Genomic DNA, 115343 nt, shown 5'->3' with positions numbered 1-115343 from the left:
AAAAATCGCCATACTTATTAGTTTATCGAAAAACGTCGAATAAGGCAAAAATGGGGATGACAAGGTGAAACACCTCATCATCCCCGAATCTGCTCAGTCTGACTTAAGACGTGCGGACTGGCAAGATCAACTGTAGGACGCTATCTTGCTCGACCGGACGCAAGATGAACGGACGCATCGAACCCGTGAACTGGATTTCGATCTCTGAAGCATCAAGCGCACGAAGCGCATCCATGACAAATTTCGAGTTGAATGAAATTTTTAACTCTTCTCCTTCAAGCGACAGGATGCTGACGCGCTCTGACACTTTCCCGACTTCTGGAGAATGAGAGGAGACTTCGACCGTCGTCGCTTCTTCAGCGACAAACTTGATGACGTTATTGCGATCAGCGCGTGCAAGCAATGACGCACGATCGATAGCTTGGAGGAAGTCCTTCGCGTTCATGCGGACCGCTGTCCGGTATTCTTCCGGAATCAAGCGTGATGTATCTGGGTATGCACCGTCGAGTAGACGCGAGAAGAACGAGATGTTTTTCAAGCGGAACAAGATTTGTTGGTCCGTCAACACGATTTCGACTGGCAACTCTTCCCGATCAAGCAATTTTGCGAGTTCGTTCAATGAGCGGCCTGGGACGACGACATTTTGGAACGTCAAATCGTTGTCTGTCTCAAACCGTGCCCGGCGAAGTGCCAGACGGTGGCTATCCGTTGCGACACACGTCAAGAATCCTTTTTCGGCAGAGAAGTTGACCCCTGTCAACACAGGACGTGTCTCTTGTCCAGAAACAGCGAAGCTCGTTTGACGGATAATCGTCTTCAACAAATCGGCCGGCAAGTAGAAACGACGCTCGCTTGATAGTTCAGGCAGGCGCGGGTATTCATCTGGATCGAGTCCGTTCAAATGGAACTCGGCTTGTCCCGATTCAATTCGTGTCATAAAGTTCGGAGACACTTCGAGTGTCACTTCATTCGTCGGCAACTTTTTAACGATCTCACCGAGGAAACGTGCATTGAGCACGACGCTACCTGCTCGTTGAATTTGAATGAGTTCGATTCCGCCTTCTTCAATCGGGATTAAGCGTTCGATTGAAATTTCCGTATCGCTACCTGTGAGCGTCAACCCATCGGCATGGGCTTCAAGCTTTAATCCTGTGAGGATTGGAATCGTCGTTCGGGAAGCAACAGCTTTTGATACATCTTGTACGGCTTGCATGAATACATCTCGCTGAATCGTTAAATGCATGTGGATAATTCCTCCTAAGTGAACTGAGTCATATAGTTAATAATAATAGTATTATTTAAGTCATAATAGTAATAAGGGCTGTGGATACTGGGGATAAGTGACTTTAACCACTGGTGTTGAGCCATTCTGCCTGTGAATAACTTGTGGATAACTATGTGGTTTTATCCACAGGATATCCACAATGAAATTGAAGCGTTTTATGACAATGCTTTCTTTAACGTCTGAATCGTCTCTTGCATCTCCGGATCGTGCTTGAGCAACGTACTAATTTTCTCATGGGCGTGAATCACTGTCGTGTGATCGCGTCCACCGAACTCTTCCCCGATTTTAGGAAGCGAGCTTTCCGTCATCTCACGTGATAAGTACATCGCGATTTGACGAGGGAATGCGAGCGTCTTCGTCCGTTTCTTCGCCTTCAGTTCATCGACTTCAATATTAAAGTGACGGCCCACGATTTCTTGAATGTCCCGAATGACAATTTTCTTCGCTTCTTGGACCGGCATGATGTTGTGCAACGCTTCAGCAGCGACATCCGGGTCAATCGGACGACCGACGAGCTTGGCATAGGCCACGACGCGCGTCAACGCCCCTTCGAGTTCACGAATGTTCGTGTCGATTTGGTTGGCAATATACAGCATGACGTCGTTTGCGATATCCAGTCCTTCTGCCGTCGCTTTCTTGCGTAAGATGGCAATCCGTGTTTCAAGGTCAGGCGGTGTGATGTCTGTGATAAGACCCCATTCGAACCGCGAACGAAGACGATCTTCGAGCGTCGGAATCTCTTTAGGCGGTCGATCACTCGAAATCACAATCTGTTTCTGATCGTTATGAAGCGCATTGAACGTGTGGAAAAACTCTTCCTGTGTCTGTTCTTTCCCGGCTAGGAACTGAATGTCATCGATTAAGAGAACATCAATGTTCCGATAGCGGTTGCGGAATTCTTCGGTCTTATTGTCACGAATCGAGTTGATAAACTCATTCGTGAACTTTTCAGATGATACGTAAGCGATTCGTGCGCCAGGCTTCTGCCCTTTCACGTAATGACCAATCGCATGCATCAAATGCGTCTTGCCGAGCCCGACTCCTCCATAAATGAAGAGCGGATTATAGGCGCGCGCCGGCGCTTCTGCGACAGCGAGCGAGGCAGCGTGAGCAAATCGGTTACCCGACCCGATGACAAACGTCTCAAAAATGTACTTGTCATTCAGCTGTCCGAGGTTCCCTTCCTCTTTTGGTAGTACTGGAAGTGGCTGTTCTTTCATTTCTGTGGCAGCAATCGTCTCTTTCGATCCATCCGCAGGTGCATACTTGTGTGCTTGTGATTCCTCGATAAAATGAATCTCAAGCTTGTTGTTCGTTACTTCTTCAATCGTATCTTGTAACAATGACAAGTATTGACGCTCAAGCCAAGTCACAATGAAACTGGCTGGCGCGGACACGACGAGTGTCGTCCCCATCAACGAAATTCCTTCTGTTGATTTCAACCACATATCAAAGCTGGCTTTTGGTGTTCGTTCCTCTTCCTCAATCAGAGATAAAACATTTCTCCAAATCTCGCGAGCATTCTTCAATGAAAGACCTCCTTTACTCACATGTTGGCGAAACTTATTCACACGATATACACATACACTATTCTATAGTAGATAATAGGGTTATCCCCAGAGAACAAAAACTGTGGATAACGTTATCCACATGGTGTTGATGTTGGGGATAACAGTTATCCACAGCCTGTGTATATCTTGGAATTGCTAAAAGTTCATCCACAAGTTTGTGCACATTCAGTTTATCAAAATAAAATAGACGTGGCAACGGTTTTTGATATTTATCCACAGACTGCAAAAAGAATCCACAGGTAGTTATCCACATGCTGTGTATAGTGTGGATAAACTGTGGATATGTTGTGGATAATCTGAAGTGAGGTAAGATAGCGACAGAAAAGTTATACACAAAAGAGGAAGAAGGAATTGTGGAGAATATTTTTTTCAAGAGAAGAAAATGAAAAATTAAAAAATGGAATCGTAAAATTGTTGAAAGAAGAGGAGTTATTCACATATAAGTGTGGATAACTCTTGGGATATGTGGATAAAATGGCTTTAGACAGCTATTTGTAAAAAAGTCACTGGCGGATTGTCAATTCTCCATGTGATTCATTGCTTCCGTTTCTTCTAGATCATGCCATCATGAGGTGATTGTCCCCTTCCCGTCCGAAGGATTTCATCCTAATTGAAAACCTGGCGAAAACTCATTGACAATCTAGACAACAGTTTATATAATCTTAAAGACTGCCTTAAATGAAACTATAACTTGCTAATAGAGCGTTAACCTTGAGGAGGTGCTTTAACAATGAAACCAACTTTCAATCCTAACAACCGTAAGCGTAAGAAAGTCCACGGATTCCGTGCACGCATGGCGACTAAAAACGGCCGCAACATTCTTGCAGCTCGCCGTCGTAAAGGCCGCAAAGCCTTGACTGTCTAATACAGATCATGAGATTGCCCGAGGAATCCTCCTTGGGCAATCTTTTTTTGTATCGTCACAGAACTCACACAAACGGACGGAAAAAGCTGATTCACTCTCGTTGAAACGAATGGGATATGGTATGATGTTAGTTGACGATTTTTGAAGCGAAGGATGGAGTGAGAATTTTGAAAAAAGAATACCGCCTGCAAAAGAATGAAGAGTTCCAAGCGGTGTTTCGTGAAGGACGCTCCGTGGCCAATCGTCAGTTTGTCGTCTACACGCAAAAAGCGGATCAAGCGCACTTCCGGGTCGGACTTTCGGTCAGCAAAAAGCTGGGAAATGCCGTGGAACGGAACCGGATGAAACGATTGATGCGTGAATCGCTTCGCTTGCTCGAACCGAACGTGGCTCCGCACAATTATGTCATCATTGCGCGCAAACCAGCGACGTCGCTTACGCAAGATGAAGTGACGGAAAGCTTGAAACACGCATTCAAACGGGCTAAAGTTTGGAAGCAGAGACAAGTCGATCGATCATAACAATCCGAGCTCGTTCTTTCATATATAACGCGAACTAATTAGGATTGACCGATAGACGTGTGATGAAACAAAAGAATCGATAAAGAAAGCGTAGGAGGAACTATGAGCAAAAAGCTAAAATTAGGATTGTTGGCCGTCATGACCGGCGTCATCATGTTGATGGCTGGATGTGTCGACCCATCGACGATCCAAGGAGAGCCGATTACGGCTGAGACGGAAGGCTTCTGGTCGCAATACTTTGTTTGGCCACTAGCATGGTTGTTGAAAGAAGCGGCTTACTTAATTGGTGGGACGTGGCAGTACGGTTACTCGATCATCGTCGCGACGATTATCGTCCGCCTCTTGATTTTACCGCTTATGATCAAGCAGACGAAGAGTATGGGTGCGATGCAAGTCTTGCAGCCAGAGATGCTCAAGCTGCGTGAGAAGTACAGCTCGAAAGACCAAGAGACGCAACGTAAACTGCAAGAAGAAATGATGAAAATGTATCAAGAGTACCAAATCAACCCGCTCGCGGGCTGCTTGCCAATCTTGATTCAAATGCCGATTTTGTTCGCGTTCTATGATGCGATCCGTCGGACACCTGAAATCTTTGAAGCGCAGTTCCTCTGGTTCGACCTCGGGGCACCAGATCCAACGTTCATCTTGCCGATTCTGGCAGCGATTTTGACGTTTGTACAGCAAAAAATTTCAATGGCGGGCCAAGAACAAAACCCACAATTGAAAATGATGCTCTACATCTTCCCAGTGATGATCTTCGTCATGTCGATCACGCTTCCAGCCGCCCTTTCGATGTACTGGGTCGTCGGTTACATCATCTCGATTATCGTGACGATGGCAATCATGCTCCCGATGCGTGAGAAGATGAAAGTTCAAGCTGAAGCGAAAATCGCGGCGAAAGAAGCAGAACGTGCCGTACTCGCAGAAGAAGAAAAAAAGGCAAAAAAGAAAAAACGTAAATAAACGCTAAGGCTGTGGATAACCAATCCACAGCCTTTTTTGTCGTTCGGGATAGATCAACCTTAAATCCGGGAATAAACAAAGCAGTGGTAGAAATCGTCGAATCAGAAAGGGGTCTTTCATATGGAGACGCTCATCAAACGGTTGGAACGGTCGACGTTCATTCAAGCGGCGCTTTACGTGGTAATCGGGTTACTCATCATCTTGTATCCGCGCATCTTTTTTGATGCGATCGTCTATTTGGTTGCGGCTTACTTTGCCATCATCGGTCTCGTCGCCATCATTCAAGGGTTGCGGCACAAACGGGACGGGCTCCCAGCCGGTTTTTTTATGGGAATCATCTATTTATTGATCGCTTTAATCGTCTTTTTCTTCGCTGAAACGTTGGCAAGTCTGCTCCCGATTTTTATCGGCGCCTTATTCTTGTTTGGTGGCATCATCCGGTTGATTCAAGCCGTCGGATTTCGCCGGACCATCGCCAATCGGTGGATGTACTTCATGCTCAGCAGTCTATTGTGGATTGGGATTGGCCTACTCATGTTGGCGAACCCGTTTGACAGCCTGCTCGTTTTGTTCCAATTGTTCGGCGGTTTTCTCATCGCCGTCGGGGTGATCGAATGGGTGCTCTATTTCACACTCCGCTCCTCGAGACGCCAGCAAGCATAAACGAAAGCCGCTCACATTAGGAGCGGCTTTTTTCACGGATGACGAGTCGGTCGAAAAACGGACGAATCACTTCGAACGCAACGGTCGTCTCGAAGAAGGGACGCTCGACTTCGAGACGGGAGATATACCATCGAGCGGCTGTCGCATGATGGTCGGGTGTCAACGCTTCATAAAAGGTCCGGATTTCAATCCGCTGTCGGGCGGCCACGTCTTTCAACCCGAGTGCGGCCCGTTCGGGTTCGTAATGAGCGGCGAGCACATAGGCGAAATGACTCATGCCTTGCCGAAGCATCTCGACGGCCCAGACATCGTTGCCGCGGTCACGGGCTTTCGTATATTGGAAAAAGAACCAAATCGCATCAAACACGTGTCCGCTTAAGTCTTCATCCGACAAGGTGAGCGAACTCGAGTGATGTTGCAGTCGATGTTCCGGATCATACAGCACCGTGATTGTGTCTTGATGGTTCAACGTGTCCGCCGTCACCGTGAAGAAGTCGAGATGCAAGAAATCATCATAGACGACGATCAGTTGCGGGGCTACGATATCGATTTCGTCCTCGAGCAGAATCGGGCGATATGTGGCCAGATGGTCGCGGCGGCGCGACAAGAACTCATTCAGGCTGTCAGGGGCGACCATGACGTACAAGTCGACATCGGAATGTTCGTCCGCTTCACCACGCCCGAACGATCCTTTCAAGAAAATGGCCTGCACGTCCGTATCGGAGATGAGGCTGTCGGTCAATGTGGCGATGGCATCTTGCTGTCGCATTTCATCACGTCCTCCATGGAAATATATTCCTTTATTGTACTAAAGTAATTCACTGAAATGCAACCGTTGCTCGAGAGGTCGGACTCTTTCGTTCGAGACAAATATCGTGTATAGTAGGTGCGTTATGCATAAGATAGAGGAAGTAGTAAGAAGTATGGGAGGGAAAGATGATGCTAGAGTTTGACACGATTACGGCGATTTCGACGCCGATGGGTGAAGGGGCAATCGGAATCGTCCGCTTGTCCGGTGACCGCGCTGTCGAGACGGTGGGCCGTGTGTTTTCTGGAAAGGATTTGACGAAAGTGGAGTCACATACGATCCATTACGGAAAATTGAAACGTCCTGGCACGGACGAGGTCGTCGATGAAGTCATGGTGAGCATCATGCGCGCACCGAAGACGTTCACGCGAGAAGACGTCGTTGAAATCAATTGCCATGGAGGAATCGTCGCGGTCAATCGTGTCCTCGAACTGATTCTTGAACAACCGGACATCCGCTTGGCAGAACCGGGCGAGTTCACGAAACGCGCCTTTTTGAATGGACGGATTGATTTGTCGCAAGCCGAGGCCGTCATGGATTTGATTCGTGCCAAAACGGATCGGGCTATGAACGTCGCCATGTCACAAATGGAAGGACGCTTGTCACGGCTCGTCCGCGAGTTGCGTCAACTGTTGCTTGAGACGATTGCGGCGGTCGAGGTCAATATCGACTATCCGGAATACGACGCCGAAGAGATGACCCAGGCCATCGTCGAAGACAAGGCGGGCGAAGTGAAGCGTGTGCTCGAGCAACTGCTCGAGACGGCGCGACAAGGCAAGATTTTACGAGAAGGGCTCGCGACAGCGATTATCGGTCGACCGAACGTCGGCAAATCATCGCTCATGAACACGCTCGTACAAGAGACGAAAGCGATCGTCACGGAAATCGCAGGAACGACGCGCGATACGATTGAAGAGTATGTGAACGTCAAAGGCGTTCCGCTCAAATTGATTGATACGGCAGGGATTCGGGAGACGGAAGATATCGTCGAGCGGATCGGTGTCGAGAAATCGCGCAAGGCGCTCGCCGGGGCGGACTTGATTTTGCTCGTCTTGAACGGGCACGAAGGTCTGACTGTCGAGGATGAGGCCTTGTTTGAGGCGATTGCTGGTATGAATGCCATCATCATCATCAATAAGACGGACTTGCCACAAAGTATGGATTCTTCTAAGCTGGAGAAACTAGCGGCAGGTCGCCCGATTGTGGCGACGTCTCTCTTATTAGAAGAGGGAATCGATGCATTGGAGAAGGCGATCTCGAACTTGTTCTTCGCCAAAGGCGTCGAATCACAGGATATGACATATATCTCGAACGCACGACACATTCAGCTCATCAAACGGACGATCGAACAAATCGATGAGGCGCTCGGAAGCGCCGCCATGAATTTGCCGATTGATATGGTCCAAATCGATTTACGGCGAGCGTGGGATACGCTCGGCGAAATCAACGGGGACACCGTTCAAGAAAGTTTGATTGATCAACTCTTTTCACAGTTTTGTCTTGGGAAATAATAAGGAGGAACAACTATGGCTTACACGGCAGGCGAGTTTGATGTCATCGTCATCGGAGCCGGTCATGCGGGAATCGAGGCAGCACTGGCTTCGGCGCGCATGGGCGCGAAAACGGCGATGCTCACGATGAATCCGGATATGGTCGGATTCATGTACTGCAACCCATCGATCGGTGGTCCAGCGAAAGGGATTGTCGTTCGCGAAATCGATGCCCTTGGTGGCGAAATGGCGAAGGCGATCGATGCGACGTACATTCAAATGAAGATGCTCAACACATCAAAAGGTCCAGCAGTGCGCGCATTACGGGCGCAAGCGGACAAATTCCAATACCAAAATCATATGAAGAAAGTGCTTGAAGACGAACCGAACCTATTGCTTCGTCAAGCGCTCGTCGAACGACTTCTCATCGAAGACGGGAAAGTCGCCGGCGTCGTCACGAATACTGGTTCGGAGTACCGCTCGAAAGCGGTCATCGTCACAACGGGTACGTTCATGCGCGGTCAAATCATCATCGGCGAATTGTCGTATGAGAGCGGTCCGAACAACCAGATGCCTTCGGTCGAATTGTCGAAGCATTTAGAAGAGCTCGGGCTCGAACTCGTTCGTTTCAAAACGGGGACACCTCCACGCATCGACGGCAAGACGATCGATTACTCGAAGACGGAGATTCAACCAGGGGACGACAATCCGTCGCTCTTCTCCTACACGTCGAAAGACCTCGACCCGATCGAGCAAATCCCGTGCTGGCTCACCTACACGAGCGAGCGGACGCACCAGTTGATTGACGAGAACTTGCATCGTTCGCCAATGTACTCAGGTGCCATCAAAGGGACGGGCCCACGTTACTGCCCATCGATTGAAGATAAAGTCGTCCGGTTCAACGATAAACCGCGTCACCAAATCTTCCTCGAGCCAGAAGGTCGCGACACGGAAGAAATTTACGTGCAAGGCTTCTCGACGAGTATGCCGGAAGACGTTCAGCATCAAATGCTCCGGACGATTCCAGGGCTTGAGAACTCAGAGATGATGCGCCCTGGATACGCGATTGAGTACGATGCAGTCGTACCGACGCAACTTTGGCCGACACTCGAGACGAAGACGGTTGGCGGATTGTTCACGGCAGGTCAAATCAATGGGACGAGCGGCTATGAAGAAGCGGCCGGACAAGGCATCATGGCCGGAATCAACGCCGCATGCCAAGTTCTCGGCAAAGAGCCAGTCATCTTGGACCGCTCACAGGCGTATATCGGCGTCCTGATTGATGATCTCGTGACGAAAGGGACGAACGAGCCATACCGTCTGCTCACATCCCGCGCCGAGTATCGGTTGCTTTTGCGCCACGACAATGCGGACCTTCGTTTGAGCGACATCGGCCACGAGGTCGGTCTATTGTCACCAGAGCGTCATGCCCACCTTGAAGACAAACGAGTCGCTATCGCGGCAGAAGTGAAGCGTCTCAACGGACTCGTCATCAAACCGTCCGCTGACGTGAACGCCGTGCTCGAAGAAGTTGGCGCGAATCCGCTCAAAGAAGCGACGCATGCCAGCATTTTGTTGAAGCGGCCAGAAGTGACGTACGCGACGCTCATGCGCTTTGCACCGGCACCGATCGAAGTGCCGTTTGAAGTGGCGGAGCAAGTCGAGATTCAAGTGAAATACGAAGGCTACATCTCGAAGCAGCTCGAGCAAGTCGAGAAGATGCGTCGGATGGAAGAAAAACGGATTCCGGAGAAACTCGATTACGATGCAATCGGTGGTCTTGCGACGGAAGCGAAACAAAAACTAAAACAAGTTCGTCCGCTCTCGATTGGACAAGCGTCACGTATTTCCGGGGTAAACCCGGCGGACGTTTCGATTCTTCTTGTCTATATCGAGCAAGGACAATACGCGACAGTGGAGTGAAACGATGAACCAATCCCAATTTATTGAGGCGCTGCAGGCAGAAGGGTTTGAATTGAGCGAGAAACAACTCGCTCAGTTCGAATTGTATTTCGAGATGCTCGTCGAGTGGAATGAGAAGATGAATTTGACGGCGATCACGGACAAGGAAGAAGTGTATTTGAAGCATTTCTATGACTCGCTCAGTGCGGCGTTCCATTTCGACTTCGCAAACGTGGATACCGTATGTGATGTCGGTGCCGGGGCTGGATTCCCGAGTTTGCCGCTCAAAATTCTATTCCCGCACCTTCACGTGACGATTATCGACTCGCTTAACAAGCGAATCACGTTCTTGAACGAACTCGCGCTCGCGCTCGGGTTAGAAGGTGTCGCGTTCCATCACGGACGCGCCGAAGAGTTTGGAAAAAATAAAAAATTTCGTGAGCAATTTGATGTCGTAACCGCCCGTGCGGTTGCCCGGATGACGGTGCTCGCCGAGTACTGTTTACCGCTCGCAAAAGTCGGCGGAACGTTCGTAGCGCTCAAAGCAGCGAAGGTTTCCGACGAGCTGGTCGATGCGAAAAACGCCTTGGCCGTGCTCGGTGGGAAAGTAAAAACGACACACCAGTTCCTATTGCCAGGAGAGATGAGTGAGCGTAATATCGTAATTGTAGATAAATTACGAAAAACGCCTGGGAAATATCCACGTAAAGCGGGTACCCCAGCGAAAGAGCCGCTAATCTGAGCAATAGTGTTTCACGTGAAACTAAAAGCAGATTCCGGTAGTGGAATCTGCTTATTTTTTACATAGAGGGGTGCCGACGTTGAAGAAAACATTTGCTAAACTGTTCGGAAGTCGTCCAGAAGTGGCGGTTACAGAAATCGCAGAAGTCAAACCGAATGACGCGGTTCAAGACATCGCGTTATCGTTGCTTCTCCCGAACCGTTATCAACCGCGTAAAGTATTCGAGCCGGCTAAAATCGAAGAGCTCGCTGTCACAATCGATGAACATGGTCTCCTGCAGCCAATCGTCGTCCGAAAAGCAGAAGAGGGACGCTACGAGATTATCGCTGGGGAACGCCGCTTCCGCGCCGTTAAATCGCTCGGCTGGTCGGTCATTCCGGCCATCGTCCGGGAGATGGATGACGATACGACTGCCGCTCTGGCATTGATTGAGAACTTGCAGCGCGAACAGCTAAGTCCGATTGAAGAAGCGGAGGCGTACGATCGTCTGCTCGCCATGAAAGGTCTGACACAAGACGCGCTCGCGAAGAGTCTCGGCAAGAGTCAGTCGACGATTGCCAATAAACTACGCCTGTTGAAATTGCCGAACGACGTCAAGCAATGTTTGCGCGACCGCCAAATCAATGAACGTCACGCTCGGGCGCTCTTGCCGCTCAAAGAGGAAGGACTCCAGCTCCAAGTGCTCATGGAGATTATAGAGCAGGACTTTAACGTCAAAGAGACGGAAGAACGCGTCGCCTTCTTGACGACACCGATTGAAGAAGAGAAGCGGAAACCGAAAAAGCAACGCCGTCGGACGAAAAGTTTCGCACGTGACACGCGAATCGCCCTCAATACGATCCGGGACTCGGTCAGTTTGATCGGAAAGACCGGGATTGAAGTCCAGACCGAGGAAGTCGAAGAAGACGAATTTGTTGAAATTCGAATTCGAATCCCGAAAGCACGGCCACAAAAGTGAGCCTGTGCTTTTTTTATAGCTATCAGTCAGAAGGAATGGAGGAATCATGATGGAACGGTTACCGATTAAACACATTCGTCCCAACCCGAACCAGCCCCGCAAGCAGTTCGAACCAGAAAAGTTAGACGAGCTCAGGCAATCGATTGAACGTTATGGGGTGTTGCAACCAATCGTCGTCCGTAAAGCGAGTGGGTTTTATGAAATCATCGCCGGCGAGCGTCGGTTTCAGGCTGCTCAATTGGCCGGCAAGACGGATATCCCGGCATTGATTGTCACGGCCGACTCGGACCGCGTCATGGAACTCGCCTTGATTGAGAATATTCAACGTGCCGACTTGAACGCGATCGAAGAGGCGCTCGCCTACGAACAGTTGATGCAAACGCTCGGATTGACCCAGCAACAACTGGCCGAACGCGTCGGCAAGAGTCGGAGCCATGTGACGAACAGCCTGAGACTGCTTCGGTTACCGAGTGCGGTCCAGCATGCGGTCATGGTCGGTGAGTTGACGATGGGCCACGCCCGGGCCATCACCGGCATGAAATCGGTTCAGGCGATGGAACAGATTGCCCGTCGCGTCATCGCCGAGCAATGGACGGTCCGCCGACTCGAGCGCTATTTACAAAAAGAGCGCATTGAAAAAAAGACGCTCAAACGCTCGGACGCCGACGTGGAAGCCGTCGAGGCGGTGCTAGCGGAACGTCTTCAAATGGATGTATCGATTCGCCCGCGTCGAAAAGGGGGCGTCCTCGAGCTGAAGTATTTCTCGCAAGACGATTTGGAACATCTATTGACGTTGTTATCGCCTCAAGATTTCGATTCGTCACGAGACTGACGAAGTCGGGTGATGGCCGCCTCTTCTTGATGAAGCCGCCCGATGCGTGAGTCGAACTCGACGAACCCGTCGGTGATGAAACGGGCCAGCTCATAGACGAGGTGGAGGCGCGTGTTTTGCAAAATCATCATTTCCATGAAGCCACTTACGTTGACGACGGCTTTAATGTTGTATTCGCCGACCGAAGGGAGTTCTTTTTGAACACCGGCACCGGGGGCGAGCGGTCCTTCTGAGAAGAAGATATAACCGACACTCGACAAGCGACCGAGGCAAGCGTCGATGGCGATGATGAGGGGGCGATGGAACCGTGTCTGAATCTCATGGAGCGTCTCGACAAGGTTCAGCGCATGGACCGGTTTTGTCAACGTGCCGTACACATGGATATTGCGGACAAAGCGCTCCTCAAGGAACGTGCCGACGAGCGGTCCGAGCGAGTCACCGGTGGAACGGTCGGAGCCGATACAAACGAGGACGATTGGACGATGCGTCTCCTTTGCCAACTGATCATGCAGTTGATCGGCAAAGAGCTTGGATCCACTCCGTTCGGTATGTTCGATGAAGAAAGAGTATGGTTTATGAGGTTTTAGGCGAAACGGCATGAATCTCATCCTCTCTTCTAAGCTGCCTGCGTCTAGTTGCAATTGCGGAATGAAACCGTATTATCCCATTCCCGGAACACCGAAACTTATAACGTCCGGATGTAGGGTTTGAGAAAAGTCGTTAATTATGGTTTGATGGGTTAGAATCTATAACGCTAGAGGTGACAACATGGCTTCACAAAATACAGATACAAACTTAAGCACGGTAGCCGACGAAACGATGGATAGTGTCAATCGGTTCGTCGCCTATTTTCAAGACACGGAGATGTGGATCGGTCTCGGTATCAAATTGACCGGTGTCGCACTCATCATCTTGGCACTTTACGTGGCGTCACGCATTTTGACGTCGATGGTCCAACGCGTGTTCGCACTGCGTAAAATTAAAGAGCACGATATTGTGACGCAACGGCAAAATGAGACGCTATCGAAATTGGCCCAAAACACGATTCGCTATGTGCTCGGCCTGATCATGATTTTGACGGTGCTCGGGCAGTTCGGCGTCAATATCGCCGGTTTAATCGCATCGGCCGGGGTCGCCGGTCTGGCCATCTCGTTCGGTGCGCAAAACTTGGTGAAGGACGTCATCACAGGTGCGTTCATCATCTTCGAGAACCAGTATAAGAACGGGGATTACGTCAATTTAAATCAACAAGTCGACGGCACCGTCATCGAAGTCGGGATTCGGACGACGAAGTTGAAAGGGTTGAACGGACAAGTGACGATTATCCCGAACGGACAAATCATGCAAGTGACGAATTATTCACTCGAAAACAGTGTCGCAGTCGTCGATATCGGTGTCGCGTATGAAGAAGACACGGATAAAGTGGAGAAGGCGTTGAAAGAAATCGCCCATACGGTCGAGGAGAAGTATCACGACTTGTTCATCGAACCAATTACGCTCGCTGGTGTGCAGTCGCTCGGACCGTCGGAAGTCGTCTATCGTCTCATGGCCGAAGTTCCACCGACACAACACTTCGCGGCCGGTCGGATTTTGCATAAAGAGTTGAAGGCCGGGCTAGATGAGCGCGGAATCGAAATCCCGTATCCGCGTACCGTCATGATGCCGCCAACCACAACGACTAAAGGAGCGCCGGAAAATGCAGGCTAAATCGTATGAGTTGAACGATTTTGTAGAAATGAAGAAACCGCATGCGTGTCAGACGAATCGCTGGCAGGTGACTCGGGTCGGAATGGATATTCGCATCAAGTGTCAAGGATGCGGGGCGAGCGTGCTCATGCCGCGTCGCGACTTTGATAAGCGATTGAAAAAAGTGCTTAAACAAGAGAACGCCGCTGAATAAGTGGCGTTCTTCTCTATGTTGCAACCGTGAGTTGCGGTTTAATCGAGGACTAACTATAATTGTGAAGGATGTGACGGTGTGGTGTACTGAACGTACCCACTCCACAGACGGATCAACATTTCCCGGGAAAGCCGGATGAGGAGGACATACAAGTGGGATTAACAGCAGGAATCGTCGGATTACCGAACGTCGGGAAATCGACATTATTTAACGCCATCACGCAAGCCGGTGTAGAAGCAGCAAACTATCCGTTCGCGACAATCGACCCGAACGTAGGGGTCGTCGAAGTGCCGGACGCACGTCTCGATCGGTTGACGGAACTCGTCAAACCGAAGAAGACCGTACCGACCGCATTTGAGTTTACAGATATCGCCGGAATCGTGAAAGGTGCGTCAAAAGGAGAAGGGCTCGGAAACAAATTCCTCGCCAACATCCGTGAAGTCGACGCGATTTGCCAAGTCGTCCGTTGCTTTGAAGACGACAACATCACGCACGTGGCAGGAAAAGTCTCGCCGATTGATGACATCACGACCATCAACCTCGAATTGATTTTGGCCGACCTTGAGTTGGTCGAGAAACGCATCACGCGCGTTCAAAAAATGGTCAAGTCGAAAGATAAGGGTGCACCTCAAGAACTCGAGGCACTTGAAATCGTTCAAGCCGTCCTCGAATCGGAGCGCCCGGCTCGCGTTGCCGAGTTGACAGAAGACCAGCTTGCGATCGTCAAACACTTCCAATTGCTCACGATGAAGCCGATGCTTTACGTCGCGAACGTCAGTGAAGACGAAGTGGCGGATGCCGATCAAAACCCATACGTCCAAGCAGTTCGTGAACACGCGGCGACAGAAGATGCGAAAGTAATCGTCATCTGTGCCCGCATCGAAGAAGAAATCTCAGAGCTCGAACCAGAAGAGCGCCTTGAGTTCTTGCAAGACCTCGGCATCGAAGAATCAGGTCTCGATCAATTGATTCGTGCCGCTTACTCGACGCTCGGTCTCGCGACTTACTTCACGGCCGGTGAGAAAGAAGTACGCGCCTGGACGTTCAAGCAAGGCATGAAAGCCCCACAATGTGCGGGCGTCATCCACTCGGACTTCGAGCGTGGATTCATCCGGGCAGAAGTCGTCTCGTATGAAGACTTGTCAGCTGCCGGCAATATGACGACGGTCAAAGAACAAGGGAAACTTCGCTCAGAAGGAAAAGAATATGTCTTCCAAGATGGCGACGTCGTCACGTTCCGTTTCAACGTTTAAGCCATTTTACGGAAACGTATTGTAAAACGAACAGAAGTTTGATAGTATATTATGACGTGAGTAAAACATTTGTTTGCTCCTTGCTCCTACAACCGGTAGGAGCCGTTAGTCCAAGAGGAGGTGAAAGATAATGCGTAAATACGAACTTCTTTACATTATCCGTCCATCAGTTGATGAGGAAGCTAAGAAAGCTTTAATCGAACGCTTCAACAACGTCATCACTGAAAACGGTGGTACTGTTGATAAAACAACAGACATGGGTAAACGTCGTCTCGCTTACGAAATCAACAAGATGCGCGAAGGACACTACGTTCTTCTCAACATCACTGCTGAGCCTAAAGCGATTCAAGAAACAGAGCGTCTCATGAAGATCTCTGATGACGTTGTCCGTCAAATGACAACTAAAGACGAGCGTTAATTCTTAACGCTTCATATTGCGAAAGGGGAGCTTTGAGATGATTAACCGAGTTGTGTTAGTTGGTCGATTGACACGCGATCCAGAAATGCGTTACACGCAGAGCGGGATTGCCGTAACTCGCTTTACTCTCGCTTGCGATCGTCCATTCACTGGACAAGATGGGAAGCGCGAGGCGGACTTTATTGATTGTGTCGTTTGGCGCAAACAAGCAGAGAACGTGGCACAATATTTGAAAAAAGGCAGCATGGCCGGCGTAGACGGTCGCCTTCAAATCAGTAGTTACGAAGGTCAAGATGGCCAACGTCGTTACCGGGCAGAAGTCGTAGCCGATAGCGTACGCTTCCTTGAACCACGCGGTGCCTCAGGGCAACGTGATACAGCACCGGCTGGAGATGTCTTCGGTGGTGGTGAGTCAAGTGGGTCAGGATGGGGCGCAGCCGCTTCTTCGACTTCATCTCAGTCCTCGAACTCAAACAAAGGTTTTGAAGCTGACCCGTTCTCGGGTGGCGGAAAAATCGACTTATCGGATGACGATCTGCCATTTTGATCGCGTCGATTCGAAAACTAAACTAAAAAGGAGGTCTTCACATGGCACGTCGTCCAGGAGGTCGTCGTCGTCGTAAAGTATGTTTCTTTACGTCGAACAACATCACCCATATCGATTATAAAGACGTAGAATTGCTCAAACGCTTCGTTTCGGAGCGTGGTAAAATTCTTCCACGTCGTGTGACTGGTACTTCAGCGAAATACCAACGTCCACTTACTGTCGCTATCAAGCGCTCACGTCAAATGGCTTTGCTTCCATACGTTGCAGAGTAATTTTTGACACACGGCTTATCCCTCGGGATAGGTCGTTTTTTGTTTTCTGAGCCGATGTAGGAGTGTAAGTGAAACGGGCGGATATGGTATGATAGAGCAGAAACCATTTAGACATCATGGGTGGAACACCACTCATTTTAGGAGGCACACATGCACAGTGGTGAAGCAATAACATCAGTGAAGAACCAGTACGCGCGTCACGCCGTTCCATATGTGATTGGAATGTTGGTCGCGTTAGGATTGGCGTTCTACAGCATTGTGGCGGCAATCACCCTGTTCGTGGGCACGCTGATTTTTTTCATCTATCAGCAAGTGACGATTCGACGAGAGCGCAAGGCATGGGAACAATACGTTCATTCCTTGTCGCATCGGATTGAAGATGTTGGGAAAGAAGCGCTCACCGGCATGCCGATCGGGATTCTCGTCTTCGACGAAGCGCGTCGCATCAGCTGGTTCAATGAACAGTCTCGGCTCATCTTTGAGCTTGAGATGGAACTCGGCATCCCGCTCGACTCGATTCACTCGGCGTTTACCGAGTTGGTCGAGGAAGAAGAGGACGAGGCGACCATCGAAGTCGGGGATCGCGTGTATCGCGTCCTCTACAATAAGGAATATCAGACACTGTACTTGTTTGATATGACGGATGAGGCAGAGATTGAACAAAAATACTCGGAAACGCAGACCGTGATTGGCGTCTTGTATTTAGATAACTATGATGAGATGTCGACCGCCGTCGATGAGCAGGTTCGCAGTGAAATCAATCGACGCGTGACGGTCCTATTGAACCAATGGGCTCAAAAATATCACATCTATATGCGCCGGACGGCAGCTGACCGCTTCTTTCTCGTCATGAACGAACGGACGCTCTCTGAACTCGAGAACAATCGTTTCTCGATTCTCGATGAGGTCCGCGAGGCGACGAAAGAGCATAAAATTCCGCTCACACTCTCCATCGGCATCGGTTGCGGAGAGACGACGTTGACGGAGCTCGGCAACTTGTCGCAATCGAGTCTCGATTTAGGGCTCGGGCGCGGCGGTGACCAGGTCGTCGTCAAACGTCATAATGGAAAAGTCCGCTTTTTCGGTGGCAAGACGAACCCGACCGAGAAACGGACCCGGGTTCGTGCCCGCGTCATCTCGAACTCGATGCGCGATTTGATTCGGGAGTCGAGCCGTGTCCTGATCATGGGTCATAAAAACCCGGATATGGACTCGCTCGGCGCCTCAATCGGCATCATGAAACTGGCTGAATTCGTCGGACGCGAAGCGTACGTCGTCATTCCGGCCGGTGAGACGAGTGTCGGCATTCAACGACTCGTCCATGAAGTCGAAAACGACGAAGACCTATATAGCCGTTTTTTGACAGAGTTCGAGGCTCAACCGCTCATCGACGAACAGACGCTCCTCGTCGTCGTCGATACGCACCGACCGTCGCTCGTCATCTCACGGGACATTTTGGACCGGGCGGAACGGGTCGTCGTTATCGATCACCATCGCCGCGGCGAAGAGTTCATCGAGGATCCGGTCCTCGTCTATATGGAGCCGTACGCGTCATCGACGTGCGAACTCGTGACGGAGTTGATCGAGTATCAGGCCGGGACGCGCAAGCTATCGATTTTAGAGGCGACGTCGCTCCTCGCAGGTATGGTGGTCGACACGAAAGGATTTACCTTGCGGACGGGGTCGCGGACGTTCGACGCCGCTTCCTTCCTTCGGATTCAAGGGGCAGACACCGTGCTTGTCCAACACTTCATGCGTCAAGACCTTGAATCGTATATCGAACAGTCCCATATACTCGAAAACACGGATATTTATTCCGATGGTATGGCGATCGCCGTCGCTTCGGATGATGAAGTGCATCATCAAGTGTTGATTGCCCAATCCGCTGACCAACTCCTCAATATGGAGGGCGTTAAAGCGTCGTTCGTCATCGCCATCTTGCCAGACGGCCGGACCGGCATCAGTGCTCGTTCGCTCGGCGACGTCAACGTCCAAGTCATCATGGAGATGCTGGACGGGGGCGGCCATTTGACGAACGCGGCGACGCAATTGAACGTGAGCCGGGAACAGGCGAAGACGTTATTACAAGAAGCGATTGATCATTATATGACAGATGAAACAGAGGGAGAGGATTCTGAATGAAAGTCATTTTAAAAGTAGATGTTAAAGGTCAAGGTAAAGCTGGTGACGTCAAAGACGTCGCGGACGCTTACGCGAAGAACGTACTCTTTAAAAAGAACTTGGCGGTCGAAGCGACACCGGGTAACTTGAAGGCGTTCGCCGCGAAAGAGCGACGCGCTGAAGAAGCGGCCGAAGAAGAATTGAAGCAAGCCCAACAGTTGAAGGACAAGCTCGAAAAAGAGACGATCGTCGTCAAGACGAAGTCAGGTGAAGGCGGTCGCGTCTTCGGATCGGTCACGAGCAAACAAATCGGTGAGGCGTTGAAAGGAATGGGCTACAAGATCGACAAGCGTAAAATCGAGCTTGAACACCCAATCAAAGCGCTCGGGTTCACGAAAGTGCCGGTGAAGTTGCATCATGACGTCACGGCTTCGTTAAACGTTCATGTTCAAGAAGCGTGAAGGTGAGGTAGACAACGTATGAGTGATGCGATTCAAGTCAACACCCCGCCACATAGCGTCGAAGCGGAACAAGCTGTCCTTGGGGCCGTCATCCTCGATTCTGATCGGCTGATTACGGCCTCGGAACGGGTCGACCCGGACGACTTTTATCGTGTCAGCCATCAACGGATTTTTGAGGCGATGCTGAAGATTAACGACCGCGGCGAACTCGTCGATTTGGTCACGCTCAGTTCGGAGCTTCAAGCCCAAGGCATTCTCGATGAAATCGGTGGGTTGAACTATTTGGCGGAAATCGCCGAAGCGGTTCCGGCCATCGGCAACATCGGTTATTATTTGAACGTCGTCGACCAAAAGGCGGCGCTTCGCCGCTTGATTCGGACTGCGACGAATATCGTCTCGGACGGCTATGAACGCCAAGATGAGGTCGATGCCGTCCTGTCAGACGCCGAGCGGAACATTTTAAAAGTCTCGCAACGTAAAGGGCAGTCAAGCTTCCATCCGATCGGCTCGGTCTTATCGGACGCCTACTCGACGATTGAAAAACTGCACCAATCGAGCGGCGAAATCACCGGTATCGCGACCGGGTTCAGCGATCTCGACAAGATGACGGCCGGTTTCCAACGCAACGACCTCATCATCGTCGCGGCCCGTCCTTCCGTCGGGAAGACGGCCTTCGCCTTGAACATCTCGCAAAACGTGGCCGTCCGTACCGGCGAGAACGTCGCCATCTTCAGTTTGGAGATGGGTGCCGAGCAGCTCGTCATGCGGATGCTCTGTGCGGAAGGCAATATCGATGCCCAGCGTCTACGGACGGGACGGCTCGAGGCCGAGGACTGGGGGCGACTCTCGCTCGCCATGTCATCACTGTCACAAGCCGGTATCTATATCGATGATACGCCGGGTCTTCGCGTCAACGAGATTCGGGCGAAGTGCCGCCGCTTGAAACAAGAGCACGGCCTCGGCATGATCATGATTGACTACTTGCAGCTCATCGTCGGGAACGGCAAGCCGGGCGAGAACCGGCAACAAGAAGTCTCGGAAATCTCGCGTACGCTCAAAGCAATCGCGCGTGAGCTTCAAGTGCCGGTCATCGCCTTGTCACAGCTCTCACGTGGTGTTGAGAGCCGTCAAGACAAGCGGCCGATGATGTCGGATATCCGGGAATCCGGGGCGATTGAGCAAGATGCCGATATCGTCGCGTTCTTGTACCGGGATGACTATTACGACAAAGAGAGTGAAGACGCCAACACGATCGAGATCATCATCGCCAAGCAGCGTAACGGTCCGACGGGGACGGTCAAACTCTCGTTCCGAAAAGAATATAACAAGTTCGTCAACATGGAGACGCAAGCCTTTGCGCCACCGATGTAGGACGAATGATTCTGCCAGGCGACGTCTCATGACGTCGCCTTTTTGGTCGGTCTTTAGACCTAAACGTATCTTGATTTTGAAGAATTCCATCATTGAACGAGAAATGACACGTCAATAACGAACGAAAGGTTACAACTTAAAAATATCGTTCGGTATTAGGTTGACTTTCAACAAGAGCAAGTGTACACTTACGGATGGTTTGAATAGAACGTTTATCTACAAGGAGGATTCATTATGTCATCAGTAGTCGTAGTGGGAACGCAGTGGGGCGATGAAGGTAAAGGGAAAATCACGGACTTCTTATCGAAGCAGGCCGAGGTCGTCGCGCGTTATCAAGGGGGAGACAACGCTGGTCATACAATCGTCTTCAACGATACGAAGTATAAACTTCACTTGATTCCATCGGGGATCTTCTACTCGGACAAAACATGTGTCATCGGGAACGGGATGGTCGTCAATCCGAAATCGCTCGTCACGGAGCTCGCGTATTTGCATGAGCGCGGTGTGAGCACGGATAACCTCCGCATCTCGAACCGGGCCCACGTCATTTTGCCGTATCACCAGTTGCAAGACAAGCTCGAAGAGGACGCGAAAGGCGACGCCAAAGTCGGGACGACACTCAAAGGGATCGGTCCTTGCTACATGGACAAAGCGGCGCGCATCGGGATTCGCATCGCCGACCTGCTCGACAAAGAAGTGTTCGCCGAGAAGCTCAAGACGGTCCTCGCGATTAAAAACCGCATGTTCGTGAAGATGTACGAAGTCGATGCGATCGAATTCGATGATATCTTTGAAGAATACTATGCGTACGGCCAACAGTTCGCCAAGTACGTGTGTGATACATCGGTCGTGTTGAACAACGCGCTCGACGAAGAACAGAAAGTGCTCTTCGAAGGCGCGCAAGGTGTGTTGCTAGACATCGACCACGGGACGTACCCGTTCGTCACATCATCGAACGCGGCTTCAGGCGGCGTATCGAGCGGTGCCGGTATCGGTCCATCGAAGATCCATCACGTCGTCGGCGTCTGTAAGGCGTACACGTCACGCGTCGGAGACGGCCCGTTCCCGACCCAACTTGACGATGAGATCGGTCACACGATCCGTGAAGTCGGAAAAGAGTACGGTACGACGACAGGACGTCCGCGTCGCGTCGGTTGGTTCGACTCGGTTGTCGTCCGCCACTCGCGCCGCGTCAGCGGCATCACAGACCTTTGCCTCAACTCGATTGACGTGTTGACAGGTCTTGAGACACTCAAGATTTGTACGGCATATGAGTTCGAAGGCAAGCTCCTCGACGAGTACCCACCGAACTTCCGCGTGCTCGAACAGTGCAAGCCGGTGTTCGAAGAGCTCCCAGGCTGGACAGAAGACATCACAGGCATCCGCAAGTTCGAAGACTTGCCGGTGAACGCGCAGAACTACGTCAAGCGCATCGAAGCGTTGACAGGTATCGAATTGTTGACGTTCTCGGTCGGACCGGCACGTGAGCAGACGGTCATCTTGCGTGATATTTACGAAGCATAAGATAGAGAGCCCTCGTGGCTCTCTTTTCATTTCCACGGAAATGGACCACGCTTTCTAACCTATAGAAAAAGAGTTACAATGTAGACATGTACGTTTAACGATAAGAGGAGGACTCACTGAATGGATCGTACGATTTTAGTGGTAGATGACGAACAACCAATCGCAGATATATTGAAGTTTAAGCTTGAAAAAGAAGGATACCAAGTCCACGTCGCGTATGACGGGGAAGAGGCGCTCGTGAAAGTCGAAGAAGTCAAACCGGATTTGATTTTGCTCGACATCATGTTGCCGCTCAAAGACGGCATGGAAGTGTGCCGGGAAGTCCGTAAGAAGTACGACATGCCAATCATCATGTTGACGGCGAAAGACTCTGAGATCGATAAAGTGCTCGGACTTGAGCTCGGTGCCGACGATTACGTCACAAAGCCGTTCAGCTCACGCGAGCTTTTGGCCCGCGTCAAGGCGAACATGCGCCGTCACGCAACGGCTCCGGCCCCAGAGACGAAAGGTGCCAATGACAACGATATCGTGATCGGTGATTTGACGATTCATCCGGATTCGTACATGGTCACGAAACGGGAAGAGAAAATCGAATTGACACACCGTGAGTTCGAGCTCATCCATTACCTCGCCCAAAACATCGGGCAAGTCATGACGCGGGAGCATTTGCTCCAGACGGTATGGGGCTATGACTACTTTGGCGATGTCCGTACGGTCGACGTGACAGTCCGCCGGTTGCGTGAGAAAGTCGAAGACAATCCATCGACGCCGACGTATATCATCACGCGCCGTGGTGTCGGGTACTATTTAAAAGCAGGAGAAGAAGACTAAACGATGAAACGGACGAACTTCTTTAAATCTATCCAGTGGAAGCTCGTCGTCATCTATGCGCTGCTCATTCTTGTTGCGATGCAAGTCATCGGAGTGTACTTCGTACGCTCCCTCGAACGACAATACATCAACAACTTCTCGCAGTCGCTCGTCGATCGAGCCAACCTTCTGAGCTATAACGTCAGTGAAGGGATCGCATCGAACGGTGGTGACTCGACCTCGGACCAGCAGTTGAACCAGGTACTGGATCAACTGCTGTCTGAGTTTACGGAGAGCACGACGCTAGCTGACGACATTCGCGAAGTCCAGATTATCGACACGAACAGTGTCGTCCGGGCGACGTCGAACCCGAACAACCAGAGTCTCGTCGGACAACGGACGGCGAACTCGTTCATTCAAAAATCATTTGCGACGAGCGGGGCGCAAGAGACGCTCGTCTATGAAGACTCGAACGAACGCATGCGCGTCGTCGCCGTTCCGGTCAAATCAGAAGTCGATGGGACGACGACCGGTATGATTTATATCGAGGCGTCGATGCAGTCCATCTACAATCAGATGGAACAAGTGACCCGGATCCTCGCGACCGGGACGCTCATCGCCCTCATCATCACGTCGATTCTTGGGATTTTGCTGTCACGGACGATTACGCGACCGATTGCGGATATGCGTCGTCAAGCCGTCGAGATGCGAAAAGGGAACTTCTCGCGAAAAGTTAAAGTCTATTCCGACGACGAGGTCGGCCAACTCGCCTATTCGTTCAACGAATTGACCGATGAGCTGATGGAGGCGAATGCCACGACCGAGGCTGAGCGACGCCGCTTGACGAGCGTCCTCGAGAACATGTCAGATGGGGTCGTCGCGACGGACCGCTCGCTTCGGGTCATCTTGATGAACGACCAGGCCCGTGACATGATTGGGCTCGCGGAAGAAGAGGCGATGGGTGCGAACCTACAGAACCTGCTCGAGTTTGACGATGAGATCGTCATCCCGGAAGACGGGACGATGCCGCCGAAACTGATCGACCTCAGTACGGACGAAGAGCTGTTCCTCGTCCGCGCCTACTTCTCGCCGATTCAAAAGCATAGCGGACCGATCACCGGTCTGATCGTCGTCTTGCACGACGTGACCGAGCAAGAACAAGTCGAGCAAGACCGCCGTGAGTTCGTCGCGAACGTCAGCCACGAGCTGCGGACGCCGCTCACGACGATGCGGAGTTACCTCGAAGTGCTCGCGGAAGGCGCATATAAGGACGACGAGCTCGCCCCGCGCTTCCTCGAGACGACACAAAACGAGACGGAGCGGATGATTCGCCTCGTCAACGACTTGTTGCAACTGTCGAAGATGGACAGCAAAGAGTATACGATGCAAAAAGTGAAATTCGATTTTATCCAGTTCTTCAACGATATCATCGAGCGACATGAGATGACGAAAGGCGAGACGATTCAGTTCCGCCGTAAGCTCATGAAGCGTCGCGTGTACGTCCATGCCGATCAAGACAAGATGACGCAGGTCATCGATAACATCATCACGAACGCCGTCAAGTTCTCGCCGGAAGGCGGGACGATCACGTTCCGGACGATGCTACGTGCCAAGCGGCTCGTCATCGGCATTAAAGATGAAGGAGTCGGTATCCCGAAATCGAACTTGAAAAAAATCTTTGAACGGTTCTATCGGGTCGACAAGGCCCGGGCCCGCAATATCGGCGGGACCGGACTCGGTCTATCAATCGCCAAAGAAGTCGTTTCTGCCCATGGCGGCGACATCTGGGCCGAGAGTGAGTTCGGACGTGGGACGACGATTTACTTCACCATCCCGTTCGATACGATCGTGGAGGTGAATGACTGATGGAACGACCACGCTTCTTGGCGAAGCCAGAACTAGTGAAATCGCTCGTCTTGCTCACCTTGATCGTCACGTCCATCGTCCAAACGGTCATCCTCTGGGATTACCATCCGAAGTATCAGTCGGTCCAATCGGAGACGCAAGTCGCGACGGTGGATGAGTCGTTGCAGCGCCAGGCGCGTCAAGTCATCGTGCCGGCCCAAACGGTCGTCCATGAGAACAACGCCGTCTTTGCCACGAAGAACACGCCGAAGCAGATCATGCGCGTCATCCGGGAATCGTTCGAAGCGAGCGAGTTCAAACCACTCGCCGTCAAGAACGTCCCGAGTTTGTATGCGGGTGTCGACGAGGCCGTCGAACTGATTTTACCGGAAGCGTATTATGCGGACACGCTCAGCTACATGCTCCCGGGCTCATACAGCCTGTCCGGGAAAGTGCCGCAGCGCGCCCTCATCTTCATGAAGGACGACACGTGGCGCATCCGTACCATCATGAGCGACCAGTCTCTCTGGGAAGGCCGCTTGTCGAAAGTCGGCCAAGGGGACGTCAACAGCCTGTTCTTGAAAGATTCGGACCGGGCGATGCGACGTGTCACGTACACGGATGAACGCGTTAACTATATCCCGGTCGTCGGACCAGAGATGAATGAGCTGTTCGCCTATGACGTATCTCAAATTCAAATCTCGGCGCGCCTCGACTGGATGCGCGATACGTTCTTCCCGGGTGACCCGAACGTGCAGGAAGTCGATCCGGCCAGCTCTGTCGGCGCCCTCACGAACGGGATTAGCGTCGCCGAGTACGATGCGAACCTGAACGCGAGCCGCTACCGTAACTTGTCGCGCAATAGCACGGAACAAGAGTCGGTCATCGGGCTCGACACGATCGTCGAGTTCGTCAACTTCCACGGAGGTTGGGTCGATGAGACGTCGGAGAGCCAAGGGTTGTCGCTTCGCTTCGATGCGATTACCCCGGCCAATCAAGGGTTTGAGACGACCGTGTTCCGGTTTCACGTGAACGGTTTCCCGGTGTTCAGTCAACGGGAGGCGTTCATCAACAACGACGCCGTCGATTTGTCGACGCTGCGTGTCGAGAACGACGGGACGCAAGTCCGGTCGATCACCCGGCACCATCTCGAAATCGATCGTTTGATCTCGGTCGGGACGACGCAGCTCGCGGATGGACAAGATGTGGTTGATACGCTCGTCAACGCAGGACGATTTGAAAACGTGACCGAGATTCGTCTCGGCTATGAGATTGAATACAATGAAGACACGAGCCGTTACGTCACGTTCTCCCCGAACTGGTTCGTTCGGGAAGCCGGAAGATGGATTCCATTCGATCAACCGGAGGACTGGACAGAAAGGATGATGTATCGTGGACTGGAGTAAAGCGAAAACGATTCTCCTCTTCGCCTTCCTCGCGCTGAACATCTACCTGTTGTTCCAGCTCTTGACGGAAACGTGGGCGACGGAGGTCGTGACGAACGACAATACATCCATCGCGCAAATCTTGGACCAGCGCAACGTCGATGCGTCGAAGTTGCCACGGATGGGTCGGGATATCGGCTATTTGACGGGATCGTCGGAACAGATGTCGGCCTCGATGATTACACAGAATCGGGAAGCCCAACTGGCGACGACAGTCGACAACATGCAGCTCGAAGTTGAGCTCAAGCAACCTGTCCCGCTCGATCAAAACGATTTGCGGACGACCGGGGCGACGTTTGTCTCGGAGTACGTCCCATTCGGTTCCGAATATGCGTATTGGCGATATGACGCCGAGACGCGTCAAGTCGCTTTCGTGCAGACGTATGAGAACAATAAGATTTTCTCGAACCCGGAAATCGACGGGGAAACCGAGAAGTACATCGGTCCGTCACTGCTATTGCTTCAATTGAACGAAGCGTTCGAAGTGACCGACTATAAACAACGTCATTTGACGAACTTGACCTCGAAGTCGCAAGACGACCTCGTCTTGACGGCGAGTGAGGCCATCTCGCAACTCGCGGCCCGGAAATACTTCCAGCCGAATCAAGAGATGCGGGCCATCAATACAGGCTTCTATAGCCTGCCGCTCGACAGTACCGGCAGTTTGATTATCATGCCGCCGCTCTGGTCGATCACGATTGACGAGTCTGTCTATTTCGTCAATGCGATTGATGGGACTGTCGAACGGGTCGAATTTGATTCAGAAGAATGAAAGGAGTGATCGAGTGACTTTACGCTATAGTGTGCTTGCGAGCGGTTCGACCGGGAACGCCCTCTACATTGAGACGGAACGGGCGAAATTGCTCGTCGATGCCGGATTGACCGGGAAGGCGATGCAACAACGCATCACCGAAATCGGCCGGTCGTTTGACGGAATCGATGCACTGCTCGTCACGCATGAGCACTCCGACCATATTAAAGGTGTCGGGATTCTCGCTCGAAAATATAATTTACCGATTTACGCGAACGCGAAGACGTGGGACGCGATGGAATCCTTGATTGGAAAAGTCGACCCGGCTTTGAAGTTTCACTTCGAGGTGGGGGAGATTAAACAGTTCGGGGATATCGAGATTGAGTCGTTCAACGTCAGCCATGACGCAGCCGACCCGATGTTCTACCAGTTCGCGCATGACGGCAGACGCCTCGCCCATATCACCGACACGGGCTATGTGTCTGATCGGATGAAAGGCGTCATCCGCGGGGCAGACGATTTTATTTTCGAATCGAACCACGACGTTTCGATGCTCCAGATGGGTCGTTACCCGTGGAGCGTCAAGCGCCGGATTCTCGGGGATTACGGTCACGTCTCGAACGAAGACGCGGCCATCGCGATGAGCGAGGTCATCGGGGACCAGACGAAACGGATTTATTTGGCTCACCTCAGTAAAGATAACAATATGAAAGAACTCGCTCAAATGAGCGTCTCGCAAACACTCGGGACGCGCGATGTCGACCTCGGTCGCATCAAATTGTGCGATACCGACCCATCGACCCCCACTTCGCTCGTTTCTTTATAAGCGAACTTGGGAAAAGACAGATAACACACTGTCTTGAAGGGGGGACGCGTCGTGAATGAAGAGAGACACCATGAGTATGAACCTCAAGACGTCGAACCTTTAGAGCACGAAGCAGATACAATGAACGATGTAAAACCGACGTACCCATCTCGTAGCGAGTGGCGCCCGAAGCAAGAAGAACATGTGCGCCATAAGCCGCGAGTGAATTTAAAACCGTTGTTACTCGGAGGGGTTGGCGGATTCTTAGGAGCGGCTTTGTTCTTTTTGGCGATGATGCTCTGGGATTCCCCAACCTCTCGTTTTGTGACGAATGAACTGATTCGGACGGAACAAGCCGTAACCGTCACGGAATCCGACATCACGAGCGCTGTGACGGGCGCTAAGACGTCCGTCGTCAGTATTACGAACATCCAGCGGGCGTTCACCTCGGACTCGCAGTGGGAGGCCGGAGCGGGCTCTGGTGTCATCTATAAGGTCGACGGCGACACGGCGTATATCGTCACGAACTTCCACGTCATCGAAGAAGCGGATGAGATCAACGTCGCGTTTTCTGACGGACAAGTCGCGTCGGCGACGATTCTCGGAGAAGACCCGCTCAACGATTTGGCCGTCGCATCGGTCAAACTGCCGGCCAATATCGACGTCGCCCCGATTGCACTCGGGGACTCGACCGTGCTCCAGGCAGGCGAGACCGTCATGGCGATTGGGAATCCGCTCGGCGTCTTTTCAAACTCGGTCACCCGTGGTATCGTCAGTGGTGTCGAACGCACCGTGCCGGTCGATACGAACAGTGACGGCCTCATGGATTATAACGCCGAGGTCATCCAGACCGATGCAGCCATCAATCCGGGTAACTCCGGCGGGGCACTCATCAACATCCGCGGCGAGCTCGTCGGCATCAACTCGATGAAAATCGCCGAGGCGAGCGTCGAAGGGGTCGGCTTCTCGATTCCCGTCAACGTCGCGTTGCCGGTCATCGATATGCTCGAGCGTGATGGGGAAGTGACGCGGGCCCAGCTCGGTGTCACGATTCAAGAAGTCATCGCCGTACCGGGTAACGTCAGGGAAGAGTATGGGATTAGTTTTGATAACGAAGACGGGGTGTTCGTCGAGGCAATTACGCCCGGCAGTCCAGCCGAAGAGGCGGGCCTCCGCGTCGGTGACGTCATCGTCAAAATCGGCGACCGCGACATCAAACGTTACGTCGATTTGCGAGACGCCCTGTACCGAGACGCCACGGTTGGGGATAAGGTCACGATTGAATATACGCGACGCGGCAAGGCAAGCAAGACCGAGGCCACATTAACTGAAGCAACCTAAAGGAGCGGCGACGCTTCTTTTTTAAGGAGGAAACATTGTGGAAAAAAAAGTATGCAAGGAACATGTTGAAATCGCTTTAGATATTATTGTCGATGAGACGGGGGAATACCCGTTGCTCGAAGAACTATCCACAAGTGGACAAGTGACATGTGAGTTCTGCGATGCCGACGCAACATATGTTGTGTCAAGCAAAAAATGATTATCAACATGTGGATTTGTGGATAACTCTGTGGATAACCCTATGGATAACTCCAAAAAAACTGTGGAAAAAGGAAGAATTGGATGAATATTTCAATTATCACGGTCGGCAAACTAAAAGAGAAGTATTTGAAACTAGGGATTGCCGAGTACACAAAACGTTTGTCGGCCTATGCGAAAGTGCAGGAAATCGAGGTCGCAGACGAGAAAGCACCCGAGCATTTGAGTGAAGCGGACATGATTCTAGTAAAACAAAAAGAAGGCGAGCGGATTTTGGCGAAAATCAGTCCGGACACGCATGTGATTGCCTTGGCCATCGACGCCAAACAACGAACGAGCGAAGAGTTCGCCCGTGAGCTCGATCAACTCGCAACGTACGGCAAGAGCAAAATCGCCTTCGTCATCGGTGGCTCGCTCGGCTTATCGGATGACGTCATGAAACGCTCAGATGATACAATCTCATTCTCGAAGATGACGTTCCCGCATCAATTGATGAAGCTCGTCTTGTGTGAGCAGATTTATCGGGCGTACCGGATCAACCGGAATGAGCCTTATCATAAGTAACCACATATATATTTGTTTAGCGTCAAAGGCAGCTTCTGTCTTTGACGCTTTTTGTGCAGGTAAATGTTTTCGGCTACCGAATGCTAATCATATTGAAAAAGTTTAAGAGCATTGAAAATCAAGTACCTACTTTGATTAAAACTCGCATGAATTGAATGATTGGAAGGAGAGTTAACTTTGAAAAAAACAGTTTTAATCAATGCATCTTTTTTGGTGGAAGTAGACGAAACGGAAGTACGTAAAGATTTTGGGATGATTGATCAAATTGCGAATGAGCTGTGTCATGATCAAAAAATCAGAATAGGTACGAATGAAGTGAATGTGGAATGGGAAAGTTCCTCCACGGTTGTCTTAGATTCAGTTTCAATGAATTGTGGAAAATGCTCAACTTGTGGACGTTGGATAACAGATAGAGAAAAAAGTGATCCATTGTTACAGTTGTGTAATGGAGCAACTTTCGAAGGGAAACTGCTGTGCGATGACTGTTTACCAGAAGATCACAGGTGGTCTTTTTAGTATGGAGGTAATTTAATAATCTATTTTAATTTATCGAAATTTATATTATTAAATAAAAGATAAAAACGTATAATAAATCCAAGGATAAAAATTACATATTTTTTAAGGGGATGCGACTGTGAAAAAGCTGATGATATCAAGTCTGATTCTAGTATTAGGAACTGTGATGGTTGGCGCAATTATTTTATTTCAATTCAAACCGTTTGAATTCACAACTAATAAGAGTTCAGATACAGCTTTAGTTCAAGATAGGATTGTAGAGTTGTCAGAGCTAGCAACATTGAAATATGAATATAGCCATGTCATTGTGAGTCGCACTAATAGAGAGGTCTCTTTAATAGGATTATCGGACATCAAATTCGCTGAAGCAATCAAACTAATCGAGTATTCCGGATATTTGAAAGCCGGAACTGACTTTAGCAATATTAAATTATCTTACGATGACAAAGATGAAAGTATGTTGGTGCAAGTGCCAAAGTCTAAAATTCTCGATAACGTTGCTGAAACGGAGAATACTAAAGTAACAGACATCAAAGGAAACATTTTTTCTGACTACCCTTCCCAAACGATTATGGACGAGATTACAAAGGATAAAGAAAAAGTTGAAGAGAAGAAAGTAAGTCAAGGCTTTTTAAAAGAAGCAGACAAAGCAACGGAAAAATTGTTGATTTCATTTTTGAACTCTAATGGATATGAGAATGTTACCATCGAATTTTATTGAATAGATCAAAGAATTGAGTCATCGATTATTGATGACTCAATTCTTTTTAAAATTCGCTGATGTACTCAAAATCTAGCCTCATATTTTTAGAATTGAGTAAATTAGTTAGAAAAATGAATGATCCGATGTCGTATTGCCGTCAAAAAACCGATGTGATAAAATCACATAGCAAATGATTATCATTATCAATTATCTAAAATGGGGGAGAATTCATCCAATGAACAATATCGAATTATATAAAACAGCCTTTATCAACGGACTCGATGTCGAGCCAGACGCGTCATTCGAAGAAATGAAGCTCGGTGTCACGAAAGAGTGGGATTCGATTGGCCACATGACATTGATTGCGGAGCTCGAGGACGCTTTTGACGTCGATCTCGATTCCGATGTGATCACAGATTTCAACACGTATCAGTCTGGCATCGACTTATTGAAACGCTTGGGTGTGGACTTCGGTTAATGAAACGCTTCGATACGATTGGTCAGTATGGAGAACGCACCGCCATTTATGCGAATCGTGCGTATTCCTACGAAGAGATGATTGAGGCGGCCGACGCGATTGCGCGTGAGGTCGGCGATCGAACGCTCGTCTTTTGTTTGTGTGCTAACAATAAAGAGTCACTCTTCGGCTACGTCGGGTTCCTGCGCGGACGCATCGTGCCATTCCTGTTGGATGCAGCGATTCATTCGGAACAGCTGCAGAACTTAATTGACCGCTATCGACCGACGCACATTTGGGCGAATCGGGAGCATGAGCAATTAATGCAGGAGATGGACACGACTTACGAATATGGGGACTATGCGCTATTTGAATGTCCTCATGTGATTGAGCATGAACTTCATGACGAGCTCGCGCTCCTGTTGACGACGTCCGGCAGTACGGGCAGTCCGAAGCTGGTACGGCTCAGCTACGACAACCTGTTCCACAACGCAGCATCGATCGTGTCGTACTTAAATATCAATGAAGACGACCGTCCAATCACGACGTTGCCGATGAACTATTCGTACGGCCTATCGATTATCAACAGCCACCTCGTGTCCGGGGCGACCATCGTGGTGACGGAAGCGTCCGTCATGCAGAAAGAATTTTGGCAGTTATGCCGCAATCAGCATGTGACGACGTTCGGCGGTGTGCCGTTCGTCTACGAGATGCTGCACCGGCTCAAGTTCGAGACGATGGAGCTACCGAGTTTGACGAAACTGACGCAAGCCGGAGGAAAATTGAGTCCGGATTTAGCGAGTGCGTTTACCGACATCTGCGAACGAAAAGGCATTCAGTTTTTCATGATGTATGGTCAAACGGAAGCGACGGCACGCATGTCGTATTTGCCTCCTGACCAGAATCGGGAGAAGGCGGGTAGCATCGGTATCACCATCCCAGGCGGTGAATTGACACTTCGAAATGAAGCAGGTGAACGTATTTCTTCCCCGAACATCGTCGGAGAGTTGATGTATCAGGGAGTAAACGTGTCGCTCGGGTATGCCGAGGCGTTATCCGATCTCGCGAGCGGAGATGAGAACGAGGGCGTCCTGCAGACGGGTGATTTGGCGTATATGGATGAAGACGGCTATTTCTTTATCGTCGGCCGCATCAAGCGGATGATTAAGATGCATGGGAACCGGATTAGCCTCGATGAAGTGGAGGACCTGTTACGAGCACACGGACATGAGTGTGTCTGTACGGGAACGGATGATGAGCTGTACGTGTACACGTTGCACGATGACCGTCCCGCCATCAAACAAGTCATCAAGGACATGATGCATACAAGAGGGGTCACGATTCTACAAATCGATGCCATTCCCCGGAACGAATCTGGAAAAATTCTGTATGCCGCATTACCGAAACGAGAGCTCGTCACCACCTGAACCAATAAGCGGGTGCAAGTGAAGCCTTTGTTGAAAGCTGTATAAGTTTAGAATAATCAGGTGAAGATATGACGTTTATTTCAATCGAGTTTTTACTGTTTCTCGCCATTTTAGTGGCGGTATATTATGTGGTGCCGCATCACTTCCGCTGGGTATTGTTACTGGCGGCCAGTTATTTGTTTTATGCGACGCTCAGTATCCAGTTCATCCCGTTGTTGCTCGTGAGTACAGCCTTTACGTTCGTCACGGGAATCCTGATTGAACGACAAGACGAGAAGCGACAGAAGAAACGCCTCATGATGATTGGTGTCTCCACGCTGGTATTGTTCCTCGGCTGGTTCAAATATTTTAACTTCGTGAACGACTCGTTGCGCACGGTGGCGACATCGATGGGGTGGAACTATGACATCCCGTATCGAGATGTCGTCTTGCCGCTGGCGATATCGTTTTATACGTTCCAGGCCATCAGTTATCTCGTTGATTTGTATCGAGGGAAGCTGAAGGCCGAGCGCCATTACGGCTATTTCTCGATTTACTTCGCTTTCTTCCCGCAGCTCGTGGCGGGACCGATTGAGCGGGCCAAGAAGTTGCTACCTCAATTCAAAGCGGAACAACGGTTCGACTATGAGCATGTCAGTTATGGAATGAAGCGGATTGCCTGGGGCTTCTTCAAGAAGACGCTCATCGCCGACCGGTTGGCGCCGATGGTCGCGAGCGTGTTCAGTCAGCCAGACCCGACCGGCTCCGAAATCGTGCTCGGGACGATGCTGTTCTCGCTTCAATTGTATGCCGACTTTTCAGCCTGCAGCGATATCGCCATCGGGACAGCGAGACTATTTGGCATCAAGTTGACGGAGAACTTCCGACAGCCTCATTTCGCGGTATCAATTGCCGACTTTTGGAACCGATGGCACATCTCGCTGTCGACGTGGCTCCGGGATTATATCTTTATCCCGCTCTGCAAAGGGAAAAAGAAACGACATCAAATCTATGTCGCTATCGTCATCACGTTCTTGGTGAGCGGCATCTGGCACGGGGCCGCCTGGAGTTTCGTCTTATGGGGTCTGATTCATGGCCTGTACCGCGTGTTCGGGGATGCGACGAAACATCAGCGGGAACAGATGGCGTCCTTCGTTCGATTGGACCGGACGCCCGAGCTTCATAAATGGCTGAAGATTGCGGTCACGTTCCAGTTGGTTTGTTTCTCCCGCGTCTTTTTCGTATCTGACTCGGTCGCCCAAGCGTTTCACCATGCCCAGTTGTATGTGACACCTTCGTCATGGGCACCGGTCGACATGCTGCAGGCACTTGAATTATTTTCGTTACTCGATTTACTCGTGTTCCTCTTCTTCTTTACGACCGTTCAGGTGTTTCAGTATATCGAACGGACGAAAGGTTCGGCTTGGGACTGGCTGGCCGAGCGTTCGGCTCTCACGAACGTGGCAATTCAACTGTTCGTGATTGTGTCGGTCTTGGTGTTCGGCGTGTCGAGTGAAGGGTTCATTTATGGTGGGTTCTAAGTGAAAGGAATGGCTATGAGAAGTGTATGGATGAAAATTTCAGTGGTGTTGATTATCGTTGCGCTCTTATTGATTCCGCTCAACGACTTTGTCAAACAGTCGTGGGCGTACAATAACAACCGCGGTGTGTTGGCGTTCCAAGATGACCCGTCCGAGCTAGACATTATCAACTTGGGGACATCGCACGCGATGTTCGGCTATGCGTTCAAACCGCTCGGTCTGTCGCATCTCGATTTAGCGTTGCCGAGCCAAACGATTGAATACGACTTGAAGATGTTGAAGCAGTATGATGATCATCTGCGTCCGGGTGGGGTCGTCATCGTCTCGCTCTCGCAAATCACGTTTAGTAATGCGGAGATTGGCCGGAAAGAAAACTATTATCAGGTGTTGGACCGGGAAGACATCGAACCGGTCAGTACGTTTGATTATTATACGTACACGTCGATTCCTGCATTGAACAGTGGGAGCGTGTATACGGCGCTGTCGCGAGAAATTCGCGATTTCAGATGGGAGTCTCATAAACCGTGGGTGAACAATGGCCAGAATTATTCGGAACGAAAATACGAGATGGTCGAAGCGCAGTATAAACAGGCTGTGGAAAATCGTGACATCGAGCAGAATATGGAACGATTGAAAGACATCATCGAGTATTGTCAGGCGAAAGACTATCGCGTCGTGTTGGCGATGGAGCCGGTCCACGCATCCTACAACGCCTATTTTGATCAAGCGGTCATGGACCGACTCGTTTATCAACATCTGGCCGTGCTCGAGTTGGACGTCCCGTTCTTAAACTATATGGATGACGAACGGTTCATCCATCAGCGCGAGTACTTTCACAATCCAGACCATTTGAACGGGAAGGGGAGAACGCTCCTATCTTCTCTCGTCTATGAGGATTTGAAACGACTTGGCTATCTATAAGAAAAGGAAATCTACAGCAGCGTAGATTTCCTTTTTCGTATTGCTCCTATTACGAAACAATCTCGTTCATCAACGCATGCGTGTTACCCTCGGAGTCTTTGAAAAAAGCCATCCATGTCTCGAGGTTCTCCATTTTCGCGACGAGGTGCGGCTGGTCGATAAACTGAACATCTTTCGCCAAAAGCTGTTCATACGCCTCAGTGATGTTGTTCACTTGGAGATATAGCACGGAGCTCGCTTTTGCAAAATCTTCATTCTCGGGACGCGACAACATGAGCCGAACGCCGTTGCATTCTAGAAAGGCGAGACTGCCTGTTTGGAATAAGAGCGGAAGTTGAAGCGTGTCCCGGTAGAAACGTACCGCGCGATCCAAGTCGTGCACCGGTACGTAGATTTGTCTGATTTGCTGAATAAGATTCAAACGATATCCCTCCTAAAGTGGCATCTGTAACCGTGTAACGCATGTATTCTTGGTTAACGCGTTTTGCGAATTCGTTGAACGGTGAACATCCCGAGCGCCAGAACGATGGCTAGGCCAATCCATGTGAAGACGTAAATCAATGGCGACCCAGTCGTCCCGATGGTCACCTCGTTTTGAAGCATGGTGACGTTATCCGCTTCGGCGATGATGTCGGGTGTATAATTGAGCGTGCGGATGAAGCCGATTCCGAACGTGGCGACAACATAAATCACATGGAGTGCTGCGGATAGAAGAAGAGCGAGTCTGATTGTTTTCAAAATGGTGCTCCTTTTTGGATATAATCATGTATAACGATAGTATAACTAGAATTGCCTAAACCTGACAGACAAGGAGTGAGACTGATCGAAACCGTTTATTTAGCAGGTGGCTGCCTCTGGGGCGTCCAAGCGTTCATCAAGACGTTACCCGGTGTCATCGAAACAGAGGCCGGACGGGCGAACGGAGCGACGGATACGCTTGACGGAGCATATGACGGCTACGCCGAATGCGTCAAAACGACGTTCGATCCGAGCGTCGTCACGATGAAGGAGTTGATGAATTACTTATTTGAAATCATCGACCCGTATAGCGTCAATCGCCAAGGCGAAGATGTCGGCGAAAAGTATCGGACCGGCGTCTATAGTGCAGACCCACGCCATTTGGAAGTCGCACGCACATTGATCGACAACCGAAGCGATGCGGACCGAATCGCGGTCGAGGTATTGCCGCTCACGAACTACGTCCGAAGCGCGGACGAGCATCAAGACCGGCTTGAGCGATGTCCGGACGATTACTGCCATATCCCGAAGACATTATTAGAGAAGTACAAACAATGAGCCGACACGATGCCGTGTCGGCTCATTTGTTATGCCCGCTCGAGGACGTTCACGAGCAAGCGATGCACGACCTCGTGGTCGCTCACGTCATGCAGTTTGTAGTCTTTCCCGGGCAATGTGTACCACTCGGCCGCACCGACGTACGTGATGGCGAGCTCGAGCGTGCCGTCTTCCTGGCATGTCGTCCGTAATTCAAGATCTCCACTGATGACGCCGACTTCCTCGGTCATGACGCCGTGAGTGGCTTTAAATACTGAAGATTGCTGGTTCATCGTAGACTCCTTTCTGAATCAATAGACGCAAGCATTGATGGCCGTTTGAAGGGCCGTCTTTTCTGTCGATTGGAGGCTGAGACCCCAGCGGCTCTTCGTCTCGACCCACATCTTCGCATAAGCGCAACGTGCACCGGTGCGTGTCGGTTGCCATGTTGACGGGTCTTGGTCCCCTTTTGAACGGTTCGAGCTGGCCGAGACGGCAATCAGCTGTGGTCCGGTCAAATCGTTGGCGAAGCTTTGACGTTTCGTCGTCGTCCAGCTGTTGGCACCTGAACGCCACGCTTCGGCCAACGGTACGACGTGGTCGATATCCAAATCAGATGGTGACGTGAACGTGATGCCGTCATAGTAACTGTACCATGACCCTGATGTGACCGGACAGTCACCGACGTACGAATCGGCGTCACGTTTCAAGACAACTTGACGCGTGTCGCAGCCGTTCCCTTGTCCGCTCCAGTGCGGGAACAGGTCACGGCTATAGCCGGTCATCGTTCCTTCAGTTTTAACGGTCAATGCGTTCAACTTCGTGAGCGCACTCGATTTCGATGGAATATTGGGCGGAAGTGCCGAGGCGGTCGGCGTCGTGAAGTGGAGCGACGTGGCGACCAAGATGATGGCGAATAACGAACTGATGCATTTTTTAAGCATGTTTGTGCCTCCTATTATGTATGACGACTGAACGACGCGCATCGTAAACGCACGATGCACATCGACTATACATGGCAAGGAAGTGAGAAATACGCAAATTTACAAAAAATGAATCCAAAGATTATAAAAGTTGAGGTCAGGGACATGATACATGACATCAGACGTCCCGGCTTTAGCACTACCGGCATACGCGCAGGCACCAACTATTGGTATAATGAAGGCGGTTTGTAGTAAAGGACGAAGGAGTTGGGATGAATGAATCAAAAAGACATCGCGGCGATTCGCAAGCATTTCAAGTTGAATGCGGAAGCGGTCAAAATCGCTGACATTTATAATATTTATATTCGCCAAGACAGCAACGAGATTTTTTACGAGGAGTTACGCTCGTTCCCGTTTGTCGAACAGGAGCACCAAGAGCTGTTTCTCGCCAACTTCAAGAAAGTGCTCGGCGGCAAAATCGACGAGAAGTTGTTCGAAGTGAAGTTTCAACATCCGGAGCCGGGCCAGACCGACCATACGCAGACGTTGTTGTATGAGGCACTTCGGACCGACGATATCGAAGAATGGGCCGGTATGATGCAGCGGATCGCGCTCAAGATGGTCCAGGAGGCACCGTTTGAGAAAGATATGGTCGTCACGTTCATTCGCTTCAAATACAATAAGCCGACACGTCGTCATTCTGAGGAGACAGAAATCGATATGCGCGACGAGGTGTGGACGTCACGATTCATCCTATGCAGCATCAATCAGACCGAGCTCCCGAAACAGTCGCTCGTGTTCGACTATATCGAGCGGGAGTTCAAGTCGAATATCTTCATCAATCCCGTCATCAAACTCGATGCCCCGATTGGTGGTTTCATGTTCCCGTGCTTCACGGACAACGCGGCCGACGTCAACCATATCTTGTACGCCGCGCAAAAGGCTCATCAACCGGACTTTGGCTTTATCGAGAACGTCTTGAACGGGACCGAGATTGTGACGGCGGTCGAGGAGAAGGCGATGTTCGAGGAAGTCGTCAAAACCGTCATCGGCGAAGAAGTGAACGTGGGGACGCTCGCTACCGTTTACGATGAAATCAACCAAATGATCCTCGCCGAAGCGGAGCGTGAGGACGAGGAAGAGAGCGTGCCGATGATTGACGCCCGCACTGTCGAAATCGTCTTGAAAGCGAGCGGTGTCGAGGACGTGACGACGGAGAAGGTCGAGCAGGCGTTCCAACAAGTCGTCGACGACCGCCAATATGAGATGAAGGCGAGCAGCGTCGTCCCGAAATACACGTCGAAATCGATTAAAATCAATACGAAAGTCGCCAATATCTCAATCAGCCCGCAAGACTTGAAGTACGTGAGACAAGTGAACGTGAAAGGGAAACGTTGCCTGTTGATTGAACTAGAAGAAGACACGGAAATCGAAGGATTCAAGTTGATCTCGGAAGAACTGCTCGACTGACGCTAAGCGGACGGAGGCGAGCGGGTTCACCCGTTAGAAATCGTTGAGCGGATGACCGCCCTTGCTGTCCTCCTGTAGAGACATCGTTCGATTCGAGAGGACAAGATTGATTTTCTTCATTTGGAAGACTGAGGTTCAGACAATCGTCTGAGCCTTTTTTTGTCAATCACGTGAGGATAGTTGAATTTCGGAACGGTTATCGGTATGATGCTCTTGAAAGCGTTCTCTCGATAAGTTTTATTTTTTTAAAGTTTATCGAAAGCGCTTTCGGTAATGTTGGTTAAACACAAAAAAGGCCCGGAGAGATCTTCCTCTCCGAAACCTGGATTGTTTATTTATGGGCTTTACTAACTTTTAGCTTTTTACCTTTAATCGGTGTCGATTCCATCGCCTGAAGGACGAGTGAGCCTTTGCCGTTCAAAATGTCGACGTACGTCATCTGGTCGTTGATCGTGATGATGCCGATATCGTCAGCCGACACGCCAGGAATTTTGGCGATTGTACCGACGAAGTCGACGGCGCGGAGTTTTTTCTTCTTCCCGCCGCTGAAGTGAAGCTTCATGATGTCTTGGTTGATCCGGGCCGTCTTGTTGTTGCGAACGACACGTCGACCGCTCAACTTCTCTTCGAATGCGGCTTGGTTGCGCGCGACTTCTCTTTCAGTCGGTGCATCCATCTCCGGGATATCGAACTTGATGAACGCTTCGATGGCGCGAACGAACTTGCCTTCATGCGGCGTCGCGAGCGTGATCGCTTTTCCGGCGTTGCCGGCACGGCCTGTGCGTCCGGTCCGGTGCACGTAGCTCTCTTTTTCCATCGGCACGTCATAGTTGATGACGAGGTTGACGTTATCGACGTCGATTCCACGTGCTGCGACGTCGGTCGCGACGAGATAACGGAAGTTGCCCATCTTGAACCCTTCCATGACGGCGAAACGGTCTTCTTGCTCAAGGCCACCGTGGAGGCGTTCGCACGAGTAACCGGCCTGATCGAGCTCGGTGTAAACCGTGTCGACATGTTCTTTCGTCCGACAGAAGATGAGGCAGCTGTCCGGATTCTCGACGACCGTCACATCTTTCAGCACAGCGAGCTTGTCTTCTCGGCGCACTTCAATCAAGCCGTGTTCGATCGTCGAAGCGGTGACACCGCTCGATTCTATGGCGACACGGATTGGTTCGTTCATGTGTTTCTGGCACAGGCGCTCGATATCGTTCGGGAACGTCGCCGAGAACACCATCGTCACACGGTCGCGTGGCAATTCTTGGAGGATCGCCTCGACGTCAGCGAGGAAGCCACGGTTCAACATCTCGTCGGCCTCATCGATAATCAAGTAATCGATTTTATCGAGAACGAGTGTCTCACGTTCGATGTGGTCCATGACGCGTCCCGGTGTCCCGACGACGATGTGCGTCTTCTGCTTCAATTCTTCACGTTGCTTCGAGAACGGTTCTTTCCCGTAGACGGCGGTCGCCTTGATGCGTTTGAAACGACCGATGTTTGTCATATCCTCACGGACTTGGACGGCAAGTTCGCGCGTCGGTGTGAGAATCAGCACTTGCGGCTTGTTCTCTTCCCATTCGATGAGTTCTGTGACCGGGATGCCGAACGCTGCGGTCTTCCCGCTTCCGGTTTGGGCTTTGACGACCAAGTCTTGGCGCTCGAGGGCGAGCGGGATGACTTTCTGTTGGACTTCGGTCGGTGATTCGTATTTCATGATGCCGAGCGCGCGTTGGATGTCTTCGCTCAGGCGATAGTCTGAAAAGCGTGGTTGATTCATAGGTTTACCTCTTTTTCGTGTAAGAAACTTCTATTCGAGAAATTTTCATTAGCAATTTGGATTACGCTTCATTATACACGAAACGAAGCGGTTCGTCGTTCATGCACGAAAACGGTCAAGACGAAAGCGACTCAAATCGAACGGTGTCTGTCCGTCTAGCGTGAGTTGGCTCAACACTTCGCCCATGACACTGCCGAACTTGAAACCGTGACCGGAGAAGCCACAGGCGATGAGAACATTGGGATGCTCGGGATGAAAATCGACGATGAAATCATGATCATCCGACATCGTGTACAGGCACGTTTTGCCTTGATTCAAGTGGCCGTTCGCCTCTGGCATATAGGTCGAGAGAAACTGGCGCAAGTCGCCTTCATCTGACTCGAAGTGTCCAAAGTTTTGCGTATGTAGGTTCGGGTCGATGGCCTGACCGCCGTCAGTCCGTCCGACTTTGAGTCCAGCCCCGTCAAGACTTGGAAATCCATAGAACATCCGGTCACTGTCCTCGACGAAGAACGACGGGAACGTCGCATCCGAATAAAGTGTCTCGTCCGCGTCGAACCAGCCGACGACTTTCCGGGTCGGTTGAAGCGGGAGCGATAGGTCGGGGAGCAGTTGTTTCGCCCAGGCTCCGACTGTGACAATCACTTTCTTAGCGTAAAACGTCGCCTCGGACGTGACGAGGGTGACCCCGTCCGAATTGAAGGAAAGCGACTTGACGGGCGTGTTCATCACGAGCTCGGCGCCATTTGCGGAGGCCCGCTCGCGATACGCTCGAATCGCATTCTCGCTGTAGAGCAGTCCCGACTCGGTCTCATAACAACCGATATAGTCGTCTGGAATCGAGAGTCCGGGCCAACGTGTCTCGATGTCTCGTTTAGACAAAAGCTGGAGCGGCAAGTTATACTTTTCGGCCGAGGCAATCGTCTCATCGAGAAACGCCGAATCGCGTGGCCCGATACCGAGGACACCCGTTTTCTTGAAAATCGGATACTGCGACGTACGGTCGAGATCTTCCCATAATTTTTGGGCCCGTTTGACGAGTGAGACATACGCACGACCTTCCCCGTAGGCATGGCGGATCATCCGGGTGTCTCCGTGATGGCTGCCTTTGTTATGAGGCGGGTCGAACGCATCGATGACAAGCGTATGGGCACCGCGTTCCGTTAAAAACGAGGCAGCTGACATGCCCATCGTGCCGGCGCCGATGACAGCGACGTCATATCGTACTGGTTGTGACATATGGACATCGATCCTTTCTACTGGAGTATTAGTAGAATGGTATGGAAAAGCTGGATAATTGTCAATTTTTTCTTGTTGAGTAGGGCGAAACAGTAAGGAATCAGGGAATTGAATCTACGTGTCAATTTTGCCTATGAAAAGGGGACTACATATCATGTTGAATCCACGTGAGACGTATCGTGTATTGGTAGCAAAGCTTGAGACAGCTCGACAAGCCCACACAATAGACGGTGTCGAGACCATCATCAAACCTATCCCAGACACTGATGTGACCGGAGACCTCGATCCACGGGTGTTAGCCGTCATCAAAGGCTATGCCGCATCCGAGCCGGAAACGTCATTCGACTTGGCGTCTGCCCGTGCCAGCATGGGTTGGCCCAACCGTGACGTGACGACGATGGACATCACGACAGACCACGTTATGATTCCGAGCGCTGACGGTGACATCCCGGCGCGCCTGTATCGACCGCGCACGGATGAGACGTTACCGGCCATTCTGTTCTTTCACGGCGGCGGCTTCTTCGGAGGGACGCTCGATACGGTCGAGAACCCGTGTAAACTGCTCGCCGAGACAGCGAACGCCCTCGTCGTCTCGGTCGATTATCGGCTCGCGCCGGAGCATCCGTTTCCGGCCGGGCTGAACGACTGTTTCCGAGCGGTTGAATGGGTATACGATCAGGCTGAAGAGTTGAACGTGCGGCAGTATCGCATCGCCGTCGCCGGCGACAGTGCCGGCGGCAACTTGGCGACCGCTTGTTGCTTACTCGACCGATCAAACAAGACGAGCATGATTCGTTTCCAGGCGCTCGTTTATCCGGTCGTCAATCTGGGATCGATTCCGACAGATGATTACGCATGGACACTCGACCACTATGAGATCAAACATCATCATGACTTGATACGTGGCGTCGTGAGGGCACTCGGAGATTCAGAAGACTTGTTGAACCAAATCTATCTACAAGGCAAGGCCGAACTGACCGACCCGCTCGTGTCGCCGTTGTTCGCGGATGATGTGACTGGCTTACCGCCCGCTTTGATCATCACGGCCGAATACGATTATCTTCGTCTCGAAGGTGAGGCGTACGCGCGGAAACTCGCACGCGACGGCGTACCGACGCGACTGATTCAATACCGCGGGATGGACCACGCTTTTATGGACAAGCTCGGTGACTACCCGCAAGCCGAAGACTGCATGATTGAAATCGCAAATGGAATGAAGGAGATGACACGATGAAGACTTACACATTGAACTGGGATACATATAAACAATTGGCGCGGACAGCCGTCGCAGAAGGGGCCGTCCTCTTGAAGAACGAGCACGCGACGCTTCCGATTCAAGCAGAGACGACCGTTTCTGTGTTCGGACGCAGCCAATTCAACTACTACAAGAGCGGCACGGGGTCAGGCGGGATGGTCAACGTCTCGCATGTGACGAGTCCGCTCGAGGCGCTTCAGGCGACCGAAGGGGTTCAATTGAATGCATCGCTTCTTGAGACGTATGAGACGTGGGTCGAGGCGAACCCGTTCGACCAAGGTGTCGGCTGGGCCGGAGAACCGTGGTCGCAGCCGGAGATGGAAGTGACGGACGAGCTCGTCGCGGAAGCGGCCGGGGCTTCTGATTTGGCGCTCATCTTCATCGGACGCACGGCCGGTGAGGACCGGGACAACACGGCCGACCCGGGCAGCTATTTGTTGACGGACATCGAGCAGGCATTGATTGAGAAGGTATCAAAAACATTCACGAAGACGGCTGTCGTCTTGAACGTCGGCAATATCATCGACATGGACTGGGCACACCAACCGAGCGCAATCCTTTATACGTGGCAGGGTGGAATGGAAGGGGGGACCGGACTCGTCGACGTCTTGACGGGTGCTGTCACGCCATCTGGTAAGTTGACCGATACGATCGCCAAATCGATTGAGGGCTACCCATCGACGAAAAACTTCGGACATGCGGACAAGGGCATCTATCAAGAAGACATCTATGTCGGGTACCGCTATTTCGAGACGTTCGCTAAGGATTCAGTGCTCTATCCGTTCGGGTTCGGCTTGTCGTATACGACGTTCACGACCGACGTCGCGACGGCGAGCGAACAGGACGGCGTGATCACGGTGACCGTTGATGTGACGAACACAGGCGCTGTTGAAGGAAAAGAAGTTGTCCAGCTGTACGTCGAAAAGCCACAAGGCGCGCTAGGGAATCCAGCGCGTTCGCTCGTCGCTTTCGATAAGACGGACAGACTCGCACCGGGGGAACGGACGACGCTCACACTCAGCGTCCCGGTCACGGACTTCGCGAGCTATGACGACAACGGCGCGACTGGGCACGCGTCAAGCTTCGTTCTCGAGGCCGGCACATACGAGCTTCACCTCGGGACCGACGTGCGCTCGGCACGACCGGTGTTCACGTATGAAGTGGATTCTCAACAAGTCGTCGAGACACTCAGCGAGAACATGGCCCCGGTCACTCCGTTCGACCGACTCAAACCAGTCCTCGGCGAGCATGGCTATTTGGTCGAGTACGTACCGACGCCGCTCCGTGCGCTCGATGTCGAGGCACGTTACCTCGCCGAACGTCCGGTCACGCGCGACTACGCCGGTGACAACGGCATCACACTGAAGGACGTTTACGCCGGCAAGGTCGAGCTCGATGAGTTCCTCGATCAATTGACGGATGAGGATCTCGCCTGCATCGTCCGGGGACAAGGCATGAACTCGCCGCGCGTGACACCGGGGACAGCCGCCGCGTTCGGTGGCGTGTCGGACCGTTTGACCGACCTCGGTATCCCGGCCGCATGCTGTGCGGACGGCCCGTCCGGCATCCGGATGGACATCGGGACGAAGGCGTTCGCGCTTCCGAACGGGACACTCCTCGCGTCGACGTTCAACGTTCAATTGGTGGAAGACTTGTTCGAGATGACGGGGCTCGAGATGCGCAAGAATCGCGTCGATACGCTCCTCGGACCTGGGATGAACATCCACCGCAACCCGCTGAACGGCCGGAACTTCGAGTACTTCTCGGAAGACCCGCACGTGACCGGCAAGATGGCGATCGCTCAATTGAACGGGATGCATCGCGTCGGCGTGACGGGAACGCTCAAACACTTCAGCGCCAATAACCAAGAGGCGCACCGTCACGATATCGATTCAATCGTCTCGGAGCGGGCGCTACGCGAGATTTACTTGAAAGGGTTCGAGATGGCCGTCAAAGAAGGCAAGGCGAAGTCAATCATGACGACGTACGGCGCCGTCAACGGCGTCTGGACGGCCGGGCTTTATGATCAGAACACACGCGTCCTCCGCGACGAGTGGGGCTTTGACGGTATCGTCATGACCGACTGGTGGGCGAAAGTGAATCACCATGAAAACGAGCCGGCGAACCGTCAGAACACGGCGGCGATGGTCCAGTCGCAGAACGACTTGTATATGGTCGTCGACCGTCCGGACACGAACTCGTTCGACGATAACACGGGCGCGGCGCTCGCGGCCGGGTCGCTCACGCGCGGTGAACTGCTCCGTAGTGCGGCGAACATCTGTCGTTTCGTCTTGCAGTCACCGGCGATGGAACGTCTCGTCGGTGTCCACGACGGTTCGGTCGACGTGATCGGGCTCGACGAGGAAGCCGGACAGGCTATCGACTTTGATGTGATGTATTGCCACCTGGAGAGCGGTGAGGCCGTCAGCTTGAGTGATGCGGACACATCGACGGGAAACACGCACGTCTTTGCCGTCTCGGTCGATGAGACAGGCACGTACGACGTGACGATCACGGCGAAATCGGACGCGGGCGAACTTGCCCAGATGCCGGTGACGTTGTTCGCCAACAACATCCCGGGCCCGACGTTCACGTTCAACGGAACGGACGGCGAATGGGTGACGCAGACGAAGCAAGTATTCTTCCTGAATCAACATAACTACTTGCAACTCTATTTCGCACTCGGCGGTCTCGACGTGAAAGACATCACGTTTACGCTCGCGGACTCGTTCAGCATGAAAAACGGCTGATGAACTTGATTGCTTCATTGTATACGGCTGGCCGCCTTTCACACATCACGTGCTATTTTGTATAATGGAGTCAACATCTTGTGATTGGAAAGGGGGGCGCATATACGTGGAAAATCGTTTGAGATTTTCTAAGTCTTCAATCACTCATGCAAAGCCAGTTGTCACAAGGGCGATCGTTTGCATGGGGCAGAACGTTTCATTTGATCGCTAAATCGTGTGACAACGATGGCTTTGCTTCCTTATTGTCGGATTCTTAATAAGGAGCGAGCAGAAATGAAGTATGTAAATGCGCAACAGATTCTTCCGGAGAAATTGCTTCAGGAAGTTCAACGATACGTCCAAGGGGAGACGCTTTACGTCCCACGGACTGGTCAAGACAAGAAGCGCTGGGGAACAGTCAGTGGTGGGAAACAGCTGCTTGAAAAACGGAATGAAGCGATTCGAACATCCTTTGAGAAGGGGACTCGGGTCGAGCAGTTGGCCGCTGACTATCATTTAGCGGTCACGACCATTCGGAAAATCGTCTACTCTTCACAGTAACTAGCGGTACAGCGCATTTTTTGCGACTGTACCGTTTTTGTATAGAACAGTTCTAATTCAAAGTCGGTACAATCGGGTCGTCCGAAATCCTTTACACTGAAGGGAGTCAGGATTGAGAAAGGATGACTGAATATGCAAGAGCGTTTTATTGAGAACCACCAATTTAATTTCATTCGAGAGCAAGTCGAGATGATTCGAGATAGTCGAAAGAAAAGCTTACCACCTTCCGTGTTAAAAGCCGTCATCGATTTGGCCAATGCCAAAATTGCTTTTCTGTTTCCTGAAGCGACACCAGCTCGGCTTTCTATGTTGGACGTATCAAAGTTACAAACCGACGAAGCCTATGATGGGTTTATAGATGAGTTAAGACCTCACGTCCGGTCGTTTCCGCAAGTGTCGGAACAGCAAGTGAAAAAAATGTTTCCAAAACAGAAAAAACTGAGGCTTCCAGACGAAGCGAATCTTAATATGAATCGAATCTCCTATCTGAGCTGGAACGACTTGCGTTCCAATCGGAAATATATCCTTTGCGAGAAAAATCATCAGCTGATTGGAATTGAATGCAAGGCAAGCGCGAATACGAAGCGAAATATTTGCGCCTTCTGTAATCAGTTAGCAGAAGTCTCGTATTGCGTCACCGTCACAAAGGCGAAACAAGCTAAAAATCCTGACTATTATAAAGCGATTGGGACGTATATCTGTACAGACAATGCCTCATGCAACGAGAACATGACGAATCTTGACGCCTTGATGACGTTCGTCGAAACGGCGTTGAAAGAGTAAACGGAGAATCGACCATGCGTCGATTCTTTTTTGTGGAGCTTAAAACCAAGCGCACTTTGTTGTCTTTACAAAACATATACAGGATTGACTCGGTGTTGAAAAAGCTTCTTAACAAATTTCCTTTAGTCTACAAAAGTCTAGAAACGCAGTACATATTCGGGAGGGACTAAGGAAATGAAGAAATCGATGAAAAAAGTGATTCCATTGGCGGTCGTGTCGACACTTGCATTTGGTGGGTTGATTGGGATGCAACAAAACGAGGCCGAAGTACAGGCGAAAGAAGGAAAGAACGGCAAGGCGAAAAACGTCATCTTCATGATTGGTGACGGGATGGGCGTACCATATACGACGGCACTCCGCTATATGAACGATACAGAAGGGGCAGATATGCCACAGACGGCATTCGACCCTCACTTGGTCGGATTACAGTCGACATATCCTGAAGATGAAGAAGAGAACGTGACGGACTCAGCGGCAGCGGCCACGGCGATGAGCGCCGGGGTGAAGACGTATAACAATGCCATCGCAGTCGATAACGATAAGACGGATGTGAAAACCGTCCTCGAGCAGGCAAAAGAGAACGGCATGTCGACGGGAATCGTCGCAACGTCTGAAATCACGCATGCGACACCGGCATCGTACGGTGCCCACGAAGAAGAGCGCAAGAGTGAGAACGCCATCGCTAACGATTATTATGATGAGTTGATTAATGGGGAACATAAAATCGACGTCATGTTGGGCGGCGGGACCGACTTCTTCGAACGCTCGGACCGCAATATCGCGAAACAGTTCCAACAAGATGGATATAGCTATGTGAAATCGGCGGAAGAGATGAAGCAGGACAAGAATCCACAAGTACTCGGTCTATTCGCCGAGGTCGGACTCGATAAGATGATCGACCGGGACGACAGCCAACCGAGCCTGGCCGATATGACGACGTCGGCGCTCGACCGCTTACAGGACGACGAAGATGGATTCTTCTTGATGGTCGAAGGCAGTCAAATCGACTGGGCCGGTCATGACAACGATGTTGTCGGCGCGATGAGTGAGATGAAAGACTTCGAGAATGCGTTCAAGAAAGTCGAGGAGTTCGCGAAAGAGAACGGAGAGACGTTGGTCATCGTCACGGCCGATCACTCGACAGGTGGCTTCTCGATTGGCTCGGACGGCAACTATAACTGGGATGCGGCTCCAATCCAAGCCGCGAAACGCACGCCGGACTTCATGGCGAAACAAATCGAGTCAGGAAAAGACGTCGAAGCCGTCTTGAACGAATGGATCGACCTCGACTTGACGGATGCGGAAATCAAATCGGTCCAGCAAGCTGCCGAGACAAAAGACGTGACGAAGATTGACAATGCGATTGAAAAAATCTTCGACGTCCGCTCAGGGACTGGTTGGACGACGGACGGTCACACTGGGGACGACGTGCCGGTCTATGCGTACGGTCCTCAAAAAGAGCAGTTCACGGGCATGATCGATAACACGGATCAAGCCGCTCGCATTTTTGAGCTGTTAGAAAATCGTGGGAAAATCAAATAATAAAATTGGATTTATAGACGACGCGGACAGTTGCCGCGTCGTCTTTTTAGTTGGATTTAGCTTGTATGTAGCACTTTGATTGTGTGTCGCAACGTCTCGACGTCCTCGTTTCTCCAGCCGAGTCGATCCACGGTATTGATGAACTGACGTGTCGCTTTGATGAGGGCATCTTTCAATTCCTCAAGCGATACAGTCCCCATAGGCGTCTTAGCATGACCATCTTCTACAAAGGTGAGCTCAACTTCTGTGGCGGTCACCTTTTTAGTGGCTATCCGAATCGGGCCGTCCATGAATTGAAACGAGTATGTCTCATGCAATGGGGCGAATAAGAGGGCGCGGGCATTAGCAATCCACCAGTTCAAGACGACGGCGACGAAATCAGACCATCCTTGTCCCGGGAAATAAGCATAAGCATCGATGACGAAGGCAATATTGCCGATGATATGTGTCTCATAAATTAAAGAGTCGAGATCCACTTCGATTGAAACTTGACTGTTCATAAAAACTCCTCTCAACGATCAGTACAGAAAAATACAATGAACTGAACCATAGTTGGGTAAATACTCGTATACATGGTATCACGACCAAATCGGAGGGATGACGATGAACACGCTCTACATGAAACAAAAGGTTTTCAGCCTGCGCGGACGTTTCACGATCAAAGATGCGGATGAGAACAATCGGTACTTCGTCGAAGGGAGCTTCATGAAGCTGCCGAAGTCGTTCACGATCTCAGACAAAGAAGGGCATGAGATTACGACAATCACGAAAAAAACGTTCAGTTTCTTGCCGAAGTTCTATGTCGACGTCGAAGGCCAAGAGACGGTCACGATTTCGAAAGAGTTTACGTTATTCAAACCGCGTTATACGATTGATGCGGCCGGAATCGATGTGCAAGGCAACTGGTGGGACATGGACTTCCAAGTGATGCAGAACGGCCAAGTCATCGGCAGCGTCCAAAAGAAATGGTTGTCATGGGGCGATAGTTACGAGATTCAAGTGATGGACGAGACGATGGAGCACATGCTCATCTCAATCGTCGTCGCCATCGATTGTGCGAAGTCAGACCAAGCCGCAGGTGCTAGCGCGGCGACATAAAGGGGATGGAACGATGGAGTTTTGGGATGTGTATGATGTGGACCGCAAAAAGACAGGGCGGACGTGGCAGCGGGGCAACCGTCTCGAGAACGGCGATTATCATCTCGTCATCCACGTCTGCATTTTTAACAAGGACGGACAGATGTTGATTCAGCAGCGCCAACCGTTCAAAGACGGTTGGGCGAACATGTGGGACATCACGGTCGGTGGTAGCGCCACGGTCGGCGATACGAGCCAACAGGCGGCGATGCGCGAGCTTGAAGAAGAGATTGGGCTGAAGCTCGACTTAACCCAAACACGACCACATTTGACGGTCAATTTTGACGAGGGGTTCGATGATATCTATCTTGTCGAGGCAGAAGTCGATTTGGATAGCCTGACGCTTCAGGAATCGGAAGTGCAGGCCGTGCAGTGGGCGGATGAGGCGACGATTCTCGACATGATCCGTTCAGGTGAATTCATCCCGTATCACGAGGGGATGATTCCATTATTGTTCGCAATGCGAGGACAGTGGGGAGGAATCAATCATGTGGCAGCCGTACACGTGGATCAATGAACCAGACGAAGTAAATGCAAGTGAACACCTGACGTTCCAGACAGCACCCGACACCGACTTTTGGCGGAACACTCATTACGGATTCAACCGGATGACCGCACATGCTTTGGTGAAGAGCGTGTCGGCCGAGCGGTTCACGTGCCGGGCGACGATTGAAATGGAGCCGAGCCATACATATGACCAGGCCGGAATCCTGCTATACGTTAACGACGACCATTGGCTCAAGACGTCCGTCGAGTATATCCCGGACGGACCATCACACCTCGGGGCCGTCGTCACATCCTTTGGCTACTCGGATTGGTCGACGCGGGACTTTTCGAACGAAGAAGTGAGCGGACCGTTGACGTTCGAGCTCGTCTACACGAACGGTGATGTCGAGGTGTTCTTCGAATATGGGGACGGCAGGCGTGAACAACTACGAATCGCCCATCTCCATGACGTGTCGACGTTACGTGTCGGACCGTACGCCTGTAGTCCGGATACAGAGGCGCCTGGATTCAAAGTCACGATTTCAGATTGGACCGTTACGGAAGCATCGACTTGATTCATCGTCGATGCTTTTTTATGTCATTTTCATTTCACTTCAAGAAAATGGTTGAATCGAGGCATGGAAAAAATTTATAATAACATTACCGAAAGCGCTTTCGGAAAGCGGTTTCAATTTGTACGTCACTTAATAAAGGCAAGGTCGATTGTGTCGTCCCTGCCTTCATTCATGCCAAGGGAGGAAATGTAATGAAGAAATGGGTCGCACTTGCACTCGGGACCGGTCTTGTCTTGTCAGCCGCACAAGGCGCATCTGCCGAGAAGCCGGAGAAAAAAGACAACACGAAATGGAAACTCGTCTGGTCGGATGAGTTCAACAAATCAGAAATCGACCAGACCAAATGGAACTTCGACACGGGCAACTGGTTGAAAGACGCCGAAGGCACGCCGGTCACACCGGGTTGGGGAAACAATGAGAAGCAATTTTACACGGACAAAAACGAAAACGCTTTCGTAGAAGACGGGAACCTCGTCATCCGTGCCAAAAAAGAACAAGTGACAGACGAACTCGGGTCATACGATTTCACATCGGCGAAGTTGACGACCAAAGGCAAGTTCAGTCAAACGTACGGTCGTTATGAGATGCGCGCGAAGCTCCCGACCGGCAAAGGGCTATGGCCGGCGTTCTGGATGTTGCCGGAACAGGACCGCTACGGCGCCTGGGCCGCGTCTGGTGAAATCGACATCATGGAAGCATGGGGCAGCCAGCCTGACAAGGTCGCCGGAACAATCCATTACGGCGAGAACTGGCCGAACAACAAATATACAGGTAAAGACTACCACTTCGAAGAAGGCGACGGCATCGACAAATGGCATACATATGCGGTCGAGTGGGAGCCAGGCGAGTTGCGTTGGTATGTTGACGGGAAATTGTATCAGACTCAAAACGATTGGTACTCGAAAGGGTTGAACCAAGCGACGAAATATAGCTATCCGGCACCGTTCGATCAAAACTTCTATTTGATTATGAACTTGGCCGTCGGCGGCTGGTTTGATGGAGACGTCGATGCGACGACACCATTCCCGGCTGATATGAAAGTCGATTACGTTCGCGTCTTCGATTTGAAGAACCGCGACTATCGTGAAGCAGTCGAACCGGTGTATACGGATGAAACGATCGTGCTTCCGGATGGAGCGAAACAACCTTCTGAAGACGGCAACCTCGTCTACGATCAAGACTACACAGAGCCAATCACGACCGTGACAAACGGTTCGCAGGCATTTGACCCTGTGAATTGGAACTATGTGGCGCTACCGGACTTCGGTGGAGCTGGATCCATCGACGTGATTGAGCAAGCTGGTTCGCGCTTCGCGGATATCTCGATTACGCAAGCGGGCAGTCAGCCTTACTCGCACCAATTGATTCAAAACGTGTCACTCGGCAAAGGCGGTCACTACAAAGTGTCGTTCGATGCGAGTGCCGACTCGGCCCGCTCAATCGCTGTCAAAGTCGGCGGTGGACCAGACCGTGGTTACGCCAAATATTCGGATGAAGGTTCGTTCGATTTGACGACCGACGTCCAGACGTACTCGATGACGTTCGACATGACAGAAGACACGGACCTCGCGGCACGCCTCGAGTTCAACGTCGGCCTCAGCACGGCAGGCGTTCAAATCGGGAACGTGCGCGTCGAACAGACACCGCGTGAAGCGCTCGACCCGAACGCGACGAAACCGGCGCTCGGAGACGGCAACCATGTCTATAACGGCACGTTCGATCAAGGGGCAATGGACCGCTTGACGTACTGGCAGTTTGACCCAGGCGCAACGAAAGGCACAGGCACAGTTGATGAGGAAGCTCGTCACTTCGAGTTCGTGACGAACGCGAAGAAAGGGCAACCGGCAACGCTCGTCCAAAACGGCATTCAATTGACGGAAGGCCGTGAGTACGTGCTTCGGTTCAACGCGAAGTCGGAACGCATCAAATCGCTTCAAGTCGGCTTGAATGGATTGGACGGACAAGCGTATCTCCCGCTCCAAGACGTGGCGTTGACGCGCGATTTCAAGTCAATTGAAATCCCGTTCACGATGGGCCGAGAGACGGATTTATTGAGCCAACTTCAATTCGTGCTTGGTTCGGCTAAAGGTGAAATCACGCTCGACGATGTGCAATTACTGGATGTGACACCGGTCGATGTTGATCCATCACCTCTCAAGAACGGTTCATTCACTGAAGGATTGACGCATTGGGGCTCGTACGTCCACTTTGACGCTCAAGCGGCGGTCGAAGCGGTGAACGAGGCGGCTCAATTGTCAATCACGCAAGAAGGACAAGAGCCGTGGAGCGTGCTCATGGAGCAGGGGGGCCTCGAGTTGCATGCAGGTCAAACGTACGTCGTGCGCTTTGATGCTTCGTCGACAGTAGCCCGTAACATGGAAGTGACGATCGAGAACGCGGCATACACACGTTACTTGAGCGAAATCGTCCAAGTTACTCCTGAGACGAACACGTATGAGTTCGAGTTTGTCATGGGCCAGACAGACATGACAGCTATGAAATTCTTGCTCGGTCGCACGGACGGCTCGCCGCTAGGCGCGCACGATGTGACGATCGACAACGTCAGCGTGACCGTAAAATAATCGAAAATAAGAGCGCCTCGCATGCGAGGCGCTCTTTGGCGTTTTAAGACTCTCGTTTCCGACTGATCAACCGCGCCGTTCGGAGCAAGGACGGCAGCAGTTTCCGACGCTTGCGGATGGCCAAATACCTGGCTTCCCACCTCGGTGTGAACTTGCGTTTGAATTGACGGAGCCCGCTGAACGGATAGATGTAACTGATGTTCTCGAAGATGTCGGCCGCAATCCGCTCCGGCCAGTACGCGAATGTGTGCTCACCGACCGAGGCGAGCGGTGCCATGCCGAGGCCGACGTGGGCATAATCGTTGTCCCGTGCCCACTCGATCACGTGAAGAATCAGCACCTCAATCGATCCGGGCAGGGCGTCACCGTGAGAGCGCATCAAATCAATGGAGACAGTATCACTGCCGCGGAGCAACGTGATGAAGGCGACGACTTGTCCCGTCTCGTCACGAAGGAGGGCGACCGGATAGTGGGACAAGGCCTGCTCGTTGAAAAAGCCGAGCGAGAACCCTTTCTCACTTCGATTACCGAGCCAGTCTTCCGAGATGCCGCGCAATGACGCAATCAGCTCGGAAGACGGATTCATGACGATGTCAGCCGTATAGCCTCGCTTCGTAAATTGGTTGTGGAGCGAGCGCATGTTGGCACGCTTTTTGCCAGTGAGCGAGAACGTGGCAACATCGACCGTCGCCTCTTCACCGAGCTTGAAGAATGTGAACCCGGCGTCGTGCAGGCGCGGCATCCAGTCCGGGGTGACTTGATAAAAGAGCGGGATATAGCCGAGCCGGTCCGTCTCTTCGATAAAGGCGAGCAACAGGTGTGACGCGGCGTCTCGCGCTCCTTGCACATCCCCGAGGACGATGGCGTGATTGCCAGATACGGCGAACAAGAGACACGCCTCGTCGTCCGGCCCATAATAGACGAGTTTGTCGTTCATATAGGCCAAGTCGAACGCGCTCGTCGTCGCATGCGTGGCTTGAAACGCCGCGAAGCGGGACGGTTCAAACGACGAGCCGAGCTTCGGACGTTTCAAGCGGTTGAACAGCATGAATATGCCAATCATCAGCAACCCGGCCAAAACGACGGCGGCGATGCTCAACCCGGCGGCAGCTTCCGGATCAAAGAAAATCGTGTCCGTCTGACTGAACGACTGCAGCAGGAACGCATGCGTGCCGACATATAGCGCGACATAGGCGATGTTGCGGACGAAGCGGCTGACGGTCACGATGGAGCGATAGCGTTTGTGCTGGCTCCGGGTCAACCAGACGAACAAAGCGAACCCACCGACGACGAACGCTTCGAACAAATTGAAGCCGCGTGCGATGACACCGATGCCGGCGACGATACATGCGATCCAGACGAGCCAGAGCACGCGTTTCGTCCGAATGTACATCCCGAACGTGGTCAGTAGCGTCAACAGACCGGCGCTGAACAGCGCGAGCGTACCGATCCACTGTAACCAAAGGGAAGTCGAATAGAGCGGTGACACGCTCGGCAACAACGTCTGAAACCACAGGACGAGGCTCGTCATCAATGCAATCAGGCTTCCGGCGAGCCGTCCGGTCTTGGCAAGTGTACGCGACACGATGCGCCAGATGACGGTCCCAATTTCATAAGACGACCCGATCATCGGTTTATACTCAATCTGTTTGACGACCTGGTCTCCGAAGACGAGCGCCGCCAAAAACAGCCCGATCATGAACGGGACGATGAAATAGACGAAGCGATAGACGATCAAGGAAGACAGGACAATCTCTTGGTCGATGCCGAGCTGGGTCATCCCGACGAGGTATAATAGATCAAACGAACCGACACCACCCGGGACGAGCGAGACGACCCCGACGATGGTCGCGACGATGAAGACACCCATCATAGCCGCGAGCGGCGCTTCGCCTCCAAGTAAATGCAGGGCATACAAGGCGACGAGTCCAGCCGTCACCCATTCGGCGAGCGACGTCGCGATATAGCCGAGCAAGGTCGGCCAATCTAAGTTCGACCGCTTCCGCGTCACATATATGTAGAGCGGCAGGACGGCGAGTGTCGCGAGGAGCACCGGCCAAATCCACTGTTTCGTTCCGGTGAGCGCACCAGCCGGGAAAAACCCGAGGAGCACCCCTGCGGCAAGCAGCGACAAGCCGCTGATGAGCGTCGGGGTCATCCAACCGATGGCCCGGAGCAAACGCTTCGTATCCGTATACGGTCGATACAGCGATGTCCGGAGCGCGATGCCGATGACGCCGCCAAACCCGATCATGCCGTTCATCGCGTTGGTGATCCATGCCGCGCGGAGCAGCTTCGCGAGCGGGAGCTGGACGTCGAGCGAGCGCAGTAAAAAGTAGTCGTAGCCGGTCATCGTCAAAACGGCGACGAGTCCGAGTCCAATCAAGGCAATCTGTTCGAAGCCCGTCAACGCCTCTAACGTTTGAAACGCCGCGGCGAGCGACAGGTTTTGGAGCTCTTGGCCGCTCTGATAAAGAATCAATCCAATCAATAGGAATGGAAGCAACCATTTCAGTTGTTTCCAGGAAAATCGCTTTTGCATCGTATGTACTCCTTCTGACAAACTCTCGAAATCTTGATTAGCTAAAGTGTACTCAATTGAGTCGTGTAATCATAGTACGAGTCAGACGGGAAGACGGATTCAAAATAAATGAGATTCGTGAATCGTGGGAATGTAGACTGTAAACGCAAGAAATAGGACGAGTGAACGAAAATCAATCTGATACAGTAAAACAAAAGGGGGGACTGAGATGCTGACGTTTGAAGAGAAGTGGGAGAAAGTGATCGCCTGTGACGCGACGTATGACGGACAGTTTTATACCGCGGTCAAGACGACCGGGATTTACTGTCGTCCCTCGTGCCGCTCGCGGAAGCCGAAGCGGGAGAATGTCGATTTTTATGAGACGAAAGCGGAAGCGGAGTCGTCCGGCTTTCGGCCGTGCAAACGATGTCAGCCCGAGGTCGACCGTAGTCCGGCGAGCGCGCTCGTCCATGACGTGACGGCGTTCGTGCTCACGCATTACAAACGGCCGCTCAAGCTCGAGGAGATTGCCGAGCACGTCAGCTTGAGCCCGTTCTACGTCGAGCGGACATTCACGCAAGCGACGGGCGAGACGCCGCGCCGTCTGCTCGAAAAGGTTCGCATCGACAAGGCGGCCCATCTGTTGCGGACGACGGACATGAGCAATCTCGCCATCTGTTATGAGGTCGGCTTTCAAACCCCATCCAACTTTTATCGCGTCTTCCGACGGCTAAAGGGCTGTTCACCGAGCATGTATCGAAAGGGGGGAGCCGATGAGTCGCTCATCGTTCGAGATTCACGTCACCGCTCCGTTTGATTTTCAACAATGTCTGCAGTTTTTGCGACGCTCCGACGATGAAGTGATGCATGTCGCCCGTGAAACGTCCGTCTCCAAGCTGTTCGACGTCGACGGACGGTTGCTGCTCGGGGATATCATGGAGACGGCTCATGGCCTCGTCATCGCGTTCCCGGAAGACGACATCACGAGCTCGGAACAGGAACACGTGGAACGATACGTCCGCGACTGGTTCGACCTCGACCAAGACGTTGCAGCGTTCGTGCGAATGGCTGAGACGGATGAACTGTTGCGTCCGCTCGTCCGAGAGTACGAGGGGCTGCGTCTGATCGGGTTCCCGGACTTGTTCGAGGCGCTCACGTGGGCCGTCATCGGTCAACAGATCACACTCTCGTTCGCCTATACGCTGAAACGACGGTTCGTCGAGCAATATGGACCATCCCGGGAAGTGGACGGCGTGACGTACTGGGCTTTCCCGACCCCAGAGACGATCGCGCTCCTCGACCCGAGTGAACTGAGACCGCTCCAATTCAGCACCCGAAAAGCAGAATATATCATCGGCATCGCCCAGGAAATGACGGACGGACGATTGTCGAAACAGCAGTTACGCAGCGAGCCACCCGACGTGATGCATGAATGGTTGTTAAGCTTACGCGGTGTCGGGGAGTGGACGGCCGCGTATGTCCGGATGAAGTGTTTCCAAGATCCGACGGCGTTCCCGGCCGCGGACGCCGGTCTGCATCAGGCGTTGAAGCATCACCTCGGGCGAAGCGACAAGTTGACGGCAGACGAAGTGAGGCAGTACGGGGAACGCTTTGCCGGATGGGAAGCGTACGCCACATTCTATTTATGGAGGTCCTTATATGGAGACGTATAGACTGGACTATATGAGTCCGATTGGCATTCTGGAGATTGTCGGGACAGAGATGACCATCCGTTCCATCCTGTTCGTCGAACGCGATGACGTCCGCTTTGAAGCGGATGAGTCGACGCCGGACGTGTTGACGATGTGCTACCGAGAAATCGAGGAGTACTTCGACGGACGCAGGCAAACGTTTACGTTCCCGTATGAAGTCGAGGGAACACCTTTTCAGAAAGATGTCTGGCAGGCGTTGGCGACAATCCCATATGCCGTGACGGCGTCTTATCGAGAATTGGCCGTGAAACTAGGTCGGGACCGCGCCGTCCGGGCCGTCGGCAGTGCCAACGGACGCAACCGGTTGAGCATCGTCATCCCGTGCCATCGCGTCATCGGATCGAATGGGACGTTGACGGGTTATGCGGGCGGACTGTGGCGGAAGGAATGGCTGCTTCGGCACGAACAAGCCAACGCATATTCAGGCCTGGCAAAAAAACATCTACCCCTCCATATCTGATACAATGGAGAAGTCCTATCGTGACGTCTGAATCGACGTAGTGGTCTAGGGCGATTCTCGTCACTCAGGAGCGATTTTTGGAGGGTACTATGATTAGATTATTGGCAGATTCAACTTGTGATTTATCTGATGAGATTTTAGCGAAATATGACATCGGCGTCGCGCCGCTGATCATCACGATTGACAACAAATCGTATGAGGACCGCGTCGACATCCAGCCCGATGAGTTTTACGGAATGTTGGAAGCGCTACCGGAATTCCCGACGACGGGGATGCCGAGCCCAGCGACATTTATGAAGCTGATGGAAGAGTCCGTCGAGAGCGGACATGATGAGATTTTATGTATCTGTATGTCGAGCGGGACGAGCGGATCGTATCAATCGGCCGTGCTCGGAAAAGAATACTTCGAAGAGGCGCATCCCGATTCGACGGTGAAGATTCATATCGTCGACTCACGCTCGATGAGCCACGGGAGCGGTTGGCTCTTGATGAAGAGTGCCCAGATGCGCGAAGCCGGGGCGACGTTCGAGGAGCTCGTCGAGTTCAATGAGACGTATAAGATGAAAGTGAAGCACTTCTTGTCGGTCGATGATTTGGACCACTTGATTAAGAGCGGACGCATCTCGAACGCGAGTGCCATCATCGGCAAGCTGTTGATGGTCAAGCCAATCATGAGCATGAAGAACGGGAAAGGCGCCATCGTCGCCAAAGAGCGGGGAACGCGGAAAGTGCTCAAGCACTATACGGACGAGTTCATCAAACGCTGCGACAAAGCTATCACGAACTTCGTCATCATCGGCTATACGTCAGATCAAAAGATTGCCGAGAACTTGAAGGCGAAGATTCAAGCCGAATCCGACTTCAAAGGCGAGATTTACCTGATGCAGATGGGCGTCTCGGTCGGGACGCACGTCGGTCTCGGGGCCATCTCGATGTTTTTTGTGGAGAAATAAAACGAAAGCCGTCTCGGGAAAGAGACGGCTTTTTCTGTGGATAACGTTATCCACAGGCAGGGACGGTCCAGACGCGTGTCACGGACCAAGAGTTATCCACAATATCGAGGCGATAGACGTCGGGATTGCTGAGATTGCGCCACGTGTCGAAGTCATAGCGGTTATCCACATGTTGAAGAAGCAACGCGAGCAGGTTTCCGTGCGTCACGAGGACGGTCGTGCCGTTTACGTCGTCAAGTGATTCGATGACGCTCAAAATCCGGTCCGTCGCATCTTGACCCGACTCGGCGCCCGGCAAACGGAACGAGGTGTCGGTGAACGAATGGCGGAGCAGTTCGAACCAATCGTCGCGCGGTTCAAGCGAGAGGATGCGTTCGCGCAACTTCGGCTCTGTCTCGATAGTCAGCTGCTTGGATGCAGCGAGCGATGTAATCGAGGCGATGGCTCGCGTATAGTCGCTCGAGATGATGCGATCGACGGGAACATCTTGAAAGAAGTCAGCGAGGGCGAGTGCCTGTTGTTCGCCGGCCTCGGTGAGCGGGGCGTCCGGCTCTTGGCCGGTGGCGGAGCAATGGCGGATAAGATAGAACGTAGACATGATAGATTCTCCTTCATTATAAGGTTAAATGCTTACCAGACGGTCAAACTCGTTCTCGTATCGTTGGCGTGGGTCAAGTAAGAGACGTCCTCAAATCCGCACGTGAGAGTATGCTGATAAAGCGATTCAAGCAGAGGCTCATCCTTGCAGTAGATGTCGACGAACGTGGAGTCGACGATGAGCAGGGCTAGCTCACAATTGCTATCACGAAACGCTTCGTACGTCTCAATGTCTTTCACCGGTTCTTTCGAAAAGGCTTTTACATTCAAGAAGATGAGATATTGCTCATCCTGATGAATCGAATCAGAAAATGTTTCGCCATCCATCTCGGTCGCTTCAGGAAACAACGGTTGATCGAGAGCGCTATTCTTCACACGATATGATTCCTCACCCCCGACGAACCAGCTGTAAGCAGGGATGTCGACGGGACTTAACATGTCGGCCAGAAAGCGTCCATATGTATTCGGGATTTTAAAACGGATGCCGCGCTTCACGGATTGCATGCCCCCCTTCAAAAGTTTCATGGATGAAATCCGTACTTAACCCTTATCAAACATCACAAAAGCGTTATAATCAATATAACAATTATAAACGGGGCGAGTCGGCGAATGGGGATTTACCGAATCGTCTCATACACAAATCCAGGGGAGAAGGATGGGGTTTTCATGAGCAGTGTTCAAAAGAGAACAGACGTCATTTTGATTGGTGCAGGCATCATGAGTGCGACGCTCGGATCGCTCTTTAAAGAGCTCGTACCAGAGTGGGAAGTCAAAGTGTTTGAGAAGCTCGAAAGTGCAGGGGAAGAGAGTTCGAACGAATGGAACAACGCCGGGACGGGACATGCCGCCCTCTGCGAGTTGAACTATACGACAGAGAAGCCGGATGGCACGCTCGACATCTCGAAAGCGATCAACGTCAATGAGCAGTTCCAAATCTCGCGTCAGTTTTGGGCGCATCTCGTCAACAAAGGCTTGATTCGAAACCCGGAAGCGTTCATCCGTTCGATTCCACATATGAGTATGGTCCAAGGCGAGAACGATGTCCGCTTCTTGAAGAAACGTTTGGAAGCGCTAACAAATAATCCGTTGTTTGAAGGGATGGTCTTATCGGATGACCCGGAACAACTCCGTGACTGGATGCCGATTGTCATGGAAGGACGTTCCGTCGATGAGCCGATCGCGGCGACGAAAATCGATTCAGGTACCGACGTCAACTTCGGTGCGCTTACACGGATGCTGTTTGACCATTTGACCGGCCAAGGCGTCGAGGTCAATTACAAGCATAGCGTCGAGGACGTGAAACGGTTGGCGAACGGATTGTGGGAAGTGAAAGTGAAAGACATCGAGGCGAACACGATTGAGACACATACGGCGCCGTTCTTGTTTATCGGCGGCGGTGGAGGCAGCCTGCCGCTCCTTCAAAAGACGGGCATCCCGGAGTCGAAGCACATCGGCGGATTCCCGGTGAGCGGTCTGTTCCTCGTCTGTAAGAACCGTGATGTCATCGAACAGCACAACGCGAAAGTATATGGCAAAGCGAAAGTCGGCGCACCGCCGATGTCGGTGCCGCACCTCGACACGCGCTTCATCGAAGGGCGCAAAGAGTTGTTGTTTGGACCGTTCGCCGGCTTTACGCCGAAGTTCTTGAAGACGGGCTCGAACCTCGACCTCCTCCAATCGGTCAAACCGTATAACGTCGTGACGATGCTCGCGGCTGGGGCGAAAGAGATGCCGCTCACGAAATATTTGATTGAGCAGGTGCTCTTGTCGCACAACAAACGGATGGACGAGCTCCGCGAATTCATTCCGACCGCGAAGAATGAGGACTGGGAAATTGTCGTCGCCGGACAACGCGTCCAAGTCATCAAAGACACGCCGGACGGTAAAGGGACACTCCAGTTCGGAACGGAAGTCGTCAGCGCCGAAGATGGATCGGTCGCAGCACTTCTCGGTGCGTCACCGGGCGCATCGACGGCCGTGCACGTCATGTTAAAAGTACTCGAGCAGTGCTTCCCAAGCCGGATGCCGGAATGGGAACTGAAAATCAAAGAGATGGTGCCGTCTTATGGCGTCTCACTCTCCGATCACCCGGAACTGTTCAAGTCGATTCACGAATCGACAGCGATGGCGCTCGGCTTGAAAGAGAAAGGTGTCGTCCACAACTAAGCGAGTAAAGGCGAGGATATGTTCATATTCTCGCTTTTTCTTTTTAATTTTTGCATAAAAAAAAGACCTCTTCGCACGGAAGGGGCCAATCAAGTAGTGGCGACAGGTTCTTCGCTCAAATAAGCAGCAATTTGTTGATCGATGATTTCTTCCGATAATTCAAGCGCGAGCGAAAGTTCTTTCACGAGGATCGTTTTAGCGTTCTCTAGAATCTTACGGTCCTGTTCATATAACTTTTTGTTCAACAAGAGAGCTTCGCTTTGGCGGCGAGCAAGCGTGTTGATGACTTGAGCGATTTCGTGACGGTTACCCGAGTGCACGACGTTCAAGAATTCACGATTGCGGTTGTTCGGATGGGGATTCCATTCGACACCCGGCGAGCGGAACGATTCAAGGATCTCTTTTGCTTCTTTGGCTTCTAGGAGCGTCAACATCATCACTTTATCACTATCGACGGGGATACTGATTTGCAACTTCTGTGCGTTGTTGATGGGATGGAGCGTATAGTACGACTTCGTCTCACCCGCGACCGTCATGTCGGAAATGTCGTCAATGCGGCAAACTCCGTGGGTCGAATAAATGATTAAATCACCAGTTTTGAACAAATCGATCACCTCTTCCTTTCATCAAGTATAGTAGTTCATGACACGAAATGTCAACTCGGTTGACATTTGAGGTGAGATATGACACAAAAAAATCCCTCCCAATCGTTAGGAGAGATTACAAATTCCAGTCGGCTTTCAACAACATTTTCAGTTGTCGGAACGCGGCGTCACCGAGTGAATCGCCTATTTTTTGTTCGAGTTCGGCTTTCAGTGCCTCGTTCTGTTCGTAGCAACGGACCCCGAGCTCGGTCAACTCGATACATTTATCTTTTCGACTCGTCGGATGATCGGTCACCGTGACGAGTTCTTTCGCTTTCAAGTTCTTGATGAGCTTATGGATCGCTTGACGGGAGATGTGGACGTTGCGCGTCACTTCGGCAATGGTCGGTTTCGTTTGATAAATCCGGGCGAGCACGTACCATTCGGAGTTGGAGATATAGATATCGTGTTGCTCGTTCCAAGCCCGCTCGCTGATGCGACGGATTTGGTCATGTCGCTCACTGAGGAGGTCGAGGAGTCGTGTCGTCGGTTCTGTTGGAGTCAAATTGGTCACTCCTATTCGTTTTTGTCGTTCCTAACTATACAAAAGCGGATGTGCCGCGTCAATGCGCGAAACGAGTTCACCATTCTCTGATAGGATTTGACGGTTTGGGGAACAGGAAAGCAGAGGAGGGAATTACATGCCGACACGTACCGATTTATTTCAACGTTATAAACAACGTATTCTCGAACTGCCCGACCTGGAGGAAGCGACACTGAAGAGTGAACCGTTCTTACTCGAGGAGGACCCGAACAAACAACTTACAATCTATTACGCTCCGTTCGAATACGTTAACCCGCAGGCCAAAGTCGTCATCGCCGGGATTACGCCGGGACTGTATCAAATGCGGCAATCGTTCGAGGCAATCCGTGATTTGGCGGACGCGCCCGACGAGGAGGCGCTCCGGGCTGTCAAACAACGTGGCAGCTTTTCCGGACCGATTCGTAAGAACCTAGTGACGATGCTCGATGATTTGGAGTTGCATCACCACCTTGGGATCCCGACGACGCTCGACTTGTTCGGCGAGGCGAACCATCTCGTTCAGAACACGGCGGTGTTGCCGTATCCGGTCTTTTATAAAGGTAAAAACTACAACGGATCGAGTCCAGATATGTTAAAGACGGATTTATTTAGGTCTTATGTCGAAGGGGGATTCGCCGACGAGATGGCCGTCCTCGAGGACGCACTCATCTTGCCGATGGGGATTAACGTCCGTCGTGCCGTCGAGACGCTCGTCGACAAGGGCATTATCGCGCCAGAACGCGTCGTGAGCGGATTTCCCCATCCATCAGGGGGGAACGGCCATCGACATCGAATCTTTGCCGAGAACCGTGAATCGATGCGGCGCCATATCGCTGAGCATTTCAAACAACATCCGCTGAAGTGAGCCGCCACCGTGCGGTTCTTTTTTTTGTGAAGCACCTCACCTGACAACTTTGCTTTAGTTCGCTAAAATGGGGTACGAGGTTGACCCAGTTTTCCCATGAGAGAAAGGAACCATCTATGATCACGTTAACGAATGTCAGCAAACAGTTCGGCCGCGACGCAGCCGTCCGTGACGTCTCGCTTCAAATCGAGCGTGGCGAGGTATATGGCATCATCGGCGCGAGCGGAGCCGGCAAATCGACGTTGCTCCGGCTGATGAACCTGCTCGAGACACCGGATACAGGGCAAGTCACGATCGATGGCGATGAGTTGACGGGCCTGTCGAGTCGACAACTACGCGAGAAGCGGCACGTCATCGGCATGATTTTTCAACAGTTTAATCTCGTCGCGAACAAGACCGTCTATGACAATGTGGCCGCCTCGCTCAAACTGGCTGGCCGACCGCGCGCGACGCATGAGGCCCGGGTGCTCGAGTGCCTTCGTTTCGTCGGGCTCGAGTCGTTCAAAGACAAATACCCGGCGCAGCTCAGCGGTGGACAGAAACAACGCGTCGCCATCGCGCGGGCGCTCGCGAACGAACCGCACGTCTTATTGTGTGATGAGCCGACGTCGTCGCTCGACCCGAACACGACGGCCGAAGTGCTCGGCGTGTTGAAGTCGATCAATGAGCGGCTCGGCGTCACCATCGTCATCGTGACGCATGAGATGGACGTCATCAAACAAGTATGCGACCGCGTGACCGTCATGACGGACGGTTCGGTGTATGAGACGATTGACGTCATTCCGAGCGGGGTCGCAGACATTGACGACAATCCGTCCTGGTTCGTCGACCAACTGAAGAAGGCGGGTGAGCCGAATGCCTGAGGTGCTCCTGCAATATCAGACCGAGATTTGGCAATCGATCGGGGAGACGTTCATCATGGTCGGCGTCTCGATTCTCGCGGCCGTCCTCCTCGGTCTACCGCTCGGAACGTGGCTCTATTTGTCGCGAAAAGGACAGCTGCTCGAGAATCGGGCCGTCTTCTCCGTGCTCAACTTGGTCGTCAATATCGTCCGCTCGTTCCCGTTCCTATTACTCGTCGTGTTTTTGATTCCATTTACGCGGCTCATCATCGGAACGGCCATCGGGACGGCAGCGGCAACCGTGCCGCTCGCCATCATCGCCATCGCTCATTACTCGCGACTCGTCGAGCAGTCACTCCTTGACGTCCCACGCGGCGTCGTCGAGGCGGCCGTGTCGATGGGGGCGTCCATCAAAGACGTCATCTTCAAGTTCCTATATGTCGAGGCCCGTTCCGGACTCGTCCTCGGACTGACGACGTCGATTATCAGCTTCATCTCGTACTCGACCATCATGGGGGTGGTCGGGGGCGGCGGGATTGGCGACTTCGCCATCCGCTACGGCTATCAGCAGTTCAAGACGGAGCTGATGATGTATATGATTCTCATCATGCTCGTCTTCGTCCAAATGATTCAGTTCACCGGCACGACGGTGGCCCGGCTCATCGACAAACGTTAATTACCTACAGAAAGAAGGAGAACTTATGAAAAAATTAATGGCGCTTTTCGCCTCACTCACACTCGTCCTCGCGGCGTGCGGGAACGATACTGAAACGAACACGACGGAAGCCCCGTCAAACGAGCCGCAGACACTCAAAGTCGCATCGCTCATCCCACCGATGACGGATATGCTTGAAATCGCGAAAGAACAACTCGCCGAAGACAACATCGAGCTCGAAATCGTCGTCCTCGGTGACAACGTCCAACCGAACACGGCACTCGCAGCGAAAGAAGTCGATGCGAACTTCTTCCAACACGTTCCGTACATGGAAGAGTTCAACCGCAGCAATGATGCTAACCTCGTCCCAATCGAACCGATTTACTTCGCCAACTACGGTGTCTACTCGAAAGAGTATGACAACATGGACGACATCCCGAAAGGCGCGACGATTGCCATCGCGAACGACGTGTCGAACATCGACCGTTCGCTCTCATTGCTCGCGCAACACGATGTGATCGAGCTCGGTGAGAAGAATGGTTCGTATTACACGCAAGCCGATATCACCGAAAACCCGAAGAACCTCAAGTTCGAGGAAGTCGATTTGCTCATGCTCGCGCGTGCGTATGACGACGTCGACGCGGTCCTCATGACGCCAGCTTACGCGGCGCCACTCGGCTTGACGCCGAAGAGCGATGCCCTCTTGACGGAAGGTGTCGAGAACGACTTCGCCATCACGCTTGTTGCTCGTGAAGACAACAAAGATGAAGAAGCGATCCAGAAACTCGGCGAAGCACTCACAAGTGACGAAGTCCGTGCGTTCTTGGAAGAAAATTACGAAGAAACGGCGATTCCGGCGTTTTAACGAGAAAAGATTGAGCCCAGACGGCTCAATCTTTTTTAGTATTCCTCGTATTCTCTCGGGTCTTGATTATCGATGCGGCCGTCTTGCTTCGTCAGGGCGTTGAGCGTCTCCATTTCGTCCTCGGTCAATTCGAAGTTGAAGACGTCGAGGTTCTCTTTTTGGTGCAACTCGCTCGACGAACGCGGGAGCGGGATGACACCGAGTTGGACGTGCCAACGCAGAATGACTTGGGACACGGTCTTGCCTTTTTGTCTTGCTAGTTCCGCGATCGTCTCGTCATGCGTGACAGTCCGGGCTCGGCTCAACGGACTCCATGCCTCAGTGATGATGCCGCGCTCTTTGTCAGCTTGACGCTGTTCTACTTGGGAGAAGTATGGGTGGAGCTCGATTTGGTTGATGACCGGTGTCTCACCCGTCTCCTCAATCAAACGGTCGAGGTGCTCAGGCATAAAGTTCGAGACGCCGATGGAGCGGATCCACCCGTTCTCTTTCGCTTGGATGAGTGCGCGCCACGCCTCCACGTATTTGTCTTGTTTCGGGTTCGGCCAATGTAACAGGAACAAGTCCCAATAGTCGAGGTTCGCCCGGTAGAGCGACTCACGAATCATCTCGAGCGCATCGTCGTAGTCGAAGTATTGGGCGCGAAGCTTCGACGTCAAGAACAGTTGCTCGCGCGGGATGCCGGATTGCCGGACGGCTTCGCCGACCGTTCCTTCATTGTCATAGCGAATTGCCGAATCGATGAGACGATAGCCGTTGCGGATAGCGCTCGTGATGGCGTCGACGCCCGGTTCACCTCGTAAATAAACGGTGCCGAGCCCGATTGCCGGAATCTCGTAGCCGTCATGTAGTTTGATGGTTGGGATGTTCATGAAATGCCTCCTCATTCAAAATCCGTTCTCTTGTCCGATATTCCACTTTCCGGGGGAATCAAACGTTTGAATCGGTCGGAGTTAATTAAAATGGAGTTGCCTATTTTCCTGTTTTTGGGGTAATCGGCATGAGGTGATGGGGATGAAGTGGTGGTGGATGTTCGGGATATTGGCCATTGGAGGAATGATGTTCGTCAATGAGGCTTGGTATGGAAACTCGGCGGCATTTGGAACGGCGACCAGTATGATTATCGTGGCGTTGATTGGCCTAAAGAGTTTAGAAAACCGATATCGGATAAGAATGGGAGTCATCTTTTCATTATTGATTGCTGAAGCGATTTACTTTGGGTTGCCGAGTTATTCAGTCGCCGAGGCGGAACATACTTTGAAACATTCACACTGATACGGAACAAAGCCCGAAAACACGCTATCTTACGCGCTTTTGATTTAGAGTTGGTGTTTGTTTGGTGTTTAAAGATAATAAACGAAAATTAATGATGAAATACAAAACGGCCCTTTTTACACTTTCTGTTAGTGTTTGGATGAGCACCATTTTTTTATTATAGCTTGGAGGGTTTCGTTAAATAGTTGAGTTATTCACACATTCGCGACAAAATGTTAAACAAAACTACCTGTTTAGGTGATTAGGATGATAGCTGTTTGTTAAACAAACTATTTGAGCCTATGGCGGATATTCCAAAAAAAAAACGGTAACTGGATCATGTTGTTCCATAATCTTCATTAGCTTTTGTTTAGTAATTGGAGCAAATTCTGAGTAACGCCAATGGATAATGTGAAAGAGTACACTTAAACTAACTACTTTTCTAAAGCCTGCTGAATAAAGAATGTACAATATAATGAATTTTTGTGATTGTATGTCGATGTTCGATAATATATAAGAGTTATTCCGTAAAACTGTTGGTTTTGTTTTGCTGTTCTTTTATAATTTTTCACTTTTACAATAGAACTTGATTCGAATCAATTTTTATTTCATAGAAACATCCTAGACTAGAGTCATCAACAAGGAATACAAATGAAAATGAAATTGGAGGGAATCAACATGCAAAGATATATATTAAGTAAAAAGAATTCCATTACACTGATCAGTGCAATTTTGATTGCACTTGCATTCTTCGGACGATTTTCCTTAGACAACATGGCCATTTTCAATTGGTCGCTCATCATTGCATCCATTCTTGGTGTGGCGCCGATTGCAATCCAAGCCTATCAGGCATTAAAAGTAAAAGTTGTCAGTATTGATGTTTTAGTTACCATTGCAGTTATTGGAGCAGTATTGATTCAAAATTATGAGGAATCAGCCATCGTTACTTTCTTATTCTTATTTGGTTCTTACTTGGAGCAGCGTACCTTGAACAAAACACGTTCTGCCATTAAAGAATTAACAGAGCTGGCACCAGAAAGTGCTTTAAAGCAAATGGAAAACGGAGAATTTGAAGAAGTAGATGTCGATGATGTAGACGAAGGTGATATTTTATTAGTTAAAACGGGTGCAAAAGTTCCGGTAGATGGAACAGTGTTAACTGGTGAAGGTCACATTAATGAAGCAAGTATTACTGGAGAATCTCTACCTGTAAGTAAAAAGGTTGATTCTGAAGTATTTGCAGGATCTATCTTAGAAAATGGAACGATCCAAATTCGAGCTGATCGTGTTGGAGAAGATACAACATTTGGTAGAATTATCGAATTAGTGGAAGAGGCACAGGATTCCAAATCAGAAGCAGAACGTTTCATTGACCGATTCTCAAAATACTATACACCAGCTGTGTTAGTCCTTGGTTTTATTGTTTGGTTTTTCTCAAAAGATATTGAACTAGCTATCACGATTCTTGTTTTAGGATGTCCAGGTGCATTAGTTATCGGGGTTCCTGTATCCAACGTTGCCGGTATCGGAAACGGTGCACGTAATGGTGTCCTCTTAAAAGGTAGTGAAGTTATCAATGACTTTAGCAGAGTAGATACTATCGTTTTTGATAAAACAGGAACATTGACAGTAGGAAACCCTGAAGTTGCCGAAAAAGAATTTTACGGAAAAAATACTGAAGAGGTTCTAGGATATTTAGCAAGTGTGGAGCGTGAATCGGACCACCCACTAGCGAAAGCTGTCCTACAGGATATTGGCGAGATAACTTTCTCTACTGTTGAAGAAACCGAAGTCGTTAAAGGTGGCGGAATTGTAGCAAAAATAGGTGTTCATCGTATAGCCGTTGGTAACGTAGCTTTAATGGAAAAGAAAAATGTGAAATTAAGCGAAAAAGCTAAAAAAGACGTCGAACGCTTTGAGAAAAATGGGAATTCTCTTGTGTTAACTGCGGTCGACGGAGAATTAAACGTTCTGATGGGTATTCGGGATCAAATCCGCCCAGGTGTTAAAAAAGATCTTCAAAAACTGAAAAAACTAGGGGTCAAAAACCTTGTCGTTCTTTCTGGGGACAACCAAGGAACCGTAGATTTAGTTGCTCGAGAACTTGGGTTAACAGAAGCACATGGTCATATGCTACCGGAAGGAAAATCTGCTTATATCGAAAAAATGCAAGCAGAAGGCGGGATCATTGCCTTTGTCGGTGACGGAGTGAATGATAGTCCTTCACTAGCCTTAGCAGATATCGGAATTGCCATGGGAAGTGGAACAGATGTTGCAATTGAAACATCAGATGTTGTTTTAATGAATTCTGACTTTAGTCGTTTACCACACGCATTAGGCTTAACAAAATCAACTTCAAGAAACATGAAACAGAACATTACCATAGCAGTTGGTGTGGTATTAGTCTTACTTGCCAGCCTACTATTTGGTGAATGGATGAATATGTCAATCGGGATGTTGGTTCACGAAGCAAGTATCTTAGTAGTCATCTTGAATGGTATGAGATTGCTTCGATACCGTTTGAGAGAATAATTTTAATAGAAAGCAGTCTTGATGAATGATAAAGGGGAAGTATTCAGGTAGGAAGAACAAAATACTCCCCTACTTTTTCTTAAAACTTGATTTGCATCAAATTCATTTCGTTGAACCTGAACTATACTTAAATTGTAAAGAAGAAGAGGGAAAACAAAAAAATAAAAGATAAGATGAAAGGAGAAATAATTCATGCAAAAAGCAGTTATTCAATTAGAAACATTATCTTGTCCATCTTGTATGCAAAAGATTGAAAATGCGGTGAAAGGATTAAACGGGGTTAATCACGATAGCTTAAAAGTATTATTTAATGCCAGTAAAGTAAAAGTAGATTTTGATTCAGAAACGATCACCATTAACGATATCGAAAAAGCCATTGAAGACTTAGGATATCCAGTCGTCAAATCAAAAGTAAAATCGGCCTAAGACCAAAAAACCACAAGAAAGAGGGAACGAATAATGTCTGAACAGACATTTAACGAAGTAATAACAAACCATTTTGAAAAGCTAGATTTATACACCACTGCAATTACACGGGCCCATGGTAAGAATCACCCAGAAGCCTTTGAAGTACGTGAATTGTTTGAAACAATTAGTGGAAAAGTAAAAGACGCAGGTACGAACAAACCTGACTTAGATGCTGAATTTGCTCAATTACGAAAAATCACAGACAACTACACCATTCCTGGAGATGTATGTGAAACGTATGGAGGCACATTCGAGATGTTATCAGAAGTAGATAAAGCATATCAGGCTTAAAGTAACTCAAAAACAAAAGAATAGATTGGTTTACGGTCGTTAAAAAATGAAGGGGGAAATGATTTATGCAAAAAGCAACGATTCAATTAGAAACCTTATCTTGCCCATCTTGTCTCCAAAAGATTGAAAATGCGGTGAAAGGAATAAACGGTGTGAATCAAGATAGCTTGAAAGTAATGTTCAATGCAAGTAAAGTAAAAGTAGATTTTGATTCAGAAGCAGTCGCTATTAACGATATCGAAAAGGCAATTGAAGACTTAGGATATCCTGTTGTCAAATCAAAGGTAAAACCTGCTTAATCGAGTGAATAGAAAGGAAGCCTAGGATGCCCTCTTAGGCTTTTTATAAAAGGAAGAGGTTATTTTGGAACAAAACCAATGTTGTCATCACCAACATGGACATGCAGAATGTATTCGTATTGTCCCCATTTTCAACCATTTGGAAGACTCACAAATGGATTTGATTGCGGAATCTACCAAGACACTTCATCTTAAAAAAGGGGAAATGTTATTCCGTGCAGATGAGGAAGATGATACCTTATATATTATCAATTCAGGTAAGGCTCGGATTTACCGCTTATCGGATTCTGGAAAAGAACAACTTGTTCGCATTTTAAATCCTGGTGATTTTACAGGTGAAGTCGCCATTTTCCAACCTGGAAGTATTCATGAGAATTATGCGGAAGCACTACAAAATACATCTATTTGTTTAATTAAACGAGGTGATTTACAGAAGTATTTGGTGGAATATCCGCAGATTTCATTAAAAATACTGTCAGAAGTAACGATGCGTTTAAAGGATTCTGAAAAACAAACCACACAAGTAGCGATTGAAAATGTAGAAACCCGCATTATATCCTTTTTAGCTGAGAATATTGAAAAGGGAAGTGGCAATAGTCCAACGATTATCTTACCAATGTCCAAAAAGGATTTAGCCTCGTATCTTGGTACCACACCAGAAACAATCAGCCGTAAATTTACTACTCTAGAAGAACTTGGATTGATTAAACAGTTACCGAAAAAGAAAATTAAAATAATGGATTTAGATCAATTGTTACTTCATACTAAATAAATATAAGCAGAGTAGCGTGCCATCATTAACGTGTTAAGTTTAATAGTACAAAACATAAAATAACAAACATTTTAGCAATCCAATTAGCATATAAAATGGATTGCTAATTTTTGTTGATTTAACAATGTTTATCTACAAAAAGAAAGAGAAATGGCTACTTATTTGGCACTTATTTTACCAAGATGACATAAACTTGTGTCAACTGCATAATTCATTAGCAAAACACCCCTATTAACTAAGCTAATTACTCTGGACGGTTTGTCAAATTAAGCGCAACACTTCCTCCGCGAAGGCCTCGTGTGCGGTCTTCCAGCCGAGACATTTCCTCGGCCGCCCGTTGATCTTGGCGAGCGCGTCCACGATCTCTCCTTGGCCGACCGTCGCGAAGTCCGATCCTTTCGGGAAGAACTCGCGCAGGAGGCCGTTGGCGTTCTCGTGGCAGCTGAACTCCTTGCCCCGGTCCGTCGTCGCCGTCCTGAACGTGCCCTCCGGGAAGGCGGCGTGCACCGCATGAATCGCCCCCTCCATCGAGGCCGCGGTGCGGTCCGCGATCGGCAGGGCGAGATAGAACCGGCTCTTCCGCTCGATGAACGTCGCGACGCACGCCTTCGACTTCCCTCGTCCGGAGACGACGGTGTCGAGCTCCCAGTGCCCGAACGTCCGGCGCCCCCTGACCTCCGCCGGCCGTTGCGAGATGGAGAGTCTGATGTTGATGCGCCCGCGCGTCTCGGTCGGCTTTTGACGTTTCCCTTTCTGGCGGAGCACGGTCAGGGGCACGTCGATCCGTCCCGCATAGATCCAACGGTAGATGGTGGAGAAGGCAATTATTCCTGTGTAGAGACGGCCGACGATCTGTTCCGGGGGCCAGGTCGCACGCAGCTTCCCGACGATCGTCCGGCGCATCGTGTCGTCGAGTTTCGTCTTGGCGCCACAGTTGGTCTTCGCCTTCTCGTAGCGTTTCTGGGCACGTTCAGCCACGTAGTCGGGGTTCCGTCTGATTTCCCGCGAGACGGTCGAGGGCTGTCGCCCGAGCCGTCTCGCGATGGACCGGATGGACATCCCAAGCTCCAGATACGTCTCTATTTTCACGCGTTCCGTTGTGGTAAGATGAATATAGCTCATAGCGATTCCTCCGTCTGAATGTTTGTGTCGTAACTTCATTCTACACGAGGACGTCGCTGTGGGCTTTTTGTGCGTTCACTTTTGGGTGTTGCACTTAATTTTATAATTCATCAAACCAAAATGAAGTTGCCTATTTTCCTGTTTTTGGGATAATTGAAGAGAGGTGATGGGGATGAAGTGGTGGTGGATGTTCGGGATATTGGCCATTGGAGGAATGATGGTCGTAAATGAGGCTTGGTATGGAAACTCGGCGGCGTTTGGAACGGCGACCAGTATGATTATCGTGACGTTGATTGGCCTAAAGAGTTTAGAAAACCGATATCGGATAAGAATGGGAGTCATCTTTTCATTATTGATTGCTGGAGCAATTTACTTCGGGTTGCCGAATTATTCGGTCGCTGAGGCAGAACATAACCTGAAACAAGTACATAAGAACGTGAACTATGTGAATGATGTCGGGGTGGTGAACGAAGGCTGGAATCCGTTTCAACCAAACCGTGTCTATTTATTTGAAATCGATTCAGGGGACCGAGTCTTGTTTTTACCCGATTCAGGAGACATTATAAAAACGCGTCCTCCAATGTGAGGACGCGTTTCTGATTAGTTGCGAATCATATAATCGAAAGCACCGAGTGCGGCAGTCGCACCAGATCCCATCGAGATGATGATTTGTTTGTAGGCGCTGTTCGTGCAGTCACCTGCTGCGAACACACCTGGAACGTTCGTCGCGCCATGACGATCAACGACGATCTCACCGAAGTTGTTGCGTTCGACCGAGTCGAGCCAGTCCGTGTTCGGGACGAGGCCGATTTGGACGAAGACGCCTTCGAGTTCGACGTGATGCGTCTCGTTCGTCTCACGCGACAAGTACGAGATGCCGTTCACTTTATCCGTACCCGTGATTTCTGTCGTCTGTGCGTTCGTGACGACGGTCACGTTCGGGAGGCTGTGGAGACGGTCTTGAAGCACTTGGTCGGCTTTGAGTTCAGAAGCGAACTCGAGCACCGTCACGTGTTTAACAATCCCAGCGAGGTCGATCGCTGCTTCAATTCCAGAGTTGCCGCCACCGATGACTGCGACACGCTTGCCTTCGAAGAGAGGGCCGTCACAGTGCGGGCAGTAGGCCACACCTTTGTTTTTGAACTCAGCTTCACCTGGGACGTTGACGTTACGCCAGCGTGCACCCGTCGACAGGATGACGCTCTTACTCTTCAAGACGGCACCATTCTCAAGTTCGACTTCGACGAGGTCAGTTTTCTCAAGACGCTTCGCGCGTTGGAGATTCATGACGTCGATGCCGTATTCTTTCACGTGCTCTTCCAAGCTCGCGACGAGTTTCGGGCCTTCCGTGTAAGATGTGCCGATGAAGTTCTCAATCCCCATCGTGTCCATCACTTGACCACCAAAGCGTTCCGCGACGATGCCGGTCCGGATGCCTTTACGTGCCGCGTAAACCGCTGCGCTCGCACCAGCTGGGCCGCCACCGATGACGAGGACGTCATACGGGTCTTTGTTGTCAAACGCCGAAGCGTCAGGACCAGTTCCGAGTTTCGCCAAAATCTCTTCAAGTGACATGCGTCCGTTGCCGAACGCCTCACCGTTCAAGAAGACGGTCGGGACAGCCATGATCTCTTTCGCTTCCACTTCTGCCTTGAACGCGCCACCGTCGATCATCGTGTGTGAGATGTTCGGGTTGAGGACGCTCATGACGTTGAGTGCCTGGACGACGTCCGGGCAGTTGTGGCAACTGAGGCTGATATACGATTCGAAGTGGTACGTGCCTTGAATGTTTTGAATCTGTTTGATCGCATCCGCGTCCACTTTCGGCGCCCGGCCGCTCACTTGGAGCAACGCGAGGACGAGTGACGTGAATTCGTGACCGAGCGGGATCCCTGCGAAGACAATCCCTGTCTCTTCAGACGGGCGGTTCACGCTAAAGCTTGGTGTGCGTTCGAGTGTGACGTTCTCGACCGAAATGCGTGACGACATGCTCGCGAGTTCGTTCACGAGGTCGAGCATCTCTTTTGAGACCGCGTCGTCTCCAGCGCTGACACGGAGGACGACGTCGCCCTCCATGAGCTGGAGATATTGGTCCAACTGTTGTTTAATATCTGCTTCTAACATGAAATCCGCTCCTTACAACTTGCCGACGAGGTCGAGGCTCGGGCGAAGTGTTGCAGATCCTTCTTCCCATTTAGCCGGGCAAACTTCGCCTGGGTTGTTGCGGACGTATTGTGCCGCTTTGACTTTGTTAACGAGTGTGCTCGCGTCACGGCCGATGCCGCCTGCGTTGATTTCAACTGTTTGGATGACGCCGTCTGGGTCGATGATGAACGTACCACGGTCAGCAAGGCCATCTTCTTCGTTCAAGACGTCGAAGTTACGTGAGATTGTGTGTGATGGGTCACCAATCATGATGTACTCGATTTTACCGATTTTCTCTGATGTTTCGTGCCATGCTTTGTGCGTGAAGTGTGTGTCAGTCGATACTGAGTAGACTTCGACGCCGAGGTTTTTAAGTGTCGCGTATTCGTTTTGAAGGTCTTCAAGTTCAGTCGGGCAGACGAATGTGAAGTCAGCTGGGTAGAAGCAAACGACGCTCCATTGACCTTTGAAGTCGTTGTCCGATACTTCGAGGAATTCACCTGTTTGGAATGCTTGTGCTTTGAACGGTAAGATTTCTTTGCCGATTAATGACATGGGATATGTCCTCCTTGGTTTTTTACTCTAGCGGACTCTCATCTCTACTAGAATAATTATAATGTAATACTAACTTCATATAACCCGCCAAAAATGTCAAGGCGTTTGCATGTCTGGTAAAATGTTGATATATCAACGTTAAATGGATAAATCGCTTGATGAAAGGAAAGAAAACGATTACAAAATAAATGTGCTTTTGTTTTCAATAACCTATGTAAAAAAAATAAAAGCCGTCCCGATTGGACAGCTTTTCTGAGTGGATCAGTGATTTATTCTCGCAAGGAATCAATATATTATCAATTGAAAAGTAAAAAAATCTTAAGTTACTGGGTAGATGAAACTTCTTCAATATCTATACCTACTAACCAAATAGGTACTTTTAAGACGCTTGAATATGTTTCAATTGTTTTTTTCATTTTCTCGTAAGTCACTATGTTACTACTTAATAATTTCTCGAGATTACCTGTTGGTGTTATGTAAATTAACAAATCAATACCCGTTAAATTATCTAAATGCAGCACTTTAAATAAATCGTAATAACCTAAAGCCCAGTTGGCAAGTTGAATCTCACCGACTACTGTGGGTGTAGATTCGTCATTGGGTTCAAAGTTATCAAAGTAATTATCTTCAAATACTTGATTTGAAAGGTAATTCTTTTTCTGTTGTTTTGTCACAAAATTTCTCCAGTGTGTATCACCGTCATTAACTGAACGATGCCCGAAACAGTAATCGTGAATTTTTTTAGCATTTAATTCCTCATCATAGTAGGCAAAATCGAATCCTTTAGCTTTATCGTTGTCTTGAAAATATCCATCCATAAAACTAACTTCGAGATGTATATCAGGAATTTCCATCAAGCGATTTCTAAGGGCTTTATTGATTTCTTTAGTAGAAATTTTACGGTAATGTTTTTTATTTTCAGTCCCGTGTACTGGAGAAAGGTCATCAAAAGATTTGTGAATAAGGTTGTATACGTCATTTTTATACTTAGGAAAAACCTCTAAAAAAGTTTTAGCGTTTCTGTAATAAAAATTATCGACGAGCTGTATTTGAAACTCCTTTATTTGTAACCACTCAGTGTCTTCTTTAGGTTTTTTAATCCAAGTGCGTTGAATTTTCTCTGGGTTCATTACTTAGTCTCCTGATATTTTTTCTGGAATTGTCCACAAAATGAGTGATGGTATAAATCACGTGGTCAAAGTCCTCATTGACCTGATGCTCCCAAAACCGAAGGATGATCCAGCCTTCCTCGACATAATGTCGTGTGACATCGGCATCCCGTTCGATGTTACGACCAATCTTCTGACGCCAGAATTCGGCGTTCGTTTTCGGTAGTTTGAAGTGAAGGGGACAGCCATGCCAGTAGCAGGAGTCCAAAAAGACGACGACACGGAGTCCCGGAAACGAGATGTCCGGTGTACCATATAGCTTCCGGTTGTTCTTCCGATATCGAAATCCGGCAGCCCAAAGTGCTTTCCGGACCTTCACTTCCATCTTCGTGTCCTTACCACGGTTGCCGCTCATCGTCTTGAAGACGGCTGGACTCGATGCTTTCGGTACATTTCTTGCCATACCTTCACCTCCCTCTACTAAGAGGATTCCACTTGAGGGAGGGAAGTACTCATGTTAAGCGTCTAGAATCTGCTGGATGTAGTTTCTGTCCAACCAAAACGATTGTTTTGTGATCCACTGACCGTCTGGGAGTTTCACTTTGTCCTGACCATCGGCTCCTTTTGAGCGCATATGGGCGACCTGATTGAACTTCGGGCCGGGAAGGTTGTTTTTTACTCGCTTACCCGAAGGTATCAGCTTTACTCCAGTATGGACGATGTGTTTAGCCTCGAGCCACATCGACTTCAACTCGCTATCCACCGTTTCGAGCGGCATGTTCCATAGACGTATCCCTTCGAAACGAGGGATACGTTTTTGTTTGGGCACGTACTCCTCGTCATATCGGAAGACGAGAAAGAGGTATTTCTGTTCGGCGAACGTGTCATACAAGTCGGATTCTTCCCACTCGTCTCGAGACAAGTCGTCGAAATCGACTTTTCCGAACGACATGTGCTCCCGAATTTTACCGTCAGGCTCTCGAGCAATCGTCTTGAACTTGATGTTCGCTTTCGCGAACTCTTCGATGCCAGACAAGTCGGTCTTTCGAACACCTAAAAGCTTCGCCATGACTCGCGGAATCATCGCCTTATTGCCCGGGTTATATGGGATATTTGTCTCTTCGCATAGTTCGAGTACCGTCTTCCCGTAATGAGGCGCGAGTTTTGCCTCGAGGAGTTCTTCAATCGACATTTCTTTCAATTCACCGTGGTTGGCGATTGACTCCATCAATTCTGGGGTCAAGTATTGACGGACGAGCCCCGACATATAGGAAGCTTTGAGCGAAAAGGCACGTGGTTTTGCTGGTTGCTCTGAGAACGGTTGGCTACGGACGACCGAGCCGTTCGCCCCTTTCGTACAGGCTGACAAGTACATCGTATCGGCCTCGGAAATCAAATGCGCCTCTCCCCGTTTGATTTTTGTGACAATTGTCTCCCAGTCCTGCCGCATCACGTCCAAGTCTTCCTCTGAGAACTCGTTCAAGAATGCTTTGTAGATACGGTAGTCATCGATAGGGATGTTTGGCTCATATTGATAAAGCATGATCAGCATGCTCGTGGCTTTGGATAAGAAGCTCGACGTCTCGAACGAATACCCGTGCTCGTTATGATAATCAATCATGTTCAAAACGAGCCGCTCCTTCGATGAATATGTACCATTCTTGTTTTTCTTGAAAGGGGTGACCTTCAATTCGATGCCGAGCTCTTCAAAATCAGGCCGTGCATCCGAGTTGATTGGGTAGCCGAAATGGCTCTCCTCGATGATGTGCCCGAGGGAACCTTTAGAGCGGACATTCTTGATGCGCCCGGTCGTGTCAATCTCTCCGAACGTCTTTCCTTCGGCCTCTCTTGCTTTGTCCATCAATTCTTGAATCGTTTCATACCGCAAAATAACTCCTCCTACAGTTTACATATATAACCATTATAGCTTGTTGTTGATCCCATTCACCTTTTCTGTTAAACTAATCTCAGCGAGAAAGTTCATTTGAGATAACTTATGAAATAGAGTAAATTTAAGATAGAAAATGCGAAAGGGTGTTCCCATTGATTAAAGTAGTTGAGTTATTTGCTGGTGTAGGAGGTTTCCGCATTGCACTTGAAGGAATTAAAGACGTGAAGGCCGAGCCTACATCGGACAAATTCGATGTAGTTTGGGGCAATCAATGGGAACCGGCGACGAAGAGTCAACCGGCTTTTGATTGCTATGCCGAACGATTCAAAGGACGTGGTGAACACGTTAATGAAGATATTGCGCTTACTCTCGGAAACGTTGGAAAGCATCATTTGTTGGTGGGGGGATTTCCTTGTCAAGATTACAGTGTTTCACGCAGTTTAAAGAATGAACAAGGAATTCAAGGTAAGAAAGGTGTTCTATTTTGGGAAATTATGAATATTGTAAAAGTAGAACATCCTCCTTACGTTTTGTTAGAGAACGTAGATCGTCTCATGAAGTCGCCGGCCAAGCAAAGGGGACGTGACTTCAGTGTCATGCTCCGTGCGTTCGCGGACCAAGGCTATACGGTCGAGTGGCGCGTCATTAACGCAGCAGACTATGGCTTCGCGCAACGCCGGCGTCGCATCTTCATCTTCGCGACCCGCACCGACCTGAATCATTCGGCACGTGCTCAACAGGCGAACCCTGAGGAGTGGTTGCTCGAGTCAGGCTTCTTCGCACCGACTTTCCCAGTCCATGAACTGACGAGCGAGAAGCATCCGGGCTCGCAGTTTCAACTGCCTAAAGATATCGTCGAAATCTCTGACACGTTCTCGGCGACGTACCGCAATGCGGGAATCATGTCGGGCGATCGGGTGACGACTCTTGAAACGTTACCTAAACGTGAAGTCCCGAAGACGCTCGGCGAAGTGGTCCAAGAAGTATATGAGCAGTTCGGTCCTACACCGGAACAGTATTACTTGGACACCGATACAATCAAGAAATCGGGTCGGAACGAGCAGGAAGAGTTGGCTTACTTGAAAGGGCCGAAGAAAATCGAACGGACCTCGGCAAGCGGTCACGTGTACGTGTACGCCGAGGGCGGAATGTCGTATCCGGACTCGCTCGACCTTCCTGGCCGTACGATGTTGACGAGCGAAGGCACATGTAACCGCTCGAGCCATGTCATTGAGGATCCACAAACGAAGAGACTTCGTTACTTGCGCCCAGAGGAGTGCGAGGGACTGAACGGCTTCCCTTACGGATGGACGGACACAATGACGGACCGCAAACGTTACTTCACGATGGGTAATGCTCTTGTTGTTGGTTTGATTGAACGTATGGCGCATCGTATAGTCGAGATACATGAGAACGAGGAAGAGCACAAAATCACATTAAGCCCTGAAATCACTCAGACAGAGCTTTTTGCAGCTTATAGTAACTTAAAGTAAAGAATTAAAAAATGTATTTAACAAATCTATTCTGTTGTCAACGAACCGGGCTGCTTTTGCAATCTGGTTCTTTTTTTATATCTGATAACTCTTGATTTCACATATTATAAATCAAATATTGAAAAGATTTTGTATTGGAGATTTTATTCATTTTTTTATTAATTCGGGAATACAATCCTTGTAGCCATTGTTGCGTCCAATTGACTGATGAAAGAAGGCGACGGTCATGAAGCTCGATTCGAACGATCCGTTCTGGACACGACCACCCGAGGAGTTACTGCAAACCCTAAATTCAACGCCACAAGGACTCACATCCGATGAGGTCAAACGCCGTCAACAGACGATCGGGTTGAATGTGCTCGCCCAGGAAAAGCGGTTGACGAACCTGACGTTATTACTCGGACAGTTTAAAAGTCCGATCATTCTCATCTTGATTGGAGCCACGCTCATTTCAGCGCTAACTGGGGATTACGTCGACGCGAGTATCATCTTGACCATCATCTTGGCGAGTGCCCTACTTAGTTTCTTTCAAGAGTTTCATGCCAATCGCGCCATCGAGGAACTGCGGGAGAAAGTGAACGTTCACGTCGACGTCTGGCGGGACCATCAACTTCGTCAGGTATCCGCCTCGGACATCGTACCCAGGTGACGTCATTGCGATTTCAACAGGTAGCCTCATTCCCGCCGATGGAGTGGTGTTGACGAGCGAACATTGTTTCGTGAATCAATCGATTTTAACCGGAGAGTCCATCCCGGTCCAAAAGCTGCCGGGTCTCGTCGAAACCGATCAAGCGATGGAGCACCGATCAAACGTCGTTTATATGGGGACGAACGTACAAACCGGCAACGCCAACGTCTTGATCGTCCGGACCGGTCGTGAAACGGAATACGGTCAAATCGCACGTGAGCTGACACTTCGTCCTCCGGAAACGGAATTCGAACAAGGAATTCGTCACTTCGGCTATTTATTGACGTATATTATGTTCATCTTGACGTTGCTCGTCTTTGCGATTAACGTCTGGTTCGAACGAGACGTCATTGACTCGCTCCTCTTTGCTGTCGCCTTGGCGGTCGGCATCACCCCACAATTGCTCAGCGCAATCATGAGCATCACCTTGTCCCAAGGGTCTCGCAAAATGGCGGAAGAAGGGGTCATCGTCCGCAAACTGACGGCCATTGAAAACTTTGGGAGTATGGACGTCTTATGCACGGATAAGACGGGGACGTTGACGGAAGGGCAGACACGGCTCGACGATGCGGTCGATGTCGATGGGGCCTCGTCTGAATTCGTCTTTCGGTCCGCTTATTTGAATGCGTCGTTACAGGTCGGCATGAAGAATGAACTCGATGATTTGATTTGTCATGTCCGAACCATCGATGTCTCGTCCGTCCTTCGCGTCGGCGAGATTCCGTTCGACTTCACGCGCGAACGGTTGAGTGTTATCGTGCGAGAAAAGGCCAGCGTAAGTCTCATCACGAAAGGGGCGTATCATCATGTGATTGACGTATGTAATCGCGTCCGCCATCAGGATGAGGTCCGTCCGCTCTCACCTTTCGAACGGTCGGCCCTGGACGTTCACTTCGAGAATTGGAGCACACGTGGGATCCGTGTGCTCGGAGTGGCCGAGAAGGAGACGGTCGAACAAGACACCTATCAAGTTGAAGACGAGACGGATATGGTGTTCATCGGATTTTTACTCATCTTCGATCATCCAAAAAACGACGTCGCTGAGACGATTGTCGAGCTCGCCTGGCATGGTGTCGGTCTGCGTGTCATCATGGGAGACAACGCTTCAATCGCGCTCCATACCGCAGAGGCGGTCGGCCTCCCCATCACAGGAATCATGACAGGGAGTGAGTTGAATCGAACGTCCGACGAGGCGCTCTGGCAAAAGGTCGAACAGACGACGCTGTTCGCTGAAGTCGATCCGAACCAAAAAGAGCGCATCATCTTGGCACTCAAGAAGAACGGTCACGTCGTCGGTTATATGGGTGACGGCATCAACGACGTGCCGGCGCTCCATGCGGCCGATGTCGGTGTCTCGGTCGAGAATGCGGTCGATGTCGCCAAGGAAGCGGCTGATTTCGTCCTCGTCCGCAAGAGTTTGCGCGTGTTGCTGCGCGGTATCGTGTTAGGACGGATGACGTTCTTGAACACGCTCAAATACATTAAAGTGACGACGAGCGCGAACTTCGGGAACATGTTCAGCATGGCGGGCGCTTCTTTGTTTTTGCCGTTCTTGCGGCTCTTGCCGAAGCAAATCTTGATGATTAACTTCTTAAGTGATTTCCCGGCGCTTGCCATCTCGCAGGACGCAGTCGATACGGACGATTTGCGGACGCCGCAACGGTGGGATTTGAAAGAGGTCCGTCGCTTCATGATCACGTTCGGTCTCGTCAGTTCATTGTTCGACTACACGGTCTTTGCCGTGCTGTTGTTCTTGTTCCGGGCAAATGAAGCGGTCTTTCAGAGCGGGTGGTTCGTGTTCTCGATTTTGACCGAGTTATTGATTCTTATGATTATGCGAACGCGTCGCGTGATGTATCGCAGTCGGCCGGCACCGATTTTATTGTACGCATCGATTCTCGTCGGCGTGCTCGCGATTGGTGTCCCTTATTTGCCGATTGCACCGTTGCTCGGTTTGGTGCCGCTGCCGCTTCCGTTATTGATGACGCTCCTCGGACTACTCGGCGGGTACGTCCTATTGAATGAAGCGGTGAAGCGCTGGTTTTATAGAAAGGCATGAGAAAAGACAGAGGTCGCCCTCTGCCTTTTGCTTATTCTGCCATCAACGCGCACACCGCATTCGAATAGGCGACCGGATCTTCAATCGGTAACCCTTCGATGAGGAGCGCCTGCTGATAGAGCAAATCGGTATACTGTTTCGCTTTCGCTTCATCTTCCTTATAGATGCGCTGTAACGTCCGGAAGATGGCGTGATCGGCGTTCACTTCAAGCACTTTTTCAGCTTTCATGCCGCCGCCATTCGGCATCGTGTTCAAAATCTTCTCCATCTCGATTGAGACGTCACCGGCGACCGTCAAGCAGACCGGATGTGACTTGAGACGTGTCGATGCGCGCACTTCTTTAACGCGGTCGCCCAGTTCTTGTTTCATGAAGGCGAACAAGTCCTTGTTGTCCTCATTGAGCGAATGGGCCGCCTCGTCATCAAGCCCGAGGTCACCGCTCGCGATCGACTTAAACTCTTTGTCGTCATACGACTGGAGCATTTTGATGGCGAACTCGTCGATTTCTTCAGTGAAGTAGAGAATCTCGAACCCTTCTTCTTTCAAGCGTTCCGCCTGAGGGAGAAGGTCGATGCGGTGAATCGATTCACCCGTCGCGTAATAGATGTACTTTTGATCGTCTTTCATGCGCTCGACGTACTCTTTGAGCGTGACGAGCTTGTTCTCGTTCGACGAGTGGAACAAGAGCAAGTCTTTCAACTCGTCCTTGGCGGCACCGAACTGATCGTAGACGCCGAACTTGAGCTGACGGCCGAACGAATCGAAGAATTTCTCGTAGTCTTCGCGCTCGTTTTGGAGCATCTTCTCGAGCATGCCTTTGATTTTCGACTTCACGTTTTTGGCGATGACGCGAAGTTGGCGGTCCTGCTGCAGCATCTCCCGGGAAATGTTGAGCGACAGGTCTTCCGAGTCGACCATCCCTTTGACGAAACCGAAATAGTCCGGGAGCAGGTCAGGCGACTTCTCCATGATCAAGACACCGTTCGAGTACAGCTCGAGCCCTTTCTCGAACTCTTTCGTGTAATAGTCGAACGGGACCGTCGATGGGATGTAGAGAATCGACTGATACCGGATCGAGCCGTCGACGTTCAAGTGAAGGTGTTTGAGCGGCTCATCGAAGCCGTAGCGTTTCTCGTGATAGAACGCCTTGTAGTCCTCGTCCGACAGCTCGCTCTTCCGTTTGCGCCAAATCGGCACCATGCTGTTGACCGTCTCTTCTTCGACGTAATCCTCGTACTCGTCCGAGTCTTCTTTTTGACGGTGCTTCGTCACGTCGAGCTTAATCGGATAGCGGATGAAGTCCGAATGCTTCTTGATGAGCGAACGGATCTCGTACTCTTCGAGGAACGATGAGTACGTCTCGTCGTCCGTGTCAGCTTTCACGTGCAACGTGATCTCAGTCCCGATGTCGGTCTTATCTGTCGGCTCGATCGTGTAACCGTCTGTGCCTTCCGACTCCCACAAGTAGCCTTGTTCACTGTCGACCGAGCGGGTGCGGACCGTCACACGGTCTGCCACCATGAACGCCGAGTAGAAGCCGACACCGAATTGGCCGATGAGGCTGTGGTCTTCTTCCATCTTCGTCGCCTGCTTCATCGCGAGCGAGCCGCTCTTGGCGATAATCCCGAGGTTCGATTCGAGTTCGTCGGCCGTCATCCCGATTCCGGTGTCACGGATGGTGATCGTGCGTGCGTCTTTGTCGAGCTCGACTTTAATGAAGTAGTCGTCCTTGTTGAAGTCGATTGCCTCATCCGACAAGGCCCGGTAATACATTTTGTCGATGGCGTCACTCGCGTTCGAGATGAGCTCACGGAGGAAGATGTCCTTATGCGTATAGATTGAGTGGACCATCAACTCTAAAATTCGTTTCGATTCGGCTTGAAACTGTTTCTTTGTCATGATCGTTCTCCTTTTTATTTGTTCGATTTTGGCACTCTGATGATAAGAGTGCTAACACTATTGATTATCCTAATTTTTAGGAAGATGTCAACCCGATTCAAACAAAACGTTGACGCGGGGCTCAGATTCACCTATAGTTGAGTACATGCGATGAGCTGGTCTATGTAAGACGGCGGACATTCCTTCGGGAGCACGTTGTGGAGCGTGGTTCGACGCGGTAGACTTTTCGAGAGCACCTCTAGTGAGAGGTGCTCATTTTTTGTATATGGGGGATTATGATGCAACTACATACCATCCATCACGTGGCGATTATCGCCTCAAATTATGACGAGGCGAAACGGTTCTACATCGATATCCTCGGTTTCGACGTCATCCGCGAGCATCATCGTCCGGACAAAGGCGATCACAAGATCGACCTGCGGCTCGGCGCGTACGAGCTCGAGCTGTTCATCAAACCGGACAGTCCGAAACGGCCGAGCTTTCCGGAGGCGTGTGGACTCCGTCATCTCGCCTTTAAAGTCGACGACATCGAGTCGGTCGTCGCTGAACTGAATGCGCACGGTGTCACGACGGAACCGATTCGGTTTGACACGTTCACGGGCGAGAAGATGACGTTCTTCTTTGACCCGGACGGTCTGCCGCTCGAACTGCACGAATAAAGCCCCTTCACACGAAGGGGCTTTCGTTATGGGCGCACGTAAGACAAGAGCATCTCTCGCAACACCCGCTGTTGGATGAGGGGCTCGATGTCGTCCTCTAAATAACTGATGTGAGACTTTAAAATGATATTGTTGCCGAACGTCCCGAACGCGTTGATGATGGTGACGACGGTTGCTTTCACGTCGAGATCGCTCCGAAGCGAACCGTCCGTCTTCCCGTCCGCGATGAGCGGTTCGAGCGTCTCCATGATTTCGCGCTGCAACTCGATATAGTCGTCAATCCCGGGAAGGGGACTTGCGACGGACGAGGCATAACTCTCGAACGCCTCACGGAAACGAGAATGACTCGTCCGCTTCACTTGTTGGTCGAGCAGATAGTCGAGAATCGCCTCGAGCCGCGAGTAGGCATTTCCAGGCCGGCTCGTCAGTTGTTTGAACGCATCGAGCGTCGGTGCCAAATTGCGCACGGCCGCGGCAACGATCAATTGGTCTTTTTTCGGAAAGTAACGGAACAGTGTCGCGACCCCGAGCTCGGACGCGTCAGCGATGTCCTGCATTTGCACCCGTTCAAATCCATCTTGTAAGAAGAGGACCTCGGCTTGCTCGATGATACGATTCATTCGTTCTTCTTTATTTTGTTGTCGTTTACTCATGAAATCACCTCTTTGTATCTCGTTATTATACCGTGTCGAGGCAGTTTCGTTGAGAATCGAATGTGCATCGACTACTATAATGATAGTTAGACTATCGTATTTAAAGAAATGGAGCTGGAATCATGCGGTTAACGGGGAAAGTAGCGGTCATTACGGGGGCAGGCAGTGGTATGGGAGAAGAGACGGCCAAGCTGTTCGCACGAGAAGGGGCGACCGTCGTCGCGACAGACATCAATCTTGAAGCGGTGACGCGCGTCGTGGAAACAATCCGGTCGAACGGTGGCGAGGCAATCGCGCTTCAACACGACGTCACGTCACGCAACGATTGGGAAAACATTTATAACGAAGTCCATTCCGTGTGCGGCAAGCTCGACGTTCTCGTCAACAATGCGGGCATCGCGCTCGCAAAACCGTTCTTGGACCAGACAGAGGAAGACTGGGCGCGCACGTATCGAATCAATATTGATGGCGTCATGCTCGGGACACAGTATGCAATCCCGCTCATGGAGCAAAACGGCGGTGGGTCGATCGTCAACATCTCGTCCATCTCGGCGCTCACAGGCATGGCCGGTGCCGGTGCCTATACGGCCTCGAAAGGAGCCGTTCGGTCGCTCACGAAAGCGGCGGCCGTCGATTACGGGAAACACAACATTCGCGTCAACTCGGTCCATCCGGGCTATATCGTGACACCGATGAGTGCGCCGCACATGGAACACCCGGATTATAAACAACATTTCTTGAATCAAATCGCTTTGCCGAATCTCGGTCGGGCTGAAGAAGTGGCGACGGCCGTCCTCTTCCTCGCGTCGGATGAGGCAAATCACATCACGGGAATCGAACTTCCGGTCGATGGGGGCGTCACAGCAAAATAAGCAACACAACTCGTTCAGGTCAGGGGAAAAATTCCTCTGACCTGTTTTTTAAATTATTTTTCGAAAAAACCATATTAGAGATAGACAAATCAAGAGTTTCCTAAAATAATGAAATTAAGTGATTTTTTGTAGTTAATTGTTGGAACCTTCAAGCCATTGTCACGTATACATGAATTGACGGATCCGTCGGTTGTAGCTTTGGACATATAGAAATGAGGAGAACAGATGAAAGCAACATGGAAACAGGTTTTATCATTCGTCACGGTACTCATGCTCGTACTAGGATTGATTCCGCCACAAGCGAGTGCGGACGCTGGAGCAGGGATGCAAGAGGCGAAGACGCTCAGCCCCGGAGTGGAAGTCACGTTCGAAACCGGGACAGACGCCACGAATACATACTGGTTCAAAATGGAACGAGGGACTCCATCGGCGATGACGCATATGGAAGTTCAGTTCGATTCGACGAAGCTCGCGAACATCTCGGTGTATCCGAGTGCCGATTTGGCAGCGAAGGACGAAACGTTCGAACAGTATCGTTCGAGCGCGTCACAAGAAGACGGACAGCAAACGGCGAAAATTCGATTCCCGTATGCATGGGAAGGTCCGTACTACATCAAAGTGGAGTATCTCCCGCTGATGGAAGAAGAAACGGTGTCGCCTTCCGACATCAAACTCGTCTACAACCCGGTCAAATTGCCGGTCAAGTATGAAAACATTGAGACGGAGGCAGGCATGTGTGCCGTCGAATCGATTTTAAATCCGGCACCAGAGCGCGACTCGATGTTGAAACTCATCCGTCGCATCCAGACGGAAGTGTTGGCACAATCGGAGTCAGGCAACGATTTGGCCGCCTTATACTACCGGACGTCGCCATACCTCATCAAAGCAATGGTGAAAGATGGCGCGAAACGCCAACAAGCGTACAATGATTTGAAGGCGTTACAGCCACTCATGAACGCGCTCGTTGATCGGAAATCATACACGCTCACGCAAGCGGATGAAGCCGCCATCGAACGGTTACAGACGCTCGTGACGTCAAGTGTGCCGACAGCGCTGCAAGCAGAAGTCGACAAGGTAGCAGCTAAGCTTGGAACGGGTACGCTTGCCGGAACACCGCTCCAAGATGTAATGGGTAAATTCGGGGTATCGATTGAAGTCGATGATGCGCCGCGTTATATCGTCAAATACAAGTCGTCACCGAGCAAGTCGCTCGGCAAGATGAACGCGTTATCGAACGTCTCGGCGGAGAAAGTCGATCTCGGTCGCCCAGGTGACCACTTCGCGGTCGTCGACGTTGAAGCGGCGAGCACGAAAACGCAAGCGACAGCCAAGTCGACGCTCGAGCGTGACGCGAACGTCGAGTTCATCGAGCCGGTCCAGACGTATCAAGCGTTCATGGCCGACACGAGTTACGACTATCAATGGTCACTCAACTCGAAATCGGTATTGGCGCCATTCCAAGATGCTGGAATCGGCATTGACGCTTACGAGGCACTCAACTTGCCGGCACGATCGGTCAAAGTGGCCGTGCTCGATACGGGTGTCGATTATCGCCTCCTTGACTTCAAAGGACGCGTCGATATCGCCAACGAGAAGAACTTTGTCGACCCGAACGGGGAAGGCAGTGCCATCGATGACCACGGTCACGGGACACATGTCGCCGGCGTCATCGGTGCGATTCAAAACAACGGGACATCGATGCGTGGCATGATGCCGGCCGTTTCGATTCTCCCGGTCAAAGTGCTCGATGCGAGCGGTTCGGGTGACACGGAACAAATCGCGCTCGGCATCAAGTATGCGGTCGATGCGGGTGCCAAAGTCATCAACATGAGCCTCGGCGGCAGCGAGAGCCGGACGATCGGTTACATGTTGAAGTACGCATATGACCGCGGTGTCGTCGTCGTGGCGGCAACTGGGAACGACGGCGATTCAAGCCTGTCATACCCAGCTTCATCGAAATACACGATCTCGGTCGGTGCGACGAACACGTTCGGCATCGTCTCGGATTACTCGAACCACGGATACGGCGTCGACGTCGTGGCCCCGGGAACGAAAGTCGCGAGCCTCGTGCCAAACGGTAACGTCGTCTATATGGATGGGACGAGTATGGCGACACCGCACGTCTCGGCTGTCGTTGGTTTGTTGTTATCGACACGTCCGACACTCAAAGTGGAAGAAGTACGTCAGTTGCTCCATCGCACAGCGGAACCAGTCGCCTTCTCAGGCGGCGATGCGACCGGCGGGATGAGCTATGAAGATGGGCTCAGCTATTTCATGGATGAGTCTGAAGAAGAGCTTCCGTTCAACTATGATTACATCAGCGGCTACGGTAAAGTGAACGTGCATTATGCGGCTTCGATGCTGCGTCTCTATGCCAAGCCAGGAATCGTCCGTGACAATTCGACCGTATTTGCTGCTAGCGTGCAAAGCGGGACAAAAGTGACGGTCTATAACGGCGAGAAACGTCTTGCGACAGGAACGTCGAAACAGGCTCGTGTCGCATTGAACATCGGAGCGCAAAAAGCAGGCACGACACTCCGTGTCGTCTATAGCAACGGCAAGCTCGTTTCGAGCGAACGTCTCCTTGTCACAACAGGAGCTCGTCCGAAACAGCCGGTCGTCACGACACCGCGTGCGAACGCGAAACAAGTGACCGGTCGCGCCGACGCTGGAATGACGGTCATCGTGCGTGATGCGAAGCGCCGCGTCATCGGGAAAGGGACGACTGGACTCACAGGATCGTTCGTCACGAAGACACGCACGCTCAAAAAAGGAGAGCGTCTCTCGGTTCATATCGAAGATGCGAAAGGCCGCGCCAGCCAGATGAAGCAAGTCATCGTCAAATAAGTGCGTAATAAACAAGGAGTTCGCCGCGGCGAACTCCTTGTTTTGTCTTCTATTCGAGGATGTCGAGGAGCTCCATGACGAGTAGGACGAACAGTCCGGAGCCGAGGACGGCCGCGAAGAAGACGAGCACGGCATACTCTTTTTGTTTCAAGATGGCCCACCATCCTGTCACGAATGCTCCGAGCCCGAGAACGGAGAACGTGGTCATATAGCTGAGCCGAAGCATGTTCGCGGCGTTGTCGCTCCAAAGCGTCGAGTGGAAGGTCGTATCGAAGTTATCGAGCAGGAGGAACGGCACGTACATGGCCAGGAACAATCCGATGAGGATGATCGACCACTTGCCGACCGAGGTGCGAGGGAACAAGGCGCCATTCATGACGATTCACCTCTTTTCGTTGCGAAATCATCTGTATAGAACTATTCCCGTTTTGGCGAAAAGTTGACGGCTTTCGTGGAAACGACATGATATAGTCAAAATGAGAGAGTGGGGGATGAAAATGGTCGAACAGTTCAACATGAGACGGGTTTGGGAAGACATGTCGGAAATGGGAGTCGTATTGACGCTGAAGGGAAAATGGTGCGCGGTCACGGTGGATGAGTATGTCACCGCATCCGACATCGACATGCTGATCTCCACGTTATGCGTGTTCAATGCACACAATGGGAAGTCGCCCCAGACGTGGATTCTCGATGTCCCGCTCGTCCATGTCTCCTTGACGTTCGAACTGGCGAATGCGCGAGGCACCGTCCGAGTCAACGCCGTGGTCGAACAAATGAAAGGCGATGGCGGAGATATGAAGGCGACCTTTTTGTTCGAGACGACGATGGGGCAGCTCGATGACTTATGCGCTCAACTCAAACGCTTCATCCGACGAGAGACCGACCATGTCGCATCGCTCTATGAACGATGACAAGCCCAGACAAAAAGCGTCTGGGCTTGTTTTAGTACCATTCTTTCGGTTCGTAATTCAATTCGCGGAACAACTGCTCGCGTTCTTTTTTCGACAGGTCGCGCCATTGTCCGGGCGGGAGCTTGCCGAGCGTGATATTCATGACACGTACGCGCTGAAGGCGGTACACTTCGTAACCGAGCGCTTCACACATGCGACGGATTTGGCGGTTGAGCCCTTGTGTCAGCGTGATGTTGAAATCGAACTTCGACAGTTGGTGGACTTTACACGGCAACGTCTTCTGGCCGAGGATTCTGACGCCGGCTTCCATCTGTTCGACGAACTCCGGAGTGATTGGCTTATCGACTGAGACGATGTATTCTTTCTCGTGCTCACCCTCGGCGCGAAGAATCTCGTTGACGATATCACCGTCGTTCGTCATCAAGATGAGCCCTTCCGAGTCTTTATCGAGACGGCCGATATTGAAGATGCGGAGCGGGTGGTTGACGAGGTCGACCAAGTTGCCTTTGACTTTCTTCTCGGTCGTGCTCGTGATGCCGACCGGTTTATGAACGGCGATATAAACGTTGTTTCGTGCGACGCGGGCGGCCGAACCGTTGACGAGCACTTCGTCCCCTGGGTTCACTTGGTCGCCGATTTTCGCTTTCTTCCCGTTGATGGTAACCCGTCCTTCTTCGACGAGACGGTCGGCTTGGCGGCGGGACGCCTTGCCGGATTCACTGATGAATTTATTGATACGCATAGATCCACGTCCTTTTTTTGGCTTCGTCCTCTCACTATAACGTATTTTACATGTGCCTGAAAGCGGGAAACGAACGAGTAGAGAGGATGTGGCACGATGGATCAAGCACGATTGCTATTGCAAGACGCGATTCGATTTCAACAAGCGCTCATGACGTCGTCGTTTCAGGCGGAATTGATTGAGGGGGCCTCTCCGGTCCTATGGTATGGGCGCCCGACGGAGCGACAGTGGCTCACCGTCGGGACGAATCCGTCGCGCGGCGAATTTTTTGAACGGGACGGAACCGTTCGTAGAGGAGAGTCACAAAAGTTCTATTGGCGTGACGAATCACTCGATGTCTACTTGCAAGATGACAACGCGCTCGACGCGACACTTCACTACGCCACGGCTTACTTCGAGGCCGGACGGGCGACGACGAGCTGGTTCGGCAAACCGGGAGGGGCGAAACTCGAGGCCCTGCTCGAAGGTATGGGTCGCTCGTTCTACGACGGGTCCGCGCTCCATGTCGACTTTTTCAAATATGCGACGTCGCGTCAGATGGGCCAATTGCGAACAGGACGCCAATGGATGGAGCACCCGACATCGCTCGATTTGCTCGAACGGACGATTCGTTATGTGAACCCGTCCCGTTTGATCGTCCTTGGGCGTGATAACTGTGCGGCATTTAATGGGTTCACGCACAGTGAACGGCTGGACGCGTATCCGAGTGCCCGGTTCGAGCTCGGTTATCATGCGACGCTCCATGTCCCGATGGTCGGACTGCATGTCAAACCGTCCGAAGTGTTCGTCGGTCTCGGGAACGGTCGAGACGCATTCGGTCTCCACCATGGCTCGTATGCGAAACGGGAGCATCTGATGCAAATCGGGTCGGCCATCGAAGCGAGCGCTCGTCGTTATTTCTCCTGAACGTCCTGTGGCGGATACACGCGCGTGATGCTGCCCCAAAAGTTGAACTCGTTGAAATCGATATAGCGGATGTCGCGGGAGCGGTTATCGAGCACCTCGAGCAAGATGACGTCGGGAAAGCCGGGCTTGTGGAAGATGGTGTACCCGATTCCGGTCACGGAGTGATTTTTATAGAACCCATTCGCCATATTCAAGATGAAGGGGCGATCGGCCGCGAGTTCGCGCTCGAACGTCGACCATTTCCATAAATAACGTGAGCTGCTGTGCCCTATGTAGCCGTAATGGGCCCATAGTTTCGTAACAATCGTACTGATTCGAGTCGGCGGTGTGCCCTTCTCATCTTTGAACTGATGAGCGAGCGCAATCTCACGTGCGTCTCGTTGAATCTCGATTACGTCCTCCGGGATGCGCTCATAGCCAAGGTCATGGTAATAGCGGAAAATAGCCGTCATCGAGGTGAGTGTACAATTGTTCTTGCCCCCGTTGAACGCTTTTTGAAGCAACACTGGAACCCCGTTGATGCGCTTCTCGCTCTTGACCGTCCAATGGCCGTGATAGCGGTCGTTCACGTAGGCCTTGGGGTCGATGATTCCAGCGTAACCTTTCTTTGCCACTTCGAGCTGGCCGGCATAATGTTCGTCCATGACGCACCTCCCTTTTTTCTTTATTATACAAACAACGCCCGTCCTCTGGAATGAGAGAACGGGCGTGTTGTCGTTAAAAGATGAGATGGGCAATCCCGACGATAATCGGTAACGTGATGATCGTCCGTAACAAGAAGATGAGAACGAGATTGGCAATTTCGAGCCGAGCAACAGTCCGCCGACCTCAGACATGAAGATGAGCTGGGTGACGGACACACAGGCGATGACGAATCGCGTCAACTCGCTTTCGATGCCGCTGCCGAGCACGGCCGGCAAGAACATATCGGCGAACCCGACGACCATCGTCTGGGCCGCGGCCTCTGCTTCTGGCACTTGTAACAACATGAGAATCGGTTCGAACGGCTTGCCGAGAATCGTGAACAATGATGTATGTTCAGCGATGACGAGCGCGATCGTTCCGACGGCCATGACGACCGGCAAAATGCCGAGCCACATGTCGAGCACGTTTTGGAACCCGTCCTTGAACGTGGCGCCGGCCCCTTTACTCGATTTTGATTTGAGCAATGCTTGACGCAGTGCCCAGACGCGCATTGGGACATTCGCCGGCACCGGTTCTTCCGATTTCAACTCCGTCTTTTCATACGCCGTGTCGGGCTTACGGGACAACGGATAGATGCGCGGCATGATGAGCGCGGCGACGATACCGGATAGGATGATCGTGCCATAATAATGCGGGAAGTAGGCGTCGAGCTCCATGTACGACAAGATGACGATTGTGAACGTGATCGACACGACGGAGAAAGTCGTGGCGATAATCGAGGCTTCTCGTTTCGTGTAATAGCCTTCTTCGTACTGTCTCGTCGTCAATAAAATTCCGATTGTGGCGTCCCCGACCCAAGACGCGAGCGCGTCAAGCGAGGCCCGACCCGGGAGGCGGAACAGCGGGCGCATCACTTTGATGAGCATCGTTCCGACGAACTCGAGCAGCCCGAAGTTCAACAGGAGCGGTAATAACATCCCGGCGAACAAGAACGTCGCGAACAAAATCGGGATTAAATCATATAACAACAATCCGCCCGTGAACTCGGACGTGATTGCCTCAGGACCGATGACGAGTAATGTCATGACACCGGCGATGAAACCGATGACCCGCATCACAAACCAGAATGGTGTGACGTTGAACAACGTGTTCAAATGAGGGCGCTCTAAGATGAACACCGGTTTGACCGCATACGCGATGAGTGAGCCGACGACCGAGATACCCATCATGATGACGGCAATCGTCGGTACGAAGTCGCCGATCAAATCAATCAGCCAGTTCGATAAAAAGGCGACCGGAATGGTGAACCCGTCACCAGACGGGATTGGGACGATGAAGAATAGAATCCCGATTAACGATGGAATGATGAATTTCATGTAATCTGCTGATGTGAATCTGGGCCCGTCATGACCGGACCGGTTTGGTGTGTGATTCATTCAATTAACCCCTTTTCCCCGAAAGTGTAGTGTGCGCTTCACTGGCACGTCCCCATCGTGCGTTACGTGAATTGCTATGAAGGAATAGCTTCTTCCCGTTCATTATAGAGAAGTGAACAGCGAGCCGGCAACAATTCGTTGTAATCTTCTGAAATATAGAAAGTGTTCTCAAGAGCGAACTATTCGTATTCTCCGGCTCACTTTAGTATGATGACGGCGAGTCTTACAAAATCGAGATATTCACCATATATACTTTAGGAACGGAGCGATACAGATGAGATTAAGTGTATTGGATCAAGCGCCGGTGACATCCGGACATACGTCAGAACATGCGTTACAAAGTGCGGTCGAACTGGCCCAATTGGCAGAAGAGCTCGGCTATTACCGGATGTGGATGGCCGAACATCACGGTGGCATGTCGTTTGCCAGCTCGGCACCGGAAGTCGTCGCGGCTTATATTGCGGCCAAAACAGAACGAATTCGTCTTGGTTCAGGTGGAATCATGATGATGCACTATTCCCCGCTCAAAATGGCCGAAGTGTTCAAGACGCTCAGCGCGCTCGCACCGGGACGTATCGACTTCGGGGTCGGCCGGGCACCGGGTGGGGACGCGAACGCCATCTACGCGATGTCGCAGGGTCAAAAACCGATGATGGACGGCCTGTATGAAAAGCTCGGGACGACACTCCAACTCATCAACGATGAGGCGCCGGAAGAACGATGGTATAAGAATACGCCGGCAGCGCCGACGGGTGTGTCACTTCCTGAGGCATGGCTCCTCGGATCGAGCGGGAACAGCGCCATCCAAGCAGGCCGGATGGGGCTCGGCTATTCCTTCGCTCAATTCTTCAATGGGGAGCTGAGTGTCGCGGCGCTCGACGCGTATCGTCAGCATTTCACCCCGTCCGCTTTCATGGAGAAGCCGGACATCAGCGTCACATATCTCGTCACGACGGCTGAGACGGAAGAAGAGGCCGAGTATTTGGCACGTCCGTCGGATTTATCACGCCTGTTCTTGATGAAAGGGCAGCTCCGCCAATTGATGAGCCCGGAGGCGGCACACGACTATCCGCTCACCGAGATCGACAAGATTCAAATCGCCAACAACCGAAAAATCCATCTCGTCGGGACACCGAAGCAGATTGCGACGCAACTGCAGGAAGAATCGGTCCATTATGGATTTGATGAGGCGATGATTTGCAGCATCCAGCATACACAAGAGAGCCGCTTGAACGTCTATCGGTTGCTCGCCAAAGAACTTCTATGACGAAAACGCACCTATTCCTTACGGAAAGGTGCGTTTGTCAGTTAGAGGAACAGCTGCATGAGCACGAACAAAGCGACAAGCCCGCCGAGCGAGACGGTAAAGAAGACGGCGACCGAACGTTCGTGATTGCGTAAGATCGTGTACACCCCCACGACGAACGCACCGAGTGCGGCGGCGATGGCCAACATCGATACAACGGCCGCCCACGTATTGTCGAATAACGTGTCGAAGTTGAACGGTTGAGCGGATTGGACGATGAGAGCAGACACGAATAAGAGCACGAACACTGCAAGCAACAAGAGAACCGACCATTTTCCTGGCTGTGTCTGTGGATAGACGTTTCGACTGAGCATGATGGTTCACCTCACTTTTGTGACGTTTATTTATCTATACCCGATTATTGCCCGCTCGTTAAAAACGTCTTCCCCTTTTTTTAAACGGTTTCGTGAACAAGACCGGCTAAAACCACTAAACTAGAAGAAACGGAGATTGCCTGGAGGTACAGTATGCAGCAGATGAAGATTGACCCGCACTATTTGTTTGACGTATTCGTTCAATTATACCGGATGGTGTTTTTGATGGAAGTGACACCTGAGGGATATCGGTACGCACGCGTCAGTAAACAGGGGAAACTGGCGTCCTCGCTCCCGGACGATGTGAGTGGCTTGTATTTACATGATATGTATGCGGTCGATGTCGCCAACGAGTTAATCGGGCATTACGACGAAGTCGTCGCGACGCATGCACCGGTCTATTTCATGTCACAAATGAATATCGAAACCAATACCGCCCGTTTTGCTTCCTCCGTTCTCATGCCGCTCGAAGATGAGGCGGGTAACGTGCGTTATGTGTTAGGGCTGACGACCGATTTATCGGAAGAGGCAGAGATGAAGCTATTGAGCAGCATCGAGAACATCGATTATTTGACCGGGATGCCGAACTTGATGAAAGTGAAGCTCGAGCTCGAGAAGCTGTTCACGCAACGAGAAGGAGCGGAAGTGACGAGCGTCATGCGGTTGCACATCAATCGCTTTAAAATCATCTTGTCCTTGCAAGGCGTGGAACAATCTCATCGCCTGATTAAAGAGATGACGCGGCACTTATCGGACCTGTTGCCGAAAGGATCGATTATCGGACGCGTAGACGGTGAAGATTTTATCGCTGTGCTGCCCTACACCTCAATCGAGACGGCGACGATACATGGGGAACGATTGCTTGCGGCCATCGCAGCGTACACGTACCAAGTGGCCGAGACCGAGTTCGCTTTATCCGGTTGTCTCGGAATCAGCGCGGGGAGCGAGGACGCCGACCGGGTCATCATGAATGCGTCAACGGCGCTCCTCGAAGCGAGACAAGCGGGCAAGCAAATCATCAAAGTGTACGAAAAGGACGATTACGTCCAACATTATATCGATGAGATGACGATTGAGATGGAACTCATCAAGGGACTGAAAGCAGATGAACTGAGCGTCGTCTATCAACCGAAAGTTGGCTGTCAGGACGGGATGGTTCATTTTGAGGCGCTCGTGCGGTGGCACAGTGCGACGCTCGGTAACGTTTCACCGGAAACGTTCATTAAGATTGCCGAAACGTCACTCTTGATTGAAGACATTACCGGGTTCGTTTTCGACCGAGTCTGTCGTGACATGATGGAGCAACCGGATCTGTTTGCAGGGCGACGTATCGCGGTCAACGTATCCCCGGTGTTGTTTCGACAAGACTATATCAAACAGTTATTACAGGTGCTCGCGACATACGGGTTGAGACCAGAACAGTTCGAGTTTGAGATCACGGAACATACGCTCATGCAAGAACCGCTCCTCGGCATTCAGACGGTCGACTATTTGAAAACGAAAGGCTTTCGCGTGTTGATTGACGACTTCGGCGTCAGCTACTCTTCCCTCAATTACTTGAAGATGTTTGAGATTGACGGCATTAAAATCGACCGCTCATTCATCAGTCAATTAGATAAAGACAACGGCCTGAAAGAATATGAAATCGTCAAATTGATTGTCTCACTCGCTAAAAAATTGAATTTAGAGGTCACGGCCGAGGGGGTCGAGACGGAAGCGCAGTATCGGGTGATGGAACAACTCGGTTGTGATGAGATTCAGGGGTATTTCTTCAGTCGTCCACTCCCGCTAAATGATCTCCAACAGGCGCTCGATGCGCTCGTCTATCAACATGCGGCGCTGCGACAACTAGAGTTGGCCACGACTTCTCCGTCGACGGTACTTGATGAGCAAGAAGCCGAGCGTTTGAAGACGATTCTGCGCCTTGAGATTTTAAACACTCCGCGAGAGGAGCGCTATGATCGGATTACGCGACTTGTCGCGCGCACGCTGAACATGCCGGTCGCGCTCATCTCGATTTTGACGACAGACCAACAATGGTTCAAGTCCTGCGCGGGTCCCTTGCTTGAGAGCCCACACGTGGATCGGGAATGGACACTGTGTGATCGGGTTGTGACTGGCCAATCGTCGGTTGTCATCGAGGATGTGCAGACGTCTGAGGCCGGGACAAACAACCCGTTGCTTGAAAACCTCGGTTTTTATGCCGGTGTGCCGCTCACGACGCGAAGCGGACATGTCATCGGCACGCTTTGTGTGACGGACGAACGAGCTCGCACGTTTGACGAGGCAGCGTTGCAGTCGCTTGAAGATTTCGCGCGTTGGGTCATGGCTGAAATCGAATTGACGGAACAGACACGGGCCCAGGCCCAACGTCAACAGACGCTCGAGTCGCTGTATGAGGTGACGGCGCTTCATGAACCGTTCGGCAATAAACTAAAACGGATTCAGACGGTGCTCCGCGGCTGGATCGGCTATTCCCATGCCGTCGTCTTCTCGACGGAGTCGAAACATCGCGTCTTATCCGAGGACGGGGAAGGCAGGCTCGACTGGACGAGTGATGCCCTGCAACAACTTCATGCTTTGACGACAATCGGGCACCAAAAATTAGGTCGTGCCGAACTTGTGATCGATGGAATCGAGTTTAGCTCGATGATCAGTCTGCCGTTGTCCAATGATGGCAAGACGTTCGGTTGGGTCGTGTTCTTGGCCGAACAGGGTAGCTTGAACGACGTCGTCGACGCAGCGACGATCAACGAGATGACGGATACGATATTGCTCGTGACCCGGTGGATGGAGAACGAGATTCGGCGCGAACGTAAGCATCAGGAAGTCATCGAACTCATCACCCAAGACAGTTTGACGAAATTGGCGAACCGGCACTCGTTCATGACCGACATGAGACAAAAGATGAATCGGAAGCAGTCGGTCGTGCTGTTGTTCATCGATTTGGATGATTTTAAACAAGTAAACGATTCCTACGGTCATCTGATCGGGGACGAAGTGCTCATCGAGACGGCACGACGGATTCGCTCGTTCAGTCAAACGTATGACGGGAAGGCGTATCGCTTCGCAGGCGACGAGTTTTTAATCGTCATCGATACGGAGCGAGAAATAGTTGGAGCAGACCGATTTGAGGAGTTGAATCGTCTCATTTCCCAGGAAATGAACGTCGGAGATGGCTTGTCCTTGCGGTTGTCGGCTAGCATAGGCGTCGCTTGTTCGGAAGACCACGCTTCGCTCGATGCGATGATTCATCACTCGGATGCGGCGATGTACGTCGCTAAAAATTGCGGTGGGGATGGGTATTACGTGTACGACTCCCATCAAGAAAATTGATACGGAGGTATCATATGAGCAAATTATGGCTGATCGAAGGATTACCAGGGAGCGGGAAGACGACGTTCGCGGAAACACTCGATGCGACACCAGGCTATACGTTTTATTCGGAAATCGATGCGTCACATCCGGTCGATGTTCATGACGTCTATTGGGTCGAAGCAGACGGTATGACGGAAGGCGAGGTCATCGATCAAGACGGAAACGGTCGATTCATACGATATCGTCCGAAAGAACGTCGTTCTGGAGTCGACGTCTATGAGCTGCCGTTCGATATACATGTTGAACTGATGATCGGCCGTTGGCGTCGTTTCGTGGAACGGGTCAAAGGAGAGGACGGTACGTACGTATTCGAATGTGCCTTCCTGCAAAACCCGTTCACAATCGGCATGGTGGCCCAAGACGTCCCGAACGAGCAGATTGAAGCCTATATCGAGACGGTGGCAGACTTACTGGCCCCGCTCGACCCGACTGTCGTCTATTTAGAGACAGTCGACGTTCCGACCGTGTTTCGCGATGTCTATGCGGAACGGCCTACAGAGTGGCAACGTGGTTTCGTCGAGTATTACACGACTCGCGCTTACGCTCAGGCAAACGGATTGGACGGGATTGAAGGGACGATTCAACTGTTGAAAGACCGGCAACGGCGTGAATTGAGCTTGTTAGAGCGTTTGCCGGTCCGGACGATTCGCCTCGTCAATGACGAACGGGGGGCGTTCGAAGCGCTCGACGCATTACGGAGTAGAGAGGAGGCCGATCATGCAGACACTTAAGCAGCATTCGGACCGGTTTTGGTATATGGAACCAGTCGCGAAGACCGACCGTCCCATCTTAGGGGCCGTCGTCGGCGACACACATACGCTCATGATTGATGCGGGGAACTCTGAGGCGCACACGATTTTATTTCTAGATGCCTTGACCGAACGGGGCATCAAACGACCGTCAATCGTCATGTTGACGCATTGGCATTGGGATCATATCTTTGGATTGTCGGCGCTGACCGACATTGTCTCCGTCACGAGCACTGCGACAAAAGCCGGGATGGAACGATTGCTGCCCTATGCGTGGGACGATGCTTCCTTAGCCGAACGGGTCGAAGACGGAAGCGAGATCGCGTTTTGCGCGGAAGCGATCAAACTCGAATATGGAGAAGAGCGATCGATGCGCGTCGTCTTACCGACGCTGACGTTCGATGATACGCTCACCCTCGACCTCGGCGGGGTACACGTCATTCTGAAGCACGTTGGTGGAGATCACGCTGCCGATGCAGTCGTGGCTTATGTACCAGAGGAAAAGGTGTTGTTTTTAGGGGATGCCCTCTATGCGAACTTGTACGCGCCGACTTGGCGAATGACCCCGGCACGGACATTGCGTCTCTTAGACCTGCTCGATCAGTTCGAGGCCGAAGCGTACGTCTGGTCACACGGTCAAGTCGTGACCCGTGCAGAATATGAGAAAGACCGAGACGTTTTACGTCATTTGGCCCGGATTACCACGAATTTCCCAGGAAATAAAGAAGCGATAACCGCTCAATACGAACGTCTGACAGGTCGGTCCGTCGACGAAGAAGTACAAGAGTTGATCTCGTTCTTCGTGAACGGTTCGAGCGAGGAAGCGTGATGAACATCAAACGAATTCATGATGAGGACGAAGCGTTTCAACAATTTTTGACGAGTCGATTGCGGATATTCAATGACGCTCATTCGGTACACCATCGCGAGATCCGCAACGCCGACGTCCCGGTCGTTCAGTTGAAAGTGGAACAGGACGGGGACGTAATCGCGGGGTTGTTCGGGAGCGTCTATTGGGGCTGGTTCGACTTGGACCGACTCTGGGTCGCGTCAGAACATGCGGGGACTGGCCTAGGGAGCCGTCTGCTCAAGGAAGGGGAACGGTTGGCCCGTGAACTCGGGGCGACGCGCGTCAAATTGACGACGTTCTCGTTTCAAGCGAAGACGTTTTATGAGCGCTTCGGCTATGAAGTCGCCGGCGTGCTCTATGATTATCCGCCGGGATCGGACTACTATATGATGACGAAGCAACTGACAGCTGATTGAAAAAAGGCGACTCGTGTGAGTCGCCTCTTTTCAATATACTTTATCCCCGTTAAAGATTGAGTTTTTCACCATGACGTAATCGACGGTGCGCAATGCATCGAGATTGTCCCCACCCGAGTAAGAGATAGCCGACTGGAGGTCTTGCTCCATCTCGGTCAACGTGTCTTGGAGCGCCCCTTTATGCTCAACGAACACTTTCTTGCCTTCGACGTTTTTCCGTTCCCCTTTTTGGAATTCAGAAGCCGACCCGAAGTATTCTTTGAGCAACTTCCCGTCCTGTTCGAACGTCTCACCCGGAGACTCGTCGTGTCCAGCGAACAGCGAACCGATCATGACCATCGATGCCCCGAAGCGAATCGATTTGGCGATGTCGCCATGTGTCCGGATGCCCCCATCCGCGATAATCGGTTTTGTCGCCGCCTTGGCACACCAACGGAGCGCGGCGAGTTGCCACCCGCCGGTGCCGAAGCCCGTCTTGATTTTCGTGATACATACTTTCCCGGGCCCAATGCCGACCTTCGTCGCATCTGCCCCGGCATGTTCGAGTTCTCGGACCGCTTCTGGTGTCCCGACGTTACCGGCGATCACGAACGAGCTTGGAAGATGGTGTTTGATATGTTGAATCATCCGGATGACCGCATTCGAATGACCATGCGCAATATCAATCGTAATGAATTCCGGCGTATGTCCGGCTTCCGCAAGCATCTCGACGAAACGATATTCGTCCTCTTTCACACCGACGCTAATCGATGCATACAAGCCACGCCCATGCATGTCCTCGATGAACTGGAGTCGCGTCTCTGGGTTGAAGCGATGCATGATATAGAAATAGCCGTTCTCGGCAAGAGACCGAGCGACGTTCTCATCGATGATGGTCTGCATATTGGCTGGAACGACCGGCAGACGGAACGTGAAGCCGCCGAGCGTCACGCTCGCATCACATTCAGATCTGCTGTCGACGACACATTTTGCGGGAATTAATTGAATATCTTCATAATCAAATACTTTATCCATGTTGTCACACCCCTATTTACGAACAATTTGGTTCGTTGAATGATAAATACTTCGCCCATTCGGTAATGTAACGTAAATTAGAGCATATGTCAAAGGGATATGGCGATAAAAGGTAAAAATTCTTGATGATTGCTGATTAATCATCTCTAATGTTCGTGTTTAGTTACTTTTTTCTATGTTTCACGTGAAAAAAAGACCGTTTAGGAGCGGTCTTCAAACAAAGCGTATTGATTGCGGCCGTTAGCTTTCGCCTGATACAAGGCCAAGTCGGCTCGTTTGAGCAACAGTTTTGTCGACATGCCCGGTCGGTATGGGGCCACGCCGACGCTAGAAGTCGTGACGAACGAATGGTCTTCAATCTGCCACGGGCGCCGAAGAGCGGTCACGAGTTTTTCGGCCACGCGTTTTGGTGCGTCAGCTTCCGTGTAACGAATGAGCACCGAGAATTCGTCACCGCCAAAGCGGGCGACCACATCTTGATTTCGCAATACGTCGGTCAAACGAGTGGAGAATTGGCGTAACAACTCGTCGCCAATGTCATGGCCGAGCGTGTCGTTGACTTGTTTGAAACAATCGATATCGAGCGACAGGACGGCGAGTGACTCGTCTTCTTCCTCGAACCGGGCCAACGTCTCTTCCAAATAGGCGAGGAAATAGCGCCGATTCGGTAAGTCGGTCAACGTATCATGGTAAGCCAAATGCTTGAGCTGTTTTTCAAGCACTTTTCGCTTCATGATTTCACGCGTGACGGTCAAATAGTGAAGCAGTTGCCCCGTATCATCATAAATCGCTTGAATCTTCGTTTCGAGCCAAATCCAACGACCATCTTGATGCAGATGACGGAATTCGAGAGTGAGCGGCTCGCTCGTCGCTGTCATCGTCCGGAGTTGTTGTCTCGCCGGTTCGACGTCATTCGGATGGATGAAGTCGAGCGTATTCTTGCCCTCGTAGAACGACGGGGCATATCCGAGCACGGTTTGATGAGACGGCGAAGCGTAGCGGACTTGGCCGTCACGCTCGAGTATACAGACAAGGTCGCTCATATTCTCCGTAATCAGTCGATATTGCGTTTCGCTCTGGTGCAGGGCACGCTCTATCTCACGTTTCTCGGTCACGTCACGCAATAAGGTCATGACGGCGGTCGTTCCTTCGTAATCAATTAACAGGCTGCCGATGTCCATATGCAGTTTTCGACCGGCCGGCGTGACGAGCACGATTTCTGTATCTTGGACCGGATCGCCTTGGCGCAACGCCTGAAGGCGTGCCTTGGTCGTCTCATGATATTCCGTGGCGACGAACGTGAAAATCGATTCGCTCTCGATATACGTCTCGCCAATCGTTTCTAGCGCCAAGGCGTTGGCGTATAGAATCACGCCGTCTTTATGGACGATGATCCCTTCAGGAATCGTCTCAATCAATTGGCGATAACGGCGCTCGCTCTCCTGAGTCGCCCGTTCGGCATTCTTCTCCGGGGTGTGGTCGATAATGATGGCGAACAGTCCCGTGATATGTCCCCCGACTTCAATCGGAATATTCAAGATGGCCAAATCGAGCCAGTTGCCCGTCTTTTGCGGAGCGGTCATGCCGTATTTGTGCGGCGTGCCAGACAAGGCAGAGCGGAGACCCTCATCGACAAGGGGCCGTTCTGACTCGGGCAACCATGACAAAAAAGACTCCCCCAACAAATCGGCTTCCTCGTAACCGGTAATCTGTGTGACGGCAGGATTGACCGATTGGACGCGAAACGCATCGTCGAGGACGAAGATGCCGTGCGGTGAATAGCGTTGGAGCGATTCGTGCTGATCTTTCAAGATAGACAACTCGAGTTCACGACGTTTCCGTTCCGTCACTTCCCGGACGACCGAGATGACGTGCGTGCAGGCACCCGCCTCATCGAAGACCGGCGTCACCTCGGACTCGTAGTAATAAACGGGTAAGTGGATCTCGTGTGAGATAACTGCTGTCGTATAAGATGGTTCGGCCAGGCGATAGTCCTCGAAGACGAGACTCTTTCGTTCTCGTACCGCCTCGTCATAATGGCGTGTGACGAGAGCGGCCGTCTCAGGTGGAACCATGTCTTCGACACGTTTCCCGATATCGGCCTCTGTCCAGCCAATCGCCTGTCTTCCCGGTTCGTTTACAAATACGTAACGATAAGTTGAACCGTCCACTTCCATAAAGAAGACAAAATCAGAGATTTTGTCGAACGTACGGAGCAGGACGGAGGAATAGTGTTGGATGGTCTGGTCGGCGTGCATCATGTCCCTCATTTCAATCAAAAACTTTTCGGCGCGTCATTCTCATATTACCGTAAGTCGTAGCAAAATGTGTGAACATTCCAAAAAAGACAGGACGATGAGACGTCCTGTCAGGCAGCTTGCTTCATTTCGGCCCGCTCGCGGCGACCGTTCATCAAGTAATAGAGGAACACGGTGAAGAAGACGACACCGGCAAGTAACAGATAAAGCGTCGAAAAGCCGGTCAACGGAATGAGTAACCCGATCAAGTAAGGGCCGAATCCGAGACCTGCGTCGAGGGCGATAAAGAACGTCGACGTGGCCATACCCATCCGATGAGGGTCCGCCGCTTTGACGGCGATTGCCTGGGTACCGGACTGGATATTCCCGAAGCCAAGTCCAATCAATGCTCCGGCGAGTAACAGCATGACGGCATTGTTCGCCTGGCTCAAGACGAGCATTCCGACGGCGAAGAGGACGATGGCCGGATACATGACGATATTGGCGCCGCGTTCGTCCATCAGACGACCTGTGATCGGGCGCGAGATGAGGACGGCGATGGAGTAGACGAGGAAGAAGATACTCGCCGCTTCAACGAGGTCGAGCTCGCTCGCATAAAAATTAATATAGGACAGCACACTCGAATAGCTGAGGGCGGCGACGCCGATGATAAGCGCAATCGGTAACGCTTTCGGTTCGACGAATGCACCGAGCGAAAGACCCCGGACGACTTGCGGGTTGTCAGGTTCAGGCACCGTTACAAACAAGGCGCTCCCTAAGCTGATGAGACCGATGACGAAACAGGCAAGAAAGATGACCGAGAAGCTCGTGTATTGGCTCATCATCAAGCCGACGAACGGTCCGATGGCAGTAGCGAGCGTTGAACTCATGCTATAGTAGCCGATTCCTTCGCCTTTTCGAGAGCCGGGAATGACTTGGGCGACAATCGTTCCGGTCGCCGTGCTCGATAGTCCCATTCCGAGACCGTGGACAAAGCGCGTAAACAGTAAGAAGCCGATGCCAAAGTCGAGGAAATAGAGCAAAATCGTAGCCGTGAAGAACGTCAGGCCGATCAGGAGCGTCTTGCGACGTCCGATTGAGTCAATCAAGCGCCCGATAAAGAGTCTCCCGAAGAGGGTCCCGATAATGAAAATGCCGGTAACAAGGCCGGCCTCGCTCGTCGAAGCCCCATATGCTGAGACGGCGTGGACGCCAATCGTCACCATCAATAAGAAAAAGATGAGTGTTAAGAAGAAGTTGACGAGAGAGATGATGAGGAAATCTTTCGTCCATAGTTTTTGTGCGGTCAGTTGCATCTGCAGCCCGCCTCCTTATCCGTTTGATTCTAAATAGTTAATAAACATAACTAAAGGAGTATAACAAACGAGAGAAAGTTTGTCAGAGTCAACGCATTTCCAGCAAAAAACCGATGCGCGTGCGCGCATCGGTAATCGTTAAGCGGGCTGACGTCGGTACCAGAGGACGAGAGGGACGAGAATGAGGGAGACGACCCCACCGAGGAGCGACAAGGTCAAATAACTCGACTGGGCAGCGATGACACCGGAAAGCATCCCGCCGGAAGCACCGGATAGGGCAATCCAAACATCGACTGAACCTTGCGTCTTCGCGCGTGTCTCGGTCGTCGTCGCATCGACGAGGATGGCCGTCCCGCTGATGAGACCGAAATTCCAACCGATCCCGAGTAGGACGAGACCGACGATTAAGAAGAACAAAGAATCCGCTGGGGCAAAAGCGGCGACGACACCGGCGAGAAACAATGTCACGCCCGAAGCAATCGCCATCACTTCACGGCCAATCCGATCGACGAGAATCCCGGTCACGAGAGAAGGCAAATACATGGCTCCGATGTGAAAACCGATGACGAGACCGACCGCACCGAGTTCATGGCCATGGTGGCGCATATGGACAGGAGTCATCGTCATGATGGCGACCATCACGATTTGGCTGAGGACCATGACGAACGCACCGACATACACGCCGCGGTGACTATGCGCAGCTTCGACCGGTTGTGCCGCCGAAGTGGTCTCCTTCTGTTTCGCCTCGATTGCGCGGGCGACGAGGAGTGGGTCAGGATTCAAAAAGACGAGTAAGATGAGACCTGCGAAGAGATAGGCCACACCTGCAAGCAAGAATGGTCCAGAGAGCGTCGGCAACCCGAGTCCGGCGGCAACACGTCCCATCGGTTCGACCAAGTTCGGACCGGCGACGGCCCCGAGCGTCGTTGAGACCATCGCGATGCTGATGGCCGTCGCCCGCTCGGTCGCTTTCGCCAAATCTGTACCGGCATAACGGGCCTGAAGGTTTGTCGCCGTGCCGGCCCCGTAAATCAGGAGTGAGAGGAATAAGAGAGTTACGCTCTCGAACGTCGCGGCAACAATGACACCGAATGCGCCGACCGCACCGGTCAAAAATCCTGTCGCCAGTCCGAAACGGCGTCCGACTCGTTGTGACATCGATCCAATTAAAAACGCAGCGGCAGCAGAGCCGAGCGTGAACAGGGCCGTCGGGACGCCTGCATAGGCGTCGGTTCCGAGTAAGTCACGTGCCAATAAAGCACCAACCGTAATCCCGGCGGCGAGACCGGCACCGCCGAACACTTGCGAGAGCACGACGATGACTAAGGTTCGTTTATATAACTGTCTTTGGTGCTCGAGGCTTTCCGCATATGTAGCCATCTCTTTTCGCATCCAGTCATTCCTCCTTTACGCTATATACCCCACCAAGTATATCGCTAGAGAGGAGGAGAGGGGAAGCACGTAAAAAGGATTCGACCCGTCGATTTGGGTCGAATCCTTGAACTGTTCACATTAGGCGCGATCCCAGAACCGGCCTTTCGCGATACCGTCGATAAACGTATCGAAACCAACGAGACTATGTTGTTTGAACGTGTAGACGCCAGGCTGATCTGTCTTCACGCGGCAACGGTCGAGCACTTCATCGTGATGCAAATGCAACGCGAGCGGTTTGAAGTGTTTATACGTGTTCTCGATGAACTCGAGCACGTCGTCTTCGACCGAGGTCGCGGTGCTGACGAGGAAAGCCGCATCGAACAGACTCGAGTCGACCGTGTCGTACGTCTCTTTCACTTTAAGATCGCCGAGCGCATACGATTTTTTTCCGACGAGGCTGTAGTTGACCTTGTGATCAGCGAGCGCTTGGACCCACGCCTTCACTTGCGCGGCATCAACGTCTCCAGCAAGGAGGACGGCGACGCTCTTCGTGTCCGGCTTCGCAATCGTGTTGGCCATGCTGAGCGCCGGTGAGGCTTTGTCCGAGACGACTTCGTTATTCTCGGCCGGGAGGTCGACACCTAAGTTGTCGGCAACGACCGAGGCGAGATGACGGTCGATTCGATTCAACAAATCGACGGCGTTCTCTTTGACCATGTCCGACTCACATTTGCCGAGCTCGAAGCTGCAGGCGTCTTGGATGTGCTGCTTTTCGACGTCGGTCATGCTGTTATAAAACATCTTCGCTTGCGAATAGAAGTCGAGGAAGCTGTCGCTCCGGCCCCGAATCTTGTGGCCGTCGACTTTCTCTTGATAGTGCTCGAATCCGCCTTGGTCGGCTGGGACGGGCTCCGGTTGATTGTTGTTGAGCGCGTTTTTATGGTAGCTCGTCTGCCCTTTATGGATGGCCATCTGATGCATGCCGTCGCGCTGGTTGTTATGGAACGGACAGACCGGCTTATTGATCGGGATTTGATGGAAGTTCGGTCCCCCGAGACGTGACAGTTGCGTATCCGTATACGAGAACAGGCGCCCTTGAAGGAGCGGGTCGTTCGAGAAGTCGATTCCCGGCACGAGGTGGCCAGGGTGGAACGCGACTTGCTCGGTCTCGGCGAAGAAGTTGTCGACGTTGCGGTTGAGCATCATCTTCCCGACAAGTTTGACGGGAACCTCTTCTTCCGGCCAAAGTTTCGTCGGATCGAGAATGTCGAAGTCGAACTTGAACTCGTCTTCTTCGGAGATGATTTGAAGCCCGAGCTCCCATTCTGGATAATCGCCTTTATCGATTGCTTCATACAGGTCGACGCGGTGGAAGTCGGCGTTCTTACCGAGCGCTTTCTGCGCCTCGTCCCAAACTTGCGAATGGACCCCGAGTTTTGGTTTCCAATGGAACTTGACGAAATGCGCCTTACCTTCCTTGTTGACGAGACGGAACGTGTGCACACCGAACCCTTCCATCATGCGAAGGCTGCGCGGGATGCCCCGGTCGCTCATCGCCCACATGATCATATGGGCCGTCTCATGGTTTTGTCCGACGAAGTCCCAGAACGTGTCGTGGGCGCTGCCGCCTTGAGGTACTTCCGTGTGCGGCTCCGGTTTCACGGCATGGACGAGGTCGGGGAACTTGATGGCGTCTTGAATGAAAAAGATCGGCATGTTGTTCCCGACAAGGTCATAGTTGCCTTCATCGGTGTAGAACTTGGTCGCGAACCCCCGGACGTCGCGCACGGTGTCCCCAGACCCACGCGAACCTTGCACCGTCGAGAAACGGACGAACACCGGCGTCACTTTCGACGGGTCGTTCAAGAAGTCGGCTTTCGTATACTCGGCGAGCGACTCATACACTTGAAACTCCCCATGTGCCCCGACGCCTCGTGCGTGCACGATACGTTCAGGAATCCGTTCGTGGTCGAAGTGCGTCATCTTCTCGCGGAAATGGAAATCCTCGATCAGTGTCGGTCCACGACGTCCGGCTTTGAGCGAGAATTCGTCCTCGGCCATCTTCAGCCCTTGGTTCGTCGTGAGCCCGGCTTGCTGCTCGTTATCAATCGTATGTTGTTTTAACTGTTCTTCTTTCTTGTTCCCCATGTTATTGCCTCCCCTTTAAGTATGCGCACACGCCGTAAGCCACATTTTGGCCTACTGTACGAGTTTTCCCTAACCGACCGAGAAAAAACCCCCATTTTTAAAATGGAGGTTAGCGTAACATCGATAGCGTTTTCGTCGTGCCGTCCGACAGTTTGTAGCGCACGACGTAGTGGCGCGACGTCGTCTGGACTGTGGCGGACGTGATTTTGGTCGTCTTTTCGCCGATATGGATCAGCGTCAAATACTCGACTTCCTTGCCACGCTTTGTCGTCACGACTTGATTGCGACGTTGCCAGTCATAGTCACGATACGACACATAACTTGCGCCGACGGCGACTTTCGGCGTCGAGCCGACGTCAAGTTGCAACAGATGAATCGATCGGTTCTCGTTGTCTTTATACATGGCGTGACGGCTGCCGCTCGAGACACGATTCAAGCCAGTCCCAAGATGGAAGCGCTGGACGAACGAGGTCGTCGTCGGACTGGTGATGTCATCGTAGACGAGCACCGTCCCATCACGGTCGTAGGCGAGACGACGGGTGTGCGTCATCCCGTTGCCGAGCAGCCCGCTCGCTCCGGCGGCCGTCCATTGCGTCGACGCGGCCCCGACCGATGTGATTTGGCTTCGCCGCAAGTTGCTCGGCGTCAAATTGAAGTTTTTACCCACCACATGGACGGTGTTATGCGCCGCGGCCTGCATGACGGCGCTACGTTCGGGACGGTTCGTATAAGCGTAACGTCCGCTCTCGACGATAAAGTCGCGGCCGTAGCCGTACAGGTCGATCGACAAATCGTCGGCGTGCTTATGGATGTTGCTATGATAGCCAGCCGTCATCATCACTTGGACCGCGTCCCGGAACGGACCAGAGGCCCCGCCCCAATGTTGGCGGAAGAAGGCGTACTGGTTCGATAGCTTGCCGACCCGTGTCGACGGTTGGGTCCCCGACTGTCCTTGCGTCATCGCATAATTTAAATGCGGATAGCGCTCGATATACGGAATCGCGTCCGTCCGGTGCGTGATGGACGGGGTGTCGCCGAACATCGGCAGCGTCCCGTTCGGTTTCAACATATACGTCAGCGCGCTCGGCATATCTTTGACGTCACGCATCCGGCTCGATAGGGCGAAGCGGTTGGCGGCCGCCCAGTCGTTGAACCGGGCGAGCGTGTCATATAGATAGATTTGATAGAACGGCGAGTGTTCGAGATGGACCCCGTCCGTGCTCAAGCTGTGGTTCAACTGCTGGGTGAGCCGGTTCGTCGCGAGCGAGCGCCAGGCCGAGGAACGATAGAAGCTCCTATGCGTCTCCGCGACGGCGGTCAAGGCCATATCTTGGAACATGCCGTGATTGTTGTTCGGCTTATAAAAACTCGGCGTCGCCAGCAGTGTCGCGTGTTCATACAGTGTCTTGGCGAACAGCTGTGAGAAGGCCGGGTCGGTGTTGACCGCGGACGAACGGAATTCATTCCAGAAGTTGAGCAAATGGAACGTCCGGATGGCGGTGCCATGGTCGTGATACGGCCAGCGGTAGCGTGTATAATTCGCGGCCGGATATTGCTTGGTCCAACTCGTGACAATCCGCTTCCCGTAGCGGAGATAATCATCTCGTCCGGTGGCGGCATACGCTTGCGTCAACTGATTCAACGTCGTGAAATAATGGATTTGAAACTTGAACGACGTCGAATCGACCGCAGGGACGCTGACATCAAACCGGTATGTATCGATGTTCGGGACACGCAACTGATAGGGAGGGGACGGAATATACCAGTTCCCCTTCATGGCGGCATCGGCCCGGGCGATGGCCGTCTTGGCGGTCAACTCATCGTAATAGTAAGGCGTCTGTCCCCGGGTGAGCGAGCGCATATACTCGTGCGTCAGCCGGGAATAGGTCGAACCGGAAAACGTCGTCAGCGACAAGTTCGTCGCCACTAGTGTGACGGCTTGCTTTTTTACGTAGTAGATGGTTCTTCCGTCTTGAATCTTATAGTAGTGACCGGACGTACTGAGCGCCTTGAACCGCTTCGCCGCGCGCAACGTTCCTTTTGGCTTGAGCGTCTTTCCGACAAATTGATAAAGCGTCGTGCCAGTAGGCGCATTCACCTCATAAGGTGAACTTGATGCAGCGTCGACCTGTCGCGGCGTCAAAGTCGCCCCAATCATAACCAGAAGCAGGCATAAAAGTATCCATCGTTTCATAACGTCTTCCTTTCTCCGACCGTTCAACGGTTACATGTATACAATTAGTATACAATTATATATTTAGCCAAAGAAAGGAAAAATCGTACTATCTTTTTGGATGAATCAGGTTATAATGCGGCCCAGACACTTTGCTTCAAGACGATACGTTGTACCGTTTCGGGATTGAGATCATATTTTGTTGAGACGGTACGGATCACTTTCGCTTTCAAGTCAGGGTCGTCCGATTGCTCGGCCTCGTAGACGCGATTCCAGGCTTGCCAAACGCGTGCTTCTTCATCTGACAGTTGTGTGTCCCATTCCTTCTCTTTTAACTGCCAGCCGAACGACATCTCTTCATAGGCGCCGGGTTGGACCGTGTCCGCCAGGCTCCAATCGCCTTCAGGTGCAAATACGGCTTCGCCGAGTGGTGATTCGGTACCGATATAGGCTTCGTGATCATAAAAGCGGAGGAGGGCGGCTTGGAACGTATCGCGCGCCGTCACCTCGTCCATGACATCCTGACTGATGGACTGGAGCGTCTCGACGTCAGGTTGTCCGTGGACCACGATGTCATACGTATAGCGGACGGCCTCGTCTTCTGTCACAGCTTGTCTCGTTTCAATCGTGTAGCGCTGCTCGTCGTCTGTTGCCTCTGCTTGCGTGACGGTTTCCTCTGTCGTTTCTTCTGCCGGCTCATGCGGCCAGACGTAGACGGTCAAGGCGATGGCAGGGATGAAGAGAAGACCGCGCCTCAGGCGATACACCCATTTTGGTTTTTGTTTTGTTGTCATTTTACTCACTCCAATGCGTATGTATAAAAAATCCCCTGATGTCAGGGGATTAACGTGTCCGATTTAATCGTACGATTCGAGCATCTGGATTGTCGATGCCGCGGACCAACTCGCTCAAGATTTTAGAACCTAACATGCTGTAGACCGTGCCGTTGCCCCCATATCCAAGTAAATAATAAAGGTTCGGACGGTCCGGATGTTCCCCGATAAAGGGTAGTTGGTCGATTGACTCACCGAACAGGGCCACCCAGGCGTATTCAACTGTCAAATCATACATCGGGAACAGCGCCTCGACTTCTTGGCGCAATCGCTCGGCCCGTTTTTGAATGAGTGCCTCGCTATGCGGGGTTTCTGCTTTTTCTTCATCGAGTCCGCCGGCGATGATGCGGCCGTCGACGGTCGTCCGTAAATAGAGGTACGGCCGTTTCGTTTCCCAAATGAGCGCCTGACCTTCCCACTCGTCGAAGTCAGGAACGGGATTCGTCGCAATCGCATAAGAACGGTTGAGTTCAATCCGATGTGTGTCGAGGAGCGGGGCCGGGCGATAACCGGTCGCAAAGATGACGTGGCCCGCTTTGAACGTTCCCGCGGGGGTCAAGACGAGCCAGTCGTCTCCATCGGCGACGACTTCTGTGACGTCCGTCTCTTCGAAGATCGGGACGTTTTGGGTCGACAAGTAGCGGACGACCTGACGGCTGAGCGTGAGCGGATTGACCTCGGCATCGCCGTTCGTAATCAAGCCGGCCGGTTTATCGAACGGATAGCGGTCTTGTAACGCCTCCCGGTCGAGCCATTCGGCCGCGAGTCCGTGTTTCGTCAGCATCTCATACTCTTGTTTCAATTTGGAGACATCTGCTTCGCTGCTGGCGAAGCAAAGGCTGTCACGCCGGATATAGACGTCTTTGGCGTCGACCGTCCTAGCGACCTCGTCGAGCGCATCCACCGCCTCGGCACACAGTTGATAGAAGCGGACCGCGTCCTCTTCACCGATTTGCTCGGCCAGTTCGTGCAACATAATGTCGTTCGAGTATTGAATGAGTCCTGTGTTCGCGGCCGTACTCCCGGCTCCGACTTTCCCTTGGTCGATGACGGCGAAATCGACACCGTCTTTGTAAAGCGTATAGGCTGTCAGCGTTCCCGACATGCCCGCGCCGATGACGAGTACGTCGTAGCGCTCTTTCTTGATCGGTTTTTGTAAGACGATCTGTTCCGATTCTGTGGTCGGCCAATATAAGTTCCCGTTGTGCATCTCCATAACGTCATCCTCCGATAATCAGCATCTTCTACTTAATCCCCGAATTTCACGAATGAAAACGCAAAAGGCCGCAGACAATCTGTCTGCGGCTTGCGTATTCGATTCAATCGTTACTTTTTGATGACGACTGTGTTCGCGGATGCGCCTTTCGTGTAGCTGATCCGTTTCACATTCTCTGCGCCACGGATTTCAGCCAAGTTCGTTCCATCGACAATTACTTCTTTGACAGTTGCGCCGTCGAAGTCGATGATGGCACCGGCTTCTTTCGGTTTCACTTGAACGACGATGTTTTTGAGCGGGTCACCTGTCAATTCCGTGTAGGCGCCGCGTACGAAGATGCCGTTCTTGAAGTTCGTGCCTTTACCGATCGTCACGCCGATGAAGTCATCTTGGAGGACGAGGCGTGCAGCTTTGTTGTTCTCGACTGTGTAACGCGTCAATTCCACTTCTGGCTCCGGAGTGAGGTCGATTTGTGCGAGGACCGGATCGTGGTCACTGGCGCGGCCCGACATTTCCGTGAAGTCAGCGTTGACGTGAATCATATCGATTTCGGTCGTCGCCGCTAAACGGTTTGACACGAGGATATGGTCGAGCACTTGCGAGTTCCCTTGATAGACGTACGAGTAACGGTCGACAGCTGGGACTTTCTCGACCATGTTCGTCATCAAGTCGCCTTTGAAGATTTGCATCGCATCCGAGAATTCGAAGTCGTTGAAGTCACCGAGGGCGACGACGTTCGCGTCCGGGTTGTCCGTTTTCACGTCAGCGACGAAGTCATGGACGATTTGAGCGATTTGTTTTCGTTGGATTTCACTGCCGAGCACGACCGGCTGTTTCGAGCCGAAGAAACCAGTGTCGCCACC

The 115343-nt window shown here is 51.4% G+C and carries 110 protein-coding genes and 2 pseudogenes (1 of these 112 running past the window's edge); 73 read left to right on the top strand and 39 right to left on the bottom strand.

Going from position 1 to position 115343, the window contains the following annotated elements; all coding sequences use genetic code 11:
- Nucleotides 1-103: 103 nt before the first annotated feature.
- A complete protein-coding gene (gene dnaN / locus KNP85_RS05590) occupies nucleotides 104-1243 on the bottom strand; it encodes a DNA polymerase III subunit beta (RefSeq protein ID WP_021067846.1) in 1140 nt (379 codons plus the stop codon).
- A 197-nt stretch (nucleotides 1244-1440) separates the two neighbouring features.
- Complete coding sequence (gene dnaA / locus KNP85_RS05585; protein WP_021067847.1) at nucleotides 1441-2814, bottom strand: chromosomal replication initiator protein DnaA; 1374 nt, start codon at nucleotides 2812-2814, stop codon at nucleotides 1441-1443.
- 772 nt (nucleotides 2815-3586) lie between these two features.
- Here dnaA and rpmH point away from each other — a divergent pair.
- From rpmH to KNP85_RS05565, 4 genes are all read left to right on the top strand, one after another.
- Complete coding sequence (rpmH, locus tag KNP85_RS05580) at nucleotides 3587-3721, top strand: 50S ribosomal protein L34 (protein ID WP_015880216.1); 135 nt, start codon at nucleotides 3587-3589, stop codon at nucleotides 3719-3721.
- 167 nt (nucleotides 3722-3888) lie between these two features.
- Entirely contained in the window at nucleotides 3889-4242 is a 354-nt protein-coding gene (gene rnpA / locus KNP85_RS05575; protein WP_021067848.1) for a ribonuclease P protein component, read from the top strand.
- Between the two features lie 102 nt (nucleotides 4243-4344).
- Nucleotides 4345-5205: a membrane protein insertase YidC gene (yidC, locus tag KNP85_RS05570; protein ID WP_021067849.1), complete on the top strand. Its 861-nt coding sequence runs from the start codon at nucleotides 4345-4347 to the stop codon at nucleotides 5203-5205.
- Nucleotides 5206-5325: 120 nt separating this feature from the next.
- Nucleotides 5326-5868, top strand: coding sequence for an HdeD family acid-resistance protein (locus KNP85_RS05565; RefSeq protein ID WP_131472089.1), 543 nt, complete (start codon nucleotides 5326-5328; stop codon nucleotides 5866-5868).
- A gap of 16 nt (nucleotides 5869-5884) precedes the next feature.
- Here KNP85_RS05565 and KNP85_RS05560 read toward each other — a convergent pair whose 3' ends face one another.
- A complete protein-coding gene (locus KNP85_RS05560) occupies nucleotides 5885-6637 on the bottom strand; it encodes a nucleotidyltransferase domain-containing protein (protein ID WP_214716327.1) in 753 nt (250 codons plus the stop codon).
- A gap of 170 nt (nucleotides 6638-6807) precedes the next feature.
- On the opposite strand from KNP85_RS05560, the gene mnmE reads away from it, so the two are divergent.
- The 5 genes from mnmE (at nucleotide 6808) to KNP85_RS05535 (ending at nucleotide 12600) form a co-directional block, all read left to right on the top strand.
- Nucleotides 6808-8187: a tRNA uridine-5-carboxymethylaminomethyl(34) synthesis GTPase MnmE gene (gene mnmE, locus KNP85_RS05555; protein ID WP_021067853.1), complete on the top strand. Its 1380-nt coding sequence runs from the start codon at nucleotides 6808-6810 to the stop codon at nucleotides 8185-8187.
- A 15-nt stretch (nucleotides 8188-8202) separates the two neighbouring features.
- Entirely contained in the window at nucleotides 8203-10089 is a 1887-nt protein-coding gene (gene mnmG / locus KNP85_RS05550; RefSeq protein ID WP_021067854.1) for a tRNA uridine-5-carboxymethylaminomethyl(34) synthesis enzyme MnmG, read from the top strand.
- 4 nt (nucleotides 10090-10093) lie between these two features.
- Complete coding sequence (gene rsmG / locus KNP85_RS05545; protein WP_021067855.1) at nucleotides 10094-10810, top strand: 16S rRNA (guanine(527)-N(7))-methyltransferase RsmG; 717 nt, start codon at nucleotides 10094-10096, stop codon at nucleotides 10808-10810.
- Nucleotides 10811-10889: 79 nt separating this feature from the next.
- Entirely contained in the window at nucleotides 10890-11768 is an 879-nt protein-coding gene (gene noc / locus KNP85_RS05540; protein WP_021067856.1) for a nucleoid occlusion protein, read from the top strand.
- Between the two features lie 49 nt (nucleotides 11769-11817).
- On the top strand, nucleotides 11818-12600 hold the full coding sequence (locus tag KNP85_RS05535) for a ParB/RepB/Spo0J family partition protein (protein ID WP_029596439.1): 783 nt from the start codon (nucleotides 11818-11820) through the stop codon (nucleotides 12598-12600).
- Here KNP85_RS05535 and yyaC read toward each other — a convergent pair.
- Nucleotides 12573-13199: a spore protease YyaC gene (gene yyaC / locus KNP85_RS05530; protein ID WP_021067858.1), complete on the bottom strand. Its 627-nt coding sequence runs from the start codon at nucleotides 13197-13199 to the stop codon at nucleotides 12573-12575. The genes KNP85_RS05535 and yyaC overlap by 28 nt on opposite strands.
- 169 nt (nucleotides 13200-13368) lie before the next feature.
- On the opposite strand from yyaC, the gene KNP85_RS05525 reads away from it, so the two are divergent.
- The 24 genes from KNP85_RS05525 to KNP85_RS05410 all read left to right on the top strand — a co-directional run bounded on the left by KNP85_RS05525 (nucleotide 13369) and on the right by KNP85_RS05410 (nucleotide 35770).
- Nucleotides 13369-14307, top strand: coding sequence for a mechanosensitive ion channel family protein (locus KNP85_RS05525; RefSeq protein ID WP_029596438.1), 939 nt, complete (start codon nucleotides 13369-13371; stop codon nucleotides 14305-14307).
- A complete protein-coding gene (locus tag KNP85_RS05520) occupies nucleotides 14297-14500 on the top strand; it encodes a DUF951 domain-containing protein (protein ID WP_016509068.1) in 204 nt (67 codons plus the stop codon). Before KNP85_RS05525 ends, KNP85_RS05520 begins: the two co-directional genes overlap by 11 nt.
- Nucleotides 14501-14652: 152 nt before the next feature.
- Nucleotides 14653-15753: a redox-regulated ATPase YchF gene (gene ychF, locus KNP85_RS05515; RefSeq protein ID WP_214801923.1), complete on the top strand. Its 1101-nt coding sequence runs from the start codon at nucleotides 14653-14655 to the stop codon at nucleotides 15751-15753.
- Between the two features lie 130 nt (nucleotides 15754-15883).
- Entirely contained in the window at nucleotides 15884-16171 is a 288-nt protein-coding gene (rpsF, locus tag KNP85_RS05510) for a 30S ribosomal protein S6 (protein WP_021067861.1), read from the top strand.
- Nucleotides 16172-16208: 37 nt separating this feature from the next.
- Nucleotides 16209-16718 (top strand): single-stranded DNA-binding protein, encoded by a 510-nt coding sequence (ssb, locus tag KNP85_RS05505; RefSeq protein ID WP_021067862.1) that lies wholly within the window; start codon nucleotides 16209-16211, stop codon nucleotides 16716-16718.
- A gap of 41 nt (nucleotides 16719-16759) precedes the next feature.
- Complete coding sequence (gene rpsR, locus KNP85_RS05500; protein WP_015880232.1) at nucleotides 16760-16990, top strand: 30S ribosomal protein S18; 231 nt, start codon at nucleotides 16760-16762, stop codon at nucleotides 16988-16990.
- A 150-nt stretch (nucleotides 16991-17140) separates the two neighbouring features.
- On the top strand, nucleotides 17141-19132 hold the full coding sequence (locus KNP85_RS05495) for a DHH family phosphoesterase (RefSeq protein WP_214801911.1): 1992 nt from the start codon (nucleotides 17141-17143) through the stop codon (nucleotides 19130-19132).
- Nucleotides 19129-19572: a 50S ribosomal protein L9 gene (gene rplI / locus KNP85_RS05490; RefSeq protein ID WP_021067864.1), complete on the top strand. Its 444-nt coding sequence runs from the start codon at nucleotides 19129-19131 to the stop codon at nucleotides 19570-19572. The genes KNP85_RS05495 and rplI overlap by 4 nt, the downstream gene beginning before the upstream one ends.
- Before the next feature lie 18 nt (nucleotides 19573-19590).
- Entirely contained in the window at nucleotides 19591-20943 is a 1353-nt protein-coding gene (gene dnaB / locus KNP85_RS05485) for a replicative DNA helicase (protein ID WP_021067865.1), read from the top strand.
- Nucleotides 20944-21177: 234 nt separating this feature from the next.
- Nucleotides 21178-22467: an adenylosuccinate synthase gene (locus tag KNP85_RS05480; protein ID WP_021067866.1), complete on the top strand. Its 1290-nt coding sequence runs from the start codon at nucleotides 21178-21180 to the stop codon at nucleotides 22465-22467.
- Between the two features lie 120 nt (nucleotides 22468-22587).
- Nucleotides 22588-23298, top strand: coding sequence for a response regulator YycF (gene yycF, locus KNP85_RS05475; RefSeq protein WP_021067867.1), 711 nt, complete (start codon nucleotides 22588-22590; stop codon nucleotides 23296-23298).
- 3 nt (nucleotides 23299-23301) lie between these two features.
- A complete protein-coding gene (gene walK, locus KNP85_RS05470; RefSeq protein WP_021067868.1) occupies nucleotides 23302-25143 on the top strand; it encodes a cell wall metabolism sensor histidine kinase WalK in 1842 nt (613 codons plus the stop codon).
- Nucleotides 25143-26528 carry a two-component system activity regulator YycH gene (yycH, locus tag KNP85_RS05465; RefSeq protein WP_214716347.1) on the top strand — a complete coding sequence of 462 codons (1386 nt, stop codon included), beginning with the start codon at nucleotides 25143-25145 and terminating at the stop codon, nucleotides 26526-26528. The genes walK and yycH overlap by 1 nt, the downstream gene beginning before the upstream one ends.
- Complete coding sequence (locus KNP85_RS05460) at nucleotides 26515-27339, top strand: two-component system regulatory protein YycI (RefSeq protein WP_214801909.1); 825 nt, start codon at nucleotides 26515-26517, stop codon at nucleotides 27337-27339. Before yycH ends, KNP85_RS05460 begins: the two co-directional genes overlap by 14 nt.
- 13 nt (nucleotides 27340-27352) lie before the next feature.
- Nucleotides 27353-28144 carry an MBL fold metallo-hydrolase gene (locus tag KNP85_RS05455; RefSeq protein WP_021067871.1) on the top strand — a complete coding sequence of 264 codons (792 nt, stop codon included), beginning with the start codon at nucleotides 27353-27355 and terminating at the stop codon, nucleotides 28142-28144.
- Nucleotides 28145-28195: 51 nt separating this feature from the next.
- The gene (locus tag KNP85_RS05450) at nucleotides 28196-29464 is read left to right on the top strand and encodes a S1C family serine protease (RefSeq protein WP_214801906.1); all 1269 of its coding nucleotides are present in this window, start codon (nucleotides 28196-28198) and stop codon (nucleotides 29462-29464) included.
- A 37-nt stretch (nucleotides 29465-29501) separates the two neighbouring features.
- On the top strand, nucleotides 29502-29663 hold the full coding sequence (locus KNP85_RS05445; protein WP_021067873.1) for a CxxH/CxxC protein: 162 nt from the start codon (nucleotides 29502-29504) through the stop codon (nucleotides 29661-29663).
- 83 nt (nucleotides 29664-29746) lie between these two features.
- Complete coding sequence (rlmH, locus tag KNP85_RS05440; RefSeq protein WP_029596433.1) at nucleotides 29747-30226, top strand: 23S rRNA (pseudouridine(1915)-N(3))-methyltransferase RlmH; 480 nt, start codon at nucleotides 29747-29749, stop codon at nucleotides 30224-30226.
- Between the two features lie 177 nt (nucleotides 30227-30403).
- Nucleotides 30404-30742, top strand: a complete 339-nt coding sequence (locus KNP85_RS05435) for a hypothetical protein (protein ID WP_214801904.1) — start codon at nucleotides 30404-30406, stop codon at nucleotides 30740-30742.
- Between the two features lie 118 nt (nucleotides 30743-30860).
- On the top strand, nucleotides 30861-31463 hold the full coding sequence (locus tag KNP85_RS05430; RefSeq protein WP_214801899.1) for a DUF4230 domain-containing protein: 603 nt from the start codon (nucleotides 30861-30863) through the stop codon (nucleotides 31461-31463).
- A 217-nt stretch (nucleotides 31464-31680) separates the two neighbouring features.
- Nucleotides 31681-31923: an acyl carrier protein gene (locus tag KNP85_RS05425; RefSeq protein ID WP_021067876.1), complete on the top strand. Its 243-nt coding sequence runs from the start codon at nucleotides 31681-31683 to the stop codon at nucleotides 31921-31923.
- Nucleotides 31923-33329 (top strand): AMP-binding protein, encoded by a 1407-nt coding sequence (locus tag KNP85_RS05420; RefSeq protein WP_214801896.1) that lies wholly within the window; start codon nucleotides 31923-31925, stop codon nucleotides 33327-33329. The genes KNP85_RS05425 and KNP85_RS05420 overlap by 1 nt, the downstream gene beginning before the upstream one ends.
- A gap of 68 nt (nucleotides 33330-33397) precedes the next feature.
- Nucleotides 33398-34849, top strand: coding sequence for an MBOAT family O-acyltransferase (locus KNP85_RS05415; RefSeq protein ID WP_214801893.1), 1452 nt, complete (start codon nucleotides 33398-33400; stop codon nucleotides 34847-34849).
- 30 nt (nucleotides 34850-34879) lie between these two features.
- Nucleotides 34880-35770, top strand: a complete 891-nt coding sequence (locus tag KNP85_RS05410) for a hypothetical protein (RefSeq protein ID WP_251136227.1) — start codon at nucleotides 34880-34882, stop codon at nucleotides 35768-35770.
- Nucleotides 35771-35819: 49 nt separating this feature from the next.
- On the opposite strand, the gene KNP85_RS05405 is transcribed toward KNP85_RS05410, so the two are convergent.
- The gene (locus KNP85_RS05405) at nucleotides 35820-36191 is read right to left on the bottom strand and encodes a VOC family protein (protein ID WP_214801887.1); all 372 of its coding nucleotides are present in this window, start codon (nucleotides 36189-36191) and stop codon (nucleotides 35820-35822) included.
- Nucleotides 36192-36244: 53 nt separating this feature from the next.
- Nucleotides 36245-36508, bottom strand: a complete 264-nt coding sequence (locus tag KNP85_RS05400) for a hypothetical protein (RefSeq protein ID WP_214801884.1) — start codon at nucleotides 36506-36508, stop codon at nucleotides 36245-36247.
- Between the two features lie 84 nt (nucleotides 36509-36592).
- Here KNP85_RS05400 and KNP85_RS05395 point away from each other — a divergent pair, with 84 nt between their 5' ends.
- Complete coding sequence (locus tag KNP85_RS05395; protein WP_131472104.1) at nucleotides 36593-37066, top strand: peptide-methionine (S)-S-oxide reductase; 474 nt, start codon at nucleotides 36593-36595, stop codon at nucleotides 37064-37066.
- A gap of 29 nt (nucleotides 37067-37095) precedes the next feature.
- Here the strand turns inward: KNP85_RS05395 and KNP85_RS05390 are convergent, their stop codons facing one another.
- Nucleotides 37096-37338, bottom strand: a complete 243-nt coding sequence (locus tag KNP85_RS05390) for a hypothetical protein (RefSeq protein ID WP_214801881.1) — start codon at nucleotides 37336-37338, stop codon at nucleotides 37096-37098.
- Nucleotides 37339-37356: 18 nt separating this feature from the next.
- Nucleotides 37357-37989, bottom strand: a complete 633-nt coding sequence (locus tag KNP85_RS05385; protein WP_021067884.1) for an HNH endonuclease family protein — start codon at nucleotides 37987-37989, stop codon at nucleotides 37357-37359.
- A 255-nt stretch (nucleotides 37990-38244) separates the two neighbouring features.
- Here KNP85_RS05385 and KNP85_RS05380 point away from each other — a divergent pair, with 255 nt between their 5' ends.
- The gene (locus tag KNP85_RS05380; RefSeq protein WP_214715369.1) at nucleotides 38245-39438 is read left to right on the top strand and encodes a DUF4317 domain-containing protein; all 1194 of its coding nucleotides are present in this window, start codon (nucleotides 38245-38247) and stop codon (nucleotides 39436-39438) included.
- 331 nt (nucleotides 39439-39769) lie between these two features.
- Here KNP85_RS05380 and KNP85_RS05375 read toward each other — a convergent pair whose 3' ends face one another.
- Together KNP85_RS05375 and solA are read right to left on the bottom strand one after the other, a co-directional pair.
- Nucleotides 39770-41215, bottom strand: coding sequence for a DEAD/DEAH box helicase (locus KNP85_RS05375; protein WP_214801878.1), 1446 nt, complete (start codon nucleotides 41213-41215; stop codon nucleotides 39770-39772).
- A 99-nt stretch (nucleotides 41216-41314) separates the two neighbouring features.
- Nucleotides 41315-42454: an N-methyl-L-tryptophan oxidase gene (solA, locus tag KNP85_RS05370; protein WP_214801875.1), complete on the bottom strand. Its 1140-nt coding sequence runs from the start codon at nucleotides 42452-42454 to the stop codon at nucleotides 41315-41317.
- Between the two features lie 154 nt (nucleotides 42455-42608).
- Between solA and KNP85_RS05365 the strand changes: the two genes are divergently transcribed.
- The 5 genes from KNP85_RS05365 to KNP85_RS05345 all read left to right on the top strand — a co-directional run bounded on the left by KNP85_RS05365 (nucleotide 42609) and on the right by KNP85_RS05345 (nucleotide 49324).
- Nucleotides 42609-43688, top strand: a complete 1080-nt coding sequence (locus KNP85_RS05365; RefSeq protein WP_214801872.1) for an alpha/beta hydrolase — start codon at nucleotides 42609-42611, stop codon at nucleotides 43686-43688.
- A complete protein-coding gene (locus KNP85_RS05360) occupies nucleotides 43685-46459 on the top strand; it encodes a glycoside hydrolase family 3 C-terminal domain-containing protein (protein ID WP_214801869.1) in 2775 nt (924 codons plus the stop codon). The genes KNP85_RS05365 and KNP85_RS05360 overlap by 4 nt, the downstream gene beginning before the upstream one ends.
- Before the next feature lie 273 nt (nucleotides 46460-46732).
- Complete coding sequence (locus KNP85_RS05355) at nucleotides 46733-46999, top strand: CD3324 family protein (protein WP_214801866.1); 267 nt, start codon at nucleotides 46733-46735, stop codon at nucleotides 46997-46999.
- 132 nt (nucleotides 47000-47131) lie between these two features.
- Nucleotides 47132-47782: a FusB/FusC family EF-G-binding protein gene (locus KNP85_RS05350; protein ID WP_214801864.1), complete on the top strand. Its 651-nt coding sequence runs from the start codon at nucleotides 47132-47134 to the stop codon at nucleotides 47780-47782.
- Nucleotides 47783-47956: 174 nt separating this feature from the next.
- Nucleotides 47957-49324: an alkaline phosphatase gene (locus tag KNP85_RS05345; RefSeq protein WP_214801861.1), complete on the top strand. Its 1368-nt coding sequence runs from the start codon at nucleotides 47957-47959 to the stop codon at nucleotides 49322-49324.
- A 56-nt stretch (nucleotides 49325-49380) separates the two neighbouring features.
- On the opposite strand, the gene KNP85_RS05340 is transcribed toward KNP85_RS05345, so the two are convergent.
- The gene (locus KNP85_RS05340; protein WP_214801858.1) at nucleotides 49381-49824 is read right to left on the bottom strand and encodes a hypothetical protein; all 444 of its coding nucleotides are present in this window, start codon (nucleotides 49822-49824) and stop codon (nucleotides 49381-49383) included.
- Between the two features lie 103 nt (nucleotides 49825-49927).
- On the opposite strand from KNP85_RS05340, the gene KNP85_RS05335 reads away from it, so the two are divergent.
- The 4 genes from KNP85_RS05335 (at nucleotide 49928) to KNP85_RS05320 (ending at nucleotide 54104) form a co-directional block, all read left to right on the top strand.
- On the top strand, nucleotides 49928-50422 hold the full coding sequence (locus KNP85_RS05335; protein ID WP_214801856.1) for an LURP-one-related/scramblase family protein: 495 nt from the start codon (nucleotides 49928-49930) through the stop codon (nucleotides 50420-50422).
- A 13-nt stretch (nucleotides 50423-50435) separates the two neighbouring features.
- Nucleotides 50436-50978 (top strand): NUDIX hydrolase, encoded by a 543-nt coding sequence (locus tag KNP85_RS05330; RefSeq protein WP_214801853.1) that lies wholly within the window; start codon nucleotides 50436-50438, stop codon nucleotides 50976-50978.
- Complete coding sequence (locus tag KNP85_RS05325; RefSeq protein ID WP_214801850.1) at nucleotides 50950-51522, top strand: DUF1349 domain-containing protein; 573 nt, start codon at nucleotides 50950-50952, stop codon at nucleotides 51520-51522. Before KNP85_RS05330 ends, KNP85_RS05325 begins: the two co-directional genes overlap by 29 nt.
- 191 nt (nucleotides 51523-51713) lie before the next feature.
- Nucleotides 51714-54104: a carbohydrate binding domain-containing protein gene (locus tag KNP85_RS05320; RefSeq protein WP_214801846.1), complete on the top strand. Its 2391-nt coding sequence runs from the start codon at nucleotides 51714-51716 to the stop codon at nucleotides 54102-54104.
- A 43-nt stretch (nucleotides 54105-54147) separates the two neighbouring features.
- Here KNP85_RS05320 and mprF read toward each other — a convergent pair whose 3' ends face one another.
- Nucleotides 54148-56646, bottom strand: coding sequence for a bifunctional lysylphosphatidylglycerol flippase/synthetase MprF (mprF, locus tag KNP85_RS05315; RefSeq protein ID WP_214801843.1), 2499 nt, complete (start codon nucleotides 56644-56646; stop codon nucleotides 54148-54150).
- 208 nt (nucleotides 56647-56854) lie between these two features.
- On the opposite strand from mprF, the gene KNP85_RS05310 reads away from it, so the two are divergent.
- From KNP85_RS05310 to KNP85_RS05295, 4 genes are all read left to right on the top strand, one after another.
- Nucleotides 56855-57442 carry a bifunctional transcriptional activator/DNA repair enzyme AdaA gene (locus KNP85_RS05310; protein ID WP_214801840.1) on the top strand — a complete coding sequence of 196 codons (588 nt, stop codon included), beginning with the start codon at nucleotides 56855-56857 and terminating at the stop codon, nucleotides 57440-57442.
- Nucleotides 57399-58298: a DNA-3-methyladenine glycosylase family protein gene (locus KNP85_RS05305; protein WP_214801837.1), complete on the top strand. Its 900-nt coding sequence runs from the start codon at nucleotides 57399-57401 to the stop codon at nucleotides 58296-58298. The genes KNP85_RS05310 and KNP85_RS05305 overlap by 44 nt, the downstream gene beginning before the upstream one ends.
- Nucleotides 58285-58797, top strand: a complete 513-nt coding sequence (locus KNP85_RS05300; protein ID WP_214801835.1) for a methylated-DNA--[protein]-cysteine S-methyltransferase — start codon at nucleotides 58285-58287, stop codon at nucleotides 58795-58797. The genes KNP85_RS05305 and KNP85_RS05300 overlap by 14 nt, the downstream gene beginning before the upstream one ends.
- Before the next feature lie 89 nt (nucleotides 58798-58886).
- Complete coding sequence (locus KNP85_RS05295) at nucleotides 58887-59750, top strand: DegV family protein (protein ID WP_214718755.1); 864 nt, start codon at nucleotides 58887-58889, stop codon at nucleotides 59748-59750.
- Nucleotides 59751-59796: 46 nt separating this feature from the next.
- Here the strand turns inward: KNP85_RS05295 and KNP85_RS05290 are convergent, their stop codons facing one another.
- Together KNP85_RS05290 and KNP85_RS05285 are read right to left on the bottom strand one after the other, a co-directional pair.
- Complete coding sequence (locus tag KNP85_RS05290; protein ID WP_214801832.1) at nucleotides 59797-60348, bottom strand: histidine phosphatase family protein; 552 nt, start codon at nucleotides 60346-60348, stop codon at nucleotides 59797-59799.
- A gap of 32 nt (nucleotides 60349-60380) precedes the next feature.
- Nucleotides 60381-60851 carry a DUF2691 family protein gene (locus KNP85_RS05285; protein ID WP_251136225.1) on the bottom strand — a complete coding sequence of 157 codons (471 nt, stop codon included), beginning with the start codon at nucleotides 60849-60851 and terminating at the stop codon, nucleotides 60381-60383.
- Between the two features lie 162 nt (nucleotides 60852-61013).
- Here KNP85_RS05285 and mqo point away from each other — a divergent pair, with 162 nt between their 5' ends.
- Nucleotides 61014-62513, top strand: coding sequence for a malate dehydrogenase (quinone) (gene mqo, locus KNP85_RS05280; protein ID WP_214801830.1), 1500 nt, complete (start codon nucleotides 61014-61016; stop codon nucleotides 62511-62513).
- Between the two features lie 89 nt (nucleotides 62514-62602).
- Here the strand turns inward: mqo and KNP85_RS05275 are convergent, their stop codons facing one another.
- Together KNP85_RS05275 and KNP85_RS05270 are read right to left on the bottom strand one after the other, a co-directional pair.
- On the bottom strand, nucleotides 62603-63127 hold the full coding sequence (locus KNP85_RS05275) for a CarD family transcriptional regulator (protein ID WP_029596405.1): 525 nt from the start codon (nucleotides 63125-63127) through the stop codon (nucleotides 62603-62605).
- Between the two features lie 106 nt (nucleotides 63128-63233).
- Nucleotides 63234-63662 (bottom strand): MarR family winged helix-turn-helix transcriptional regulator, encoded by a 429-nt coding sequence (locus KNP85_RS05270; RefSeq protein WP_214801828.1) that lies wholly within the window; start codon nucleotides 63660-63662, stop codon nucleotides 63234-63236.
- A 136-nt stretch (nucleotides 63663-63798) separates the two neighbouring features.
- On the opposite strand from KNP85_RS05270, the gene KNP85_RS05265 reads away from it, so the two are divergent.
- From KNP85_RS05265 to KNP85_RS05250, 4 genes are all read left to right on the top strand, one after another.
- A complete protein-coding gene (locus KNP85_RS05265) occupies nucleotides 63799-64545 on the top strand; it encodes a hypothetical protein (protein WP_214801825.1) in 747 nt (248 codons plus the stop codon).
- A 116-nt stretch (nucleotides 64546-64661) separates the two neighbouring features.
- Nucleotides 64662-65408 carry a methionine ABC transporter ATP-binding protein gene (locus KNP85_RS05260; protein ID WP_214801822.1) on the top strand — a complete coding sequence of 249 codons (747 nt, stop codon included), beginning with the start codon at nucleotides 64662-64664 and terminating at the stop codon, nucleotides 65406-65408.
- Nucleotides 65401-66063, top strand: coding sequence for a methionine ABC transporter permease (locus tag KNP85_RS05255; protein ID WP_131434434.1), 663 nt, complete (start codon nucleotides 65401-65403; stop codon nucleotides 66061-66063). Before KNP85_RS05260 ends, KNP85_RS05255 begins: the two co-directional genes overlap by 8 nt.
- Before the next feature lie 25 nt (nucleotides 66064-66088).
- Nucleotides 66089-66907, top strand: coding sequence for a MetQ/NlpA family ABC transporter substrate-binding protein (locus KNP85_RS05250; protein ID WP_214801819.1), 819 nt, complete (start codon nucleotides 66089-66091; stop codon nucleotides 66905-66907).
- A 35-nt stretch (nucleotides 66908-66942) separates the two neighbouring features.
- Here the strand turns inward: KNP85_RS05250 and KNP85_RS05245 are convergent, their stop codons facing one another.
- Nucleotides 66943-67779 (bottom strand): aldo/keto reductase, encoded by an 837-nt coding sequence (locus KNP85_RS05245; RefSeq protein ID WP_131472018.1) that lies wholly within the window; start codon nucleotides 67777-67779, stop codon nucleotides 66943-66945.
- A gap of 142 nt (nucleotides 67780-67921) precedes the next feature.
- On the opposite strand from KNP85_RS05245, the gene KNP85_RS05240 reads away from it, so the two are divergent.
- The 6 genes from KNP85_RS05240 to KNP85_RS05215 all read left to right on the top strand — a co-directional run bounded on the left by KNP85_RS05240 (nucleotide 67922) and on the right by KNP85_RS05215 (nucleotide 72523).
- Nucleotides 67922-68182 (top strand): hypothetical protein, encoded by a 261-nt coding sequence (locus tag KNP85_RS05240; RefSeq protein WP_211780193.1) that lies wholly within the window; start codon nucleotides 67922-67924, stop codon nucleotides 68180-68182.
- Between the two features lie 657 nt (nucleotides 68183-68839).
- A complete protein-coding gene (locus KNP85_RS05235) occupies nucleotides 68840-70693 on the top strand; it encodes a heavy metal translocating P-type ATPase (RefSeq protein ID WP_214712453.1) in 1854 nt (617 codons plus the stop codon).
- A 192-nt stretch (nucleotides 70694-70885) separates the two neighbouring features.
- Nucleotides 70886-71119, top strand: a complete 234-nt coding sequence (locus tag KNP85_RS05230; RefSeq protein WP_029333960.1) for a heavy-metal-associated domain-containing protein — start codon at nucleotides 70886-70888, stop codon at nucleotides 71117-71119.
- A gap of 33 nt (nucleotides 71120-71152) precedes the next feature.
- Complete coding sequence (locus KNP85_RS05225) at nucleotides 71153-71452, top strand: iron-sulfur cluster repair di-iron protein, ric (RefSeq protein WP_128123856.1); 300 nt, start codon at nucleotides 71153-71155, stop codon at nucleotides 71450-71452.
- A 65-nt stretch (nucleotides 71453-71517) separates the two neighbouring features.
- Nucleotides 71518-71751, top strand: a complete 234-nt coding sequence (locus KNP85_RS05220; RefSeq protein WP_026907428.1) for a heavy-metal-associated domain-containing protein — start codon at nucleotides 71518-71520, stop codon at nucleotides 71749-71751.
- 64 nt (nucleotides 71752-71815) lie between these two features.
- On the top strand, nucleotides 71816-72523 hold the full coding sequence (locus tag KNP85_RS05215) for a Crp/Fnr family transcriptional regulator (protein WP_251136224.1): 708 nt from the start codon (nucleotides 71816-71818) through the stop codon (nucleotides 72521-72523).
- Between the two features lie 261 nt (nucleotides 72524-72784).
- Here the strand turns inward: KNP85_RS05215 and KNP85_RS05210 are convergent, their stop codons facing one another.
- Entirely contained in the window at nucleotides 72785-73645 is an 861-nt protein-coding gene (locus KNP85_RS05210; protein WP_214801816.1) for an IS30 family transposase, read from the bottom strand.
- A gap of 172 nt (nucleotides 73646-73817) precedes the next feature.
- Between KNP85_RS05210 and KNP85_RS05205 the strand changes: the two genes are divergently transcribed.
- Complete coding sequence (locus tag KNP85_RS05205; protein WP_131472010.1) at nucleotides 73818-74231, top strand: hypothetical protein; 414 nt, start codon at nucleotides 73818-73820, stop codon at nucleotides 74229-74231.
- A 14-nt stretch (nucleotides 74232-74245) separates the two neighbouring features.
- On the opposite strand, the gene ahpF is transcribed toward KNP85_RS05205, so the two are convergent.
- The 5 genes from ahpF to KNP85_RS05180 all read right to left on the bottom strand — a co-directional run bounded on the left by ahpF (nucleotide 74246) and on the right by KNP85_RS05180 (nucleotide 79342).
- Nucleotides 74246-75769 (bottom strand): alkyl hydroperoxide reductase subunit F, encoded by a 1524-nt coding sequence (gene ahpF / locus KNP85_RS05200; RefSeq protein ID WP_214764136.1) that lies wholly within the window; start codon nucleotides 75767-75769, stop codon nucleotides 74246-74248.
- A 12-nt stretch (nucleotides 75770-75781) separates the two neighbouring features.
- Nucleotides 75782-76345, bottom strand: coding sequence for an alkyl hydroperoxide reductase subunit C (gene ahpC, locus KNP85_RS05195; protein WP_021067918.1), 564 nt, complete (start codon nucleotides 76343-76345; stop codon nucleotides 75782-75784).
- Between the two features lie 323 nt (nucleotides 76346-76668).
- Complete coding sequence (locus KNP85_RS05190; protein ID WP_214801813.1) at nucleotides 76669-77475, bottom strand: BglII/BstYI family type II restriction endonuclease; 807 nt, start codon at nucleotides 77473-77475, stop codon at nucleotides 76669-76671.
- A complete protein-coding gene (locus KNP85_RS05185; protein ID WP_251136223.1) occupies nucleotides 77441-77917 on the bottom strand; it encodes a very short patch repair endonuclease in 477 nt (158 codons plus the stop codon). The genes KNP85_RS05190 and KNP85_RS05185 overlap by 35 nt, the downstream gene beginning before the upstream one ends.
- 54 nt (nucleotides 77918-77971) lie before the next feature.
- A complete protein-coding gene (locus KNP85_RS05180; RefSeq protein WP_214801811.1) occupies nucleotides 77972-79342 on the bottom strand; it encodes a Sau3AI family type II restriction endonuclease in 1371 nt (456 codons plus the stop codon).
- Between the two features lie 155 nt (nucleotides 79343-79497).
- Between KNP85_RS05180 and dcm the strand changes: the two genes are divergently transcribed.
- From dcm to mgtA, 3 genes are all read left to right on the top strand, one after another.
- Complete coding sequence (gene dcm / locus KNP85_RS05175) at nucleotides 79498-80838, top strand: DNA (cytosine-5-)-methyltransferase (protein WP_214801808.1); 1341 nt, start codon at nucleotides 79498-79500, stop codon at nucleotides 80836-80838.
- A gap of 226 nt (nucleotides 80839-81064) precedes the next feature.
- Nucleotides 81065-81487 (top strand): cation-transporting P-type ATPase, encoded by a 423-nt coding sequence (locus tag KNP85_RS05170; RefSeq protein WP_214801805.1) that lies wholly within the window; start codon nucleotides 81065-81067, stop codon nucleotides 81485-81487.
- Nucleotides 81488-81530: 43 nt separating this feature from the next.
- Nucleotides 81531-83585 carry a magnesium-translocating P-type ATPase gene (gene mgtA / locus KNP85_RS05165; RefSeq protein ID WP_353048916.1) on the top strand — a complete coding sequence of 685 codons (2055 nt, stop codon included), beginning with the start codon at nucleotides 81531-81533 and terminating at the stop codon, nucleotides 83583-83585.
- 31 nt (nucleotides 83586-83616) lie between these two features.
- Here the strand turns inward: mgtA and htpG are convergent, their stop codons facing one another.
- Nucleotides 83617-85485 (bottom strand): molecular chaperone HtpG, encoded by a 1869-nt coding sequence (htpG, locus tag KNP85_RS05160; protein WP_214801790.1) that lies wholly within the window; start codon nucleotides 85483-85485, stop codon nucleotides 83617-83619.
- Between the two features lie 278 nt (nucleotides 85486-85763).
- Between htpG and gloA2 the strand changes: the two genes are divergently transcribed.
- A complete protein-coding gene (gene gloA2, locus KNP85_RS05155; protein ID WP_214801787.1) occupies nucleotides 85764-86144 on the top strand; it encodes an SMU1112c/YaeR family gloxylase I-like metalloprotein in 381 nt (126 codons plus the stop codon).
- 26 nt (nucleotides 86145-86170) lie between these two features.
- Here gloA2 and KNP85_RS05150 read toward each other — a convergent pair whose 3' ends face one another.
- Nucleotides 86171-86797 carry a TetR/AcrR family transcriptional regulator gene (locus KNP85_RS05150; protein ID WP_214801784.1) on the bottom strand — a complete coding sequence of 209 codons (627 nt, stop codon included), beginning with the start codon at nucleotides 86795-86797 and terminating at the stop codon, nucleotides 86171-86173.
- Nucleotides 86798-86919: 122 nt separating this feature from the next.
- On the opposite strand from KNP85_RS05150, the gene KNP85_RS05145 reads away from it, so the two are divergent.
- Entirely contained in the window at nucleotides 86920-87669 is a 750-nt protein-coding gene (locus KNP85_RS05145; protein ID WP_214801781.1) for an SDR family NAD(P)-dependent oxidoreductase, read from the top strand.
- 225 nt (nucleotides 87670-87894) lie between these two features.
- Nucleotides 87895-90516, top strand: coding sequence for a S8 family peptidase (locus KNP85_RS05140; protein ID WP_214801779.1), 2622 nt, complete (start codon nucleotides 87895-87897; stop codon nucleotides 90514-90516).
- A gap of 49 nt (nucleotides 90517-90565) precedes the next feature.
- Here KNP85_RS05140 and KNP85_RS05135 read toward each other — a convergent pair whose 3' ends face one another.
- Nucleotides 90566-90892: a hypothetical protein gene (locus KNP85_RS05135; RefSeq protein ID WP_214801776.1), complete on the bottom strand. Its 327-nt coding sequence runs from the start codon at nucleotides 90890-90892 to the stop codon at nucleotides 90566-90568.
- Nucleotides 90893-91007: 115 nt separating this feature from the next.
- Here KNP85_RS05135 and KNP85_RS05130 point away from each other — a divergent pair, with 115 nt between their 5' ends.
- The gene (locus KNP85_RS05130) at nucleotides 91008-91427 is read left to right on the top strand and encodes a hypothetical protein (RefSeq protein WP_214801773.1); all 420 of its coding nucleotides are present in this window, start codon (nucleotides 91008-91010) and stop codon (nucleotides 91425-91427) included.
- A 31-nt stretch (nucleotides 91428-91458) separates the two neighbouring features.
- On the opposite strand, the gene rluF is transcribed toward KNP85_RS05130, so the two are convergent.
- Nucleotides 91459-92169 (bottom strand): 23S rRNA pseudouridine(2604) synthase RluF, encoded by a 711-nt coding sequence (gene rluF, locus KNP85_RS05125; protein WP_214710769.1) that lies wholly within the window; start codon nucleotides 92167-92169, stop codon nucleotides 91459-91461.
- Between the two features lie 96 nt (nucleotides 92170-92265).
- Between rluF and KNP85_RS05120 the strand changes: the two genes are divergently transcribed.
- On the top strand, nucleotides 92266-93075 hold the full coding sequence (locus KNP85_RS05120; RefSeq protein WP_214801770.1) for a hypothetical protein: 810 nt from the start codon (nucleotides 92266-92268) through the stop codon (nucleotides 93073-93075).
- Here the strand turns inward: KNP85_RS05120 and KNP85_RS05115 are convergent.
- Both KNP85_RS05115 and KNP85_RS05110 read right to left on the bottom strand, forming a co-directional pair.
- Nucleotides 93063-93575 (bottom strand): annotated as a pseudogene (locus KNP85_RS05115) (C39 family peptidase); the annotation flags it as partial. The gene KNP85_RS05120 and the pseudogene KNP85_RS05115 overlap by 13 nt on opposite strands.
- Nucleotides 93576-93792: 217 nt before the next feature.
- Nucleotides 93793-95156, bottom strand: a pseudogene (locus KNP85_RS05110) (YjiH family protein).
- 274 nt (nucleotides 95157-95430) lie between these two features.
- Between KNP85_RS05110 and KNP85_RS05105 the strand changes: the two are divergent.
- Entirely contained in the window at nucleotides 95431-96423 is a 993-nt protein-coding gene (locus tag KNP85_RS05105; protein WP_214801764.1) for an LLM class flavin-dependent oxidoreductase, read from the top strand.
- Between the two features lie 41 nt (nucleotides 96424-96464).
- Here KNP85_RS05105 and KNP85_RS05100 read toward each other — a convergent pair whose 3' ends face one another.
- On the bottom strand, nucleotides 96465-96776 hold the full coding sequence (locus KNP85_RS05100) for a hypothetical protein (RefSeq protein WP_214801762.1): 312 nt from the start codon (nucleotides 96774-96776) through the stop codon (nucleotides 96465-96467).
- Between the two features lie 153 nt (nucleotides 96777-96929).
- On the opposite strand from KNP85_RS05100, the gene KNP85_RS05095 reads away from it, so the two are divergent.
- From KNP85_RS05095 to KNP85_RS05080, 4 genes are read left to right on the top strand one after another with little or no spacing between them, the layout of a single operon-like run.
- Nucleotides 96930-100112 carry an EAL domain-containing protein gene (locus tag KNP85_RS05095; RefSeq protein WP_214801759.1) on the top strand — a complete coding sequence of 1061 codons (3183 nt, stop codon included), beginning with the start codon at nucleotides 96930-96932 and terminating at the stop codon, nucleotides 100110-100112.
- 14 nt (nucleotides 100113-100126) lie between these two features.
- Nucleotides 100127-100885, top strand: coding sequence for a P-loop NTPase family protein (locus KNP85_RS05090; protein WP_214801756.1), 759 nt, complete (start codon nucleotides 100127-100129; stop codon nucleotides 100883-100885).
- Entirely contained in the window at nucleotides 100872-101732 is an 861-nt protein-coding gene (locus tag KNP85_RS05085; protein WP_214801753.1) for an MBL fold metallo-hydrolase, read from the top strand. The genes KNP85_RS05090 and KNP85_RS05085 overlap by 14 nt, the downstream gene beginning before the upstream one ends.
- Complete coding sequence (locus tag KNP85_RS05080; RefSeq protein ID WP_214718696.1) at nucleotides 101732-102169, top strand: GNAT family N-acetyltransferase; 438 nt, start codon at nucleotides 101732-101734, stop codon at nucleotides 102167-102169. The genes KNP85_RS05085 and KNP85_RS05080 overlap by 1 nt, the downstream gene beginning before the upstream one ends.
- Before the next feature lie 30 nt (nucleotides 102170-102199).
- On the opposite strand, the gene guaC is transcribed toward KNP85_RS05080, so the two are convergent.
- The 9 genes from guaC to KNP85_RS05035 all read right to left on the bottom strand — a co-directional run.
- A complete protein-coding gene (gene guaC, locus KNP85_RS05075; RefSeq protein WP_021067936.1) occupies nucleotides 102200-103183 on the bottom strand; it encodes a GMP reductase in 984 nt (327 codons plus the stop codon).
- A 200-nt stretch (nucleotides 103184-103383) separates the two neighbouring features.
- A complete protein-coding gene (locus KNP85_RS05070) occupies nucleotides 103384-105441 on the bottom strand; it encodes a PAS domain S-box protein (RefSeq protein WP_214801750.1) in 2058 nt (685 codons plus the stop codon).
- A gap of 110 nt (nucleotides 105442-105551) precedes the next feature.
- Complete coding sequence (locus KNP85_RS05065; RefSeq protein ID WP_214718687.1) at nucleotides 105552-106736, bottom strand: MFS transporter; 1185 nt, start codon at nucleotides 106734-106736, stop codon at nucleotides 105552-105554.
- Between the two features lie 138 nt (nucleotides 106737-106874).
- Nucleotides 106875-108128: an MFS transporter gene (locus tag KNP85_RS05060; RefSeq protein WP_214801747.1), complete on the bottom strand. Its 1254-nt coding sequence runs from the start codon at nucleotides 108126-108128 to the stop codon at nucleotides 106875-106877.
- 120 nt (nucleotides 108129-108248) lie between these two features.
- Nucleotides 108249-110258 carry a catalase gene (locus KNP85_RS05055; RefSeq protein ID WP_214801744.1) on the bottom strand — a complete coding sequence of 670 codons (2010 nt, stop codon included), beginning with the start codon at nucleotides 110256-110258 and terminating at the stop codon, nucleotides 108249-108251.
- Between the two features lie 109 nt (nucleotides 110259-110367).
- Nucleotides 110368-112452: a heparinase II/III family protein gene (locus KNP85_RS05050; RefSeq protein WP_214801742.1), complete on the bottom strand. Its 2085-nt coding sequence runs from the start codon at nucleotides 112450-112452 to the stop codon at nucleotides 110368-110370.
- 110 nt (nucleotides 112453-112562) lie between these two features.
- On the bottom strand, nucleotides 112563-113225 hold the full coding sequence (locus tag KNP85_RS05045; RefSeq protein WP_214801739.1) for a hypothetical protein: 663 nt from the start codon (nucleotides 113223-113225) through the stop codon (nucleotides 112563-112565).
- Between the two features lie 49 nt (nucleotides 113226-113274).
- Complete coding sequence (locus KNP85_RS05040; protein WP_214801736.1) at nucleotides 113275-114480, bottom strand: NAD(P)/FAD-dependent oxidoreductase; 1206 nt, start codon at nucleotides 114478-114480, stop codon at nucleotides 113275-113277.
- A gap of 110 nt (nucleotides 114481-114590) precedes the next feature.
- Nucleotides 114591-115343, bottom strand: the 3' end of a protein-coding gene (locus tag KNP85_RS05035) for a chitobiase/beta-hexosaminidase C-terminal domain-containing protein (RefSeq protein WP_214801734.1). 2754 nt of this gene lie beyond the right edge of the window; 753 of the gene's 3507 nt are visible here — the last part of the coding sequence; its start codon lies off the right edge, out of view; its stop codon occupies nucleotides 114591-114593.

The organism is Exiguobacterium sp. s194, from assembly GCF_018618275.1.
Lineage (GTDB): Bacteria > Bacillota > Bacilli > Exiguobacteriales > Exiguobacteriaceae > Exiguobacterium > Exiguobacterium chiriqhucha.
Note: the sequence above shows the minus strand (reverse complement) of the source record. Positions and strands in the feature narration are given on the sequence as shown.

Coding starts and splice junctions, on each gene's coding strand:
- dnaN (WP_021067846.1), bottom strand. CDS start 1,243: ATGCATTTAACGATTCAGCGAGATGTATTCATGCAAGCCGTACAAGAT.
- rpmH (WP_015880216.1), top strand. CDS start 3,587: ATGAAACCAACTTTCAATCCTAACAACCGTAAGCGTAAGAAAGTCCAC.
- yidC (WP_021067849.1), top strand. CDS start 4,345: ATGAGCAAAAAGCTAAAATTAGGATTGTTGGCCGTCATGACCGGCGTC.
- KNP85_RS05565 (WP_131472089.1), top strand. CDS start 5,326: ATGGAGACGCTCATCAAACGGTTGGAACGGTCGACGTTCATTCAAGCG.
- KNP85_RS05560 (WP_214716327.1), bottom strand. CDS start 6,637: ATGCGACAGCAAGATGCCATCGCCACATTGACCGACAGCCTCATCTCC.
- mnmE (WP_021067853.1), top strand. CDS start 6,808: ATGCTAGAGTTTGACACGATTACGGCGATTTCGACGCCGATGGGTGAA.
- mnmG (WP_021067854.1), top strand. CDS start 8,203: ATGGCTTACACGGCAGGCGAGTTTGATGTCATCGTCATCGGAGCCGGT.
- rsmG (WP_021067855.1), top strand. CDS start 10,094: ATGAACCAATCCCAATTTATTGAGGCGCTGCAGGCAGAAGGGTTTGAA.
- KNP85_RS05535 (WP_029596439.1), top strand. CDS start 11,818: ATGGAACGGTTACCGATTAAACACATTCGTCCCAACCCGAACCAGCCC.
- yyaC (WP_021067858.1), bottom strand. CDS start 13,199: ATGCCGTTTCGCCTAAAACCTCATAAACCATACTCTTTCTTCATCGAA.
- KNP85_RS05525 (WP_029596438.1), top strand. CDS start 13,369: ATGGCTTCACAAAATACAGATACAAACTTAAGCACGGTAGCCGACGAA.
- KNP85_RS05520 (WP_016509068.1), top strand. CDS start 14,297: ATGCAGGCTAAATCGTATGAGTTGAACGATTTTGTAGAAATGAAGAAA.
- rpsF (WP_021067861.1), top strand. CDS start 15,884: ATGCGTAAATACGAACTTCTTTACATTATCCGTCCATCAGTTGATGAG.
- ssb (WP_021067862.1), top strand. CDS start 16,209: ATGATTAACCGAGTTGTGTTAGTTGGTCGATTGACACGCGATCCAGAA.
- rpsR (WP_015880232.1), top strand. CDS start 16,760: ATGGCACGTCGTCCAGGAGGTCGTCGTCGTCGTAAAGTATGTTTCTTT.
- KNP85_RS05495 (WP_214801911.1), top strand. CDS start 17,141: ATGCACAGTGGTGAAGCAATAACATCAGTGAAGAACCAGTACGCGCGT.
- rplI (WP_021067864.1), top strand. CDS start 19,129: ATGAAAGTCATTTTAAAAGTAGATGTTAAAGGTCAAGGTAAAGCTGGT.
- dnaB (WP_021067865.1), top strand. CDS start 19,591: ATGAGTGATGCGATTCAAGTCAACACCCCGCCACATAGCGTCGAAGCG.
- KNP85_RS05480 (WP_021067866.1), top strand. CDS start 21,178: ATGTCATCAGTAGTCGTAGTGGGAACGCAGTGGGGCGATGAAGGTAAA.
- yycF (WP_021067867.1), top strand. CDS start 22,588: ATGGATCGTACGATTTTAGTGGTAGATGACGAACAACCAATCGCAGAT.
- walK (WP_021067868.1), top strand. CDS start 23,302: ATGAAACGGACGAACTTCTTTAAATCTATCCAGTGGAAGCTCGTCGTC.
- yycH (WP_214716347.1), top strand. CDS start 25,143: ATGGAACGACCACGCTTCTTGGCGAAGCCAGAACTAGTGAAATCGCTC.
- rlmH (WP_029596433.1), top strand. CDS start 29,747: ATGAATATTTCAATTATCACGGTCGGCAAACTAAAAGAGAAGTATTTG.
- KNP85_RS05425 (WP_021067876.1), top strand. CDS start 31,681: ATGAACAATATCGAATTATATAAAACAGCCTTTATCAACGGACTCGAT.
- KNP85_RS05420 (WP_214801896.1), top strand. CDS start 31,923: ATGAAACGCTTCGATACGATTGGTCAGTATGGAGAACGCACCGCCATT.
- KNP85_RS05415 (WP_214801893.1), top strand. CDS start 33,398: ATGACGTTTATTTCAATCGAGTTTTTACTGTTTCTCGCCATTTTAGTG.
- KNP85_RS05410 (WP_251136227.1), top strand. CDS start 34,880: ATGAAAATTTCAGTGGTGTTGATTATCGTTGCGCTCTTATTGATTCCG.
- KNP85_RS05390 (WP_214801881.1), bottom strand. CDS start 37,338: ATGAACCAGCAATCTTCAGTATTTAAAGCCACTCACGGCGTCATGACC.
- KNP85_RS05385 (WP_021067884.1), bottom strand. CDS start 37,989: ATGCTTAAAAAATGCATCAGTTCGTTATTCGCCATCATCTTGGTCGCC.
- KNP85_RS05380 (WP_214715369.1), top strand. CDS start 38,245: ATGAATCAAAAAGACATCGCGGCGATTCGCAAGCATTTCAAGTTGAAT.
- KNP85_RS05375 (WP_214801878.1), bottom strand. CDS start 41,215: ATGAATCAACCACGCTTTTCAGACTATCGCCTGAGCGAAGACATCCAA.
- solA (WP_214801875.1), bottom strand. CDS start 42,454: ATGTCACAACCAGTACGATATGACGTCGCTGTCATCGGCGCCGGCACG.
- KNP85_RS05365 (WP_214801872.1), top strand. CDS start 42,609: ATGTTGAATCCACGTGAGACGTATCGTGTATTGGTAGCAAAGCTTGAG.
- KNP85_RS05360 (WP_214801869.1), top strand. CDS start 43,685: ATGAAGACTTACACATTGAACTGGGATACATATAAACAATTGGCGCGG.
- KNP85_RS05355 (WP_214801866.1), top strand. CDS start 46,733: ATGAAGTATGTAAATGCGCAACAGATTCTTCCGGAGAAATTGCTTCAG.
- KNP85_RS05350 (WP_214801864.1), top strand. CDS start 47,132: ATGCAAGAGCGTTTTATTGAGAACCACCAATTTAATTTCATTCGAGAG.
- KNP85_RS05345 (WP_214801861.1), top strand. CDS start 47,957: ATGAAGAAATCGATGAAAAAAGTGATTCCATTGGCGGTCGTGTCGACA.
- KNP85_RS05340 (WP_214801858.1), bottom strand. CDS start 49,824: ATGAACAGTCAAGTTTCAATCGAAGTGGATCTCGACTCTTTAATTTAT.
- KNP85_RS05335 (WP_214801856.1), top strand. CDS start 49,928: ATGAACACGCTCTACATGAAACAAAAGGTTTTCAGCCTGCGCGGACGT.
- KNP85_RS05330 (WP_214801853.1), top strand. CDS start 50,436: ATGGAGTTTTGGGATGTGTATGATGTGGACCGCAAAAAGACAGGGCGG.
- KNP85_RS05325 (WP_214801850.1), top strand. CDS start 50,950: ATGTGGCAGCCGTACACGTGGATCAATGAACCAGACGAAGTAAATGCA.
- KNP85_RS05320 (WP_214801846.1), top strand. CDS start 51,714: ATGAAGAAATGGGTCGCACTTGCACTCGGGACCGGTCTTGTCTTGTCA.
- mprF (WP_214801843.1), bottom strand. CDS start 56,646: ATGCAAAAGCGATTTTCCTGGAAACAACTGAAATGGTTGCTTCCATTC.
- KNP85_RS05310 (WP_214801840.1), top strand. CDS start 56,855: ATGCTGACGTTTGAAGAGAAGTGGGAGAAAGTGATCGCCTGTGACGCG.
- KNP85_RS05305 (WP_214801837.1), top strand. CDS start 57,399: ATGAGTCGCTCATCGTTCGAGATTCACGTCACCGCTCCGTTTGATTTT.
- KNP85_RS05300 (WP_214801835.1), top strand. CDS start 58,285: ATGGAGACGTATAGACTGGACTATATGAGTCCGATTGGCATTCTGGAG.
- KNP85_RS05295 (WP_214718755.1), top strand. CDS start 58,887: ATGATTAGATTATTGGCAGATTCAACTTGTGATTTATCTGATGAGATT.
- KNP85_RS05290 (WP_214801832.1), bottom strand. CDS start 60,348: ATGTCTACGTTCTATCTTATCCGCCATTGCTCCGCCACCGGCCAAGAG.
- KNP85_RS05285 (WP_251136225.1), bottom strand. CDS start 60,851: ATGCAATCCGTGAAGCGCGGCATCCGTTTTAAAATCCCGAATACATAT.
- mqo (WP_214801830.1), top strand. CDS start 61,014: ATGAGCAGTGTTCAAAAGAGAACAGACGTCATTTTGATTGGTGCAGGC.
- KNP85_RS05265 (WP_214801825.1), top strand. CDS start 63,799: ATGCCGACACGTACCGATTTATTTCAACGTTATAAACAACGTATTCTC.
- KNP85_RS05260 (WP_214801822.1), top strand. CDS start 64,662: ATGATCACGTTAACGAATGTCAGCAAACAGTTCGGCCGCGACGCAGCC.
- KNP85_RS05255 (WP_131434434.1), top strand. CDS start 65,401: ATGCCTGAGGTGCTCCTGCAATATCAGACCGAGATTTGGCAATCGATC.
- KNP85_RS05250 (WP_214801819.1), top strand. CDS start 66,089: ATGAAAAAATTAATGGCGCTTTTCGCCTCACTCACACTCGTCCTCGCG.
- KNP85_RS05245 (WP_131472018.1), bottom strand. CDS start 67,779: ATGAACATCCCAACCATCAAACTACATGACGGCTACGAGATTCCGGCA.
- KNP85_RS05240 (WP_211780193.1), top strand. CDS start 67,922: ATGAAGTGGTGGTGGATGTTCGGGATATTGGCCATTGGAGGAATGATG.
- KNP85_RS05235 (WP_214712453.1), top strand. CDS start 68,840: ATGCAAAGATATATATTAAGTAAAAAGAATTCCATTACACTGATCAGT.
- KNP85_RS05230 (WP_029333960.1), top strand. CDS start 70,886: ATGCAAAAAGCAGTTATTCAATTAGAAACATTATCTTGTCCATCTTGT.
- KNP85_RS05225 (WP_128123856.1), top strand. CDS start 71,153: ATGTCTGAACAGACATTTAACGAAGTAATAACAAACCATTTTGAAAAG.
- KNP85_RS05220 (WP_026907428.1), top strand. CDS start 71,518: ATGCAAAAAGCAACGATTCAATTAGAAACCTTATCTTGCCCATCTTGT.
- KNP85_RS05210 (WP_214801816.1), bottom strand. CDS start 73,645: ATGAGCTATATTCATCTTACCACAACGGAACGCGTGAAAATAGAGACG.
- KNP85_RS05205 (WP_131472010.1), top strand. CDS start 73,818: ATGAAGTGGTGGTGGATGTTCGGGATATTGGCCATTGGAGGAATGATG.
- ahpF (WP_214764136.1), bottom strand. CDS start 75,769: ATGTTAGAAGCAGATATTAAACAACAGTTGGACCAATATCTCCAGCTC.
- ahpC (WP_021067918.1), bottom strand. CDS start 76,345: ATGTCATTAATCGGCAAAGAAATCTTACCGTTCAAAGCACAAGCATTC.
- KNP85_RS05190 (WP_214801813.1), bottom strand. CDS start 77,475: ATGAACCCAGAGAAAATTCAACGCACTTGGATTAAAAAACCTAAAGAA.
- KNP85_RS05185 (WP_251136223.1), bottom strand. CDS start 77,917: ATGGCAAGAAATGTACCGAAAGCATCGAGTCCAGCCGTCTTCAAGACG.
- KNP85_RS05170 (WP_214801805.1), top strand. CDS start 81,065: ATGAAGCTCGATTCGAACGATCCGTTCTGGACACGACCACCCGAGGAG.
- htpG (WP_214801790.1), bottom strand. CDS start 85,485: ATGACAAAGAAACAGTTTCAAGCCGAATCGAAACGAATTTTAGAGTTG.
- gloA2 (WP_214801787.1), top strand. CDS start 85,764: ATGCAACTACATACCATCCATCACGTGGCGATTATCGCCTCAAATTAT.
- KNP85_RS05150 (WP_214801784.1), bottom strand. CDS start 86,797: ATGAGTAAACGACAACAAAATAAAGAAGAACGAATGAATCGTATCATC.
- KNP85_RS05145 (WP_214801781.1), top strand. CDS start 86,920: ATGCGGTTAACGGGGAAAGTAGCGGTCATTACGGGGGCAGGCAGTGGT.
- KNP85_RS05140 (WP_214801779.1), top strand. CDS start 87,895: ATGAAAGCAACATGGAAACAGGTTTTATCATTCGTCACGGTACTCATG.
- KNP85_RS05135 (WP_214801776.1), bottom strand. CDS start 90,892: ATGAATGGCGCCTTGTTCCCTCGCACCTCGGTCGGCAAGTGGTCGATC.
- KNP85_RS05130 (WP_214801773.1), top strand. CDS start 91,008: ATGAAAATGGTCGAACAGTTCAACATGAGACGGGTTTGGGAAGACATG.
- rluF (WP_214710769.1), bottom strand. CDS start 92,169: ATGCGTATCAATAAATTCATCAGTGAATCCGGCAAGGCGTCCCGCCGC.
- KNP85_RS05120 (WP_214801770.1), top strand. CDS start 92,266: ATGGATCAAGCACGATTGCTATTGCAAGACGCGATTCGATTTCAACAA.
- KNP85_RS05105 (WP_214801764.1), top strand. CDS start 95,431: ATGAGATTAAGTGTATTGGATCAAGCGCCGGTGACATCCGGACATACG.
- KNP85_RS05100 (WP_214801762.1), bottom strand. CDS start 96,776: ATGCTCAGTCGAAACGTCTATCCACAGACACAGCCAGGAAAATGGTCG.
- KNP85_RS05095 (WP_214801759.1), top strand. CDS start 96,930: ATGCAGCAGATGAAGATTGACCCGCACTATTTGTTTGACGTATTCGTT.
- KNP85_RS05090 (WP_214801756.1), top strand. CDS start 100,127: ATGAGCAAATTATGGCTGATCGAAGGATTACCAGGGAGCGGGAAGACG.
- KNP85_RS05085 (WP_214801753.1), top strand. CDS start 100,872: ATGCAGACACTTAAGCAGCATTCGGACCGGTTTTGGTATATGGAACCA.
- KNP85_RS05080 (WP_214718696.1), top strand. CDS start 101,732: ATGAACATCAAACGAATTCATGATGAGGACGAAGCGTTTCAACAATTT.
- guaC (WP_021067936.1), bottom strand. CDS start 103,183: ATGGATAAAGTATTTGATTATGAAGATATTCAATTAATTCCCGCAAAA.
- KNP85_RS05070 (WP_214801750.1), bottom strand. CDS start 105,441: ATGCACGCCGACCAGACCATCCAACACTATTCCTCCGTCCTGCTCCGT.
- KNP85_RS05065 (WP_214718687.1), bottom strand. CDS start 106,736: ATGCAACTGACCGCACAAAAACTATGGACGAAAGATTTCCTCATCATC.
- KNP85_RS05060 (WP_214801747.1), bottom strand. CDS start 108,128: ATGCGAAAAGAGATGGCTACATATGCGGAAAGCCTCGAGCACCAAAGA.
- KNP85_RS05055 (WP_214801744.1), bottom strand. CDS start 110,258: ATGGGGAACAAGAAAGAAGAACAGTTAAAACAACATACGATTGATAAC.
- KNP85_RS05050 (WP_214801742.1), bottom strand. CDS start 112,452: ATGAAACGATGGATACTTTTATGCCTGCTTCTGGTTATGATTGGGGCG.
- KNP85_RS05045 (WP_214801739.1), bottom strand. CDS start 113,225: ATGACAACAAAACAAAAACCAAAATGGGTGTATCGCCTGAGGCGCGGT.
- KNP85_RS05040 (WP_214801736.1), bottom strand. CDS start 114,480: ATGGAGATGCACAACGGGAACTTATATTGGCCGACCACAGAATCGGAA.